The organism is Robiginitalea sediminis, from assembly GCF_002198115.1.
In the GTDB taxonomy this organism is placed as follows: Bacteria; Bacteroidota; Bacteroidia; order Flavobacteriales; family Flavobacteriaceae; genus Robiginitalea; species Robiginitalea sediminis.
In genome coordinates, this window is record NZ_NGNR01000002.1 from 230,687 (window position 1) to 346,029 (window position 115,343).

92 protein-coding genes and 1 tRNA gene (1 of these 93 cut by a window edge) are annotated in these 115,343 nt (G+C 53.6%); 33 read left to right on the plus strand and 60 right to left on the minus strand.

The window, feature by feature from the left end:
• The 4 genes from CA832_RS07320 to CA832_RS07335 form a co-directional block, all read left to right on the plus strand.
• A protein-coding gene (locus CA832_RS07320; protein ID WP_233131762.1) for a translocation/assembly module TamB domain-containing protein crosses the window boundary here: on the plus strand, window positions 1–95 show its 3' portion. Its footprint begins 4,351 nt before the window's first position; 95 of the gene's 4,446 nt are visible here — the last part of the coding sequence; its start codon lies off the left edge, out of view; the stop codon is at window positions 93–95.
• 143 nt (window positions 96–238) lie between these two features.
• Window positions 239–1,225 (plus strand): 6-phosphofructokinase, encoded by a 987-nt coding sequence (gene pfkA / locus CA832_RS07325; protein WP_088340937.1) that lies wholly within the window; start codon window positions 239–241, stop codon window positions 1,223–1,225.
• A gap of 19 nt (window positions 1,226–1,244) precedes the next feature.
• Window positions 1,245–2,246 (plus strand): type I glyceraldehyde-3-phosphate dehydrogenase, encoded by a 1,002-nt coding sequence (gap, locus tag CA832_RS07330; RefSeq protein WP_088340938.1) that lies wholly within the window; start codon window positions 1,245–1,247, stop codon window positions 2,244–2,246.
• Window positions 2,247–2,327: 81 nt separating this feature from the next.
• Window positions 2,328–3,179, plus strand: coding sequence for an N-acetylglucosamine kinase (locus tag CA832_RS07335; protein ID WP_088340939.1), 852 nt, complete (start codon window positions 2,328–2,330; stop codon window positions 3,177–3,179).
• Between the two features lie 548 nt (window positions 3,180–3,727).
• Here the strand turns inward: CA832_RS07335 and CA832_RS07340 are convergent.
• Together CA832_RS07340 and CA832_RS07345 are read right to left on the minus strand one after the other, a co-directional pair.
• Entirely contained in the window at window positions 3,728–4,111 is a 384-nt protein-coding gene (locus CA832_RS07340) for a Rid family detoxifying hydrolase (RefSeq protein ID WP_088340940.1), read from the minus strand.
• An 11-nt stretch (window positions 4,112–4,122) separates the two neighbouring features.
• The gene (locus CA832_RS07345) at window positions 4,123–6,840 is read right to left on the minus strand and encodes a putative LPS assembly protein LptD (RefSeq protein ID WP_088340941.1); all 2,718 of its coding nucleotides are present in this window, start codon (window positions 6,838–6,840) and stop codon (window positions 4,123–4,125) included.
• 110 nt (window positions 6,841–6,950) lie between these two features.
• Here CA832_RS07345 and CA832_RS07350 point away from each other — a divergent pair, with 110 nt between their 5' ends.
• The 8 genes from CA832_RS07350 to CA832_RS07385 all read left to right on the plus strand — a co-directional run bounded on the left by CA832_RS07350 (window position 6,951) and on the right by CA832_RS07385 (window position 17,393).
• Window positions 6,951–8,240 carry an N-acetylmuramoyl-L-alanine amidase family protein gene (locus CA832_RS07350; protein ID WP_198944455.1) on the plus strand — a complete coding sequence of 430 codons (1,290 nt, stop codon included), beginning with the start codon at window positions 6,951–6,953 and terminating at the stop codon, window positions 8,238–8,240.
• 59 nt (window positions 8,241–8,299) lie between these two features.
• Window positions 8,300–9,268 carry an MlaD family protein gene (locus CA832_RS07355; protein ID WP_088340942.1) on the plus strand — a complete coding sequence of 323 codons (969 nt, stop codon included), beginning with the start codon at window positions 8,300–8,302 and terminating at the stop codon, window positions 9,266–9,268.
• Window positions 9,268–10,605, plus strand: a complete 1,338-nt coding sequence (locus tag CA832_RS07360; protein ID WP_088340943.1) for a (Fe-S)-binding protein — start codon at window positions 9,268–9,270, stop codon at window positions 10,603–10,605. Before CA832_RS07355 ends, CA832_RS07360 begins: the two co-directional genes overlap by 1 nt.
• 4 nt (window positions 10,606–10,609) lie before the next feature.
• Window positions 10,610–11,404 carry a (Fe-S)-binding protein gene (locus tag CA832_RS07365; RefSeq protein ID WP_088340944.1) on the plus strand — a complete coding sequence of 265 codons (795 nt, stop codon included), beginning with the start codon at window positions 10,610–10,612 and terminating at the stop codon, window positions 11,402–11,404.
• Window positions 11,405–11,418: 14 nt separating this feature from the next.
• Window positions 11,419–11,907: an ABC transporter ATPase gene (locus CA832_RS07370; RefSeq protein ID WP_088340945.1), complete on the plus strand. Its 489-nt coding sequence runs from the start codon at window positions 11,419–11,421 to the stop codon at window positions 11,905–11,907.
• Between the two features lie 51 nt (window positions 11,908–11,958).
• Window positions 11,959–14,874: a glycoside hydrolase family 3 N-terminal domain-containing protein gene (locus tag CA832_RS07375; protein ID WP_088340946.1), complete on the plus strand. Its 2,916-nt coding sequence runs from the start codon at window positions 11,959–11,961 to the stop codon at window positions 14,872–14,874.
• Between the two features lie 29 nt (window positions 14,875–14,903).
• Window positions 14,904–16,043, plus strand: a complete 1,140-nt coding sequence (bshA, locus tag CA832_RS07380) for an N-acetyl-alpha-D-glucosaminyl L-malate synthase BshA (protein ID WP_088340947.1) — start codon at window positions 14,904–14,906, stop codon at window positions 16,041–16,043.
• A gap of 168 nt (window positions 16,044–16,211) precedes the next feature.
• On the plus strand, window positions 16,212–17,393 hold the full coding sequence (locus CA832_RS07385) for an OmpA family protein (RefSeq protein WP_233131763.1): 1,182 nt from the start codon (window positions 16,212–16,214) through the stop codon (window positions 17,391–17,393).
• 75 nt (window positions 17,394–17,468) lie between these two features.
• Here CA832_RS07385 and CA832_RS07390 read toward each other — a convergent pair whose 3' ends face one another.
• From CA832_RS07390 to murJ, 20 genes are all read right to left on the minus strand, one after another.
• On the minus strand, window positions 17,469–18,275 hold the full coding sequence (locus CA832_RS07390; RefSeq protein ID WP_158211899.1) for a GNAT family N-acetyltransferase: 807 nt from the start codon (window positions 18,273–18,275) through the stop codon (window positions 17,469–17,471).
• A 110-nt stretch (window positions 18,276–18,385) separates the two neighbouring features.
• Window positions 18,386–19,444, minus strand: a complete 1,059-nt coding sequence (locus CA832_RS07395; RefSeq protein ID WP_088340949.1) for a GNAT family N-acetyltransferase — start codon at window positions 19,442–19,444, stop codon at window positions 18,386–18,388.
• Between the two features lie 5 nt (window positions 19,445–19,449).
• Window positions 19,450–20,706, minus strand: a complete 1,257-nt coding sequence (locus tag CA832_RS07400) for a GNAT family N-acetyltransferase (protein WP_088340950.1) — start codon at window positions 20,704–20,706, stop codon at window positions 19,450–19,452.
• A 3-nt stretch (window positions 20,707–20,709) separates the two neighbouring features.
• Window positions 20,710–21,759, minus strand: coding sequence for a lipid II:glycine glycyltransferase FemX (locus CA832_RS07405; protein ID WP_088340951.1), 1,050 nt, complete (start codon window positions 21,757–21,759; stop codon window positions 20,710–20,712).
• Between the two features lie 93 nt (window positions 21,760–21,852).
• Window positions 21,853–22,866 carry a glycosyltransferase gene (locus tag CA832_RS07410; RefSeq protein WP_088341402.1) on the minus strand — a complete coding sequence of 338 codons (1,014 nt, stop codon included), beginning with the start codon at window positions 22,864–22,866 and terminating at the stop codon, window positions 21,853–21,855.
• A 90-nt stretch (window positions 22,867–22,956) separates the two neighbouring features.
• Window positions 22,957–24,231, minus strand: coding sequence for an ATP-binding protein (locus CA832_RS07415; protein ID WP_088340952.1), 1,275 nt, complete (start codon window positions 24,229–24,231; stop codon window positions 22,957–22,959).
• A gap of 46 nt (window positions 24,232–24,277) precedes the next feature.
• A complete protein-coding gene (locus CA832_RS07420) occupies window positions 24,278–25,537 on the minus strand; it encodes a glycosyltransferase family 2 protein (protein WP_088340953.1) in 1,260 nt (419 codons plus the stop codon).
• A gap of 102 nt (window positions 25,538–25,639) precedes the next feature.
• Window positions 25,640–26,386, minus strand: coding sequence for an SDR family NAD(P)-dependent oxidoreductase (locus tag CA832_RS07425; RefSeq protein WP_088340954.1), 747 nt, complete (start codon window positions 26,384–26,386; stop codon window positions 25,640–25,642).
• A gap of 324 nt (window positions 26,387–26,710) precedes the next feature.
• Complete coding sequence (locus CA832_RS07430; protein ID WP_088340955.1) at window positions 26,711–27,325, minus strand: sugar transferase; 615 nt, start codon at window positions 27,323–27,325, stop codon at window positions 26,711–26,713.
• An 11-nt stretch (window positions 27,326–27,336) separates the two neighbouring features.
• Window positions 27,337–28,482, minus strand: a complete 1,146-nt coding sequence (locus CA832_RS07435; protein ID WP_088340956.1) for a glycosyltransferase family 4 protein — start codon at window positions 28,480–28,482, stop codon at window positions 27,337–27,339.
• A 27-nt stretch (window positions 28,483–28,509) separates the two neighbouring features.
• Complete coding sequence (locus tag CA832_RS07440; protein WP_088340957.1) at window positions 28,510–29,667, minus strand: glycosyltransferase family 1 protein; 1,158 nt, start codon at window positions 29,665–29,667, stop codon at window positions 28,510–28,512.
• A 3-nt stretch (window positions 29,668–29,670) separates the two neighbouring features.
• A complete protein-coding gene (locus CA832_RS07445) occupies window positions 29,671–30,795 on the minus strand; it encodes a glycosyltransferase family 4 protein (protein WP_158211900.1) in 1,125 nt (374 codons plus the stop codon).
• Between the two features lie 10 nt (window positions 30,796–30,805).
• Window positions 30,806–32,062, minus strand: coding sequence for a sulfate adenylyltransferase subunit 1 (locus CA832_RS07450; protein ID WP_088340959.1), 1,257 nt, complete (start codon window positions 32,060–32,062; stop codon window positions 30,806–30,808).
• 22 nt (window positions 32,063–32,084) lie between these two features.
• A complete protein-coding gene (gene cysD, locus CA832_RS07455) occupies window positions 32,085–32,990 on the minus strand; it encodes a sulfate adenylyltransferase subunit CysD (RefSeq protein WP_088340960.1) in 906 nt (301 codons plus the stop codon).
• Entirely contained in the window at window positions 32,983–33,582 is a 600-nt protein-coding gene (cysC, locus tag CA832_RS07460) for an adenylyl-sulfate kinase (protein WP_088340961.1), read from the minus strand. The genes cysD and cysC overlap by 8 nt, the downstream gene beginning before the upstream one ends.
• Window positions 33,579–34,001 carry a DUF2061 domain-containing protein gene (locus CA832_RS07465; protein ID WP_088340962.1) on the minus strand — a complete coding sequence of 141 codons (423 nt, stop codon included), beginning with the start codon at window positions 33,999–34,001 and terminating at the stop codon, window positions 33,579–33,581. Before CA832_RS07465 ends, cysC begins: the two co-directional genes overlap by 4 nt.
• Window positions 34,001–34,810 (minus strand): 3'(2'),5'-bisphosphate nucleotidase CysQ, encoded by an 810-nt coding sequence (cysQ, locus tag CA832_RS07470; protein ID WP_088340963.1) that lies wholly within the window; start codon window positions 34,808–34,810, stop codon window positions 34,001–34,003. Before cysQ ends, CA832_RS07465 begins: the two co-directional genes overlap by 1 nt.
• Window positions 34,811–34,812: 2 nt before the next feature.
• Window positions 34,813–36,051 (minus strand): O-antigen ligase family protein, encoded by a 1,239-nt coding sequence (locus CA832_RS07475; RefSeq protein WP_088340964.1) that lies wholly within the window; start codon window positions 36,049–36,051, stop codon window positions 34,813–34,815.
• Window positions 36,048–37,124, minus strand: coding sequence for a glycosyltransferase family 4 protein (locus CA832_RS07480; RefSeq protein WP_088340965.1), 1,077 nt, complete (start codon window positions 37,122–37,124; stop codon window positions 36,048–36,050). The genes CA832_RS07475 and CA832_RS07480 overlap by 4 nt, the downstream gene beginning before the upstream one ends.
• Window positions 37,124–38,479 carry a murein biosynthesis integral membrane protein MurJ gene (gene murJ / locus CA832_RS07485; protein WP_088340966.1) on the minus strand — a complete coding sequence of 452 codons (1,356 nt, stop codon included), beginning with the start codon at window positions 38,477–38,479 and terminating at the stop codon, window positions 37,124–37,126. Before murJ ends, CA832_RS07480 begins: the two co-directional genes overlap by 1 nt.
• A gap of 277 nt (window positions 38,480–38,756) precedes the next feature.
• Here murJ and CA832_RS07490 point away from each other — a divergent pair, with 277 nt between their 5' ends.
• Window positions 38,757–40,052 (plus strand): right-handed parallel beta-helix repeat-containing protein, encoded by a 1,296-nt coding sequence (locus tag CA832_RS07490; protein WP_088340967.1) that lies wholly within the window; start codon window positions 38,757–38,759, stop codon window positions 40,050–40,052.
• Window positions 40,053–40,060: 8 nt separating this feature from the next.
• Here the strand turns inward: CA832_RS07490 and CA832_RS07495 are convergent, their stop codons facing one another.
• From CA832_RS07495 to CA832_RS07520, 6 genes are all read right to left on the minus strand, one after another.
• Window positions 40,061–42,985, minus strand: a complete 2,925-nt coding sequence (locus CA832_RS07495; protein WP_158211901.1) for a PKD domain-containing protein — start codon at window positions 42,983–42,985, stop codon at window positions 40,061–40,063.
• A 325-nt stretch (window positions 42,986–43,310) separates the two neighbouring features.
• A complete protein-coding gene (locus CA832_RS07500) occupies window positions 43,311–44,330 on the minus strand; it encodes a sulfotransferase (RefSeq protein ID WP_088340969.1) in 1,020 nt (339 codons plus the stop codon).
• Entirely contained in the window at window positions 44,308–44,691 is a 384-nt protein-coding gene (locus CA832_RS07505) for a hypothetical protein (protein ID WP_088340970.1), read from the minus strand. Before CA832_RS07505 ends, CA832_RS07500 begins: the two co-directional genes overlap by 23 nt.
• A gap of 171 nt (window positions 44,692–44,862) precedes the next feature.
• The gene (locus CA832_RS07510; RefSeq protein WP_088340971.1) at window positions 44,863–46,185 is read right to left on the minus strand and encodes an arylsulfotransferase family protein; all 1,323 of its coding nucleotides are present in this window, start codon (window positions 46,183–46,185) and stop codon (window positions 44,863–44,865) included.
• A gap of 24 nt (window positions 46,186–46,209) precedes the next feature.
• The gene (locus tag CA832_RS07515) at window positions 46,210–47,109 is read right to left on the minus strand and encodes a sulfotransferase (protein ID WP_088340972.1); all 900 of its coding nucleotides are present in this window, start codon (window positions 47,107–47,109) and stop codon (window positions 46,210–46,212) included.
• A gap of 51 nt (window positions 47,110–47,160) precedes the next feature.
• On the minus strand, window positions 47,161–48,189 hold the full coding sequence (locus CA832_RS07520) for an NAD-dependent epimerase (protein WP_088340973.1): 1,029 nt from the start codon (window positions 48,187–48,189) through the stop codon (window positions 47,161–47,163).
• Between the two features lie 393 nt (window positions 48,190–48,582).
• On the opposite strand from CA832_RS07520, the gene CA832_RS07525 reads away from it, so the two are divergent.
• From CA832_RS07525 to CA832_RS07545, 5 genes are all read left to right on the plus strand, one after another.
• On the plus strand, window positions 48,583–49,725 hold the full coding sequence (locus CA832_RS07525; protein WP_143542348.1) for a DegT/DnrJ/EryC1/StrS family aminotransferase: 1,143 nt from the start codon (window positions 48,583–48,585) through the stop codon (window positions 49,723–49,725).
• The gene (locus CA832_RS07530) at window positions 49,722–51,722 is read left to right on the plus strand and encodes a polysaccharide biosynthesis protein (RefSeq protein WP_088340974.1); all 2,001 of its coding nucleotides are present in this window, start codon (window positions 49,722–49,724) and stop codon (window positions 51,720–51,722) included. The genes CA832_RS07525 and CA832_RS07530 overlap by 4 nt, the downstream gene beginning before the upstream one ends.
• Window positions 51,719–52,489, plus strand: a complete 771-nt coding sequence (locus tag CA832_RS07535) for a polysaccharide biosynthesis/export family protein (RefSeq protein WP_088340975.1) — start codon at window positions 51,719–51,721, stop codon at window positions 52,487–52,489. Before CA832_RS07530 ends, CA832_RS07535 begins: the two co-directional genes overlap by 4 nt.
• 53 nt (window positions 52,490–52,542) lie before the next feature.
• Window positions 52,543–54,897 (plus strand): GumC family protein, encoded by a 2,355-nt coding sequence (locus tag CA832_RS07540; protein ID WP_088340976.1) that lies wholly within the window; start codon window positions 52,543–52,545, stop codon window positions 54,895–54,897.
• A 307-nt stretch (window positions 54,898–55,204) separates the two neighbouring features.
• Window positions 55,205–64,561: a PKD domain-containing protein gene (locus CA832_RS07545; RefSeq protein WP_088340977.1), complete on the plus strand. Its 9,357-nt coding sequence runs from the start codon at window positions 55,205–55,207 to the stop codon at window positions 64,559–64,561.
• A 63-nt stretch (window positions 64,562–64,624) separates the two neighbouring features.
• On the opposite strand, the gene CA832_RS07550 is transcribed toward CA832_RS07545, so the two are convergent.
• Window positions 64,625–65,365: a tyrosine-protein phosphatase gene (locus CA832_RS07550; RefSeq protein ID WP_088340978.1), complete on the minus strand. Its 741-nt coding sequence runs from the start codon at window positions 65,363–65,365 to the stop codon at window positions 64,625–64,627.
• A gap of 132 nt (window positions 65,366–65,497) precedes the next feature.
• A complete protein-coding gene (gene ppdK, locus CA832_RS07555; protein WP_088340979.1) occupies window positions 65,498–68,224 on the minus strand; it encodes a pyruvate, phosphate dikinase in 2,727 nt (908 codons plus the stop codon).
• Window positions 68,225–68,464: 240 nt separating this feature from the next.
• Between ppdK and CA832_RS07560 the strand changes: the two genes are divergently transcribed.
• Window positions 68,465–69,247, plus strand: a complete 783-nt coding sequence (locus CA832_RS07560; RefSeq protein ID WP_143542349.1) for a hypothetical protein — start codon at window positions 68,465–68,467, stop codon at window positions 69,245–69,247.
• Window positions 69,248–69,338: 91 nt separating this feature from the next.
• On the opposite strand, the gene mnmE is transcribed toward CA832_RS07560, so the two are convergent.
• On the minus strand, window positions 69,339–70,730 hold the full coding sequence (gene mnmE / locus CA832_RS07565) for a tRNA uridine-5-carboxymethylaminomethyl(34) synthesis GTPase MnmE (protein ID WP_088340981.1): 1,392 nt from the start codon (window positions 70,728–70,730) through the stop codon (window positions 69,339–69,341).
• Window positions 70,731–70,857: 127 nt separating this feature from the next.
• On the opposite strand from mnmE, the gene CA832_RS07570 reads away from it, so the two are divergent.
• Window positions 70,858–71,220 (plus strand): DUF4870 domain-containing protein, encoded by a 363-nt coding sequence (locus CA832_RS07570; protein ID WP_088340982.1) that lies wholly within the window; start codon window positions 70,858–70,860, stop codon window positions 71,218–71,220.
• 11 nt (window positions 71,221–71,231) lie between these two features.
• Here CA832_RS07570 and CA832_RS07575 read toward each other — a convergent pair whose 3' ends face one another.
• The 6 genes from CA832_RS07575 to CA832_RS07600 form a co-directional block, all read right to left on the minus strand.
• Window positions 71,232–71,963 (minus strand): GNAT family N-acetyltransferase, encoded by a 732-nt coding sequence (locus tag CA832_RS07575; protein ID WP_158211902.1) that lies wholly within the window; start codon window positions 71,961–71,963, stop codon window positions 71,232–71,234.
• A 146-nt stretch (window positions 71,964–72,109) separates the two neighbouring features.
• Entirely contained in the window at window positions 72,110–73,228 is a 1,119-nt protein-coding gene (gene dnaN, locus CA832_RS07580) for a DNA polymerase III subunit beta (protein WP_088340984.1), read from the minus strand.
• A gap of 105 nt (window positions 73,229–73,333) precedes the next feature.
• Window positions 73,334–75,004, minus strand: coding sequence for a gliding motility-associated ABC transporter substrate-binding protein GldG (gldG, locus tag CA832_RS07585; RefSeq protein WP_233131764.1), 1,671 nt, complete (start codon window positions 75,002–75,004; stop codon window positions 73,334–73,336).
• Window positions 75,001–75,732 (minus strand): gliding motility-associated ABC transporter permease subunit GldF, encoded by a 732-nt coding sequence (gene gldF, locus CA832_RS07590; protein ID WP_088340985.1) that lies wholly within the window; start codon window positions 75,730–75,732, stop codon window positions 75,001–75,003. Before gldF ends, gldG begins: the two co-directional genes overlap by 4 nt.
• Window positions 75,729–76,034 (minus strand): putative quinol monooxygenase, encoded by a 306-nt coding sequence (locus tag CA832_RS07595; RefSeq protein ID WP_088340986.1) that lies wholly within the window; start codon window positions 76,032–76,034, stop codon window positions 75,729–75,731. Before CA832_RS07595 ends, gldF begins: the two co-directional genes overlap by 4 nt.
• The gene (locus CA832_RS07600) at window positions 76,035–76,865 is read right to left on the minus strand and encodes an SAM hydrolase/SAM-dependent halogenase family protein (protein ID WP_088340987.1); all 831 of its coding nucleotides are present in this window, start codon (window positions 76,863–76,865) and stop codon (window positions 76,035–76,037) included.
• A gap of 125 nt (window positions 76,866–76,990) precedes the next feature.
• Here CA832_RS07600 and CA832_RS07605 point away from each other — a divergent pair, with 125 nt between their 5' ends.
• Window positions 76,991–77,944 carry a PhoH family protein gene (locus tag CA832_RS07605; RefSeq protein WP_088340988.1) on the plus strand — a complete coding sequence of 318 codons (954 nt, stop codon included), beginning with the start codon at window positions 76,991–76,993 and terminating at the stop codon, window positions 77,942–77,944.
• 1 nt (window position 77,945) lies between these two features.
• Entirely contained in the window at window positions 77,946–78,899 is a 954-nt protein-coding gene (locus CA832_RS07610; RefSeq protein ID WP_088340989.1) for a phosphoribosylaminoimidazolesuccinocarboxamide synthase, read from the plus strand.
• On the opposite strand, the gene CA832_RS07615 is transcribed toward CA832_RS07610, so the two are convergent.
• From CA832_RS07615 to CA832_RS07625, 3 genes are all read right to left on the minus strand, one after another.
• Window positions 78,900–82,256: a DUF5060 domain-containing protein gene (locus tag CA832_RS07615; protein ID WP_088340990.1), complete on the minus strand. Its 3,357-nt coding sequence runs from the start codon at window positions 82,254–82,256 to the stop codon at window positions 78,900–78,902.
• Between the two features lie 255 nt (window positions 82,257–82,511).
• Window positions 82,512–83,177: a 3'-5' exonuclease gene (locus CA832_RS07620; RefSeq protein WP_088340991.1), complete on the minus strand. Its 666-nt coding sequence runs from the start codon at window positions 83,175–83,177 to the stop codon at window positions 82,512–82,514.
• Window positions 83,171–85,087: a DUF294 nucleotidyltransferase-like domain-containing protein gene (locus CA832_RS07625; protein WP_088340992.1), complete on the minus strand. Its 1,917-nt coding sequence runs from the start codon at window positions 85,085–85,087 to the stop codon at window positions 83,171–83,173. Before CA832_RS07625 ends, CA832_RS07620 begins: the two co-directional genes overlap by 7 nt.
• Before the next feature lie 44 nt (window positions 85,088–85,131).
• Between CA832_RS07625 and CA832_RS07630 the strand changes: the two genes are divergently transcribed.
• Window positions 85,132–85,938 (plus strand): SDR family NAD(P)-dependent oxidoreductase, encoded by an 807-nt coding sequence (locus CA832_RS07630; RefSeq protein ID WP_233131765.1) that lies wholly within the window; start codon window positions 85,132–85,134, stop codon window positions 85,936–85,938.
• Window positions 85,939–85,977: 39 nt separating this feature from the next.
• Here CA832_RS07630 and CA832_RS07635 read toward each other — a convergent pair.
• Window positions 85,978–86,051 (minus strand) — tRNA-Met (locus CA832_RS07635).
• Between the two features lie 138 nt (window positions 86,052–86,189).
• Here CA832_RS07635 and CA832_RS07640 point away from each other — a divergent pair.
• Both CA832_RS07640 and CA832_RS07645 read left to right on the plus strand, forming a co-directional pair.
• A complete protein-coding gene (locus CA832_RS07640; protein ID WP_088340993.1) occupies window positions 86,190–86,573 on the plus strand; it encodes an START-like domain-containing protein in 384 nt (127 codons plus the stop codon).
• Window positions 86,574–86,615: 42 nt separating this feature from the next.
• The gene (locus CA832_RS07645; protein ID WP_088340994.1) at window positions 86,616–87,455 is read left to right on the plus strand and encodes an aminotransferase class IV; all 840 of its coding nucleotides are present in this window, start codon (window positions 86,616–86,618) and stop codon (window positions 87,453–87,455) included.
• On the opposite strand, the gene CA832_RS07650 is transcribed toward CA832_RS07645, so the two are convergent.
• From CA832_RS07650 to CA832_RS07670, 5 genes are all read right to left on the minus strand, one after another.
• Window positions 87,448–88,008, minus strand: coding sequence for a YqgE/AlgH family protein (locus CA832_RS07650; RefSeq protein ID WP_088340995.1), 561 nt, complete (start codon window positions 88,006–88,008; stop codon window positions 87,448–87,450). The genes CA832_RS07645 and CA832_RS07650 overlap by 8 nt on opposite strands.
• A 119-nt stretch (window positions 88,009–88,127) precedes the next feature.
• A complete protein-coding gene (locus CA832_RS07655; protein WP_088340996.1) occupies window positions 88,128–88,400 on the minus strand; it encodes an HU family DNA-binding protein in 273 nt (90 codons plus the stop codon).
• Window positions 88,401–88,563: 163 nt separating this feature from the next.
• Window positions 88,564–89,526 (minus strand): methionyl-tRNA formyltransferase, encoded by a 963-nt coding sequence (gene fmt / locus CA832_RS07660; protein WP_088340997.1) that lies wholly within the window; start codon window positions 89,524–89,526, stop codon window positions 88,564–88,566.
• On the minus strand, window positions 89,523–91,424 hold the full coding sequence (locus CA832_RS07665) for a RecQ family ATP-dependent DNA helicase (protein WP_088340998.1): 1,902 nt from the start codon (window positions 91,422–91,424) through the stop codon (window positions 89,523–89,525). The genes fmt and CA832_RS07665 overlap by 4 nt, the downstream gene beginning before the upstream one ends.
• A complete protein-coding gene (locus CA832_RS07670; protein ID WP_088341406.1) occupies window positions 91,417–91,989 on the minus strand; it encodes an AAA family ATPase in 573 nt (190 codons plus the stop codon). Before CA832_RS07670 ends, CA832_RS07665 begins: the two co-directional genes overlap by 8 nt.
• Window positions 91,990–92,070: 81 nt before the next feature.
• Between CA832_RS07670 and CA832_RS07675 the strand changes: the two genes are divergently transcribed.
• From CA832_RS07675 to CA832_RS07690, 4 genes are all read left to right on the plus strand, one after another.
• A complete protein-coding gene (locus CA832_RS07675) occupies window positions 92,071–92,358 on the plus strand; it encodes a DUF493 family protein (protein WP_088341407.1) in 288 nt (95 codons plus the stop codon).
• Window positions 92,359–92,432: 74 nt separating this feature from the next.
• Window positions 92,433–93,107 carry a DUF4290 domain-containing protein gene (locus CA832_RS07680; protein WP_088340999.1) on the plus strand — a complete coding sequence of 225 codons (675 nt, stop codon included), beginning with the start codon at window positions 92,433–92,435 and terminating at the stop codon, window positions 93,105–93,107.
• 3 nt (window positions 93,108–93,110) lie between these two features.
• Window positions 93,111–94,418: a UDP-N-acetylglucosamine 1-carboxyvinyltransferase gene (gene murA / locus CA832_RS07685; protein WP_088341000.1), complete on the plus strand. Its 1,308-nt coding sequence runs from the start codon at window positions 93,111–93,113 to the stop codon at window positions 94,416–94,418.
• A gap of 10 nt (window positions 94,419–94,428) precedes the next feature.
• A complete protein-coding gene (locus CA832_RS07690; protein WP_088341001.1) occupies window positions 94,429–94,884 on the plus strand; it encodes a hypothetical protein in 456 nt (151 codons plus the stop codon).
• Here the strand turns inward: CA832_RS07690 and CA832_RS07695 are convergent.
• From CA832_RS07695 to CA832_RS07710, 4 genes are all read right to left on the minus strand, one after another.
• Entirely contained in the window at window positions 94,881–95,870 is a 990-nt protein-coding gene (locus CA832_RS07695) for a pirin family protein (protein WP_088341002.1), read from the minus strand. The genes CA832_RS07690 and CA832_RS07695 overlap by 4 nt on opposite strands.
• A gap of 126 nt (window positions 95,871–95,996) precedes the next feature.
• Complete coding sequence (locus tag CA832_RS07700; protein ID WP_088341003.1) at window positions 95,997–96,422, minus strand: (4Fe-4S)-binding protein; 426 nt, start codon at window positions 96,420–96,422, stop codon at window positions 95,997–95,999.
• A gap of 1 nt (window position 96,423) precedes the next feature.
• The gene (locus tag CA832_RS07705) at window positions 96,424–96,717 is read right to left on the minus strand and encodes a GNAT family N-acetyltransferase (protein WP_088341004.1); all 294 of its coding nucleotides are present in this window, start codon (window positions 96,715–96,717) and stop codon (window positions 96,424–96,426) included.
• A 3-nt stretch (window positions 96,718–96,720) separates the two neighbouring features.
• The gene (locus CA832_RS07710; protein WP_088341005.1) at window positions 96,721–98,154 is read right to left on the minus strand and encodes an amidohydrolase; all 1,434 of its coding nucleotides are present in this window, start codon (window positions 98,152–98,154) and stop codon (window positions 96,721–96,723) included.
• Window positions 98,155–98,331: 177 nt separating this feature from the next.
• Here CA832_RS07710 and CA832_RS07715 point away from each other — a divergent pair, with 177 nt between their 5' ends.
• Window positions 98,332–99,387: a DUF6340 family protein gene (locus tag CA832_RS07715; protein WP_088341006.1), complete on the plus strand. Its 1,056-nt coding sequence runs from the start codon at window positions 98,332–98,334 to the stop codon at window positions 99,385–99,387.
• Here the strand turns inward: CA832_RS07715 and CA832_RS07720 are convergent.
• From CA832_RS07720 to CA832_RS07730, 3 genes are read right to left on the minus strand one after another with little or no spacing between them, the layout of a single operon-like run.
• On the minus strand, window positions 99,377–100,693 hold the full coding sequence (locus CA832_RS07720) for a cryptochrome/photolyase family protein (RefSeq protein ID WP_088341007.1): 1,317 nt from the start codon (window positions 100,691–100,693) through the stop codon (window positions 99,377–99,379). The genes CA832_RS07715 and CA832_RS07720 overlap by 11 nt on opposite strands.
• A gap of 4 nt (window positions 100,694–100,697) precedes the next feature.
• On the minus strand, window positions 100,698–101,390 hold the full coding sequence (locus CA832_RS07725; protein WP_088341008.1) for an SDR family NAD(P)-dependent oxidoreductase: 693 nt from the start codon (window positions 101,388–101,390) through the stop codon (window positions 100,698–100,700).
• Between the two features lie 4 nt (window positions 101,391–101,394).
• The gene (locus CA832_RS07730) at window positions 101,395–101,886 is read right to left on the minus strand and encodes an SRPBCC family protein (RefSeq protein WP_317042270.1); all 492 of its coding nucleotides are present in this window, start codon (window positions 101,884–101,886) and stop codon (window positions 101,395–101,397) included.
• Window positions 101,887–102,045: 159 nt separating this feature from the next.
• Between CA832_RS07730 and CA832_RS07735 the strand changes: the two genes are divergently transcribed.
• On the plus strand, window positions 102,046–103,221 hold the full coding sequence (locus CA832_RS07735) for a hypothetical protein (protein WP_143542350.1): 1,176 nt from the start codon (window positions 102,046–102,048) through the stop codon (window positions 103,219–103,221).
• 80 nt (window positions 103,222–103,301) lie between these two features.
• On the plus strand, window positions 103,302–104,144 hold the full coding sequence (locus CA832_RS07740) for a DUF2911 domain-containing protein (RefSeq protein WP_088341010.1): 843 nt from the start codon (window positions 103,302–103,304) through the stop codon (window positions 104,142–104,144).
• 47 nt (window positions 104,145–104,191) lie between these two features.
• Here the strand turns inward: CA832_RS07740 and CA832_RS07745 are convergent, their stop codons facing one another.
• The 7 genes from CA832_RS07745 to CA832_RS07775 all read right to left on the minus strand — a co-directional run bounded on the left by CA832_RS07745 (window position 104,192) and on the right by CA832_RS07775 (window position 111,984).
• Window positions 104,192–105,898 (minus strand): sodium:solute symporter, encoded by a 1,707-nt coding sequence (locus tag CA832_RS07745; protein WP_088341011.1) that lies wholly within the window; start codon window positions 105,896–105,898, stop codon window positions 104,192–104,194.
• Between the two features lie 104 nt (window positions 105,899–106,002).
• A complete protein-coding gene (locus CA832_RS07750; RefSeq protein ID WP_088341012.1) occupies window positions 106,003–108,531 on the minus strand; it encodes a PIG-L family deacetylase in 2,529 nt (842 codons plus the stop codon).
• 76 nt (window positions 108,532–108,607) lie between these two features.
• Window positions 108,608–109,156 (minus strand): mechanosensitive ion channel family protein, encoded by a 549-nt coding sequence (locus CA832_RS07755; protein WP_088341013.1) that lies wholly within the window; start codon window positions 109,154–109,156, stop codon window positions 108,608–108,610.
• 2 nt (window positions 109,157–109,158) lie between these two features.
• Window positions 109,159–110,088, minus strand: a complete 930-nt coding sequence (locus CA832_RS07760) for a septum formation inhibitor Maf (protein ID WP_088341014.1) — start codon at window positions 110,086–110,088, stop codon at window positions 109,159–109,161.
• Window positions 110,089–110,112: 24 nt separating this feature from the next.
• Window positions 110,113–110,745 (minus strand): Maf family nucleotide pyrophosphatase, encoded by a 633-nt coding sequence (locus CA832_RS07765; RefSeq protein ID WP_233131766.1) that lies wholly within the window; start codon window positions 110,743–110,745, stop codon window positions 110,113–110,115.
• Window positions 110,712–111,239, minus strand: coding sequence for a KdsC family phosphatase (locus CA832_RS07770; protein WP_088341016.1), 528 nt, complete (start codon window positions 111,237–111,239; stop codon window positions 110,712–110,714). Before CA832_RS07770 ends, CA832_RS07765 begins: the two co-directional genes overlap by 34 nt.
• Window positions 111,223–111,984 (minus strand): Rossmann-like and DUF2520 domain-containing protein, encoded by a 762-nt coding sequence (locus tag CA832_RS07775; protein WP_158211903.1) that lies wholly within the window; start codon window positions 111,982–111,984, stop codon window positions 111,223–111,225. The genes CA832_RS07770 and CA832_RS07775 overlap by 17 nt, the downstream gene beginning before the upstream one ends.
• Before the next feature lie 133 nt (window positions 111,985–112,117).
• Here CA832_RS07775 and ccsA point away from each other — a divergent pair, with 133 nt between their 5' ends.
• Window positions 112,118–115,303: a cytochrome c biogenesis protein CcsA gene (gene ccsA, locus CA832_RS07780; protein ID WP_088341018.1), complete on the plus strand. Its 3,186-nt coding sequence runs from the start codon at window positions 112,118–112,120 to the stop codon at window positions 115,301–115,303.
• Window positions 115,304–115,343 lie beyond the last annotated feature (40 nt).

Consider the following 115,343-nt stretch of genomic DNA (forward strand, 5'->3'; position numbering starts at 1 on the left):
CACCGGACAGTACCCTGCAGCGGGCAGTGCCCATTACCACCACCGGGAAAGACAGTTTGATACGGTTTTATGCCAAAGACCATAAACCTTTTTAAGGCTCCCCGGATTTTTTACATTTCTTTCAGGAAAACCCCAAATTCGTTACGAAATCGTTTTCGGGCCCCGGGAACCCCAGAATTCCCGACACGACATTCCTTTTTTGGCCAAAGTTTGTTAATTTTGCCATTCATTTTTGACCATGGACCAACCGATTAAGAGGATTGCCGTATTGACTTCAGGAGGGGACTCCCCCGGAATGAATGCTGCTATTCGTTCCGTGGTCCGGACCTGCGCCTACCTCGATATAGAGTGCGTGGGCATCTACCGCGGGTATCAGGGTATGATAGAAGGGGATTTTTTCCCCATGAATGCCCGAAGCGTAAACAATATCATCAACAAGGGCGGGACCATCCTGAAATCGGCCCGCTGCATGGAGTTCAAAACCCCGGAAGGGCGGAAGGTAGCCCACGACCAACTCACCAAGGCCGGTATACAGGGCTTTGTAGTGATCGGCGGGGACGGAAGCTTCCGTGGCGCTACCATTTTCAACAAAGAATTCGGCTTCCCGGTTATAGGCATCCCCGGGACCATAGACAACGATATCCTGGGTACCCGATATACCCTCGGTTTTGATACCGCTCTCAATACGGTGGTGGAAGCCATCGATAAGATCCGCGATACGGCCAGTTCCCATAACAGGCTTTTCTTTGTGGAAGTCATGGGTCGTGATGTGGGTCACATAGCCCTTAATGCAGGCGTTGGGGCCGGGGCTGAGGAAATCCTCATCCCGGAAGAAAACCTGGGTCTCGAAAGGCTCCTGGATTCCCTCAAACGCAGCAAGAAATCCGGGAAGTCCTCCAGTATAGTGGTAGTGGCCGAAGGGGACAAAACCGGCAAGAATGTCTTCGAACTAAAGGAATACGTGGAAGAACACTTGCCGATCTACGACGTGCGGGTTTCCGTACTAGGCCACATGCAGCGGGGCGGAACCCCCAGCGCCTTCGACCGGGTCCTGGCCAGCCGCATGGGGGTTAGGGCCGTAGAAGCCCTCCTGGAGGGTAAGACCAACCTGATGGTTGGCATCATCGATAACGAAATTGTGCTCACGCCCATAGAAGAGGCTATCAAGGGGCACACTTCCATAGACAGGGAACTTATTCGGGTTTCCGATATTATGACCATATAAACCAGAAAAACGAGAAAAAATGGCAGCATTGCGAATTGGAATTAACGGATTTGGAAGGATAGGGCGCCTGGTATTCAGGGCCTCCTTTGAGCGCGATAATGTAGAGGTTGTGGCTATTAACGACCTTTTGGATGTGGAACACCTGGCGTACCTGCTGGAGTATGACTCCGTGCATGGCCGCTTTAAAGGCACGGTTGCCGTGAAGGACGGAAACCTGGTAGTGAACGGCAAGACGGTACGAGTTACTGCGGAACGCGACCCGGCCAACTTGAAGTGGGATGCTGTGGGCGCCGATATCGTAGCCGAATGTACCGGTATCTTCACCACCCTGGACATGGCCCAGAAACACATAGACGGCGGTGCCAAAAAGGTGGTTATCTCAGCGCCTTCCAAAGACGCACCCATGTTCGTTATGGGGGTTAACCACGACCAGGCGAAGGCCTCCGATACCATCGTTTCCAACGCGAGCTGTACGACCAACTGTCTTGCACCCATCGCTAAGGTCCTGGACGACGCCTTCGGAATTCAGGAGGGCCTCATGACCACGGTACACGCCACCACGGCCACCCAGCTGACGGTAGACGGGCCTTCCCGCAAGGACTACCGCGGGGGCCGCAGTGCCCTATTGAATATCATCCCGGCTTCTACCGGTGCCGCCAAAGCCGTTACCAAGGTAATTCCGGCTCTGGAAGGGAAACTCACAGGGATGGCTTTCCGGGTTCCTACTGCGGATGTCTCTGTAGTGGACCTTACAGTGCGCCTGGAGAAGGAGACTTCCTATGACGCGATCAAAAAGGCTATGAAAGACGCCTCAGAAGGTGCCCTGAAAGGCATTTTGGGTTATACCGATGAGCCGGTGGTTTCCCAGGATTTCGTGGGGGATTCCCGGACCAGCATTTTCGATGCAGAAGCCGGTATGGAACTTAACAGCCGCTTCTTCAAGGTGGTTTCCTGGTACGACAACGAGGCGGGCTATTCCAACAAACTGATTGACCTGGCCCTCCACGTTAACAGCCTCTAATACATAGACTCACTTTAGGGAACCTGTCCGGATTGCCCATTGCCGGCAGGGGGCAGGTCCCTTTTTTTACGCCTCCACCCTATGATCCTGATAACCGACAGCGGGGCCACCAAGGCCGACTGGATTGCCCTCGACAAGAAAGGCGACCAGATCTTTATGACCCAGACCCTGGGCCTTAGCCCGGAAGTGCTTTCCAAAGAAGTCATTGAAGAACGCCTGGCCAATAACTTTGAACTGGCCCGCAATGCCCACAAGGTAGAGCGGCTGTATTTCTACGGTGCCGGGTGTGGGACAGACCGGATGCGGAAGTTTCTCAAGGAGATCTTCAGCGACTTTTTCCCGAATGCCAAGGTGGAGGTCAAGGAGGATACCTATGCCGCCATTTATTCCACCACAAAAATCGGCCACCAGGGAATCGTCTGTATCCTGGGTACAGGCTCTAACTGTAGCTACTACGATGGCCACCAGCTTTTCCAGAAAGTGACTTCTCTGGGGTATATCCTCATGGACGACGGGAGTGGGAATTTCTTCGGGCGCAAGCTGATACGCGACTATTACTACCACAAAATGCCCCAGGACCTGGGCATCCTCTTCGACAAGGAATACAACCTGGATGCGGATGTCATCAAGGAGAATCTCTATAAAAAGCCCAATCCGAATACCTACCTGGCCACCTTTGCCCGGTTTATTGTGGAACACCGGGAGCACCCCTACTGCAAAGGGGTCATAGACAAGGGTTTCCAGCAGTTCATCAACAACCACGTGATGCAGTTTGAGCTGGCTACCAAGGTGCCGGTGCACTTTGTGGGCAGTATTGCGTTTTACCTCCAGGATGAGCTCAAGGCTGTGGTGGAACGCAACGACCTGGTTCTGGGTCAGATCCGCCAGCGCCCCATAGACGGTCTGGTGGAATTCCACAAGGATACGATTTAACGTTCCCTGTCCGGGAGCGTTTCCTGATTTCTTTCACGATTCGGTCACACCTGCACACTGTTGCTCGGGGTGAACATTTCTCATGGAGTAAGGCAGCCCTTGACTAATAGCTAATGGGTAACCCGCTATGGCTGGTTCTAGTTATTTATGAGTTATGCGGGGATTAAGGTTTGTGCTTGGAATTGCACTGGTTCCGATGGGTTTTTGCAGCCTGGAAGGTTATGTTGTCCCTATAAGGGCGGGGGGGTCCTCCAGATTTGAAATCTGAAATAATACTGATTTAGAACATTTTCTGGTCGAACTGCGAGGGGATTGCAGGGAAAGACAATAACTTGAATCTGGGGGTTTTGGGGCCCCTTTAGGTAAGTGTGTTGAAAATTACACCCCCGGGTTTAAACGGCAAAGTGCTTGGGGCTTGCAGCTGCAATCCGTAACTTGGTATTGGGGTGGGGGAGATACCCCCCCAAACGGTCGACCCTAAAATCTGGATGCTAACCCACCCACCAAAAATGGCAACTCCCAAACCTTAGACCAGGTGCTGAAGGCTACTACCCACCAATGGCAATCACAGAAATTTCCACATTGACAAACTTGGGCAGGTTGGCCACTTCAACCGTTTCCCGCGCCGGGGCGGTTTCAGGGTCAAAATAACCGCCATACACGGCATTGATCCGGCTAAACTGGTGCATGTCGGCCACGAAGATGCTCGCCTTAACCACATTGTCGAACCCCATGTCTGCAGCGGCCAGCACAGCCTTCAGGTTTTCCATCACCTGCTTGGTTTCGTCTTCAATACTGGCGTCTTTCAATTCCCCGGTAGCGGGGACCAACCCTATTTGTCCGGAAACATAAAGGGTATTGCCGTACATTACAGCCTGGTTGTAGGGCCCTATGGGTGCCGGGGCGTCCGGGGTTTTGATGATCCTTTTCATCGGTTTTGCGTTTAGTTAAAATTAGAGCGCTGGCTCCGGTTTTCCCATTTCAGGTCTTTCAGGACGCTGGCCTTGATGCCTATAAAAAAGTACCAGCGTTCGAATTGCCCGAACGGCGTCCAGTCAAACTTCAGGTTGAAACTACCCAAATCCCGCTGGAATCGAAGTTGCGTGACCCCAAAACCGTTGCGGACAAAATCGTAGGACGAGGAGACCCCCACCTCCCAGCGCGGGGACAAACTGATATTCCCCGAGAACATCAGGGAATGGTTGGAAATATCTCCGTTTCGGTTGGTGTTGGTGTAATTCATAGCATACTGGAGTCGCACATCCCAGGGTATTTTGGATCCCCAGGAAGGGTTTTCCACATTGTCAGGGTCCCGGTTGTCGAAAGCGCTCTGGTTAAAGTTTTCGGCCCGGCCAAACAAATCGTCCGTACGGCCACCACTGGCGGCTACGTAGTTATCTCCGCTATAGGGGTCATCCTCGTCTTCACGGTCGCCCGCTTCGTCCCGCCTGAAATCTTCGCTGCTCAGGCGGTAACTGATATTGAGCCTGGCATTGGTAAGGCGCAGCAGGCCTCCGCCGCTGTTGATGTTGAGGGTATTGATCCGTCGTCCATTGTTGTCGATGGTGTAGGGGTCCAGGCTGGCACCGAAGTTGACAGACATCTTGTTGTCCAGCAAATTGGTCCCTCCGGTCATACTTATCGGGCTCAGTTTTAAGGAGTCCGCTTCAAAGTTGTAACTCGTGCTGAAGTTCAGGCTGTTGAGCAGAAAAATCTTTTTGGGCTCTGTGGCAGTCGAATCCCGGTCCCGGACCTTAGCCTCCAGGGTGTTGGCCAGGGAAAAGGACATAGAGCTGGATTGTTGCCTTCTTGGGGTGCCGTAGAGGGTGTTTTCGAAGCGTGTAAAATAGATCTGATCACCCGTGGTTTCATTGACCACCTCTTCGTAATACTGGTCGAAGGAGGGCGCCCAGCCATAGCTCACTTGCGGCCTTACGATATGCCGGAGTGCCTGGATGGTCTTATCTTCCCCGAAGTTGAAGGTACCGTACAGGGTGGTCCCTATACTGGCATTGAGGCTGTATTGGTTAAACCGGTCAAAACCTTCTACCGTATCGCGCACAATGGTTTGAGTTTCCTCGTCGTAACGCTGGTCAAAGGTGTCTCCTGTCCAGATTTCCTCGTAAGTACCGCCCAGGCTGACACTGAAATACTTGGCAACCTTGAAGTTGGTTGCGATAGGGATGCGGTGGCGGGCTCCCATCCGGGCATCGTCAAACATCCGGCCGGTCAGGAAGTCCTCACTGTTGGTTCGGATACTGTTGCGGCCGTTCAGGTCGTACTGGAAGTTGATATTCTGAATGGCCCCTTTCTTGATCCCGTCCCTTTTGGCAAAAGGGAAAATCCGCTCCATACTGGCCTGCAGGGTGGGCAGGGTCACATCTACAACATCGGTGTTGGTATTCTGGTTATGGGTTGCTGTAAGGCTTACATTCACCGAGGGGTAGGCCGGGAAGGTTTTCGAATATGAAATGGAAGAAGAGAGGTTGTTTACCTGGGTGTTGGGCAGGTTTTGCTGGATAAGGGAGTTCCGGAAATACTGGCTGCTCCCCAGGTTCACCGAGGCGGAAAACCGGGAATTCGGGTTAGACTTAGGGTCCTGGCTGTGGCTCATCTGGATGTTGTAGATGGTGGTCCGGCTGTAATCGTCGAAACCTTTCTGCGAGGTCACCAGGTTTTCGTACCGGAAATTCAGGTTCCCCCGGAAACGGTACCGTTTGGCATAGACGCTTTGTGTCCGGAAGCCGTAGCTACCGTTGGTATACAGGTCTCCCGTAAGGGTGAGGTCCACATAATCCGAAATGGGCAGGTAATACCCCCCGTTTTGAAGGAAGTAACCCCGGCGGGCATCGTTGCCGAAGGTTGGCATCATAATCCCCGCAGTGCGCCCTACGGTAAGCGGAAAGTAGGCAAAGGGCAGGGCCACGGGGGTTGGGACATCCACAATATACAGGTTGCTGTAGCCCGCGATCACCTTTTTACCCGGAACAAATTTGGCCTTGCGGATCCGGATGTAATAGTCCGGGTCCAGCGTGTCTTTGGAGGTGGTAATACGGCCTTCGCTGAGGAAGTAAACCGAGTCGTTTTCCTTCTTGGTCCGCTGGGCATACACCTTCATCGCTTCGCTTCCCAGGCGCCCGATCCCACCGGCCTGCTGTTCGGTGCGGGAATTCCAGATAATGGCTTTTTCGGATTTGAAGTTAAAGCGGATAGAATCCGGGATGACCTCGTTGGAACCCTGTTTGAAGAAGGGCAGCTGGGAATAGGTGCCCAGCGAATCCTTGATCCGCCCGGCATAGACCTCATTATTCACGTAGTCCAGTACGATAACACCGGCCTTTAGCTCGGTATCCTGGTAATAGATCTCCGCCTCATTGTAGAGGTAGATTTTCTTTTCCTTCTGGTTGATGCGGACATAATCCTTGGCCTTGTAGATGACCTTATCCAGCAAAGCTCCTCCGGAAGGTTGAATCGTATCCTGAAGGGTCGTGTCCGGGGCCTGCCCCATTTCCACCATGAGGTCGGAGAGGTCGGGGGCTACAAGGGAATCTCCTACGGGGGCTATGGGAAGGGCAACAGGGGCACCCTCCTGAGCCGATAATCCAAGCGACGCCAGCAAAATCACACCCAGGAAAAGAAAGTTCCGTTTATTTGAAAGCAAGGCGATAAATCCTATTTTTGTAAGCGTTGGCTTCGGATTCCGTCGTCAAACTTACATATTTTTCAGGCTGCAGCGCCTACATTACCATAAATTTAACCCGCTTGAAATCCATGATGTTGCCCGCTATCAAAGGGATACACCCCAAACTGACTGTCTTGTTGGCGCTTTGTTTCGCCTGGCTTACGCCCGCCTTGCCGCAGGCGGCCGATCCCGTCGGGGCAGGGGCATTTACCGTGGTTCTGGATGCGGGTCACGGAGGGCACGACCCGGGAAACCTGGGTAATGGTTTTCTGGAAAAGGATATCGCCTTGAGGATCGTCCTGGAAGCGGGAAAGGTGCTCCAGCAAACCGAAGGGGTAAAAGTGATTTATACCCGGGACAATGACAGTTTTGTGGACCTTTACGTCCGGGGGGAAATCGCCAACAAGGCCAAAGCCGACCTTTTCGTCTCGGTCCACTGCGATTCCCATACCTCCAATGCCCATGGTGCAGGAACATTCGTGCTGGGCCTCCATGCCAACAAGCAAAATTTTGAGATTGCCAAGAAAGAAAACTCGGTCATCTACCTGGAAGACAATTATGAGACCCGGTATGCGGACTACGATATCAATTCCCCTGAATCCGTTATTGGCCTTACCATCATGCAGGAAGAATTCCTCGACCAGAGCATCCTGTTGGGAAAGCTCATGCAAGACCGGTTTACAGGTAATTTGGGACGCAATGACCGGAAGGTGAAGCAAGCGGGCTTTATCGTGCTCCACCAGACCTTTATGCCCAGTGTTCTGGTAGAAACCGGATTCCTTACCAACAAGGAAGAAGGCCGGTACCTGAACTCCCAGAAGGGGCAACGGGAGATCGGTCAGGCTATTGCCGATGCCATACTGGAGTACCGCCATTCGGTTCGCGTAGGGGGCCCCGTGCCCACTCTGGCCCCGGATCCTGAACCCGCCGTAACCCTTAAGGAAGAAGCGCCTGAAATGGTTCCGGTACCAGATGATCCCAATCCTGACCCCATAGTCCTGGAAAACGCCAAACCGGACCCGGCTGCTGCGGAGACCACGGAAGTCGTGGCCGGAGTAGTGGAAAATACCCGTACAGAAGAGGCAGCGGATACTGAGGTAGGAAAGCCGGAAACCGGCAAGATCGTCTATAAAATCCAGCTCATGGCGGTCAGCAAGGATCCGGACTTGTCCCCGGAGCGCTTCGGGGGGCTTGGCAACCTTTCCAAGGAGGCCTTTAACAATGTGTACAGGGTCCTGTACGGCCAGACCATTTCCTACGAGCACGCCAAGCTCCTGCAAAAAAATGCCGTTCAGAAGGGGTTCCCTTCGGCATACATCGTGGCCTATAAGGACGGACAGCGCATACCCATTACGGACGCCATGGAATCCAGCCAGTAGCTGGCAGCATGCATCCGAAAATTATTTCTAATTTTGTTTGAAACGCAAAACGGGACGGATTGAAACTCTCCAGAGAATTTAAAACGGGAATTATCGTTATCGGAGGCATCCTCCTGTTCATCCTCGGGTTCTCCTACCTGAAAAGCTCCCCCTTGTTCGACGACAGCAAGACCTTTTACGCCGTTTACAGCCATGTTGGGGGACTGCAACCCGGTACCCAGGTCAGCATTAACGGGTTCTCTGTAGGCAAAGTGAACGATATCCGCTTTAAGGATGAGAGCGGGCAACTGGTAGTGACCTTTTCTGTGAATAAGTCCTTCGAATTCTCCAGCAACAGTATTGCGGAGCTCTACGACACGGGAATTATCGGGGGTAAAGGGATCCAGATCCAGCCTGTTTTTGATGGGGCACCAACCGCCAAAAGCGGTGATACCCTGCAGGCAGCTACCCGACCGGGCCTTACCGAGCTGGTACAGCAAAAATTAACCCCACTGCAAATGAAGGTGGAAGGCGCTGTATCCAATGCGGACTCCCTGTTGGTTAATGTTAATGAAGTATTGGATCCCACTACCAAGAAGAACCTGAGGGAAGCCATCAGCGGCCTTAATACCCTTGTTGCCACTTTTCAGGGAAGCGCCGATAAACTCAATACTCTTCTGGGTGAAAACCAGACCCAGCTGGACAGCAGTCTGAAAAACATCGACCAGATTACCCGGAATTTTGCCCGCATCTCCGATACACTTGCCGATGCCGGCCTGGGCGAGACTGTGGCTCGTTTGGAAACCACCCTGGCCAGCCTCGATGCCCTTATGGCGCGTCTGGAAAGCGGGGAGGGCAGTATGGGTAAGCTGATGAAGGACGAGGCCCTGTATGATAACCTGGAAGCCTCCTCGCGTCAATTGGAATTGCTCCTGCAGGACTTCCGCCTGAATCCGAAGCGGTATGTAAACGTCTCGGTTTTCGGGAAGAAGCAAAAGGAATACACCGTGCCGGAAAATGATCCGGCCGACCAAAACCAACCCGATTGATGGAGTACCTCCCGAACATCCTTTTCCTCCTGGCTCTCGTAGCCGGGGTGGGTTTTTTCTCGCGAAACATTCACAGGCTTATCCGCAACATACGCCTGGGGAGGGAAGTAACTCCCGAAGGCCCCCGAAGCGAGCGCTGGAAAAATATGGCCCGCATCGCACTGGGGCAGCAAAAAATGGTGGTCCGCCCCCTGGCGGGCATCCTCCACATGATAGTCTATGTGGGGTTTATCATCATTAATATCGAGGTCCTAGAAATCATCATAGACGGTCTGTTGGGCACCCACCGCGTCTTTGCTTTTCTGGGTCCGGTCTACGATTTCCTGATTGGCAGTTTTGAGATCCTGGCCTTGCTGGTTATCGTTGCTGTAATCCTCTTCTGGCTCCGCCGGAATGTGGTAAAGCTCGCCCGCTTTTGGAAACCGGAGATGAAGGGTTGGCCCAAGAAGGACGCAGACTGGATCCTGTATATCGAATTTGTCCTAATGTGCCTGTTCCTGACCATGAATGCGGCCGACTTTCGCTTGCAAGAACTGGGAGAGGCCCATTATGTCCAGGCAGGTGCCTTCCCGGTAAGCAGTATTTTGGCTCAGGCCTTTCAGGGGATGTCGGCAGCCTCCCTTGTTGTTCTGGAGCGCGCCGCCTGGTGGCTGCATATTCTGGGAATCCTGTTTTTCCTGAATTACCTCTATTACTCCAAGCACCTGCACATCCTGCTGGCGTTTCCCAATACCTGGTGGGCTAGTCTCTCCCCTAAGGGTGAGATGGGCAACCTGGAATCGGTGAAACGGGAAGTGGCCCTGATGATGGACCCCAATGCCGATCCGTTTGCTGCCCCTGCTGCCGATGCCCCCCCGCCCGAAAAGTTCGGGGCTTCGGACGTCATGGACCTCACTCGGGTGCAATTGCTGGCAGCCTATACCTGTACCGAATGCGGCCGGTGCACCAGCGAGTGCCCTGCCAACCAGACCGGTAAGAAACTCTCGCCCCGGAAAATCATGATGGACACCCGGGACCGGCTCGAGGAAGTCGGGCGTGCTCTTACAGCCTCCGGTGGTGCCTGGGAACCGGATGGTAAACAACTACTGGACGATTACATTACCCGGGAGGAACTCTGGGCCTGTACAACTTGCAACGCCTGTACCGAAGCCTGCCCAGTGAGTATTGATCCCCTTTCCATCATCCTGGATATGAGGCGCTACCTGGTTATGGAACAATCGGCGGCTCCTTCAGAACTCAATGTCATGATGGGCAATGTAGAGAACAATGGGGCGCCATGGCCGTTTAACCAGATGGACCGGTTGAACTGGGCTAGCGAAAACGAAACAAGCGCGTAAGGCAATGGAAGGACAGATGAAAATACCGACAATGGCAGAACTTGCGGCGGAAGGAAAAACGCCTGAGGTTTTGTTTTGGGTGGGATGTGCCGGGAGTTTCGACGACCGCGCCAAGAAAATTACCAAGGCCTTTGCACGCCTGCTCCAGAAAGCCGGCGTTGGCTTTGCGGTGCTGGGTACTGAGGAGAGTTGTACGGGAGACCCAGCCAAAAGGGCCGGGAACGAATTTCTCTTCCAGATGCAGGCCGCGGTGAATATCCAGGTACTCAACGGTTACGGAGTACGCAAAATAGTAACCACCTGCCCCCATTGTTTCAATACCCTTAAAAACGAATATCCCGGCCTGGGCGGAGACTATGAGGTGATGCACCATACCCGCTTTTTACAGGACCTGATCCGGGAAGGTCGTCTTACCCTGGAGGGTGGAACCTTCAAAGGAAAGCGGATTACCTACCACGACCCGTGTTACCTGGGCCGTGCCAACGGGATATACGAAGCCCCCAGGGCACTAATCCGCCAGTTGGATGCCGAGCTGGTGGAGATGAAGCGTTGTAAGACACGTGGGTTGTGCTGTGGAGCGGGAGGAGCCCAAATGTTCAAGGAGGCCGAAAAGGGCGACAAGGAAATCAATATTGAACGTACGGAGGAAGCCCTGGACACCCGGCCGGAAGTGGTCGCCGCTGCCTGTCCGTTTTGCAATACCATGCTAACGGATGGCATTAAGAACAAGGAAAAGGAGCAGGAAATCAAGGTTTTTGACCTGGCCGAACTTTTGGCCCAGGCTGCAGACCTGGAATAAATGCAAAGGATGGTATGTTAGTAGATTTTCAGCAGCTACCGGATAATGCCCGGATTTGGGTCTACCAGTCGGACAGGCCCTTTACCGAAGAGGAATGTGAACAGATCCTACGGGATACAGCGGCCTTCCTGACGGCATGGACCGCCCATGGAGCTTCTCTTAAAGCAGGTTTCGAACTCCGGTACCGGCGCTTCATCGTTATCGGGCTCGACCAGAGCCTCAACAGTGCCTCGGGTTGTTCCATCGACGCCTCTGTCCATTTCATCCAGCAATTGGAAAAGCGCTATGGCGTTACCCTGCTCGACAGGATGAATGTCACCTATCGCCAGGGCGATTACATTGCCTATAAATCCCTTTCGGACTTCCGTAAAATGGCAGGTGCCCGATCTGTTAGTGCCAATACGGTTGTCTTTAACAACCTGGTAGCCACCAAAAAAGAGTATATCGACGATTGGGAGGTGCCGGCAGCGGAAAGTTGGCACAATCGTTTTTTTAAGGCCTGAGACGGTTCCTAATAGGGCCGGATAGGATTCACGATATAAACCATAATACCCATGCGCTTGTACCGGGCGTGCAGCTTACTGATTTTCTTATCTGTCCAGTTTCTTATGGGGCAGCGCCACCCCCTTCAGGCAGAAGACAGCCTGGCCCAGGCCCGTTGGGTAGACGGCCAGTACGAAAATATGACCCCCGAACAACGCATAGGCCAGTTGTTTGTGGTTATGGCCCATTCCGATCAGGGCCCTGCCCTGGAAGCTAAAATCCTCTCCTGGATCCGAGAGTACCAAATCGGCGGGCTGGTGTTCAGTACAGGCGGACCGGTCCGCCAGGCCAGATTAACCAATACCTTCCAAAACGCTTCATCCACCCCGCTGCTAATCGCCATGGATGCCGAATGGGGCCTGGCGATGCGTCTGGATTCTACCTACGCTTTCCCCTGGAATGGCACCCTTGGGGCTGTAAGGGATACCGCCCTGCTCGAGCAGATCGGTTACCGCATGGGCCAGCATGCCCGGAGGCTGGGGGTACAAATGAATTTTGCGCCTGTAGCCGATATCAACACCAACCCTGAAAACCCGATAATAGGCAACCGCTCCTTTGGGGAAACCCCTGCCGGGGTAGCCCTTAGGGCCCGCCTGTTGATGCAGGGGATGCACCGCGCCGGCATACTCACCAGCGGGAAGCATTTTCCCGGTCATGGCGATACCTCGGTAGACTCCCATAAGGCCTTGCCACAGATTGGGTTCGGGAAGGAGCGCCTGGATTCCATTGAGCTTCTCCCATTTCGGGAACTGGTAGATGCAGGACTATCTTCGGTCATGATCGCCCACCTGAATGTCCCAGCCCTTACCGGATCTGAAACCCTGCCGACTTCCCTTTCCGAGACGCTCATTAACAGGACCTTAAAGCAGGAGCTGGGGTTCCGGGGCCTTGTTGTTACGGACGCCCTCAACATGAAAGGGGTTACAACTTATTCCGCAGGGATAAACCCCACTCTGGAAGCGTTCCTGGCCGGGAATGACATGTTGCTGATGCCCCAGAATCTGGAGGCAGACCGCGCAGCCCTTTTAGAAGCATACCGAAACGGGACCATCAGCGAGGAGCGCCTGGAGTACTCCGTCAAGAAGATCCTTATGGCCAAATACAAGGCAGGTCTTCCGGAACTTCAGCCCGTTCAAGAGGAGAGCCTTTTCCAGGACCTGAATGCCCCGGAAGACGACCTCCTTTACGAGGCCGCCATGGAATCGGCCATCACGGTGCTGAAAAACCATGTGGATATCCTGGGTATCCGTCGGTTGGAGAATAAGAAAATCGCCTATGTAAAGCTTGGCGATTCAGATCATGGACCTTTTCTCGAAGCCCTGCGGCGTTATGCCCGTGTCGACGAGGTTTCGGGAGGTAATCCGCAGGAGTTGCTTTCCCGGTTGGCCGATTACAACCTGGTATTGCTGGGGATGCACACCTCAAATGCCTCTCCCTGGAAGGCGCATCACTTCAGTGAGGAGGACAGGCAACTCCTGCAGGGCGTTAGCCGGCTGCGCACGGCCAATTCTATCCTGACGGTGTTTGCCCGCCCCTATATCCTGGGGGAATTTGCGGATTATAACGGTATTGACGGCTTGGTAATGGCGTACCAGAACAGCCCGATAGCCCAGCAGAAGGCTGCTGAACTCCTTTTCGGGGCCATCCCGGCCAAAGGCCGGTTACCGGTCACGGCGCATCCGGATTTTCCCGTGGGGAGCGGCCTGGACGTTCCGGCCCTGGGGCGCCTGGGCTACAGCTACCCGGAACGCGTCGGGATGGATCGCCTGGCCCTTTCCCGGGTCGATACGCTGGTGCAGCACGGCCTGGATTCCCTGATGTTTCCCGGGGCGCAAGTCCTGGTGGCCCGGCACGGGAAGGTCATATACCACAAGGCGTTCGGGCACCATACCTACAACCGGAACCAGGAGGTTCGCCTCACGGATTTGTACGACCTGGCCTCCCTGACCAAAATCCTGGCGACCCTGCCCATCCTCATGCAGATGGAAGAGGAGGGATCCATCCGCCTCAATGACACCTTTGCCGACCTGCTCCCGGAGTATGCCGATACCGAACTCCGGGACGTTACCGTTCTTAAGGCCCTAAGCCATTACGGCCGGCTACCCTCCTGGATCGCATTTTACCTGGATACCCTCAATAAGAACCGCAGGCCCTCGGACGTGTTTTACACCGAGCGCCCGCAGGAGGGGTATTCCATAAAGGTGGCAGACCGGCTATACCTTACAGATGCCTACAAAGACACCATCTACAACCGTATTGGCCGGCAGGAACTCAAATCCAATCGCTACCGCTATAGCGATGTGGCGTACTACGTTTTCAAGAAATACATCGAACAGCAAAAAGGGGTACGCCTCGATACCCTGGCCCGGGTGTTCCTTTACGACCCCCTGGGCGCAACCCGTACTGCCTTTAATCCCATTGAGCGCTTTTCCAGGGGAGAGATAACCCCAACAGAACGGGACGACTATTTCAGGTACCAGGAAGTCCGCGGCTATGTCCACGACATGGGTGCTGCCATGCAAGGTGGAGTAGGGGGGCATGCCGGTTTGTTTGCAACGGCCGGGGATGTAGCCAAAATTATGCAGATGTACCTCCAGGGGGGGTACTACGGCGGAACACGATTCCTTCAGGACCGCACTGTGGAGAAATTCAACAAATGCTATTTCTGCCACAAGAATGTAAGACGTGGCGTCGGCTTCGACAAGCCCCAACTCGAGGATCCCGGTCCAACCTGTGGTTGTGTTTCCAAACGCAGCTTTGGCCATAGCGGGTTTACCGGCACCTATACCTGGGCAGACCCGGACTCGGGTATCCTCTATGTCTTCCTTTCCAACCGCACCTACCCAAAGTCGTCCAATACCCTGCTGATCCGCTCGGGCCTCAGGACCCGCATCCAGCAGGCTATTTATGATTCCATTAGACTTTAGGGCAGGAATAAAATGGTAGCTTTGCTATTATGAAGATCGCCATCGTATGCTACCCTACCTTCGGAGGGAGCGGGGTAGTGGCTACCGAACTCGGCATCGCCCTGGCACAGCGGGGGCACGAAGTGCACTTTGTCACTTACCGCCAGCCGGTACGCCTGGAGCTGCTCAGTAACAATATCCATTTCCACGAAGTCCATGTACAGGAATACCCCCTGTTCCACTACCAACCGTATGAACTTGCCCTTTCCAGCAAGCTGGTGGACACAGTGAAAATGTACGGGATAGACCTGTTGCACGTCCATTATGCCATTCCGCATGCCTATGCCGGCTATATGGCCAAGAAAATGCTCGAGGAAGAAGGCATTCAGCTGCCCATGATCACCACCCTCCACGGGACGGATATCACCCTGGTGGGCAAGCACCCGTTCTACAAACCTGCGGTAAACTTCAGCATCAACCAGTCCGATGTGGTGACATCGGTTTCCCAGAGCCTGAAGGAGGACACCCTGTCTTTTTTCGAGATCCGCAAGGATATCCATGTGATCCCGAATTTCATAGACAAGCGCAAATACACCCGGACCCCAGAAAATTGCCAGCGCCACCTGATGGCGGATGCCGATGAGCGCATCATCACCCACATCAGTAATTTCCGGAAGGTAAAGCGGGTTCGGGATGTGGTGGAGGTCTTCTACAAGGTGCAGCAGCAAATCCCCTCCAAGCTTATCCTGGTGGGCGAAGGCCCCGAGCGGGAAGGGGTGGAGCTCATGATTGAAGAGCTGGGGATTGTAGACAAGGTCATTTTCCTGGGCAACAGTAATGAAATAGAACACATCCTTTGTTTTTCCGATTTGTTCCTCTTGCCTTCAGAGAAGGAGAGTTTTGGCCTGGCGGCCCTTGAGGCTATGATCAATAAGACCCCGGTCATTTCCAGCAATACCGGGGGGATTCCCGAACTCAACGTGCATGGGGAAAGTGGTTTCCTCAGCGACGTGGGCGATATCGATTCCATGGTAGGACACGCCCTTACCATCCTTGGGGACGATACGGTCCTTCAGGGGTTTAAAGAACGGGCCTACGACCGCGCCCTGGAGTTTGATCTCCTCCGCATCCTCCCCATGTACGAAGCCGTCTACGAATCGGCCTATGAAATGCGCCTGAAAAAGGCATAGGGTGTTTTTCAGCGGTCATCCGTTGCAGTAGGTCGAACGGGCGTTCATCGACGAACGACCATTTTCACTTTTCTTTCCCCTTAGGTCGAATAATGTGGTATTTCATGGATATGTCGGTGCAGCCCACTTGGCTGCCTCCTACCTTTGGTGTATCCTAAATCTGACATTATGGACCTGCGCAAACAACTACTACTATGGCTATCCGTTACCCTGGCCTTCTCAATGAGGGCCCAGGAAACCCTGCCCGAATTCACAAAACAGGACAGCGTTGCCAGCAGCTACTGGCTCCTTGGTCTTGGGGTTAATGCTGTGGACGATTCCGGCCAGACCCTGAGTTATTTCCCGGATTTCGGGAATCACCTCAATATGGTTCCCTATCCTTCCAGGATCAGTGCAGGCCGGTATTTCAAAAGCGGATTGGGCCTGGAACTTATCGGTTCCTATAACCGGTATAAGGAAGGTAACCTGATAGACGGAGTCATTATCACAGAGGACATCCCCTACTGGGCCATTGATACACGCCTTAGCTATGATTTGAACAAACTGGTTGGCCACACAGGTTTTTTTGACCCGTACCTCGGAGCCGGGATAGGGTATACCGATGCCAATAACGTAGGGCGCGGCACCTATAATGCGGTTGTTGGTTTCCGCATCTGGCTTTCGGATGACTGGGGCCTGGACCTAAATTCCAGCGGGAAGTGGTCCTTTGGAGACGAAGCCAGTAATCATATGCAGCATGCGGCAGGAGTGGTTTACCGCTTCGACACCGAATACGAACTTACCCGCAAGGGCAGGGAAAAGGCGCAATTGCGCCAGGAACTGGAAGAAGCCATGCAGCGTCGCCAGGATTCCCTGATGGCAGCCCGTGCAGAAGAGGAGCGTCAGCAACGACTGGCGGAGGCTGCGGAGGCCGAGCGCCTGGCAGCCCTTGAACGGGAAGAAGCAGCCCGGAAGGCCGCCGAGCAAAGCCGTAAGGATAGCCTCAAAGCAGAGCTGTCTTCCATGGGGCGGGTGCAATACGCATTCGATTCGTCTTACCTGAGCAAGGAGTCCAAGGAGGTATTGCGACAGGTGGCAGCTTTCATGCAAGCTAACCCCACCCTGAAAATCGGGATACACGCACATGCCGATTCACGTGGTCCGGCGCCGTATAACCAATGGCTCTCCGAAAGGCGCGCAGAACGCGCCAGGGACTATCTCATCTCCCAGGGGACCGATGCCTCGAGGCTTACCGCCACCGGGCACGGGGAAACCCAACTCCTAAACGACTGTGCCGACGGGGTGCGGTGTAGTTCTGCCCAACATGCCGAAAACCGGAGGTGTGACTTGGAAATCACGGTTTTCGAATAAAAGTTTATACGGGTCGTTTCCTGATGCCCATAATACAACCCGTAAGAATCCCGCAACCGGTTTCCGGTTGCGGGATTATTTTTTCAGGGTGCTGCGGATGCGGCGGTAGAGCTGGTCTGCCTTCCAGGATTTGAGCTGGTTTTTAAGCCGGAGCAAGCCGATGCGGCTAAGGGCGTAAACGCGGGCCGTTATGGAAGACTTCCGGTAAATAATCCAGGTGTTGAACCTGTAGGTATAATTGCACCACTCGTCTTTATAGCGCATGGGCCCCATCCCCATGTCGAACAGGAGGTAGTTGTTTTTAAGGGCCCACTCCAGTTGTTTGTAGATCAGGATATGCCCCATGCCGTAGTTGCCGAATTCCAGGTCGTAGGATGGGATTGAGAAAGAGAAGACGGGTCCCCAGTGTCGGTTAAAGCAGATCGCGATGGGTTTGGTTCCCTTGTAGATCAGGAAAAGCGATGCGCGCTTACTGTGAATCAGATCCAGTCCGATTTCTTCAAGGGATTGCCAGGTGCGGAGGCGCTCGTGCTGGTCACCGCGCTCCTGGAAACGCGCTTGGATCATTTTCTTTAAAGCATCCATAGCTTCCGTATATACTTCCTGAGTCGCATCGGGGCCAAAAAGCCATTCATAACGGATACTTCCCGAAGCTTCGAGCTTGCGGGTTTTGCTTCTAAGAGACGTGCGTAAACGGGGCTTGAGCTGTTTTCTGACATAGGAACCGGCATCCTGCAAGCCCTGGAGGTCTATGGCATAGCCGTCCATATCGTAAGCCTTAAAGTGGTCATAGCCAGGTCTCAGAACAGGTTCGAGGTATTCCGGCACTACCCACCACCGGTACAGGGGAGCCTGGGAGGAGCCTCCTGGTAATAACGGCATCTCTTCGCTTTTCCCAGGCAGCAATAGACCTCTGTAAACGAGTTGCTGACAAGCCCAAGGCAGGGGGGCACCTTCATAGAAGTCAAAAAAGAACCGATTGTATATGGGTTTCATGCCTCATTTTTTGGGGTTTCAGAACCGGAATCGGGCAGCCTGTCCTCCCAGCGATACCCTTCCAGCAGCCGGATGCGGCGCCTGTACAGGAACCGGTCCATCTGGAAGCGTTTACCCAGAAATCCGATATCGCGCAGCCACTGTCGCAGGCGCAATAGTGCAATGCTTATTTGTGCTTTTATGGCAGCAATTAGGTGCTGCTTCCTGTGGCATACCCAATAGTCCAGGGTATAGGTATGGTTACACCACTTGTCCTTGAAGGCGTTGTCTCCTTTGGAAAAGTCATACCATGTGACTCCCAATTCCAAAGATCTTTCAAGTTTTCGGTACATGGCCACATCGCCAAGGTTATAGTGAGCGTAGGCCGGGTCGAAGGTCTGCATAAACCCGAACATGATGGCGTTATGGCAAAAGGCAATGGAATAGGAAATGGGCCGCTGCCCGTCTTCCATGACCATCAGACAAGCCTTTCCACCACGGATTAGCGGTTTGAAAATAGGGTAGTACTCGGCCCAATAGAGCAGGTTGCGGTTAAAGGTGCGCTTTTGGTCAAAGCGCTGACGCAGTAATTGGTAAAAGCCCTGCATGTGTTTCAGGTAAAGCGCGTCTGAGATCTCGCCACAAAAAAAGGAGGTCCGGATGGCACATTCGCGTTCTAACTTTCGGATTTTGCCCCTCAGGGCACTCCGGCGTTTCGCGCTGAATTGTCGTTGCAGGTAGTCGTCGATGGTCTTTATCTCCCGAAGGTCTGCTGCATACCCATTGTATTGTGGGACTACCTGTACCACCCATTCGGCATGTTCCGATTTGGGCTTTATTTCAAGATACCCGGGAATGTCTGTAACATGCAGTACGTGCTGATGTCCGGACGGTTCTTTTCGGGAGGTGGCCGACAGCCACGAGGTGCCCTGGAACCGGATTTGCGGATTTGCCATGGAAGATACCGAGCCGGAAAGAAACAAATCGAACAACACATTGTGTACCGCATCGGAAGAATGTGGATGCTGCCCCTCCTCCCGGGCAGTTTGCTTCTTTTCTGTTGCGTCGGTTGCCATAGGGGTTACTTTCGGATCAGCCGGAAAACCTTACTGTTTTTTTTTCCCTGAATAAGGAACTTCTCCGGTTGGTTTGCCAGTGGCAATACCCGGATATCGGCCATGGACTCTTGTTCCAGGTAAAGGAATTCAAAAACAGCCGGGAGAACCGCCATGTACAATCCTTCCACTTTGGTCAGGGCCTGCAGGACTTCCGGGCGGTCTGCACCTTCAGAGTCCAGCCATTCAAAGGCCACTTTGGGCATACTTCCTTTGCGGGAACTCAAGGCATAGGTCAGTTTGTGGAGCCGGTCATTCCATCCTTTTTCACGAAGCCACTGTTTCCCGCGGAAATACCCGGATGTCAGCCGGGCCAAAAGACGGCCAGGGAAACTTCCCTTGGGGTAGTAAACCCGGTATTCGAAGTCGTATTGCCGCGTAGCCCACCGGGATTTATAATCAAAATACCCCTTCGAGAAGTCCAGGACGTCCATATTGTTTTCCAGGCACCATTCAATCAGGGCCATTACGGACACCGAGCCCAGGTGGAACTTCCCATAGTCAATATCGAAAACCGTTATGGCATCCAGGACCGTCCGGTTAAAAAAGTAATTCAGGGTAACGGCAATGGGGTCGTCCCCCGAATAAACCACGAACAACCCGGCCCGGCCTTCCTGCATCAGGGGCAGGGTAGAGGCTTTGTAGAATTCCCATTCCTGCTGTTCCAGGTTGTTGTTGCTCACCTGTTTGTCGTCGAAACGTTTTTCGAGCAAGGCGCGGAATTGATCGAACAAAAGGGCGTACTGCGTTTCATCCACGGAACCGTCATACATCACATACCGGATATCGAAAGCCGTTTCCAGGCGGGTCCTGTATTTCTTCAGCTTGTAGCGGCTGCTCTTGCTGAATTGCCGCTGCAGATAGGCATTGAGGTCCTGCAGCCCGGTTAGCTCAATGAGGAACCCGGGGTATTGGCGCACCCTTTTTACGCCAATTTGGCTATGGCCGGAATCGGGCAGCGGCACATTAAAGAACTCCGGAACATCATAGACCAGCACCGGCTTTGATACGGACAATTCTGCGTTTTCTGGTACAGGGCCGTGGCACATTCCCTTGGTATGGGTGGTGCCGGTAGATTGCATCAGGGGTAAGCGGGGATGCGCCACCTGGGTGAGCCCAGGCAGAGCGTTTACGGGTACTGGGGGCCTGGTGGGGCTGAAATGCTGACTCCAGATCCGCGTAAAGGTCTCGGTGAGAAACGGATTGTCTTCCGGGGAGTACATAGGCTAGGGAGTATGATGTGCACACCGGTAACACGGGAAAAAGTGTTTACAGGTGTTGAAATCCTTCTTGCAATCGGCAGGCAGGCGGTTCACCGACAGGGATTTATAGACCTCAGGGTTACTGATGTATTTCCAGACTTCGAAGTCCCTGAAATCCTTGCTGAAACGGGATTTGAATTCAAAAAGGGAGTCCTCCGACCCGCCAAGCCCGCCCCCGAGGTTGAAATAGCGTTTCCCCTGGGCTGTGGCCCGTACCCGCATTTCATCGATCAGCAGTTTTACGGGATGGAGTTTCATGTAGTCGGAATCGGTGCCGGATAGGTGATATTGCACTATTTCCCCACTGCTTATAAACATGGCACCGGATATGACCTTTCCGTTAGCCGGGTCCTCTGCAAGCAACACAGTAGTTTCGAACGCCTCATTCCTGAAGAGGCCTTGGTAGTAATCCTTGTTGAAAAAGTAATTGGGCTTGGCTTCCAGGCGCCGCATGGTATCCTCGTAGAGTCGGATAAAAACATGTAGGTCTTCCTGGTTTTTTCCCTCTCGGATTTTGTAAAGCCGCCTGGCTTTGTTAATGTAGGACCTGAAACGGTTGCTTATGTGGCTCCACTGCTCTTCCGGGCTCAGGGTGATATCGATGTTAACCACCTTCCCCAGGGTCTCGATCTCCCCCATGCCAGTAAGCAGCTTCCGCTGTTTTGGGAGGTAGGGGTGGAGGCGTGAGAACAGGGAAACAATGTTTAATTCCTTAAGGTTTTCTTGTAAAACCTGTTGAAAGCGGCGGGCTTGTTCCAGGTTAAAAGACCCACACCACAAGGGCCCTGCATACCCGTATACCGATGTGGCATCCAGGTAGGGTGTCCCTTCTATTTCCCTAAGGAGCAGAGGTAACAAGACGGTTAGCCCATTATCCTTATAGTGGAAAAGGATGGCTTTTTCGCTTGCCTTCCTGTCCAGGGTATGGAAGTCGTAGGAATGGTAGAAATCTGCTATGCAACAACTGGCAAGCAGGGCATTCCATTGGGCTCTATCTTCGATGATCTGAATCATCCTGTTTACTGATTCTTCTATTTTACAGGGCGGTTCGCCGGGTTTCGGTTCATCCTCTTTCCCAGCGCACACAAGAACGTTTCATGGGGTAAATCAGGAAGCTAACCTTCTGAAAAACAAACTTGTAAAGAGTATAGGTTTTGTGTTGAATATGGGTACAAATATCTTGTTGTGAACAGTGGAGCCATGTCCGATACCGATACGGGTATCGATGGGATAAGCCTCCAGCATATTCAGTTTATCCAGAATAGCGTTGAGTTCCTTACGGTCGAGAAGATTGTGTTTAAAGGTCCGAATTAACAATGCAAAAACAAAGGCATATTGCCTTGATTTTAATTTCTCTACCACCTGCTTGTAACTCCCATGGGAAGGGTCCAGGTTCTGGATCATACCTTTGATCTTTTCAATGGCATAAACCATCCCGTTTATAAACCTCAGGTTATGCGCGGCATCCCGGCTGGTTACTATGGAATTTTCCACGGTCACATAGCGGTGTACATCGAGGTTAGCCTTTCCCATGCGTTTGGCTTCCAGAAAGAGGCTGGCCGTAAATATCACATCCTCGTAAAGAGTACCTTCAATGAAGGCAATACCGGTCTGCTTCAGTAAATCCCGGTGTACAATATAACGCCAGGCTTCATTCCTGAACCCGTGTTCGCCTATATAGCTTACACCATCCAGTACAGTCACTGAAGGGTCCCCAGGCTCCTTGGTTATCGATGCAACATCCGTCCCTTCCCTGATTTCCTTGGTATTGAACTCCAGGATTTCCAGGTTGTTCTTTTCCGCAGTGGCCAGTACTTCTCCCAATACATTTGTAGCGAGGAAATCATCTGCATCCAGGAAGTAGATATAATTCCCTTTTGAGGCTGCCAGGCCTTTGTTCCGTGCTGCGCTGGGCCCTGCATTTTTCTGGGTGAAAAACTGAATATTGGGATGTTTCGCTGCGTAGCGCTCTACGATTCGTCCACCGTCATCCTTCGAGCCATCGTCCACAATAACCAGTTCATACTGGTCTTCGCCGAGGTCTTGCTCCAGAAGGCTTTTCAAACACCTTTCTATGTATTTTTCCTTGTTGTAAAGCGGGATAACTATGCTTAATTTCATTTCAGATTCCAGATTTGGCATGTGAGGCGTTAGCGCCTTATTCGGTCTTTAGGAAATGGTTAACGAACAGGTTGTCCATTCGATACAATGTTATTTATAATCGGATTCTTTAAAGGGGCGTATCCATTCCAGTATCATATCCTGGCCATGGTCATCCTTGATTTTCAGGAGATCCCGGAAACGTTCAATTCTGTTATTTACCTCTGAAATGGAAGGAGCCACCAGATACATCCGGGCATACACCTGCCTTTCGGTGCCCAGCCATTCTTGCTTTACCTCATCCCCGGTTTTGAACCGTTCCAGGACGAAGTGAACCGCCGGGTCTGCCTTAATTTCGTCAAGGCCCTCTATAGATCCGATCTTCCCACCTTTGAGCAGGACCCAGATGGTGCAGGCAGACTTTCCTTTGTATGTATAATGGTGTTCCTCCGGGAAGTCTGCATCTCCCATCACCCCTGTAAAGGCGTAGTTGACGAGCATCTCGCGGTGGTCGAAACCGAAGATGTGTTTTAAATGGAAATCCGGGGCCTCTCCCTGAAGCCTAAACCCGGGGTCGTACGCATAGATAACGCCGTCCTCCACAAAGAACTGGATGTTTAAAACCCCATTCTGGATTTTCAGGCCTTTGAACAGTTCACTCAACTTGGGGTGTACCTCCCTGAGAAACAGTTCGGAATACTTGGAAGGATATACAGCGGCAATGCAAACTGGGCTCGCATCCCCTTGCCTCTTGGTGGTAAACCGGTCCGATAATGCCGAAATATAGGGTACACCATTGCGGAAGGTGTAATACACAGCCATATCGTCGCAATCCATGTATTTTTCAACCAGGACCACTCCTTTTTTGGAATGCTGCAGGGCCGTTTTTACCGAGGCCTTGTAATCGGCTTCGTCCCGGCAGATTTTCATCCCAACACCGCCCCCGCTGTCTACGGGCTTTATCATCAGAGGGTAGGTAAGGCCTTCGGGCAGGTCTATAGGGTCCGATTTATGAAGGTATATCCCAGGGATGTCCTGGATATTATACGCTTTGCAGTAGCGCTTAAAACCATCTTTGCTGCAGAAAGCCTCCACCGCCTCGTTGGTCGCGTAGCAGGGGAGCCCCAGCTTATCGCAAATCTCCTTGTAGGGTTTCACCAGGATATCGGCTACCCCCACCAATACGGCATCCACTTCCAGTTTCCGTGCAAGCGCCACAATAGTATCCACCTCAAAAACGTCAATATCGTAGCTTTCCGAGGCGTTGCGTTTGGCAGGAGATCCCTGCCCCATATCTACCACTATGGTATAGATTCCCATGGCAAGAGACCTGTCTACAAGCGTTGCCGTTTCCGGGTTCCCGCCAAGGATCATAATTTTCTTCATACGTACTTATCTTCTATCAATTACTCCCATTAGGGTGTGGTGAGGTTTACAGGGCTTTTTCGTTGGATGTTTCCGTATTGGCCCGGAATCTGAATTCGTCATCAAACCCCAGTTTATGCAGCAAAGTTCCGATGACCTCCAAGTCGGTATTGATTTTTACAATCTTCGCCTCGTCAATCCCCATCAATTTAAGTTCGGTTTTGATGGTATCGTAATTGGACGGGTTAATGGTGGCAATTATGAGGTTGTCGAAGGCGTCATTGTTTATGGCACTGATGGGCTTGACATATATGTCTCCTACATGGAGCTTATGGTAGTCCAGGTCTATCCACTTGACGATTTGGAAAAACTTCTGTTTGCTGTTGGTGGTCAGGATGTGTTGCCCAAACGAACCGGAACTGTAAACGACCAGTCTGGAATGCGATTTCACATCCAGGAAAGGATTGAAAATCAGCTTCCCTTCCCCGTCGTAAACCAGTCCGCCGGAACGGACAAGGATCTGGGAATACAGGTAATACCGGATTTGTTCATCGAGGTTCTTATCGTCCAGTACGGGTTGCAGTTTGGTTTTCAAAAAGTGCATCAGCAACCCCAACCGGTAGTATTCCATCTGAGGGTTCTCGATGGATTTAACAATGGAGTCGTGCCTTTGTCTGTAGTAATAAAGAGGAATGCGGCTTATGGTCAGGGTATGACACAGGGCCAGGTAGGCGTAAGTAATGGCGGCGTCTTCCCCCATGATTACCTCATTGGGCACGTCGTACAACACCTGCTCCAGAAGCTCCTTTTTAAAGAGTTTATTCCATACGTAAGTGGATAGCCCGTGTTCGCAAAACCGGCCATTGTAAATGGCATTGGGCAGGATTTCGTTTTCGATTTCCGCCCTATGGAACACCCCTGCTTTTTTCGGTTTTATGGTTTCAATTTTCCCATTGAATTCCCTGAACTGTCCCGTAACCACAAGGTCGGACTGATTCGCTTCGGCAAGCTTGTATAGGACATCCAGGTAGTATTTATCCACCCAGTCGTCTCCGTCTACAAAGGCGATGTATTTCCCGGTTGCTTGTCTCAGGCCAGCCTTTCGCGCGCTGACAAGCCCCCCGTTGGGTTTGTGAATTACTTTAACACGGGAATCCCGAAGGGCATAGTCATCACAGATTTTGGGACAACTATCGGGACTCCCATCGTCTACCAGGATTAACTCAAAATCCCGGAAGGACTGCTCCAGAAGGCTGTCTACGCATTTCGGCAGATACTTGGCGATCCGGAAGATGGGTACGATTACACTTATTTGAGCGGTATTCAACGGTATTGTTTTTAGCTTTTATGATTTGAAGTCAGTATCTGTTTTTTATTACTTCCCATTCCATGGTGCTGTTTCGTCTGAATGGGATCGTGGCTACAGGCATTAAATAAATTCGCCCCCCGTTACCCGCAGCAGCGAGCCGGTTGTCATCCGGGAATCATCCGAGATGAAATACATCACCGCAGGCACCGGGTCAAACCGGTTCAGCATGCGGCCCATGGGGATTATGCCCGCCGCTTCATTTTTCAATTCTTCTTCACTTACCCCTTCCTTTTCGCGCAGTTCCAGTTCTCCTTCCGTGGGTGTCCAGCCCATGACCAGGTAATTTGATCGGATCCCGTATTTGGCATAGTGGTGTGCAATGTGCGTCGACAGGGTGTACAGGGTACTCTTGGTCAGGGCATATGCGGCCCGGTCCTCCTGTCCGTAGTCCATATGTGCCGATCCGAAAAATACGATTGAGCCCGATTGTTGTTCCATCATGGTACGCAACACATGTTTGACCAGGAAGTAGGGCGCTTTCAGGTTGATATTGAAAACACGGTCGAAGAGGTCCTCTTCGGTATCGATTATGCTGGCCACTGGGGTTATTCCGGCATAGAGGATAAGGGCGTCGATCTTCTGAAACCGTTCCAGGGTGCGGTGGTAGTAATCTTCAATTCCGCTACTACTGTTTAAGTCCAGTTCATGGAAGTAGAGGCGGTCCGCACAGCCGCTTTCCCGAACGATGGCTTGGCCCTCCTCGGCGCTCCGGCCACAGAATGATACATTATAGCCCTTGGAGAGGCAGCTCTGGAGGATTTCTCGTCCCACGCCTTTGGCTCCCCCTAAGATCATTACTGTTTTCATATTATGTTACGCTATCGGCTCCGAAGTATAACGGAATATTTTCAGCATAAGTATCCCCGTGTGACAGGAACCCGGACTATTGTGTGTTCCGATTCGCTAAACGGGAGTAGCCCTCCCGAAGCTGCTGCTTCATCAGACTCATCATATATAGCGAACGCGGAGGTAAACGCCCTCTTTGCTACCGGGTCTTAGTGTCGTCCACTAAGGTACGAATGCCATCTGGCTTTCATGGAAAAAGGGATCTGATAATCGACGATAATCGCACAAAATCAGATTATTAGCCCTTGAGAACCCTATCCATAATCAGGTTAAGCAGCCCGACGCTTAAGCCTTTCCCCCGGAAGAGCCCATAAACTCTTCAGCTGTTGCCTGCCCTTCTGCCGAAATACCTTCCGACCTGAGGACTTTGAGTACGGTCATCCAGAGGATCCGCAAGTCCAGCAGGAAGGAGCGGTGGTCTACATACCAGACATCGAGGCGGAACTTCTCATCCCATGCTATGGCGTTTCTCCCGTTTACCTGAGCCCAGCCCGTAATACCGGGTCGAACCTCGTGCCGTCGCTTCTGAAAGTCATTGTACCTGGGCAGGTACCGAACGTGGAGGGGCCTTGGCCCAACCAGGCTCATATCGCCCTTCAAGACATTAAATAACTGCGGCAATTCGTCCAGGGAGGTCTTCCGTACAAACCTGCCCACAGGGGTCAGACGTTCCCCATCCGGCAGCAGGTTACCCTGTTCATCCTTCCGGTCGTTCATGGTTTTGAATTTCACTATAGTGAAAATACGCTCGTCCTTGCCCGGCCGCTGCTGGAAGAAAAAGGGTTTCCCCTGGTTGGCTACAAGCAGCAACAACCAAATCACTACTATGACAGGACTGGCCAGGAGCAAAACCATCAGGGCTACCAGCACGTCCAGGAAATATTTTAGGGCATCGTACATACGTAAACGGATTAAGCAGTTACCTCATTCAGGCCCTTTTTCAGGATTTCGAGGGTCTGGCGGTTGATGATCTTAACGTCGAACTTACCAGTAGCCAGGGCATAGCTTGCATTTCCCATGCGGATGACATCTTCGGGGTTTTCCGCAAAATGGGTCATTGCATTTTTCAGCGCCCCCAAATCCCTGGAGGGGATCAGGAAGCCGTTCTCCCCGCTGGTCACCGTTTCCCTGCACCCCGGTTCATTGGTCGTAACGATGGGCAACCCCACGGAAAGGGCTTCCAGGATGGAGCGGGGCACACCCTCGCGATAATAGGTGGGCAGCACAAAAACATCGTGCTCTTTCAGGTAAGGATATATGTTTCGGGTAGGGCCTACAAAATTAAGGCTGCCCGAATGGTGCAGACGGTCTATTTTGGCTTGCAGGGCTTCAGCTCCCTTGAACTCGGGTACGTATCCGATCAGGGTAAACTGCGTGTTCGGATATTTTTCTTTGATGTACTGACAGGCCTGCAGGTATAGTTCCACCCCTTTTTCAGGGATCAGCCGTGCGATCATCACAAAGGAGACGGGGGCATCTTTTGAAGGTCTGGGCTCCCTGTATTTAAAGCGTTCCAGATTAATCCCGGAACCATTCACCACATGGCAAACCTGTTTTTTTCCAACAATCCTTTTTTGCCGAAAGAGCTCGAGATCGTCCCGGTTCTGGAATATTACCGCCCTGTTTTTGCGCAATGCAAACCGATAAAGCCTTTCGGTTACTTTTTGGAGTATCCGCGATTTAAAGGTAGACTTGCTAAAGGTAAACCCGAGTCCGGTAATCAAGGAAATGGCTGGAACACCGCTTTGCCCTGCCGCGATGGAACCATAAATGACCGGTTTTATGGTATAGGGGAATACCAGGTCTATATGGTTATCCTGCATCAGACGCTTCAGAAAACGTATACTTTCCAGGTCCTTAAGGGGGTTTAATCCCTTCCGGGACAGGGGAATAGAGTGACAAATCGCCCCCATTGCCTCCAACTGTTCCCTGTGGTCGGCTTGGAATTCCGGGGAGGCGCAATGGACAGTATACCTGTTCGCGATAAAATCTGCGATCAGGTCCCCCCGGAAATTGATGAGGGATTGGGATATGGAGGAGATGATGAGCAAGTTCATCTGCTAAGAGCTGGTTTTACGACCGGTTTATTCCCGGGCTTTGTTCATATAGTATTCCATCAAAAATCGGGCATTGGCCTGAATGTCATAATTGGCGTCCACTACGCCCTGGGTTGCGGATGGGTCCCGTATATCTCTTTTTTCCAGGATTTTAGCTGCCCATACGTCCGGATTGGTTTCCAGAGAGAGGTATTCCACCAGACCGGTTACATTGATTTCCTGTGTTACGCGGTCCGAGGCCAGGATCGGCAGCCCGGAGGCCTGGGCTTCCACCAGGGTGACGGGCAATCCTTCGTACAGGGAAGGAAAAAGAAAGACATCTGCGGCCATCAGTAATTCCGGGATGTCGGAGCGCACGCCAAGAAACCGGATGGCTTCGGAAATCCCTTTATCCGCTGCCGCCTTTCGGATGGCAGGCTGTAATTTACCTGTCCCTATGAGCAATAATCTGGCCTCCCGGTCCTTTTCCAGGAGGGCATGAAAGACGCGGATCAGGAAGTGGTGGTTCTTGGGTTCGTCAAACCTTCCAACGTGTACGACGGTCAGAGCGTCTGCGAGGCCCAAATCTTTGCGTACCTGTTTCCGTTTCTCGGGGTCGAGGGCGAAAAGGCCCGTATCGATGGCATTGGGCAGGATGGTCACGCGTTCCCGAAGCGCCTTCCCATAAAGCCAGTCCGACGCTTTTTCCCCGCAGGCAAAATAGTCGCTGGCCACCCGGCGGCAACGCCTGCGTATGTGGTGGTACATAAAGCTTTTAAGTACAAGGGCCTTGTCTGCTTCCGGACTGAAAACCCTGAAGATGGACCAGGGGTTCAAACTGGTGTGGCTATGGGAAATCCGTGTGGGGACAATCCCTTTGGCCGCCCCTAAAACCAAATAACTAAGGGCATTGAGATGGGAGTGCACAATGAGGTACTGCGCTCCGTGCTGGTCAAAGAAACGCTTTAAAGCCCGCTTATACCGGAAGTAATTCCGGGGAGATATCGCAGGCATCCGGAATATCCTCCCACCGAGGGATTCGATTTCATCATCGTATGCGCCCCGGTCCGGGCGGTGCAACAGAAAATCGAACTGTACTTTTGTACGGTCAATATTCCTGTAGTAATTCATAACCATGGTTTCCGCACCACCCCGGTTCATAGTGGTTAAAACCTGTAATACCCTTATGGGGTTATTCGAATCCATGCTTCAATGCTGGGGTTTGGTATCGTTCAGAACTTCCCGGATGAGGGTTTTCCAGGAATGGCCCACCTGTTCCAGGGAAAATTTATCCATGGCCAATGGAGCGTTTTGTTGGTATTTCCGCCTCAGGCCCTCATCTGACATCAGCTCCTTCAGGGACTCTACCATTTTGGCGGGTTGTTGATCCGGGACCAACACCCCGTTTTCGCCTCCGGCGATCACATCTGATGGCCCGGAGACGCAGTCGTATGAAATACAAGCGATCCCCTGGGACATCGCCTCCAGCAACACCATGGGTAATCCTTCAAAACGGGAAGGGAGGATAAAGATTTCCGCACATCGGAGGAGTTCCTGTACATCGGAACGAATCCCCATAAACTCGATTTGCCCTTTTAGCCCGTGTTTCTGTACCAGGGATTCCAAAAGGGCTTTTCCCTGGTCACCGCCGCCTACCATTTTAAGTTTCCATTCCGGAAAGTGGGGCAAAACCTCCGCCATAATGGGGATGAGGTTGTCGTACCCCTTCTGGTGATACCGGTTAAGACTGCCAATGGACAGGATTTCCCTTCTTCGGGTATGGCCGGCAGGTGCATTAAATAACGGAAAGGTGCAGGGATTGGGCATTACCACAACCCGCCTGTTCTTCTTCCGGAAATGTTCCAGGTCATATCCGGTCAGGATGGTAACTGCTTTCGGAATGCGGTACAGGTAATTCCAGAGGAACCTTTGCCAGCGGGAATTGTTTGCCTTGTGGTTATTGTGTTCGGAAACGATAAGTGGGATTCCGTAAAAGAAGGCAACCGGAATAGTCAGGTAGCCCAACAAGTCGATGTGGGAGCTCATGACATCCGGCCTGTTCTTCTTTTTGCGGTAAAACCAGAGCAATTGGAAGAACCCGTTAACAACTACCGACCGGAACAGGAAAACCCGGTGCAGCCGAACCCGTTCTACCCGCTCGTCCAAAGGATAGGCATCCTCTCCCTGAAAGGTTATGACGCGAACCCTGTAAGCCGGGTCCTGGCACAGGTGGTTGGCCAACAGGGAGATGACGCGTTCGGCACCCCCGGCAGTCATCTTGTTGATGAGGAAGTCTACCCGTGTTACGGACGGAGCCATTTTAAGGTCAGCCATGGGAAAGGATCTATACCAACATCCCCGCCGCCACCGTCTCATTGGTGGCATCGTCTATGAGGATGATGCTCCCGGTGGTTCGGTTTTCCCTGTAATCGTCTACCATCAGGGGTTTGGTGGTTCGGATTTTTACCTTGCAGATATCATTCATGTTCAGCTCGGTATCGTCCGAAACTCGGTTTAGGGTATGGATGTCGATCTTGTAAATGACCTCCTTGATCATAGCTTTTTGTTCGTTGGAGGTGTGCATGACCGTATACTTTGCCCTTGGCCTTGCCGGTTTGTCGTTTAGCCAGCAAAGCATGACCTCCAGGTCCTGGGTGGCTTCCGGCTGGTTGTTGGAACGCACAATCATGTCTCCCCGGCTGATATCGATATCGTCTTCCAGGGTGATGGACACAGACTGGGGGGCAAAACACTCTTTGAGCGGGCCCTGGGCACCGTCAATCCCCTTGATGCGGGAGGTAAAGCCCGAGGGCAGCACGCAGATCTCGTCGCCCACTCGCAGTACGCCACTGGCCATGCGGCCGGCATACCCGCGATAATCGACGAATTCCTTGCTCTGTGGCCTCAGCACGGTCTGGACCGGGAAACGCGCATCCACTTTGTTGATGTCGCTGCTGATGTGCATGGTCTCCAGGGTGTGGAGCAGGGGAGCCCCCTGGTACCAGTCCATATGCTCGGAGCGGTTCACCACATTGTCCCCCAACAGGGCACTAATGGGGATAAAACGAATGTCCGGGATCAGCATCTTAGAGGCAAATTCCTCGAACTGGTTGATGATTTTCTGGTACACATCTTCTTTGAAGTCCACCAGGTCCATCTTGTTGATACATACGATCACGTGCGGGATATTGAGCAGGGAGGCAATAAAGGCATGTCTTTTGGTCTGCTCGATGACCCCGTGGCGGGCATCCACCAGGATAATGGCGGCATTTGCCGTAGAGGCCCCTGTCACCATGTTCCGCGTATACTGGATGTGGCCTGGGGTATCGGCAATGATGAACTTCCTTTTAGGGGTAGTGAAGTAGCGGTAGGCTACATCGATGGTAATCCCCTGTTCCCGTTCGTCCCTGAGGCCATCCGTAAAGAGGGCAAGGTCTACACCTGCGTGCCCTTTTTGCTTGCTGGTGCTTTCCACGGCCTCCAGCTGGTCTTCGAATATGGATTTGGAATCGTACAGGAGCCTTCCGATAAGGGTACTTTTCCCGTCATCGACACTTCCCGCAGTTGTAAATCTAAGTAATTGACTATTATTAAGTTCCATAAGATGCTGTCTGTCTCCCAGTTTAGAAATATCCTTGTTTCTTGCGGTCTTCCATGGCGGTTTCCGAGCGCTTGTCGTCTGCGCGGTTACCGCGTTCGGTCTGCCGCATGGCGGCCACTTCCTGAACGATTTTTTCCAGGGTGTCTGCGTCGGACTCAATCCCGCCGGTAATGGTGATGTCCCCCAGGGTGCGGAACCGCACTTTCCTGGTGACGATTTCCTCTTTTCCGTCCAGAACGAGATACTCGGATTTCGGAATCCAGGAATTGTTCCGCCAGATCACTTCGCGCTCATGGGCGAAATACAGGGAGGGAATTTCAATATTTTCCCGGAGGATGTAATTCCATACATCCATCTCGGTCCAGTTACTGATCGGGAACGCACGGAAATGCTCCCCTTCGAAATACTTACCATTGAACAGGTTCCAAAGCTCTGGCCGCTGGTTTTTCGGGTCCCATTGGCCGAAGTCGTCCCGGTGGGAGAAGAAGCGTTCCTTGGCACGGGCCTTTTCCTCGTCCCGTCGGCCACCCCCAATGGCGCAATCTACCTTGTGCTCCTCTATGGCATCCAAAAGGGTAGTGATTTGCAGGGCATTCCGGGTGGCGTTCTTGCCTTTTTCCTCGGCTACGCGCCCCTGGTCGATGGATTCCTGAACCGAGCCTACAATAAGGCGTGCCCCAAGGCTCTCAATAAGGTCGTCCCGGAATTTGATGGTTTCCGGGAAATTATGCCCTGTATCTACGTGCATCAGGGCAAAAGGAATCTTGGAAGGGTAAAAGGCCTTTTTGGCCAGGTGGGTTACCACAATAGAATCTTTTCCCCCTGAAAACAGGATAACGGGGTTCTGGAATTGTGCCCATACCTCCCTGAGGATAAAAATGGCTTCGGACTCCAGTTCGTCCAGGTAATTCAGATAATATTTACTCATGGTTGAGTGCTAGTTTAGGCTTGATATTTTGATAAATAGCATTTACCGCAGCTTCGATACTCAGCTGGTCTGTAATTTCTATATCCGGATTTTTAGGAGCTTCATAAGGAGCCGAAATCCCAGTCATGTTTTTTATTTCGCCCCGGCGCGCCTTGGCGTAAAGGCCTTTAACATCCCGTGCCTCGCAGACTTCCAGGCTGGTGTTGACGAATACCTCCACATAGTGATCTGCTCCCACCAGTTGCCGGATGGCTTCCCGGTCCTTGTTATAAGGTGCCACGAATGCAGCCAGGGCCACCAGGCCTGCGTCGACAAAAAGGTTGGCCACCTCTCCTATCCTGCGGATGTTTTCTTCCCGGTCTTCGGGGCTGAAGGACAGATTTTTGTTGATGCCCTTGCGCACATTATCTCCATCCAGCACATAGGTATGTATGCCTTCTGCATGCAGTTTTTGTTCCAGGGCGTTGGCTATGGTAGACTTACCGCTGCCGGAAAGGCCGGTAAAAAAAACGAGGAAGGAACGGTGCCCTTTGGACAAACGCCTTTCCTTCCGGGTAATGCCGTACGTATGCGGGACGATGTTCTCGCTCATTGAAGCTCTTTTTTACCACGCCTGATACCCAGGCCAAAATTGATTTTATACCAGGCCCTTTCGTGCAGATAATACAGGATCATCTTGGAGAGGACCTCCACAAGTCCGATTTTCACCCCGGTGAGGGGGTTGCCTGAAATGATCCAGGAGAGGACCACGGTATCCATGGTTCCTATCATCCGCCAGGAAACGGTTTTAAGCAAGTGCCGTTTCTGGCTTTCCGGCATGGAGACCCGGAACCAGAGTCGCTCGTGCAGGTAGTACAGGAGCATTTTGGTAACGACTTCCGAAAAACCGATTTTCAGGCCTGTAAGGGGGTTGCCCGTAATGAACCAGGAGATGAGGATGGTATCGATGGTACCGACGACCCTCCAGGTTATGGTTTTGGCGATATGTCGTTTGTACGAGGTATCGGACATTACTTGCGAACGAGAAAATACGGGTTCAATAGGTTTTCCTTATTGTATTTCAGAGGCCCTGCGGTATCCTGTGCGATTACCTTGAGGCCAACAGCCTCTGCAATCGCGCTTCCGGCTGCCGTATCCCACTCCATGGTTGGGGCGTACCGGGGGTACACATCGGCGAGCCCTTCGGCCACCAGGCAAAATTTAAGTGAACTGCCTTTACTGACTATTTCCACTGCATGGTAGTTGGGGCGGATCGACTCAATAAATGCCTCTGTTTCGGCATTCATATGGGACCGGCTGCCTACCACTCTCACCAGTTCACTTTTCTCGGGGGCCGGATGAATCCGGTCCGCCTCTCCAAAGAACGCGCCTTGGGCCTGATGATTGTCATCCAATACGGTTTTGTACGACTTACCTTTTCGCACATCTCCGTAGTACAATTCCCGGCTTACCGGTACGTAAATGACCCCAAAGATAGGACTTCCTCCATGGCAGAGTGCAATATTTACGGTAAACTCGCCATTTTTCTTGATGAATTCCTTGGTGCCGTCCAGCGGATCGACAATCCAACAGGTTTTCCAGTTTTTCCGCTCAGAAAAAGGGAGTTGTTTGTTTTCCTCGCTAATAATGGGGTACTCCGTTTGGGATAAAAAATCCATTATTACGGCGTTGGAGGCCTGGTCCGCTATGGTAAGGGGGGAGTCGTCCGCCTTGGCTTCGACCTGGAAGTCCCTGTCGGACTCGTAGATTTCTAGGATGGCTTTTCCGGCTTCGACAGCGGCTTTCAGGGCGTGCAAAAATGTGGACTGTGAGTTGTTCAATGCTATGGGTTTAATTGGATTTCCTTTTCAGGGGTATGTACGGTTTCAGATGTCTTTTCAGATGCCAACTGACCTTTTCGCAATTCGTAGGCACAAAAAACAAAGACCACCACCAAATAGGGTTGATTTATTATCGTTTGCAGGCTAAGCATGTAGACGTACATGGAAAGCAACAGGCAGAATACCATAAAGCGGTACTTTCCCGCTATGCGCAGCGATCCCAACAAGTAGTAGGCCAACAAGGCAAGAAAGGCGAGAAAGGCAAAAATACCGGCATCGGCCCAAACCCCGATTATCGTATTATGGCCCCGTATGCTTACGCCAAACTGTACGCCATTGCCCAGAATGGGATTCTCTTCGATGTACCCCATCATATTGCGGAGCAGGACATCCCGTTCCGAAAGGTTTATTTCACTGTAGTTGAAGGTCAGGACGTTTACAATATCATCCACCCGTTCCAACTGTGCGGTATTGAGCCACCCCTTGCTTACTGCAGTGCTGTACAGGATTACCAGAAGTGAAGGTATGGCTATGGCTGAATACAAAAAGCGCTTGGCATTGAACCATTTCCTGTAAATAATGGCCATTACCAGAATTAAAACCAGGAAACCGGTTTTCGAAAATGTCAACAGGATGGCGAAGACGGAGATCAGGACAGCAGCCGTTTTGAGTAGCCTGCCCCTTGGGCTTTTGGGCTCGAAATAATACTTCACGAGGATTAACCCGAGTATGGCAGACAGGCACGCATTGTTCGCATCGCCATAGACGCCCCCGGAGCGGTTGAGACCATATTCATAGACTCCGTCGTAGTCCAGGGAGAAATTGAAATAATAAAACAGGATGGTCAGCATAGAGCTAATCACAAACGTGACCATCAGGAGTTTGCGAACCTTGAACTGGGAAGATTCATTGCTGAGGAAAACGGCAAAAGCCCAGAGGTAAATAAGCGGGATAAAGCTCGGCAGTAAACGGTGAGGCTCTGTTTCGTGTACCAGGTTGGCAATGAGGGCGAAAAAAAAATAGATGAGGTAAAAAAAGAACCAAAGGTAAATACCGGGTGCAAACTTTTCCCGGTACCGGAACCACAGGATACCGCCGAAAAGGACCACGATTACATTCAGGTAGGCGAAGGCCTGTACAATGGTTTCCGAGGCACCGCTGAATTTGGCGAGGAAGGCCTGTATATTCAGGACGCTGAATACAAGGGGGACAAAAAATAAAAGTCGTACAAGTTTTGTCATTGTGTCGCCTTTGCCAAAAGACCCATCCATTGACTGTAAATGGCATCTGTCGAATAGCGGTCGAGGCTGCTTATGCCGTTTCGGCCCAGGGTTTCCCTGAGCTCCCTATTATCCATTAATGCTGCCAGTTCCTGTTGCATTGCTTTAATATCCTGGTCTGGAACCAGCAAGCCATTTTGGCGGTGTTCAATCATATCCGAGGGACCCGTAATGCAATCGTATGCGATGCACGCCGTACCCTGAGAAAGGGCTTCGAGGAGTACCATAGGCAGGCCTTCGAAGCGGGAGGGAAGGATAAAAATGGCCGATTCCAACAGGATAGGTTGGATATCCGACCTGAAACCCGGGAATGAAACCTGAGACTCCAACCCCAAATCATTAACGCGCTGAGAGAGGAAATGTTTTCCTTCCGCCCCGTCTCCAATGATGCGCAACCGCCAGTCAGGCCTTTCCCTGAGCACGGGACCGGCAATTTCCAGGAGGTTGTCGAACCCCTTGTGGTGGTACCGGTTCAGATTTCCAACTGCGACTATATCCTGCTTCCGCTGAGCATGATACTCCACTGCTGGTACAAAGGTACACGGATTGGGCATTACGGCAACCTGGCACCCCAGTTCCCGGAAGAAAGGGATATCATAGGAGGTGAGCACGGTAACGGCGTTTGCTTTGCGGTAAACTTTCTTCCAGGCCAGTTTGGTAAGCCAGGCCGGGGCTTCGAGTTGCAGATGGTTGTTGTGTTCCGAAACCACCACAGGGATTCGAAATAGCCGGCATGCCAGGATGGCAACCAGATTCATCAGGGTCAGAAAGGAAATAGCGGCATCCGGCCTGTCCGCCTTTTTGCGATAAAGCCTGACCAGGTGGAAAAGCGCATTTATCTTGGCATTGGGAAGCACTTTTTTGTTGAAGTGCAGGCGTTGAACCTGCGGGTCTATGGGGTATGCATCTTCCCCATCCTTGAAGGTTATTAGCCGCACCTGGTGCCCTTCCTGGCAGAATTTATTCACCAGGATACTCATAACACGTTCTGCGCCTCCACCCCTTATGGTACTAATAATAAAATCGATCTTCATTAGTTACTTGCTGCCGGTGTTGTATGGTTGAATTTCCCTTTCAACGAATATGTAACGTAAATAAAAGAACAAATGATATAAACAATGGTAGTGGCGAGGACCAGGCCATAAATACCGTACAGTTTAATCAGGATATAATTCAGTGCGAGGTTCAGGAGCATGTTCCAGAAGGAAACCCACGCCATAAAGGCATTTCGGTTGGCTGCTGTGAGGTATTTAACACAGACCAAAGTACAGAGGTAAAATGGCACGTAAATCAGCGCAATTTGCTGAAGTGCCCCAACTACCGAGGTGTCTTCTGCGTCGAAGGCACCCCGTTCGAACACCAGGGCAATAATATCGTAGGAGAGCAGGATGAGGATGGTGCAGACAAAAGCGCCAAGTCCGAAGACGAGCAGTAGGATTTTCTTGAGTAATTCCCTTGCCTTGCGCAAATCCCTGGCCATAAGCCTGGAAAAATGGGGGAGCAGCACATTTCCGATTGCGAGTACCATTATCCCAACCACGAAGGTGGGGATCTTAATCCCGTATTTGATGGTCGCCAATGAGCCCACAACCATTTGCGATGCAAAAAACTGATCTACAAAATTATTCACCCCGGTCAGGAATCCAGAGGTGAGCTTGGCGGGGTACTGACGCAGCATGGTTCTCATGTTGTCATTTAACCGGATGGGGCCAAATGACAGCATCTTCCGCCTGAGGGCAATAATGAGCAGGAAGGTAAATTCGACACCCGTCCCGCACAGGAGTCCATAAGCCAGGACATAATCACCTAGGGTATCCCTCATGAACAGGACAAAAAGGATGGTCAGCATGGGGGTGAAAATCCCGGATATGGTGGAAAGGAAAAATTTGTTTTCAATCTCCAGAAGGGAGGACAGGAATCCGGAATAGGCCCATAAGAGCATACAGGGCAACACCAGGTAAAACTGCTTACGGACCAGGTCGTAGTACGATGCGGTGTGCCCGGCAAAGAATTCCTCCAGGAAAAAATAGACCAATACCAGGACACATAGCGAAATAAATGCCGCCAATGCGGTAAGACACAGGACGGTAAAACTCTGAAATTCCCTGATTTTCCGGGTACTGCTTATTTCGTAGATATAGTTGGGAACGAAGAGTTGTTTCAGCGCACCTATAAATACCGTCTGAACAAAGGAAGGGATTAAAAGGGCGATGAAATAAGTGTCCAGAAATTCGGATAAGCCAAAGGTGGAACCCACGAGGGTCTCTTTAAAAAAGGCCACAATTTTGACCAGGAAAACCACCGATCCCACCACCAGCATGTTGAGGAAGAGTCCGGGTTGGAAAAAAGGCTTCAGAACCTCCCTGAAATTTTGGAAACGACCTGGCATGTATGAGGAATTTCTTGAGTCGCTCAGCGCGGATTTGGAATGGGCCAAATCTACATATAAATTCTCGCTTCCCTAAGGGTACCGGACAAACCAAAGGAATATCCGCTGAGTGGTAGCCCTGCCTCAAAAAAGTGGCATTCGTTTTTCCCGGAACCAGAGGACTGGCGATACTTTATCGGGTGAATCACACGATTCAACGATTAGGCTGAAGGAACAAGTCAGATGGCATCCCCATTGCTTTATAAAAGTGTAATTTCAACTCAAATAATAAAGTTTTATGTCAGTAAAACCTGCAATCCGAAAGCAGAGGCGGATTCTGTTTCTGCTTACCCCTGTGGTTTTTGCGCTTCTCTGCAGTGCAGTAACCGTGAAGGCACAGGTCCGGTATGTTCATGAGTTTCACCAGGACCTTTCCAAGGCATTCGTGCTGGCCATGGCATCGGACGCTGATACCCTTGTAGTTTCAGATTTGGGCCAGGTCTGGCAGTTAGGACCTATGCGTTTTGAGGGGGCTCGAAACAAAACGGTTGTCTTCGAACCAGGAGTTGAAATCGAAGCTATTTCCGGCGCATTTCCCCGCCCCACCCAGGCTTTTTTCGGATTTTTCAACTGTCGAAATATCACCCTTCTGGGTTCTGCAACCCCTATACGCATGCTAAAAGAGGAATATACCAAAGGAGAATGGCGGCATATATTCCTGATCCGGGGGTGTAGCGGGTTCCGGGCAGACGGCTTTGCCCTGTCCGACAGTGGGGGGGATGGGATAGAAATTTCGGGAAATACCCGGGTTCCGTATTCCGAGGATGTGGTCATTGCCAACTGCACCTCGATCAATAACCGCAGACAGGGGATTTCCATTATTTCCGGAAAGTCCGTTTACATCCGTAATTGCATTTTTTCGGAGACCAAGGGAACCATGCCCGGAGCAGGGGCAGATTTGGAACCCAATAAGCCTGAGGATGTTCTCGATGGGATTTATTTTGAGAATTGCCGCTTTGAAAACAACTTCAATTCCGGGGTCAAGCTGGCACTTCATGAGTTAAACACCACATCGAGACCAGTGGATATCAGGTTCAGCGGTTGTGTCCTCTCCAATAATTTCCATCCGGACAACCCCCGGGTACCGGCAGAAATCACCTTGTTGTCCAGCCCTGTAAATGGGGTAAAGGGGAAGGTGGTCTTTGAGGACTGCGTGGTTGAAAACAACAGCAATATGGCTGTTTATGCACGGAAGGACGGGGACGCCTACCAGGTGGAATTTCGGAACTTTTTAGTGCGCAAAACCCGCTTGAAACCCGAAAAGCCACTGGTTTATCTGGAGGTTCCGGATTACCGGCAGGAATGCACGGCGGGAGGGTTTTTGTTTTCGTCCTTTTATGTGGATGACAACCTACCCAATGATCCGTTGGTCGTCCGGGGTTCCCGCATGGGCTCTTTGAAAGCCCTCCGGAACGTGAACGGGGTAATTACCCTACGCGGATCCCAAAACCCCGCTATCCGTTATATTAACTACGATCCTGAGCTCAACCAGGAGGTTGGCCTCAGGATCGTAACCCGCAACCAGGAGGATTAAGCCCCCTCCTAGTTGACGTGGTTGTAGTTGATATTGGTATTAATGGCGTTGTCCAGACTTATCCCGTATTGGAATCTGATCGGGTTGTTATAGGGTTCATCGATGGTGAAGGTCCCATTGATGTTTTTAATGACCATGTAATCCGGGCCTCCGAACCGGAGGAATGGCTGGTTGGCATTGTACTGCAGGTAAAAATTCTGGAAAGTCCAACCCCCGATACTGTTCATAACGGACGGGGAGGTTTGCAGGTCAATTGCCGGTAAATCATTGCGCTGCAACACATTGGTAGCCACGCAGTCGCGGAAGGTCACCGAGAACGCATCCCCGGACTTCTTGCTGTAGATAAGCCGTGTATGGCTTCCGCGGAAGGCAATACGATCGAAGGTGATATTTCCCTTAACCGGGTTGGCCTGGTCTCCGTGGACCAGCCGGATCTCTGCCCGGATGGACGGGTTGTCTGAACTCCTCGCGTTCATGCTGAATTCGGAGTCCCGTACCGTGACACTCAGAGGCAGAGAGGAGGCATTCATCTTTTGGACCGATACCAGGAAGCCCGAGTTATCGTTTCCGGAAAACTTGCAATTCGAAAAGTTGATGTTCACCAGGCGCTCCGATGGTTCATTGGGCTCGAGATCTACTCCTGTTTCCGGCAAAGTACCATTGGAATTCTCGAAGGTGGAATTCCGGACATAGACATCCTGGGCACTGATTATGGACATCCCCTGGCGCCGGTTATTGGTGGAAAGGACATCCTCCACGGTGATATTACGGGAATATCCCTGAACTCCTGACCCGATATAGATTCCGTCCCCACCGCTATCGCGGATGGTCAGGCCCCGGATGGTGACGTTGTTGCTGCCCTCAATGACCAGGGCGTGACGACCTTCCCCTGAGGTGTACTCGTTTTTGTTCATCCGCATGGTAGCCCCGTATCCTTCTATAGTGATGTTGTTGCACTCGAAGAAATCGAGCATGCGGCTGTTATTGGTAGGGTAGGCCCCGGGCTTGGCCCGCAGGACCACTCCGGGTTCGAAGATGATCGTTTTGTTACTGATACGCCCAATACGGGTAGGACGAATGATCCAATCGCCTGCCTGTTTGTCGATAACAATAGTGGCGTGGCTTGAATTCAGGGCATTTTCAAAAGCCTGGGTCGCGTCGGTGGCGTTCCAGCCAAAACTGGAAGCCAGGACCGCTCCGGGAGGAATATCAGAGCTGCCCCCACCTGTGGACCCACCGGTGCTCCCGCCAGTGTCCCCTCCGCTGCTGGATCCGGTTACGGTAATGGTCAGGGTATCGGAGTCGGTTAGACCTTCCGCATCGGTAACGGTTAGGGTTACTAGGTACTCGCCCGGGGTGGCGAAGGTGCGTACCGGGTTCTTGGCAGAAGACGGATCGTTGGTACTGAAATCCCAGTAATAGGATACAATACCGTTGTCGTCTGTGGAATTATTGGCATTAAAGGCCACCTCAAGGGGTGCCTGCCCGCTTAATACCGAGGCAAGCGCCTTGGCGGTAGGAGCCTGGTTCTGGGCGGCACTCTGGGCCTCGTTTACCGTAATGGTAACACTGTCCGAATCCTTAAGACCCTCGGCATCTGTAACCGTAAGGGTCACGACATATTCCCCGGGTTCGGTGAAGGTGCGGCTCGGGTTTTTGGCGGAGGATGGGTCATTGGTGCCAAAATCCCAGAAGTAGCTCACAATTTCTTTATCATCTGTGGAATTTCCTGAGCTGAACTGCACGGTGAGGGGGGCTTCCCCGGAAGTAACTGAAGCCTGGGCATTGGCCACCGGGGCTTCGTTCGGGGCGGCCTCCACGGTAATGGTAACAGAAGCGGTGTCCGTCAGGCCCTGGGCATCGGTAACCGTAAGGACCACATTGTAGGTGCCGGCTGCGGTAAAGGTGTGGGTGGGGTTAATGGAGTTGGATGAACTTCCGTCCTTGAAATCCCACCGGTAAGACTGGATGGCATTGTCGTCTGAGGAGTCTTTACCCTCAAAGGCCACCTGCAGCGGGGCCTGGCCCGAAAGGGGGGTGGCAGCTGCAACGGCCTGAGGAGCAGCGTTCTCCGTGGTGCCTGAATCGCCCCCGGTGGTATCTCCTGTGGAGCCACTGCCGGTATCTGCAGGTTGCGGGTCCTCCACCTCTATGGCGGGGGCATCTTCCGGGGCGTTATATGTAACGATGAGCTTGGGCCAGGCTTTGGAAGGGTGTTCCTTGGAAGCCAGGGCCAGGTCATTTCCATTGGCGTGGTAGAGGATGAGCGTGGTTTTTTCCGGGGTTATGTCGGAGGCGCTCAATACAATTTCCTGCGTGCTTCCAGCCACATAGTTGTCGTTGATGGCCCCCAGACGTATGTCATTCTCAGGAGCCGTGTTGGAGGCAATGCTGGCTTCGTCCCAATTAGTGTCTACCCCTCTGTAAACGGCGATTTCCCCATCGCCCCCGTCTGTTGTTACTGTAAACTGGAAGTTGACATCGGTAATATAGCCACCAATCTCGGCAATGGGAGAAAGGTCGAACATCAGGTAGCTGGTGCGGTTCCCCTCCTCGAGCCGGATCAGGGGCTCATTAAAAGCCTTTCCGCTTTGCAGGTACACATCATCGGTTGGGGGGAAGGCCGTGGAGCGCGGTGCAAAGCCTTCTTCTATGCCGCCGTCAGTTTCGTCTGCAGGAGAATCTGCAGGGTCGTCTGCCGGGGTTTCCTCGGCAGTGTCGGAAGGCGTTTCTTCTTCGGTGGAATCTTCGGTAGTTTCATCCGAAGCGGAATCAGTTTGGGAATCGCCCTTGTTTACGGGTTTTTCCGTGGCGTTGAAGGTGGCGTCACTCAGGATGTCTGAGTCCTTGGTACAGGATAAAATCAGTAGGCAGGGTAACAAAAAGCACAAAAAGATTCGGCTCCAGTAGATTCGGGTGGGGTGAAATCTCATGGGTTGATGTGGGGGTTTACGGCAGGATGTTTGTCTTCTTTTTTTCTTAACCGCAATCGCCGGTGAAAATTGCATTTTTTTCGATGAAATGCATCCGGGGTCTGATTTACTTATTAACACCCGTTGTTAATTTCCTACAAACGATAGCAGCGTTCTTTCGATTTTTACCTTTTACGGATGAAACTGTGCATTTGGACGATAAAGAAGGTGCTTTTTAACGGTTTTTTGGCAAAAAAATCGATGAACTGCACAAACGCCTGTAATCCTACAGGAAACTGCGGGAAAATTCGTTAGATCGCTTAAGGAAAGTAAGTTGGCTGAAGGCCTAATGCCCCAGACTGAGGTTTCTCAGCTTTTCGTAGACCCCTAAAGCACGTTTCCTCAGGACTGGGTCACATGACAGCTCCGGGTAGGAGGTGGGCTTGTGTTTATCGCCCACGGAAACCGCAGGGGTAAAATCCAGAATTTTCTGGAGGGAAGAGTAAACGGCCTCCGGATTGCGGATGAGATCCTCGAAAGCCACCAGATGGATACCGGTGAGGTCCTGGCCAAGAAGGTATTCGTAGTAATTGATCCAGTTGTATATCCAATAATCGAGAGAATCCGTACTGAATTCAGACCTTCTGGACTGGAAATCCTCGAGGAGTATAAACGGCTTGTGCCCTTTGCCGAATTCGTGGTGCCCGAGGTAATTGAAGTAATCGAGCATGAAGGGGTCGGACTCCTGATCCGCACTGAAACTTTTATGGAGTTTCATCAGGGAATTGGCATGGGTAACCGGGTCCCTGAAGAGCATAATGATATGGCTGTTCTCCAATTGCCTGAGCGCGTCCAGCCTCAGGATGTTGTTGTTGTTTTTAGAAATGTAGCGCTGTTTACCCTTGGAGTGGCAAACCAGGTTGACGTACACCTTATATTTTTCAAGCACCTCGGCAGGCACTTCATGAGGCAGTAGCCCATCCCCGATATAGCTGTCTTTCAAAAAGGCTTTCCAAAAGAATTCATCGAATTCTTCCGGAGAATTGCCGTCTACCATAATCCCGTCTCCGTGCGCCCGTTCCTGGGTTTCCAGTTTCAGTTTCTTATTCCATAGGTTTGGCGCCAGCACAATGGGCATGTTGGAATACTGCAAGGAGGCGAAATTTCCGGTTTCGAAAAGGCCGCGCATCAGGGCAGTTGTCCCGGCCCGGGCCAGACCCGAAACAAAGACATATTGGGTAACAGGGGTTTTGGCGGCTTTTTGTCCATGGAGCATTTGGTCCATTTCCATGGAGGCGCGCGCCAGGAAGTAGTTATTCAGATAGAAGCGGTGTAGCGCCTTTTCACTTGCCGAATACCCTGCCATAGTTTTTTTTAAAAAGAATGTAAACCGCTGCAGCCAGAAAGGTAATCCCTATACCCAGGGGCTCATACAGCAGTCCCGAATCCAGGTAATCCGTATACGGATCCAGGAGGACGTATAAGATAAACGGGGAAACAAAAAGGACAATCGCACCGATAAGGCGAAGCAGTAACCCGAATTGGGTGCCCACCTGGCTCATCAGGGCCTGTTGTTTTTCCTCATCGGTCATTTCCCGGTTCTTCATGGCCTCCAGTTGGGATTTGTAGGACCCCAACAAGCGGCTGACCAACCCCGTGAGCTTAATTTTTTCGAAGATCAGGCAACACAGGAGGGTCGCCACAAAAATGATGGCATAGCCCAGCATGAGGTTCAGGATTTACTGAATTTGCTCTTCAGAAATCCGAAAAACCGCTTTATAGGCAGCCAGAAGATGGCCACAAGAAATGCAAATATGGTCAGGAAAATACCACTGATAACAGCGATGATGCCTCCTCCGAGGCCGGGTCCTAGATACAAAAACATAAGTCGAGTATTTTTATTTTTTAATTAACCTGCTCCAAAACAAGCTGGAGATATGTTCCGGGTCTATGCGCTTGGTAAACTCCATTTTCTTGGAAGTGGAGTCTGCAAAAATAATACGACCGTTATTGGTGTCTTCTATAAAGATATCACCATTTGCCAGGATTTCACTCCTGCCGGATGTAATGGTACTGATATTTTCTTCCCGCAAGGGGGTTTCATATGGTGTAGTAACGTCCCCGGTGGCAAAATCATATACGTAAACACTGTTATGTTCCTTCTTCGGGGGGAAAAACAAACCTTTGCGGACCACCTTCGGGTCCAGGGCACTTTCTTCCCGGATAATATCGTTCCCAAAGATGCTTACCCGTGTGCTGTCTACAAAATCGGCGTCGTGCTGGTTCATCCAGGGGCCTTGTTTGAGCCATACAATGGCATCGGTTCCGGGCCGGTAGAGGAAGACCGTATTGATGTTCCTGCAAGAGACCAGAAGGTCGCCTTTTTGCCAGTACGGGGAATCCGTAAGAGCGGGCTGGATATCATTCAGGTGGATAGGGTCGCTGATGAGCTGGCCCTTCTGAATAACCAGGTCCCCGTATCCGTTTTCAACCAGGATCTGAATTACAGGTTTGTCGAAAAGGATGTCCCCGGTCTGCGGGTCTATCTTGGTGATAGAATCATCCATCAAGGATTTCTCGGCCTGGGAGGAGGGGGGAATGAAATCGTAAGCATTGGCCAGGTGCGGCCTGCTGCAGACCCAGATATTTCCTTCGGCATCGGCTTCACTGGTATGATGGTAGTTGCGGTCATTCTTTACCCAAACCACCTTGCTGTCCTTATCGATCCTGGCCAGAAGGCTGGTCAGCTGGGAGTTAAATACCAGGGAACTGTCCGCAAGCATAAGGGCATGCATAAAATACAAGTCGCTTCCCGCCGGCGGCCTACGTGGATCCTTTTCGTTCTGGCCTGCATCGTATAGCATGGCGTTATCCGGGGTCCAGGTCTTGAGGGTCTTGCCGGAGGGTACCTCCATCAATTCGAATTGCTGGCCGAATGGAGCGGTTTTGTAGGAAACCAGCAGTTTTGGGTAGCTGAACTCTCCCGGAGCCTTAAAGGTTTCCAGGCCATCGGAACTGGTAGCATTGGCCACGTAGAATTCCGGCTTTCCCAGGGCTTTCTTTACATTAGAAGGCAATTCGGCCATAAAGCGGACAGACTGGCCCATAATGCCCCATTTACCTTTTTCGCCGAAATAGACGTTCCGAACCAGGGCCGAAAGTCCTATGCTGTACAGGAGGATGGCAACTATAACAATAAATGCGATTCTCAGTTTTTTCATGGGAAGGCAGCTTTATACTGTCGTTTATTTATAGCCGTATTTCCGAAGCCAGGGATAGGCCAGGAGTTTGACGGTCAGCTTTTTGGATGCCGGCATGTTTTCAATCCACTGGGTATCCAATTTAAGGCGAATTCGGGACTCCTTCCTAAGCTTGTTCCCTGCCACCATGTGCAACTCCTCGTTGGGGATTTCTTTTTTAAGGGCCATGGCAATTTTTGTAATGTCTATTTCGGCTACGTCCCGGACTTTTTCTAGGAAGGCATCGGGCGCTTTTAGCAAGTCTTCGTATCGCAGCCAAACAGAATGTTTGTTGTTTTTTCGGACCATATCCGATTGGCGGTTTATGACCGTCCAGAAAAGGGCGGTCCTCCAAACGGGGTAGTGTTTGGCCTGGTTCTTCGTCTTGTTCAGAGACCAAGCCACCCCTCTGGGGTCTCGGGTGAGATGAATGATCCGCAAGTCAATGAAATTGCTTTGGGACAGCAAATAAGCCCGGAGCGGGTTTTTTGAAATGTCTATAATGGTGTCTTTTCCGCTGACCTTCTGAAGGGCTCCGTAAAAGACTTCCATAAATTCATAGTACTTATTGCGCTCTGCAATAGCTTCCTTGCGGGTGCTCTTAACACGCCTCCAGGCCTTCAGCGATTTGGTTTTTTCCAGGCTGCCAGCATGGCGGGCCCGATCGAAAATTTCCGCTTCGCTCCATGTTTTTCGCAATTCGGTCCAAACAGCCGACCAGAATTCACAGGTCTGGAGATCCTTTTCGCAGGCACAGGTATCACGTCCGGTAATCAGGTCGGTAAGGCCCGTTAATTCCCCCCCGGAAAACGCTTCGGAATTCTTGGAAAGGAGGATGCCGAAAAGGGTGGAACCAGATCTTCCGGAGCCCATACAGTATACTACTTTCAGTTTTTTATCAGCCATTTAATGGTTTCCTTAAATTGTTTTTGATTTTTAGCTTTGACTGCGAATGAATCAGGTTTGGTAATATTCCCTGTACCAGGCTACAAACGCAGCAATTCCATCTGAAATGGAAGTATTCGGGCGGTAGTCGTAATCCCGTTGAAGGGCGCTGGTACTGGCCCAGGTTCGGTTGACATCTCCTGGTTGCATAGGCATCATTTCCTTGAGGGCCTTTTTACCGGTGTGTTTTTCGATTTCCGAAATAAAATCCATCAGGTTTACGGATTTCCCATTCCCGATATTGTAGAGCTTGTAGCGGTCTTCGGCCGAAGCCCTGTCGGCGAGGTCATCCTCTGCGATGCGCACCACCCCCTCCACGATGTCATCTATGTAGGTGAAATCCCGTTCCAGGTCCCCGTTGTTGAAGACCTTGATAGGTTTTTCCTTCAGGATGGCATCTGTGAAAAGGAACAGTGCCATATCGGGCCTGCCCCAGGGACCGTAAACCGTAAAAAAGCGCAGGCCTGTGGTGGGTAGCCCGTACAGGTGGCTATAGGTATGGGCCATCAGTTCATTACTCTTCTTGGTTGCTGCATAGAGGCTGATAGGGTGATCTACCCGGTCCGATGTCTCGAAAGGGATTTTTTCATTTTGCCCATAAACACTGGAGCTGCTGGCATAAACCAGGTGTTTCACCCCGTAATGCCGGCAACACTCCAACAGATTTACGAATCCTATTAGGTTACTGTCTACGTAGGCCATAGGGTTCTCCAGGCTGTACCGTACCCCTGCCTGGGCCGCCATATTGCAAACCACATCGAATCCATGTTCCTTAAAAAGGGCGGGGAGGCCTTCACGGTCCTCCAACAGCAGCCGCTGAAAGCGGAAATCCTCCCCATAGGTATTGCCCGAGCAAGTTTTTCCGAAGATTTCGGCGCAGGAAGGGTCAATCCCCAGGTTTTCCAGCCGCGCAAACTTGAGACCGGTGTCGTAGTAGTCATTAATGGAATCGATGCCCACAACCTGATGCCCCTTTTTGAGGAGTTTTTCCGTCAGGTGATATCCGATAAAACCGGCAGCCCCGGTAATTAAGATCTTCATATGAATAGGCAATATTCCCTAATAATACGCCTCAAAAGTACATATATTGTATGAGGATGGTGCGAATAAATCGATGCTGCGGGCCATCTTTCGGCCAAGCGTGCATTTTATCGATAAAGGTAAGCAGGTACGACACTTTAACGGCATAAGGGAGGATAAACGACACCCCTTATGACAATTGGACGGAGATTAAAGCCCCTTGAACGAAATAGGGGGTTCGGATACTGCGAAGTGCCACCTCTTAACCTATTTTTACGGCTCAGAACCGGGAATTCCGCCCTGGGCGCAAAAAGTGTTCAAAAGTGTTGATTTCCTGTTGATAACCTAACCATGATTCGAGCCTCTGAACCAAATTTAGGGATATCTTTGAAGGGCCCAATCGATTTAACCTCAATGACCCATCCTGTCGCAGCGGATAGCAAGATCTGGCTGTCTTCCCCTCATATGGGAGGAAGCGAACAGAAGTATGTCCAGCAGGCATTCGACACCAACTGGATTGCCCCCCTCGGACCCAATGTGACCGGGTTTGAAAAGGACCTTCAGCTTTACCTTTCAGATGGAGTAGAAGTAGCCGCCCTGAGTTCGGGTACCGCAGCCCTCCATTTGGGGTTGAAGTTACTCGGTGTGGGCCGCGGAGATATCGTGTTATGCCAGAGCTTTACGTTTTCAGCTTCCGCCAACCCTATTGCCTACCTCGGGGCAACCCCTGTTTTCATAGATAGTGAAAAGGATAGCTGGAATATCTCCCCGGACCTTCTGGAAGAGGCCATACGGGGCTACCTGGCTAAAGGGATCAAACCAAAGGCCATCGTGGCGGTACACCTCTACGGCATGCCTTACAAGGCCGACGCCCTGAGGCGAATTTCCCACCAGTACGACATTCCGGTGCTCGAAGATAGCGCGGAGGCATTGGGCAGTACCTATCACGGACAGAAATGCGGTACCCTGGGTACCCTCTCTATCCTTTCATTCAACGGCAATAAGATAATTACCACCTCCGGCGGCGGTGCCCTGGTCACCCACAGTGCTGCCCTGAAGGAAAAAGCGGTCTTTCTGTCTACCCAGGCCCGGGATAACGCCCCCCATTACCAGCACTCCGAAATCGGGTATAATTATCGCCTCAGCAACGTCCTGGCCGGTATTGGCCGGGGTCAGATGGAGGTGCTGGACCAGCGGGTGGAAGCCCGCCGGGCAAACTATGAGACCTACCGCCAGCGCCTTCAGGGGCTGGAGGATATCAGCTTTCTGCAGGAGCCGGAAGGCAGTATGTCTAACCGCTGGCTTACCTGTATCCTTACCGGATCGTTCGAACAGCGGGAGCGCATCCGCCTGGCCCTGGAAGCCCATAATATCGAGTCGCGTCCGCTCTGGAAACCGATGCACCTACAACCGGTTTTTGAACAGGCGGAACACTTTACGGATGGCACCTCGGAAGATTTATTCGACCGTGGCCTGTGCCTTCCCAGCGGCTCAAACCTATCTGAATCAGACCTGAATCGTACCATCGACCTCATTTGCAAAGCACACACCCCATGATTAAAAACTACATTGTAAACAACGCACACCGCTATGCCTCCAAATGGGTGGTATTGGGTATTGACGTGTTTATAATAAGCGTTTCCTTCGTACTCTCGTACCTCATCCGGTTTAACCTGACCCTGAATTTCGACACGGACCGGTTGCTCTACCAGTTGCCTGTCGTGGCCCTAATCGGCACCTTGTCGTTCCTCGTTACCGGTTCCTATAAGGGGGTTGTGAGGCACACCGGGGTCCGGGACGTTTATAACATCTTCAATGCCATTTGCGTTTCCAGTATCTTCACGATTTTCTTCGTGATTCTGAACCGGCAGTTGGGGATCCTCAGCGATTTTACCATCCCGCTGTCCATTATCATTATCCACAGCCTTATTGCGTTTATTGCATTAACCGCCTCCCGGTATGTGTTCAAATCGCTGTATCACAGCCTGGTGCGGAAATTCAATGTGTATAAAAACGTGTTGATCTACGGAGCCGGGGAAGCCGGTATCCTCACTTACAATACCCTGAGCAGCCACTCGGCAAGCGATGCCCGGGTTATCGGGTATATCGACGACGACAGCAAGAAGTCCGGGAAGAATATCAACGGCATTCGGGTATACGCGGCCAGAGAACTCTCCAAGGAGTTCATAGACCGTTTCAGTATCGATGAGATCATCGTTTCTATTAACAATATCGAACAGCACAAGCTTCGTGAAATCGTCGAAAGTCTTGTGGACTTCCAGGTGCAGGTCAAAATTGTGCCTCCCGTAGAGGATTGGATCAACGGAGAACTCAAGCTTTCACAGATCAAGCAGGTTCAGATTGAAGACCTGTTGAACCGAACGCCTATCAGCATCCGCAAATCCCGCGTTAGTTCCGAATTGAAGGACCAGGTCATTATGGTGACCGGTGGGGCCGGATCTATCGGGAGCGAGATAGTCCGGCAGATCGCCAACTACGACTACAAAGCCCTTATCATTATTGACCAGGCAGAATCCCCCCTGTATGACCTCCAGCAGGAGCTTAAGCAGAAAGGCTTCCACAACTTTGTGCCCATAGTGGCGGATATCCGCGACAAGAACCGGATGAACAGTTTCTTTCAGGAGCACCAGCCCACTATTGTCTTCCATGCGGCGGCCTATAAGCACGTACCGCTTATGGAGTACAACTCCTACGAAGCCATCAAGATCAATGTGGCGGGCACCAAGGTTCTGGCGGATTTATCCCTGTTGCACAAGGTGGACAAATTCGTATTTGTCTCTACCGATAAGGCGGTAAACCCCACCAATGTGATGGGGGCCACCAAGCGGATTGCGGAGATGTATATCAGCTGCATGCAGCAGGAGCACAAAACCAAATTCATAACCACCCGCTTTGGGAACGTTTTGGGATCCAACGGCTCCGTTATCCCGCTATTCCGCCGCCAGATCGAAAGCGGTGGCCCGCTCACGGTTACCCATAAAGATATTACCCGTTATTTTATGACCATCCCGGAGGCCTCCCAGCTGGTACTCGAAGCCGCCGCCATGGGTAAGGGAGGGGAGATTTTCATTTTCGATATGGGCGAATCCGTTCGGATTTTCGACCTGGCCAAGAACATGATCAAACTCTCAGGGTTGAGGTATCCGGAAGATATCGACATCAAGATTACCGGTTTACGCCCGGGTGAAAAACTCTATGAAGAGTTGTTGGCGAATGGTGAAAACACCCTGCCAACCTATCACAAGAAGATCATGATCAGCAAGGTGCGGGAGCTGGATTATGCCGGGGTTCGTTCCCTGATTAACGAACTGTGTATCTCCAATATGTTTTTCAATGCCGACACGGTTAAACTTATGAAGGAGATCGTCCCGGAATACGTTTCCAACAATTCCGAATTCTGCAAGCTCGATACCCCGGCGCAAGGGGAGGCCTTACGCGAGAAGGGCCCGGAAGAATCCCTTGCCAAACCGGACCGGGCTACCATATATGAAAGTTACATACGCGCTAACGTAGAATCAAAAACCAAAGAATGAAAGGGTTAAAACAAACTTGGGGCCTCTGGCTGGTCCTTGCGGCTCTGGGGCTGAATTCCTGTGCCTCTAAGAAGGAAGTTGTTTATTTTCAGGATGCCGGGAATTTCGAAACCCTTGTAAACAAGGAGGATTTCACCCCAAAATTCAAGGTTGACGACCTGATCAACATTCACGTATCCACCCTCGACCCGGAGTCTTCTGCCCCTTTTAATCTCTATCAGGGGATTACCGAAGGGGGGGTACGTCCCGAAAAGGTAAATTACCTGGTAGACTCTAGCGGAGAGATCGATTTCCCGGTTATTGGGAAGGTAAAAGTTGCCGGGTTGTCGCCGGAGGAAACCAGGGTCATGCTGCGGGAGCGGCTGTCTGAGTACCTGGTGGACCCTATCATAAACCTGCGACTTGAAAACTTTACGGTAACCGTGCTAGGGGAAGTTAACCGGCCTGGCACCTATCCGATCAACGGAGAGCGGGTGACGGTTATGGAGGCCATTGGCCTTGCCGGTGACCTGACCATTAAAGGGCAACGCCACAATGTTCTGGTAATTCGTGATTTTGACGGAACCAAGGTGTATACCCGGATAGACCTGACCAAAAAAGGTGTCCTGAACTCTCCGGTATACTACCTTACCCAGAACGATGTTATCTATGTGGAGCCCAACCAGTCGGCTATTACCTCCTCCAGCCTGGATAACCGTGCAACCATTGCGATTTCTATCGCCTCTATCCTCATTACCTCTACGGTCATTGTGCTTACACGAAGATAACCAGGTATTTCCCCTTACCTGAAGTCACTAAAACCTACCGGATTACATACGCTATGTCAGAAATAGATAACCTGAGAGAAACCTTACGTCTATACAGCAGGCACTGGAAATGGTTCCTGCTCTCCATAATCCTCTTCATTGCCCTGGGTACCCTTTATCTGAGGTATACAGTTCCGAAGTACGAGGCCCGGGCAAAGGTCAAGATCATTGAAGACCAATCTGCCGCCTCTGGATTTGATTTGTTTTCCGAACTGGATGTCATAACGGGCGGGAACAACAAGGTTCAGGATGAAATCGAGGTCATTAACAGCCGTTCCAATGTCATTTCTGTGGTGCGGGAGCTGGGGCTGAATTATAAGATAATGGTCCTTGGAAATATCCTGGATAGCGAGATTTACAAGAATCCGCCCATTAATGTGAGCTTCCTCTCACCGGATTCGGTTATTAACAAGGCAGAGTACCAGTTTTTCCTGGAATTCGATTCCAGTACCAATTTCCGGTTCTATGAAACCGAGGATTCCCCGGCCAAAGTTGTTGGCTTCGGAACACGGATGGATTCTCCCATAGGTGACATCCTCATTACGCCCAACCTCGAGCAAATTGACCGTTACAAGGACCGTAAGCTCAAAGTGGTGGTCACTCCCCTGGATGACATGGCCACCTTGTATCAGGAAAAAATAACGATTACTGTTGCCGAGGATTATTCCAATATTGTAGACATATCCCTGCAGGATCCCATCAAAGAGAAAGCCGTTGATATCCTCAATGCGCTTATCGCGAATTACAACGAAAACGCCATTCAGGATAAGAAGGAAATTGCAGACCGTACCTCCCAGTTCATCAATGACCGGATCGCTGTCATTTCCTCCAACCTCACCAACGTGGATGAATCCGAGGAGGAACTGAGAACCTCCCGTGGGCTGACCGATATCGCTTCCCAGTCCAACATCAACCTGAACATTGGCGCCACAAACCAGCAGGCCCTTGCCAATTCCCGGACACAGTTGGAAATTGCGGCGTCCATGCAGGATATCGTGGAACAACAGGATGGTTATGAGGTGCTGCCCACCAACATCGGCCTCAGCGACCCAACTATTGCGAATACAACCCAGCAATACAACCGTTTGGTCCAGGAGCGTCAGCGGTTGCTGCAGAGTTCCACGGAGCGCTCGCCAATTGTACAGAACCTGGACCAGCAACTCGAGTCCCTTAAGTCCTCCATCCAATCCAGTCTGGGGAGTACGGTAAACAGTCTCAGTCTGCAGGTAAATACCTTAAGCGGACAGCAGCAGATCATCAATTCGAGGATCTATTCCGCACCGCGTAATGAAAGGGCACTCAGGGATATCACCCGACAACAGCAAACGACCGAATCCCTGTATCTGTACCTCTTGCAGAAATCCGAGGAAGCCCAGATAGCCGTAGCCTCAACTGGCCCGAAATCCCAGATTGTGGATGCGGCCTATATCACGTCCAAGATTCCGGTATCCCCCAAAAGGAGCTTTGTCTATGTGGTTTGTCTTGCCCTGGGGCTGGTCATTCCGTTCTCGGTGATTTATGCCAATGACCTGTTGGACAACAAAATCCACAATATGCACAACCTGGAACAGATTTCCAGGGAAGTGCCTGTATTAGGGGAATTGCCACGACTTGGTAAAAACGAAAATAAGTTTATAGAATCGGACGACCGGTCCATCCTGGCCGAAGCCATCCGCATTATCCGGACCAACCTGGATTACCTTATGAAGTCCAGCAAGGATGCGGAATTGAATAATGTGGTGCTGATCACTTCCAGTACCCCCGGTGAAGGGAAAACCTTTTTGTCTACCAACCTTTCCCTGATCCTCTCCAGTACAAACAAAAAGGTGCTGTTGATTGGGGCAGACATCCGAAACCCTAAATTGTACAGCTACTTTGTTGGAAATAACGTAGACAAGCTTGGCCGTTACCAGCGCAATAAAGATGCCGGGCTTACCGAGTATCTCTACGACGATAAACTGGACATTCAGGATATCGTGAATACCATGCTGGTACACAAGAATACTATCGATGTGATCTATTCGGGTCGCATACCCCCGAATCCCGCGGAATTGCTGATGAGCGAACGCTTGAAGGACCTGATTCGGGAAGCCTCCGGGAAATATGATTATGTGGTGGTGGATACCGCCCCGGTCATGGTGGTTACCGATACCCTCTTGATCAGCAGTTATGCCAAACACATGATTTATGTGACCCGTGCGGGTGTCACCGAAAAGCAGGCGGTGGAATACCCCCTTAAACTTCAGAAGGAAGGTAAAATCCGGGGGCTTTCCTTTGTGGTAAACGATGTAAAAGGTTCCAACCTTGGGTATGGCGGGAAGTACGGCTACGGCTATTCCCGGACCCAGAAAAAATGGTGGAAGTTTTAAACTGTTTTAGGAAGTCTTTAGAAAAACCGGCCTGATGGCTGGTTTTTTTTTGGATTTTCTGTGGTACGCCCCATTAAATTCAGGAATCGGAAAAGTAGGAGTTATCAACAGCAATTGTTGGTTATCTCTGAAAATTAAAATGGTTTTCCGGCCTGCTGCACTGTAAATTTGCGCGCGTGCCATTGATCGGGATTCACCCCCTCTTAATCGAATAAAAGCCTATGTTTTTCAGGGCTTTGCCATGGACTTGTATCTTTGGAGGATGGGGGCATTGTGAATTGAAAAAATTGCTAGTAATCCATTTCAGATGAAATTAAAGTACCCTTCCCAATTACCATTCAGCCTGTTACTCCTATTCCTGTTTGCAGGCCTGTTCAAACCATCAGAAGCCAGGGCCCAGATCAACTTCGCCCAGAGCGAGTTGAATTTTACCGTCGGGAATGTTTCCTCCGGGGTAACCTCGCTCATGTACGGACCCGATGGCAGGCTTTATGTTGCCGAATATCCGGGAACCATCAAGATTTTAACCATCCAGAGAAACAGTGCCACGGATTACGAGGTAGTCGCAGTGGAATCCCTTAGCGGGGTTAAGGACATCGTCAACCACGACGATGACGGAACACCGTGTAGCGGTGCCCTGAATGACTGTACCAGCCGGGAAACTACCGGCCTTACCGTTGGGGGTACTGCCCAGAACCCAGTTATCTATGTATCCTCCAGCGATTTCCGCATTGGTGCCGGAGGAGGCGGGGGCAACGGGGATGTAGACCTGGATACGAATTCAGGTACAATTACCCGCTTTACGTGGAACGGGAGCAGTTGGGATGTGGTAGACCTGGTGCGCGGCCTGCCGCGTTCTGAAGAAAACCACGCCACCAACGGCCTGGAACTTACCAATATCAACGGGACCAACTACCTGATTGTAGCCTCCGGGGGTCATACCAACGGGGGGGCGCCTTCCACGAATTTTGTCTATACTACCGAATATGCCTTGGGGGCCGCTATCCTGGCGGTAGACCTGGATATGATCAACAGTATGAGCATCCAGACGGACGGGAACGGCCGGGACTATATTTACGACCTGCCTACCCTCGATGACCCCTCAAGGGCCAACGTCAATGGGATCACAGATCCGGATGATCCGGGATACGACGGGGTGGATGTCAATGATCCCTTTGGCGGGAACGACGGTCTGAACCAGGCGGTTGTGGTGCCCGGCGGTCCGGTCCAGATCCTGTCTCCCGGTTACCGGAACTGCTACGACCTGGTCGTCACCCAAAGCGGGGCGCTTTACGTCACCGAAAACGGGGCCAACCAGGGCTGGGGTGGATTTCCGGTGGGGGAAGGTACCGCGAATGTCACCAATGAGTACGACCCGGCGGAACCCGGGAGTTCCTCCCCGACACCGGATGGGGAATTCATCAACAACCTCGACCACCTGGAACTCATTACGACCGACCTACAGTCCTATGCCTTCAATACGTTCTATGGAGGACACCCCAACCCCGTACGGGCGAACCCGAATGGGGCCGGATTGTTTACCGCTCCTGCCCCCAGTGGCACAGCGGGGGCGGTTTTCCGAACCCTGACGTATGACCCTGATGGGTCAACCCCGGGTTCTACCACCGACCCCAATATTGCGCTTCCGGCCAACTGGCCCCCTGTTCCTGTGGCTAACCCTGTCGAAGGAGACTGGAGAGGGCCGGGCCTGAACAACCCTGAGGGCCCCAACGATGCCCCGGTAACCACTTGGGGTACCAATACCAATGGAATTGACGAATACACAGCCTCCAACTTTGGAGGGGCCATGCAGGGGAACCTGCTGGCAGGCGTGAATAGCGGGGTTATCCGCCGGGTACAACTGAACCCCGACGGATCCCTCCAAACCCTAACCAATGCCTTTTTCTCCGGGATAGGCGGAAACGCGCTCGGGGTTACCTGTAATTCCGATACGGATGCCTTCCCGGGTACCGTTTGGGCGGGGACCCTCAATGGCAAGATCGTGGTCTTTGAACCCCAGGATTTCGTGGAGTGTATTGCCCCCGGGGAGCCCGGCTATGACGCCAATGCGGACTACGACAGCGATGGGTATACCAACCAGGATGAAGTGGACAACGGGACTGACCCCTGTAACGGAGGATCTCAGCCTGCGGACTTTGACAAGGTTGCGGGTGCACCCCTAATCTCCGATTTGAACGATACGGACGACGATGCAGACGGGATTCCCGATGCCTTGGATCCCTTCCAGCTTGGCGACCCGGCGGTAGGGGGCAGCGATGCCTTCGAACTTCCCTTGCAGAATGACCTTTTCAACGACCAGCAAGGTCTTGGGGGTATTTTCGGACTCGGGCTAACCGGCCTTATGAATAATGGGGATACAGGGGCAAACTGGCTCGACTGGATTGACCGGAGGGATGATCCCAACGACCCCAACCCGAATGATGTACTGGGTGGTGCTCCCGGGCTTATGACCTCCCATATGACTTCAGGGACGGCCCTGGGGGCGACCAATACCCAGGAAAAGGGGTACCAGCTGGGGATCCAGACCGATGTGAATACCGGGTCTTTTACAGCCATTGGAAACCTAATCAACCTGTACGGCCCTCTGCGCATCTATGGAAACACCGCGGCTGTAGGTGGGGAATTGGGTCATTTTATTGGAGACGGGACCCAGAGCAATTACATCAAAGTGGTGTTGACAGCTGACGGAATTACCGCCTTACAGGAAATCAACGATGTTCCAGGAACTCCCGTAAACATTACCCTTGCGGAGGCAGATCGTCCTCTTAACGAAATGCGCTTCTTCTTCGTGGTGGACCCTTCCAATGGAGAAGTGGTCATACAATACGCCAAGGACGGAGGGGCACGCCAAACCGTGACCACCTTTACCGCCCAGGGTACTATTCTGAACGCCATTCAAAGCAACGCAGCCGACCTGGCTGTTGGTTTTATTGGCACCTCCGGCACCCCAGGGGTGGAATTGGAGGGCACCTGGGATTTTCTGAACATTATCGGGGAAGTACCTTCTGTGGTTCAGGCCATTCCGGATATTACAAGGCCCATCAACTCGGCCGATGAAAACTACGACCTGGACCAGTATTTCGATGACGATAACGGAACCGGGAATCTAACCTATTCGGTATCAGGGAATACCAACCCCAATGTGGGGGCCTCTATTAGTGGCAACACCCTTACCCTGACTTACCCGGGAACCACCGAAGTTGCGGATATAACCATCCGCGCCACGGATACCGACACCTTCTTTGTGGAGCAGACGTTTACAGTAACGGTTACAGATGCTCCCATTGTCCTCTATCGCGTCAATACCGGTGGACCGGCACTCCCTGCCATAGATGGCGGTATTGACTGGGAGGCCGACCTGGTCTCGCAAATTTCTCAGTACCTGAGTGAAGCGGGTAACAATAGGGTGTTCAATTCCACGGTAATGCCGGTGGACGGTTCTGTAAACCAGGCTACCACGCCATTGGAAGTGTACGCCACCGAGCGGTATGACAACATTGTTGGGCCGCCGAATATGACGTACACCTTCCCCGTGGCCCTTAACGGGAATTATGAGGTACGTCTGTATATGGGTAATAGTTTTATCAATACCTCGGAGACTGGTGAGCGGATTTTTGATGTCGCTATAGAGGGCAAGGTCCTTCCCTTGCTCAATGACATCGACCTCTCCGGTACCTACGGTCATGAAACCGGTACCGTTATAACCCATATCGTAAAGGTAGATGACGGAAACCTGGATATTTCATTCCTTCACGGAGCCATTGAAAACCCATTGATCAATGCCATTGAAATCCTGGATGCTCCGGATGATGATACCCCTATCTATGTCTACCAGATAGAGGATCAGATCGGCAATACCGGACAGCAGCTGGGAGGCAGCCTCGCGGTGAATGCGAATGGCGGTGATGGGAACCTCTCTTACACTGCAACAGGGTTGCCCCCCGGGTTGAGTATTGAGCCCACTAACGGACAGATTGGCGGAACCATCGAGGCTTCGGCCGCTGCCGGTAGTCCCTATGCGGTATCCATAACTGTAGACGATAGTGACGGGCTTACCAGCGATGCAGTCACCATCGGCTTCCAGTGGACGGTTATTGATGCTACGGCGTACCGGATCAATGCCGGTGGTGCCACCGTGGCTTCGGCAGACATTTACCTGGACTGGGAGGACAACAGCGTAGGTGGTGCCCAGACAGGCGGTAATTATTTTGTAAACACGGGGCTTAAGTCGGCTTTGGGAGGTTTCTCCTATGATCAGCGGGATGCTTCTATCCCGGCCTATATTGATCAGGCCACCTTCGATGCCCTTTTTGCCCAGGACCGCTACGACGGCCCGGTGGCCCCCGAGATGGAATTTACCATGCCCATTGGCAACGGAGATTACGTGGTAAACCTGTATCTTGGGAACGACTTTGTAAACACCAGCCTGCCCGGGCAGCGGACCTTCGACATCTTTTTGGAAGACGGACAAGTGGCAGACGACCTGGACCTGATCACGACCTTCGGCCACGAAGTAGGCGGGATGCTGAGTTTCCCGGTGACCGTTTCGGACGACGTCCTGAATATCCGTTTTGGCCATGTGGTGGAAAACCCTTCGGTAAGGGCTATTGAGGTTTTTGTCAATACTTTTGCCAACCTTTCGCTCAATGCCATTGCCAACCAGAATAACGATGGGGGCGATAGTGTGAATTTCTCGGTTAGCGCCAGCGGGGGAGACCCTGGGGAAAACTATTCCTATTACATCTCCGGTCAGCCGGCAGGAATTAGTATTAACCCTGCCACGGGCCAGATTTCCGGCACCGTGGATCTGGCCGCAGGTTTCGGGGGCCCCGGCAATAATGGAGTATATACCACACGGGTATCCGTGCTCAAACCCGGATCCGCACCGGCCACCCAGGTATTTACCTGGAATGTATCTCAAACCCTCCTCTGGACCGATAAGGGCGAGGATGAAACCTACACGGCCCGTCACGAATGTTCCTTTGTGCAAGCCGGGGATAAGTTTTATCTGATGGGGGGGCGTGAAAATGCCCAGACCCTGGATGTGTACGATTATTCCACAGATTCATGGTCTTCTCTTGTAAATTCGGCTCCTTTTGAGTTCAACCACTACCAGGCGGTGGAATATCAGGGTCTTATTTGGGTGATTGGCGCCTTTAAGGACAATGCGTTCCCCAATGAAGTCCCGGCCGACCATATTTGGATGTTCGATCCGGCCAACGAAGAATGGATCCAGGGGCCTGAGATCCCGCAAGCCCGGAAACGCGGTTCTGCAGGGTTGGTGGTCTACAATGACAAGTTCTATGTGGTTGCGGGGAACACCGATGGCCATGATGGCGGTTATGTCGCATGGTTTGATGAGTATGACCCGGCCACCGGGACCTGGACCCCCCTGGCTGATGCGCCCAGGGCACGGGATCATTTCCATGCCGCAGTTATTGGAGATAACCTCTATGCCGTTGGTGGGCGTTTGTCAGGTGGTGGCGCCGGGGTCTTTAAACCGGTAATCGCCGAGGTGGATGTGTTTAACTTCACTTCCGGTACCTGGAGTACGCTTCCTGCAGGTCAGAACCTCCCAACGCCAAGGGGTGCCCCCGTGGTGGCCAACTTCAACGGCAAGCTGATTGTGGCCGGGGGAGAAGTCCAGAATGAACTCGTAGATGGTGTCAATACGGACGATGCCCTTGTGATTACCGAGGAATTCGATCCCGCAACGGGCACCTGGTCGCGTCTGGCCGATTTGAACTTCAAGCGCCACGGGACCCAGGGTATTGTTTCCGGTAATGGCCTCTTCGTAACCGGTGGTTCTCCCAACCGGGGTGGGGGTAACCAGAAAAACATGGAAGTACTCGGGCTGGATGCCCCTGTGGGTACTCCAAGTGTCGCCAGCTCGCTTTCCGTTCCCGCTTCGGTTGTCATCGCGGACGGGGCCACTGAAAGTATCGAGGTGGATATTACCGGCGGGAACCAGGGTGTTTTCATCCGCTCGATGAGCCTGGTAGGTGCGAACGCTGCCGATTTCAGTATCGTATCCGGAGAACTCACCAATGCCCTGCTGCCCGCAGGAGCCACACACAGCGTTTCTGTGACCCTCAGCGGTACGGGAGCAGACCGGGTGGCCAACTTGGTTATCGACTACGGGGCTGTGGATTCTGAGAGTATCACCCTGACCAACAGCGCCGCCCTTACGGTAGATGTTACCAATCCGGGAGACCAATATAATTACGAGGGGGATCCGGTAACCCTGCCGGTTGTGGCGAGCGGGCCGAACAGTCTGACGTATGCGGCTAGCGGGCTACCTCCTGATCTTTCCATAAATCCAAATACTGGTGTTATCACCGGAAGTATCTCGGATGGTTCCGGTGGAGGCAACGCTTTTAACGAGCAGAACGGGATTGTTGTGATCGAAGCGGAATCCGGCACCCTGGTACCCAACTGGTCTACCACCACGGCAGATGGGGAGCTCGGTATTATTGCCGGCACCAATAGTTTTGCCAACCAAAATGGCGGTACCATCCCGTATCAGATCAATATATCTACCCCTGGCGTTTACCGGTTTATCTGGAACAGTTTTTACAGTGGTCCCATTGCAACAGAGGAAAACGATGCCTGGTTGCGTTTCCCGAATGACGCCAATGTCTGGTTCTTTGCTACCGATGCCTCTGCGGGCAACCCAGGTACCGAAGCGGAGATGATCGCCAACATCCAGGGGGCTCAGAACGAGGTAGTATTCCCTATTGGTAGCGGCCGGGAAGGGCCTACTACCACCCCGAACGGGGCCGGGGCCAATGGGTATTTCAAGGTCTACAAATCCGGGGGTACCTCGGAGGTGTATGAATGGGAGGCCTTTACGAGCGACAACGATGGGCATAATATCTATGTCTATTTCGCTAATCCAGGGACCTATACCATGGAAATTTCCGAGCGGTCCCTTGGCCATGCCATCGACAAGATCGTACTCCTGAAAAAGGATACCCAGTCCGGTATAGTTAACAATGCAAGTGCCCTGGATGCCCTCGAGGAATCCCCGACAGGAGGGGTAGGGGCCTCTATTGGCAGCCCGTACAACGTACAGGTAACCGTTACCGACGATGTTACATCGGAGCAGGTAACAGCAGATTTCCAATGGTTCATCGGGCAGATCGGAGACCTGATTGCGGTGCCGGAGGCGAACCCCATCAGCGGGGAGGCACCCCTGACGGTACAGTTTACGGGAAGCAATTCCCTGGACGATGTGGGCGTGGTTTCCTATGCCTGGGATTTCAAGGATGGCGGAACCTCCACGGAGGCAGATCCCCAGTATACCTTTAATACTCCGGGAACCTACGATGTAGATCTCACAGTTACCGATGGAGACAGCAATACGGACACCAAAAGTATAACCATAGAGGTCACCACAGGACCAAGCCAGCCCCCGGTTGCGGATGCAGGGGCCGACCAGGAGATAACGCTCCCGAACAACAGCGGGGTACTTTCCGGTTCGGCTACAGATCCCGATGGAGGTACTATTACAGCTTATCTCTGGACGCAGCAAAGCGGTCCGTCCACGGCAACCCTGAGCGGTGAAAATACGGCTGTGCTAACGGCCAGTGACCTGGTGGAAGGCACCTATGTCTTCAGGCTTACGGCAACCGATGACGAGGCGGAAACCGGATTCGATGAGGTAACCGTTACCGTGTTGCCCGAACCATTGCCTCCTGTGGTGGATGCCGGTGCCGACCAGGAAATCACCCTGCCAACCAATAGTGTGGTCCTGACAGGAACGGCTTCTGATCCGGACGGAGGGGCTATCGTCACTTTGGCGTGGACCCAGGAAAGCGGACCTGCCGCAGCAACCCTGAGTGGTGCGGATACAGCTACCTTAACCGCAAGTGACCTGGTAGAAGGGGTCTATGTATTCCGCCTTACCGCCACCGACGACGAATCGGATACCGGTTTCGACGAGATTACTGTTACGGTACTCCCCGAACCCTTGCCGCCGGTTGTAGATGCCGGTGCAGACCAGGATATCACCCTCCCCATCAGTTCAGTAGTCCTGACCGGGACCGCATCGGACCCGGATGGTGGAGCTATAGCCGCCTTTGTCTGGACCCAGGAGAGTGGGCCCGCAACAGCAACCCTGAGTGGTGCCGATACGGCTACACTTACAGCAAGTGACCTGGTTGAAGGTACTTATGTCTTCAGGCTTACAGTAACAGACGATGAGGGCGATACGGCCTTCGATGAGGTGCAGGTTACCGTAAATGCGGCTGTAACCCAGCCCCCCGTAGCAGACGCCGGTGCTGACCAGGAGATTGCTTTGCCAACTAATACGGTGGTTCTGACAGGAACCGCATCGGATCCGGACGGAGGCACTATCGTGACCTATGCCTGGACCCAGGTGAGCGGCCCCGATGCAGCTACCCTCAGCGGTGCAGACACCGCTACCCTGACCGCTGGGGACCTTTTGGAAGGGACTTATGTCTTCCGCCTTACGGTTACCGACGATGAAGGGGAAACTGGTTTTGACGAGGTAACGGTTACGGTACTTCCGGAATCCCTGCCCCCTGTAGTTGATGCAGGGGCAGACCAGGAAATTGTCCTGCCTGCCGATACCGCTGTGCTTACAGGTACGGCAACGGATCCCGACGGAGGTAACATTGTGACCTATGCCTGGACCCAGCAAAGTGGTCCTGCAAACGCCACGTTCACAGGCGCGGACACCGAGACCCTTACGGCTAGTGGCCTTCAAGAGGGAGTCTATGTATTCCGGTTGACAGCCACAGACGATGAAGGTCAGACCGGTTTCGACGAAGTTACCGTTACCGTAATTCAAACCCAGCCTCCTGTGGTGGAAGCAGGACCCAACCAAACCATCGCGCTTCCGGTGAACAGCGTCTTCCTGAACGGAACAGCCAGCGACCCGGATGGCGGTGCAATTGTGACCCTGGCCTGGACCCAGGAAAGCGGACCTGCCGCGGCGACCCTTGGAGGTGCCGATACGGCAACCCTGACCGCGAGCGATCTGGTAGAAGGCACCTATGTGTTCCGACTCACCGCTACTGACGATGAAGGGGAAACGGCCTTCGATGAGGTTACCGTTACTGTTAATCCGGAAACGGCCAACGCCGCCCCGGATGCAGTGGCAGAAGGAACGCCTATTTCCGGAACCGCACCGCTTACGGTACAGTTTACGGGCAGGAACTCTACCGATGACTTTGGCATCGTGAGCTACCTTTGGGAATTTGGCGATGGGTCAACCTCAGATGCCACGGACCCGGAGCATACCTTTACGGAAGCGGGCACCTATACGGTAGTCCTTACCGTTACCGATGGGGAGGGGCTGACCGATACGGCATCCCTGACTATTACGGTTACCGAAGCGGAGTCCATCAGCCTGGTAGCCATTAACCCGGTACGCAACGGAGTAGCGGAAATCCAGGTATTGGGCCGTCCATCGGACCGGGTCATCACCGACATCCTGATCCACGATTACACCGGTAAGCTCGTAGGCCAGTTCGATCCGGAAGACGCCTCAGTCCGTCTGGGCAACGATGCTTTCCAGTTATCGGTATACAACGTGGGCCTCGGCTTGTATTTCGTTACATTCGAATTCGACAATGGGGATCCGGAAATTGTGAAAATCCTGATCACCAACCCGTAAAGGGTAAAGCCAATTAACAAAAAGGCCTGAATACATTCAGGCCTTTTTTTATGGGGTAAAGTATCAGTAAAAAAGTTCGATGGTCCGGTCTATTACCGGTCGCAATTGCTCCATACGCTTTTGGGGGAGCTGGATCCGCTTCAAAGCTTCGAAGTGCTTCATATTATGCATGTCCGATGCCAGGAAGTCCACAAGGCCTTCATCCAACAATTTAAAGGCCATCTGCTGAACCTGTTTTTCATAGTAATCCCCCAGAGACAGCATGTTGAGTTGAAACAGCATCCCCTTTGCTTTATACCGGGCATACTTCCCGGGGTCCCGGTGCAGGAACAGGTATCGCTCCGGGTGGGCCAGGATAGCCGTCAGGTTCCTGCGGGTCACAGCTACAATGGATTCCTTAAAATTGAGAGGGGGTTGTAAAAAGGACATTTCCACCAGGAGGTACCCACCGCGCATGGGCATATAGGCCTGGTTTTCCATCATGTCCTCGAAGCCATCATCGATCATATGTTCTGCGGAGGCCTCAATACTAATGTGGGTAAGCTTATGGTCCAATAAGGTGTCCAGCAGGGTTTCCCGCGCTCCGCGAATGGTTTCCGGAGTGTTGGGGTAGAGGGGCTTGAGGATATGTGGGGTGGTAATAAACCGCGTAATCCCGATTTGCTCGAAGGCTCGAACCAGCTCCAGGGACTCCTCCGGGGTCTTGGCCCCGTCATCGATCCCTGGCAGGATATGGTTGTGGATATCTGCAAAGTGCCCCAAAAGGTCTACCAGGAAGTGCTTTTTACCGAAAAATTGGAACATGTATGTCCGTTTTCAGCTACCAAAAATAACGATAACCAGCGAACCGGAGAGGCACCTGGCCAAAATAGCAGGGTCCCCGACACGAGTGGTTAGTGCATCGTGCGGGGACCCAGCCGTCTGGTTGGAGCTATACTAAGCCTCTTTCAAGGCTGCCTGGGCAGCAGCAACCCGGGCAATCGGGACGCGGTAGGGGGAGCAACTCACGTAGTCCAGTCCGGTCTGCTGACAGAAGGCTATGGACCTGGGTTCCCCGCCGTGTTCGCCGCAAATACCCACTTTAAGGCCCGGCCTGGCCTTGCGGCCGCGTTCGGTGCCTAACTGGATGAGTTGGCCCACGCCCTCGGCATCGAGCACTTCGAACGGGTCGTGCTTGAGGATCCCTTTCTCCAGGTATACGGGCAGGAATTTGCCGGAATCGTCCCGGGAATACCCGAAGGTCATCTGGGTCAGGTCGTTGGTGCCGAAGGAGAAGAAATCCGCATGTTTGGCAATGGCGTCTGCCACCAGGGTAGCCCTGGGGGTTTCCATCATGGTGCCCACTGCATAGTCCACCCGGTCTTTGCGCTGGCGGAATACCGCTTCTGCCGTATTATCGATAACCTTGCGCTGCTCGATAAACTCGGCCACCGTTCCCACAAGAGGAACCATGATTTCTGGTTTGGTCTCGATCCCTTCCTGCTTCACGTTGAGGGCAGCCTCCAGGATGGCGCGGGTCTGCATCTCGGTGATTTCCGGGTAGGTATTACCTAATCGGCAGCCCCTGTGGCCCAGCATGGGGTTGAATTCCTCGAGCTCGGCAACTTTGTTCTTCACAGCAGCCAGGGAAATATGCAGGTCTTCTGCCAAATCCTTCTGCGTAGCCAGCTGGTGGGGTACAAACTCGTGCAGGGGCGGGTCCAGCAGACGGATGGTTACCGGACATCCGGCCATGGCACGGAAGATACCCTCGAAGTCGGTGCGCTGCATGGGCAGGAGCTCCTTAAGGGCCTGGCGCCTGCCTTTTACGGTGTCGGCCAGGATCATTTCACGCATGGCTTTGATACGGTCTGTTTCAAAGAACATGTGTTCGGTCCGGGTCAGTCCGATACCGGTAGCCCCAAAACTCCGGGCTACTTCGGCATCTTTGGGCGTATCTGCATTGGTTCGCACCTGCATGCGCGCATATTTGTCCGTCAGGGTCATCAATTCGGCAAATTCGCCGCTGACTTCCGGCTCTTTGGTACCAACCTTGCCATCGAGGATATTCCCTGTGGAACCGTTGATGGAAATCCAATCCCCTTCATGGTAGAGGTGGTCTCCCACTTGCATGGTCCGGGCCTTGTAGTTGATTTTCAAAGCCCCGGCCCCGGAGACACAGCACTTGCCGATACCCCTGGCCACAACGGCCGCGTGGGAGGTCATCCCGCCCCGGGCAGTCACAATACCGCGGGCAATATTCATCCCTTCCACATCTTCCGGGGAGGTTTCAATCCGTACGAGGATACTGTTTTTGTACTTGACGGCCTCATCTGCAAAGAAGACAATCTGTCCGGTTGCCGCCCCGGGGGAAGCCGGGAGCCCCTGTGCCACCACTTCGGCCTCCTTCAGTGCTTTCGGGTCGAAAATGGGGTGCAGAAGTTCGTCCAGTTTGATGGGCTCTATCCGCTCCAGCGCGGTCCTCTCGTCAATAAGGCCCTCTTCCAGGAGGTCCATCGCGATTTTGACCATGGCTGCACCGGTGCGTTTCCCATTTCGGGTCTGCAGAATCCAAAGCTTGCCTTGCTGGATGGTAAATTCCATATCCTGCATATCCTTGTAATGGGTTTCCAGGATATTCTGATACTGGAAGAGTTCCTGGTAAATCTCAGGCATAAGCTCCTCCAGGGAGGGATACTTTTCGCTGCGTTCCTCTTCCTCAACCTGTGCCAGTTCAGCCCAGCGCTTGGAGCCGAGCAGGGTAATCTGCTGGGGTGTGCGAACCCCGGCTACCACATCTTCGCCCTGGGCATCGATCAGGTATTCCCCGTTGAATTTATTCTCACCGGTACCGGCATCCCGCGTAAAGCATACCCCGGTTCCGGAGTCTTTACCCATATTTCCGAAGACCATGGCCTGCACGTTAACGGCAGTGCCCCAGTCGTCCGGGTACCCGTTCATTTTACGGTAATATATGGCCCGGTCCCCGTTCCAGCTGTTGAAGACGGCCAGGATGGCGCCCCATAACTGGTCCCAGGGATTGGTCGGGAAGGCTTTGCCTGTGCGTTTTTTAACGATATCCTTGAAGTCGTAGACCAGATCCTGCAGATCCTGAACAGTAAACTGGGTATCGTGCTCTATGCGGCGCTTGTCCTTCAGGTGGTCGATGATTTCTTCAAAGGGATCCAGATCCTCCTTGGTGGCGGGTTTAAGCCCCATCACCACGCTACTGTACATCTGGATAAACCGGCGGTAGGAATCCCAGGCGAAGCGCTCGTTGCCGGTCATTTTAATGACGCCCTTAATGGATTCGTCGTTGAGGCCGAGGTTCAATACGGTATCCATCATCCCGGGCATGGAAACCCGGGCACCGGAGCGTACGGAAAGTAAAAGGGGGTTGTCGTCGTCCCCGAATACAGCCCCCATGATCTCTTCAATGCGGTGGATGGCCTGGCGCACATCCTCCTCGATCCATTCTACCACGGCATCCTTGCCTTGTTCATTGTACCGTGTGCAAACTTCGGTGGTAATGGTAAACCCGGGGGGTACCGGGATACCGATCCGGCTCATTTCAGCCAGGTTGGCACCCTTGCCACCCAGCAGGTTTTTCATTTCGCGGCTGCCGTCGGCCTTTTTGTCTCCGAAGGTGTACACGCTCATGGATTTCTCTGTAAGTGTTTTCATATCCCTAAAGCATTAAGATGCTGTGTATTTAGGGGTAAAGGTACGGGCACTGCTACGGGGAGAACATGATAAAAATCAGGAACCTCTGTGGGGATTCCTTTCCTACTTGAGAGGCTTTGGGTTAGCTTATACACGTGTGTTGGGGATACCATTGATCCTGCTAAATGAGGCCTTTGGTCCAAAAGCCGGGGGATATGGGGTAAAATGCGCTATTTTCGCTAATCAAAACCAGAGTGTATTATGGTTCAGAGATTCAAGCAGTTTATTGTACGTACCCCATTACATCGGATGGCCATTGAGATGAAGGCCTACTGGATTTCCAGGAATTGGGTACGCGAAAATGACAAAATCCTGAACAATAAGACGGTATACTGTATTTCTCCCTATAAAACAGGAACCACCTTTCTGGCCAGCAGTTTTGATGACGCCGTCTCCATGCACGAACCCTTGCATTTTACCTCCATACGGAAACTGAATGAGAACTTCGGCAAGTACTTTGTGCGCAGGCTCAACTCCCTGGATTTGAAATTGGAGTGCTCCGGCTTTCTTTCGGCCTATGTGGAGGAACTGGCAAAAGACCCTGTTGCGAGGGAACTTACCTATATATGTGTGCTGCGCAAGCCTTCGGCCTGGGCAACTTCAGTGGTCAACCACCACCAGGTTGTAAAAGAAGGCCGGCAGCATTTTTTCTGGGGCAATGAACTCTTCTGGAAGGAACATGTAGGGGTGGACCTTGCCAACTTTTTCCATTTCAACGACACGGAAAAGCAGCAGCTTGTTGAGAACCTGATCTCCTATTATATGGACTTTACCGAGAAGACCAGGGCGCTCAGGAATGTGCATTACGTCTGGCTTCAGGATTTAAAGGACTTCCTGCCCGAAGTTGGCGGGATGATAGGGGAGGTACCCAAGCTAGAAAAATCCCGCCAGAATAAGGCCCGAAAGCACGCTTTTGTGTACGAGAACGAGGAAGTAGACCTGGCCTATGAGCAGTTGATCAATGATTTGAGGGCAGCGGTTTAGCCTCCGGGATTAGCAGGACCTCAGCATTAATATTAGAGTTGGGCAGACGTTGCCTGAACTTTCTTTCGAACCCCCGGTTGAGGGCCAATTGCTACTTACCGATACAGAAATTCGCAAAGATATTCCCCAGTAAATCGTCCGTAGTGATTTCCCCGGTTATGGCACCGAGGTGATGCAGGGCGGTACTGATATCTACCGAAAGCAGATCCGATGGGATCCCGGCCTCCATTCCGGCCTTCACATGCTCTACCGCTTCCAGGGCCCCGGCCAGGGCCTGGTAATGCCTGGAGTTGCTGACCACCGGGTCGTCGTTGCCCAGGTTCCCGAAATGGATCAGCCCCAGGAGTTTTTCCTGCAGCTCCCGCACCCCTTCGCCTTCCCTGGCAGACAGGAATTGGGCCTCCGGCAAAACAGACAGGATCTGTTTCCGCTCATCGGGGCCCAGCAGGTCGCATTTGTTTATCAGGAGGATTATAGGTTTCTCGGGATAGGTTTCTTTCAGGGTTTCCACCTCAGCTCGAGCTGACTTCAGGGTATTGGCCTTAAGTTCTTTCCCGTCTTTCATGTATATGACAATCCGTGCCTGCCCCAGTTTTTCGTAAGTCTTGCGGATGCCTATGTGTTCTATAGCATCCGAGGTTTCACGGATTCCTGCCGTATCGATAAAGCGAAAGCCAATCCCCCCCAGCACAATTTCGTCCTCAATGGCATCGCGGGTGGTCCCGGCAATATCGCTTACGATGGCGCGCTCCTCCTGCAAAAGGGTGTTCAGCAGGGTAGACTTACCCACATTGGGTTGCCCGGCAATGGCTACGGGAATTCCTGTTTTGATAGCATTCCCGGCAGCAAAGGAATCGATCAGGCGTTTGAGCAGCAGGCTCAACCGGTCTAACAGGTCCATAAATGCCGCCCGGTCTGCGAATTCTACGTCTTCTCCGGAGAAGTCCAGTTCCAACGTAATCATGGAAGCAAAATGGATGAGCTGGTCTCGGAGACCTTTGATCTGGGAGCTGTACCCGCCCCGCATCTGCTGGAGGGCAATCCGGTGGCTCGCCTGGTTTTCTGAGGCGATGAGGTCAGCCACTGCCTCGGCCTGGCTCAGGTCCATCTTCCCCGAGAGGAACGCCCGAAGCGTAAATTCCCCGGGTTCTGCCATACGGCAACCTGCATCCAGGAACAGGCGGATGACTTCCTGTTGGATGAAGGTGGAACCGTGGCAGGAGACTTCCACCACATCTTCCCCCGTATAGGAGCGGGGGGCGCGGAATACCGAAACCAGGACCTCATCCAGCATACGGGTTTTGGCATAAAGGTGGCCCAGGTGGATGGTATGCCCCGGGCAGTCCGCAAGGGGTTTGCCGCTGACCGCCTTAAAGTGCGACCCGGCCAGGGCTATGGCATCCGGACCAGACAGGCGCACTACGGCTATGGCCCCGGAACCCGGGGGCGTAGCCAATGCTACTATGGTATCTTGTCGCATCATGAGCCATTTTGGGTATTCCGTGCAAAAGTACGACGAATCGGCCAATACCTGAGAGGTCAGGAGATTACCCTGTAACAAACTGTCTTTGGTTGCGACCTATAAGCGTATCATCGTAAATCAATCAAAAATGGAAGTCGTATCACAATCCGGTCTCAGGGAGGACCGGCCGCTACTCTCCCTGACACACCTCAGCCAGCTGTTGTCCTACATCATCGGTTTCGGGGGGTTTATCGTTCCACTTGTAATCTGGCTCACCGCCCGCAACCGGGTGGCAGACCTCGATGTTCACGGGAAAGCGATTATAAGCCTGCAACTGAGTTTACTCATTTATTTTATCCTAAGTATCCCGGCTATTCTCTTGCTTGGTCTGGGGATTCTGACCCTAATCGGAACTGTGGTGCTCGGTTTTGTCCTGCCTATAGTAAATGCGGTCCGGGCCAGTAACGGGGAAGCCCCCAGCTACTTTATGACCATACCTTTTTTCAGGTAAGCCCGGGTGCTCTAATGTCCTTTTAAACGCACTTTCAGGCGCAGTGCCAGCCAGAGGCCTAAAGCAAGGATAAAGGGTATAGGTGCGTTTTTACGGTACACAACAGCAGCCCGATAGCGTATGATAAGGTTCGAGAGTTTACGCTTATGGGTCAGGTCCCCCCATCGCAAATCCATAAGGCTCAATTGGTTTGCATAGGCCCATTTGAGCTTTTCCCAAAGCATGAGTTGACCAATGCCATATTTTTCATAGCCTCGGCTAAAGGTAGTAATAGCGCTGTCCAGGACCCCGTTAAAATGGTAATTCAGGCCCATTCCGATGATTGAACTATCCAGGGTAAGGACCATCAAGGAGGCCCTGCGTAGCTTAATCATAGGCAGGATGCCGCTTTCGTATTCTGTCCACCGCTGCAATGCCGTATGTTCCAGGCCCAACTGCTCAAAACGTTCCGAGATCATGGACTTCATGGTGTTCATAAGCTGTGTACAGGTATGGGACTCCATTTCTCCATGGTAAACATTTAGCCGCAATTCGCCCAGTTCGGAGAGTCGCCTCCGGAGCCGTCGCATTTGCTTTAGGTTCCTGCCACCGATCTGGGAGCGCAAATACCCTTCGGCATCCGGATAGGGAGAAAGGTCCATATAAAACCCATGATGATAGGGTAGGTAAAGGGCCTTGTATGAAGGTTTCAGGGCCAGATGGGTATCGGGGATGTAATGGGGGATAAAGAGCAATGCGGCCACTCCCGCGGCGTTTCCTGTTCCTGAACCGCTTCCATGAAAGAAATGTGGCAAACGCCCTTGTTCCAGGAATTCGAAATAAAAGTTATACCGCCGCATCATATGTGGACCCCACGCACGGCATAGGGTAGTTTGTCCAGGATGCCCGTTTAGTGATTCAGCATCACCGGCATGACAAGCATCGTGATGGTCTCGCCATCTTCCAAACCGTCTGCGGGCGTAAGGATCCCGGCCCGGTTGGGCAGGCTCATTTCCAGAGAAACCTCATCGGCATCCAGGTTGCCCAGCATTTCTACCAGAAAGCGCGAGTTGAAGCCGATTTGCATATCGTCCCCCTGATAGGAACAGGTCAGGCGTTCTTCCGCCTTGTTGCTGTAATCTACGTCTTCGGCTGAAATATTCAGTTCTGCTCCGGCAACCTTGAGGCGGATCTGGTGGGTGGTTTTGTTGGAGAATATGGAAACCCTGCGTACGGAGCTGAGGAACTGCCCGCGGCTGATCACCATCCGGTTGGGGTTCTCTTTGGGGATGACAGCCTCGTAATTGGGATATTTCCCGTCTATAAGGCGGCAGACCATTTCCGTATTGTCGAAGCGGAAGCGGGCATTGCTGTCGTTATAGGAAACCGTAATGTCCTCTTCATGGCCGGCGAGGATTCCCTTCAGGAGGTTGAGGGGCTTTTTGGGCATGATAAATTCAGCGACTTCGGAAGCCCGGACATCTGCCCGCTGGTATTTGACCAGTTTATGGGCATCCGTAGCCACAAAGGTCAGGTTTTCCGGGCTGAACTGGAAAAATACCCCGCTCATGACCGGCCTCAGATCGTCATTGCCAGCGGCAAAAAGGGTTTTATCTATGGCGGCGGCGAGGATATCCCCGCGGATTTGTGTCGTGCTCGGATCCGGCAGTTCTACCGCTTTGGGGAATTCGGACCCATCGGCATAGGCCAGGGCGTACTTCCCATGGCTGGAGCTAATTTCTACGGTATTATTGTCCTCCACCACAAAGGTCAGGGGTTGTTCCGGGAAGGTTTTCAAGGTATCGAGTAACAGCCTGGCGGGGACGGCTATGGTTCCCTGGTCTGTGGAATCCACTTCCAGTACGCTGCTCATGGTGGTTTCCAGGTCAGAAGCGGAAACCGTGAGGCTGCCATTGTCCAGGACAAAAAGGAAATTATCCAGTATCGGGAGGGTGTTACTGTTGCTTATGACACCCCCAAGAACCTGGAGTTGTTTCAGTAAATACGTGCTGGATACGATAAATTTCATGCGTCAGTTCCTTTTCCTAAGAGTTGAAAAATAGCCTTGGCCCGGGGGCCATCAGACAAATATATCCCAAATGGGTAATGGAGTAAAACAAACTTATCAACAGGACTAGCGGCTAAACCTGCGCCTCCTGAGCCAGTGCAACCCCCAACCCAACAAAAGGAGCAATCCTAGCGGTAGAGCCAGGTTCAGCAGCCGCCACCTGTTCTGTTCTTCCGCTACCCGGGCTGCGTCCAGCAGCGGGATGGAGACCTGTTTGTTTCGGATGTTTATAAGTCCGGTATCCTCCAGCAGGTAATTCATGGCGTTTACCAGGAAATCCCGGTTGCCGTACGAGTTGTTGGTCCATTGGTCGTAGCCCAACTCCAGAGGGCGCCCGTCCTTTATTTGGTTGGCTGCAAGGTCCCCGTCTGCGATCACAATCATTTTATTGTCAGGACCTTCAGCCCTGAAATCCGGGAGTTCTGCAGGTCGTACACGGTTGCGGTACGCAGACTGGAATGCGCCTTCCACCAGGACTGCCAGGGGCAGGCTCCCGGGCATGAACTGGTCGGGGTCGGGTTCCCTTCGCACCACATCAAGCCCGATCATTCGGGGAGTACCTTCCGCCCTGGACCGGGGGGAAGAGCGGTAAAGGATGGTCTTGCGGTAGGGGTTCTCCAGGGTATCTATGGTACTGGCAAACTGCAGTCTGAGGGCTTCTGTGTTTACGTTTACAGGGTGGTCCTCTGCTGAAAAAACCATGGGGTGGTACACCCAGGGCACCGGGTTGTACTGGGAATCGTTGCCGCTTCCCGTAGCCAGAACAATCTGGGTGCAATACAGGTCTGCTACCAGGTCTTTGTTTAACCGGAGGCCATAGCGGAACAGCAGGTCGTCCAGGTTCAGATCCCGACCTACAGCCGGGGCCTCCCCATTCTGGTTCCTCAGGCTGTCCATATCCATGGCAACGGGATCTACGAGCCACAATGAGCGTCCCCCCCGAACCATAAACTGGTCCAGGACCAGTTTTTCTCCCTCGGAAAAGGCCTCCGTGGGTTTAGCGATGATCACTGCTTTAAAACGCGACAAGGCCTCCAGGGTTCCCCCGGGGTTGGAAGCCACCGAATCCAGGGTGAAGGGGGCTATGCGGTAATACTTCCCGAGTTGCGAGAGATAATCAGCCAGGTAGATGTCTTCCAGTTCCCCGTTACCCTTTAGGACGGCTATGGATTGCGGGTTTTCGATACCGAGGCGGGTAAAGGCATCGGCAAAGGCGTACTCGAGATTCTGTATGGAGCGGTTGATCCGGTCCTCCTGGGAGGCGCCCAGCTGGTTGCGAAGCAGGGGGACTACCTCACTGCGGTCCTTGTAATTTACCACCGCCCAGGGAAAAACGACCTCTTGGGATACGCGACCGCCTTCCTCGGTAGTTACACTGGCAGCCTTCATCCCCATTTCCTGGAGGCGGTCCAGGATTTCCGGGGTTTCGGCTGCTTCCGCCACGGGGTCCATGCCTTCGTAATAAAGGTCCGGGTGGTGTTGGGCAAATTGTTCCAGCAGCAGGACAGCCTCAGAGCGGAGCCTGGCGAATTCAGGGGGCAGGTTGCCATCCAGCAGCAGGTCTATCACGACCGGCCCTTCCAGTTGTTCCACTGCCTGAACGCTTGGCGGGGCCAGGGTAAACCGGTTGTCTTCGGTGAGATCCCATCGTAAGTATGCCCACCGCGCCAGAACGTTCACCAGGATAAGGCCTGCTACAGCAAAGATATAGGGCTTTAAGCGCTGCATCACCTTCATTTCCTCAACGTGTTGATTTGAAGCCCGGTAAGAAAAAGAAAAAAAGCAGAGATACTCAGGAAATAAACCGCATCCCGGCTGTCGAGAACCCCCTTGCTGATGCCTTCGTAATGCGCCTTAAGCCCAAGGGTTTTAATGAGAAGGCTGCTATCCCCATCGCGCATTAACGCAGCGGCATTTTCGAAGCCGAAATACATCACAAAACTAATAACCAGGGCCAGCAGGAAGGCCACAATCTGGTTTTCGGTAAGGCTGGAGGCGAACAAACCTATAGCGGTATAGGCGGCCATCAGCAGGATAAGGCCCAGATAGGAGCCCCATACAAGGCCCATATCCAGATTCCCGGGCGCTGACCCCAGGGACCATACGGTGTAGACATACAGCAGGGTAGGGAGGATGCACAGCAGTACCAGAGCAAGGACTCCCAGGAATTTACCCAGAACCAGATGGGAAAGGGGAAGGGGTTTGCTTAAAAGTAGCTCGAGGGTCCCCAGTTTGCGCTCCTCCGAAAAGGTTTTCATGCTCAGGGCAGGGATGAGGAGCAAAAAGACCCAGGGGGCGAGTAGGAAAAACAGGCTGAGGTCCGCAAACCCGTTTTCGAAGATGTTGAATGGGCCCTTAAACACCCAGAGGAATACCCCGCACAGGACCAGGAAAGATCCCGAAACCAGATATCCCACGGGGCCGCTGAAGAATGATGCTATTTCCTTTCTGAATACCGAAATCATAAACCTTGCGTTGCAGGGGTTACCTCCATAAGGCTCCATGCCTGTGGTTTTTCTGAGAACAGGGCTTTGGTCCGGGACCATACGGACCTGAAAAAAGCCGATTCCCTGTAGGCCTGCAGATGGGCTTCAGATTCCCATTTGCTGTAGGTGAAATACACCCGTGGGTCTGCGGTATCCTGCAGCAGCGACACATGGCTGCACCCCGGGAAACCTAGAATTGCAGGTTTTGAGGCCTCGAAAATCCGCTCAAAACTATGAATATTTTGCGGTTCGAAAGTCATTTTAACGATTCGCGTCAGCATTTACGAGAAGTTGATGGTTACAGTATCCCGGTAATGCAGGCCGAGCAGGGTAGCGGCTCCCCCTACCGACTTCGGGTTGCTTTTGTAGATGGCCAGCTCTATGTACCCCGAGGCATTGACCAGGGCCAGCAGGTCCCCGGGGCCCCTGCGCTGGGAGGGCTCCAGGGAGTAATTGATGATCCCGCTGTACTGCTGGTGGATTTCCGTCAGCTTCTTATTGCGCGCCTCCAGGCTGAAGGCCCGCCCTTTCCGGTAGGCTTCGAACAGGCTTTTGTGGATATTGGTGACCACATTGCCGTAGTTGTCGATGTAAATAACACTCCCGATGATGGTTTTGCCCTCATTGGTGATCCTCGGGGCGAGTTCCTTGATGGTTCGCAGTTCCTTCAGGGGTTTTCCGATGACTTCCAGGGTCCCGCCCCTGGCCAGGTGGCAAGCGGCCTTAACAAAAACCTCCAGGGTGGGGAAGGACCCCATCTGGACATTGGGGAGCTCAATCTCGAAGATCTTTTCAGGCTTAACGCTTTGGGCGATAAGGCTCAGCACCCCGTTATCTGCCGCAATAAAGAAGTGCCCGTCTGCCCGAACGGCCACATGGCGGGTTTCCGGTGTCTTCTCCGCATCGACGCCCACCACGTGGATGGATCCCGGAGGGAAGGCCCGGTAGGCATTTTTGAGCAGGTAGGCGCATTCCTGTATATGGAAGGGGGTAACCCCGTGGGAAATATCGACAACAACAGCGTCTTTGAGTTCGCTGTATATGGTTCCTTTAATGACGCCTACAGAGTGATCCTTGAGTCCAAAATCTGTAGTCAGGGTGATGATCGGCATCCGGGGTTGTTGATATTTTTTTTGGGTCTCCCTACTGGAATTTACGTAAGTTTGTTAGACAAAATTAAAGAAAAAACAGCGGAGCCTAACCGCGGTTGTTCGCACATTTTCAAACTGCCAGTTTTTTGAACGAACTCACCCTAGAACTCACCGATATCAGCCCGAGAGATTTCTTCGGGGAGCGGAACACCAACATCGACCTTCTGAAAAAATCCTTCCCCAAGCTCAAGATCGTCGCCAGGGGAAGTAAGATTAAGGTTTACGGAGAGCCGCCCATGCTGGAGGAATTCAACAAGCGCTTCGATATGCTTACGGCCCACTTCAGCCGGTACAACAAATTAGATGAAAACGCCATTGAGCGCATCCTCAGCCATAATGGGGACTCGGAGGTGGAGTCCTCCCAGACCAGCAGTGGTGTTCTCGTGCACGGGGTCAACGGCAGGCTGGTCAAGGCACAGACTGCCAACCAGCGCCGTTTGGTAGACGCGGTGGAGAAGAACGATATGGTGTTCGCCATCGGGCCGGCAGGGACCGGGAAAACCTATACGGGCGTTGCCCTGGCAGTCCGGGCCTTGAAGAACAAACAGGTAAAACGCATTATCCTGACCCGTCCGGCCGTGGAAGCCGGGGAAAACCTGGGGTTCCTTCCCGGGGACCTCAAGGAAAAGCTGGACCCTTATATGCAGCCGCTTTATGATGCCCTGCGCGACATGATCCCGGCGGAGCGACTGGTCAAATACATCGAAGACGGCACCATACAAATTGCCCCTATGGCCTTTATGCGGGGGCGCACATTGGATCATGCCTTCGTGATCCTGGACGAGGCGCAGAATACCACCCACGCCCAGATGAAAATGTTCCTGACGCGGATGGGAAAGAACGCCAAATTCCTCCTTACGGGGGACCCCGGGCAGATCGACCTGCCCCGTCGGGTGATTTCCGGGCTCAAGGAGGCCTTGCTGATCCTGAAGGATGTGGAAGGGATCTCCTTTATTTACCTGGACGACAAGGACGTCATACGCCACCAATTGGTCAAGAAGGTGATAGAGGCGTATAAAAACATAGAACACCAGAACTGATATGGGAGGCACACTTGTAGATACGGCATTCGATTTCCCCGGGCAGCTTGGGGTATACAAAGGGAAGGTGCGTGAGGTGTACACCCTGGAGAACGACCTGTTGGTTATGATCGCCACAGACCGGCTATCGGCCTTCGATGTAGTCATGCCCAAAGGCATACCCTACAAGGGGCAGATTCTCAACCAGATCGCTACCCGTATGATGCGGGATACCCAGGACCTCGTGCCGAACTGGCTACTGGCCGCCCCGGACCCCAATGTGGCTATTGGCGTTCGGTGCGAACCCTTCAAGGTGGAAATGGTGATCCGCGGCTATCTCGCGGGCCATGCGGCCCGGGAGTACAAGGCCGGCCGCCGCCAGCTGTGCGGGGTGCCCATGCCGGAAGGCCTCCGGGAGAACGACGCTTTTGAAGCGCCGATCATTACCCCGGCCACCAAGGCCGAAAAAGGGGACCACGACGAGGATATCTCCAGGGAGGAAATCCTGAGGCGCGGTCTGGTATCCGAAGCGGACTATGTGGTTTTGGAAGGGTACACCCGGGCCCTGTTCCAACGCGGAAGCGAACTGGCAGCAGCCAAGGGCCTGATTCTGGTAGACACCAAATACGAGTTCGGTAAAACCCCGGATGGTACCATTGTCCTGATAGACGAAATCCACACCCCGGATTCCTCCCGGTATTTCTATGCCGAAGGGTACGAGGAGCGTCAAAGAAAAGGAGAGCCCCAGAAACAGCTGTCCAAGGAATTTGTGCGGCAATGGCTTATCGCCAATGGGTTCCAGGGGCTGGAGGGCCAGGTGCTGCCCGAAATGTCCGATGCGTATATCGAGACCATTTCCGAACGGTATATCGAGCTCTATGAGCAGATCCTGGGCGAACCCTTCCGGAAGGCAGATACCTCCGACATGGTTTCCCGCATCGACTCCAACGTGCGGGCCTGGCTCCGGGCGCGGTAGCTAGCGTACCAGCAGCTTCGCCGTATACGAGTATTCAATCCCGTTTAATTTGACAACATAAAGCCCGCGGCTCAGGTTCCTGAGTCGGAGGGACGGCTCCCCGGACCCCACTTCCAGGGTTTCCATTTGTTTCAGGGTTCCCGCAGCAGTGTAGATTTCCACCTGATAGGTTCCTTCCTGTACATTGCTGAAGGCAATGTCCGCGTAAGGGGATGCAGGGTTAGGGGATATCTTCATTTGCTGGTCGTCATCCAGGATGGTCCCCCTTGCCAGGATTTCCGGCAGGGATACCTCCGGCCCTTCGGTCTCGGCCACCCGGATAAGGAAGGATTCGCTCGTTTCGCGCTTGCGGTCGCTCACGGTGGGGACTACCAGGGTAGCAGATGTAATTCCGGGAGCGAACTCCAGGGTTTCAGTTAAAGGGGCATAATCCGAGGGTTCCGTATCGATATCCTCGTAGACCAGCACCAGGTTGAGGGGTTGTTCCAGCGGGCGGTCCAGAATCACTTCAAATACAAGCTCACGACCCTCCACAGCTTCCGTATCGGACCCGCTGATACGCGCCATTGGGCTTTCCTCCCCGGGTTCTTCTTCCGGTTCCTCCCCGCCCGGGGGTTCCGGTACTGTGATTTGAGAAGAAGCCGTAAATCCGCCATCGGTGGTGCGAGCGGTGATGGTGGCCATGCCAGGGGAGAGGGCCGTGACCACCCCGGTAGCCGATACAGTGGCCACAGATTCATCCGAACTGCTCCAGCTCACCGAGGCATCGGTGGCATTATTGGGGGTTACCGTGGCATTCAGGGCCAGGGTTTCGCCTATGGCTAACCCGGCACTTTCCGGGGTCACCTGTATGCCGGTAACGCCGATGGGTTCCTCCCCGGAGCCCGAATCGCACAAGGTTTCGGCCAGGCCCAGATCCCGGGCAGCCTCGGCTTCCAGGCTCAGGGTCATCCGGTCTATCAGGTGGTGGTTAGACCGGCCCGATACCTGGAGGGTGTAGACCCCCGGGGTATCGAATTCCACATAGATTTTATGCCCATCATTGTCGCTGGTGTTGGTAGACCAGGTCCAATTGATGGTACCGCTCAGGAAGACCTTAAACCAACCTTCCGACCCGGCTCCGTTAGGATTGGGTGTTTTCCCGGAACCAATGGGATATACCAGATGGCCATTCTGGTCTCCATAGAAATCATCGGCATCCGGAAAACGAAGCCAGCTGTCGTTGGATTCTGTGGAGTTGGTGCCTTCTCCCACCTTCGAGCGCCACTCAAAACGGTAGGTGCCCGGGGTATTGATTTTGATGGGCACATTGATCTGCCCGTTGCCCGGCGCATTGAAAAAGTTTCCACCGGTCCATTCGATATACCCGGAACCCGTATAGCCCTCGGCTGCGGTACGGGTCTGCCAGCCCGCTGCAAGGGGTAGATTCTCTGCTTCAATTATAAGCCTGCCGCCCTGTTCTTCGTAGGTAGCTTCACAAGCTCCGGAGCTTCCTCCGGAACCGCCTCCGCTGCCCTCGCCGGAATATTCCACCAAGACTACCCAGTCTTCATTTGCCGATTCCGGTGCTGTTCCGAGGCCCCGTACACCTCCTCCCTGAAGGGTGGCTTTGCTGCCGGTCCTTAAGCTTCCCCCGGTCCGCGGGTTAAACCACTTTACCGAAAAGGTGCCTGTGGTATTGCTCAGGTCCAGGTTGTCCGTACCTCCATTGGGCAGGTAAACCGCATAGGTGTTTCCCGGTTTGGCCAGGCAGTAAGAGGCGTTATTGGCCACCAGGTCGTCCCGGGATTCCATTTCCCAGAATGAGAGGTGAGTATTGAAGAAATCCAAGGCTCTTTTGGCGTCTTCCCATTTGGTTTTGCGGCTCCTCCAGTCCTCTGCGGTGAGGTCGGTCTCCCCGGTCTGGTACCCGAAGTAATACTCCACCCCGGCCCCGCCGGCCATCAGGGTACCCCAGAGCGTTTTATGGCGCACGGCTTTCCGGTTGTCGGCCTGGGTCCCTTTTTTGCCGGAGTAGGACGCATCCGCCGTTACCCCGGTCTGGGCATCCCCTTGTTCGTCATTAGTCACTACCCATGCTTTGCCGCTGTTACGCGAGTTTTCTATCCACCGTTTCACATCCTTGTGGATGTCGTTGATCTGGATCTGGAGGGAAGGTCCGGTCAGGTCGCTCTCCCCCAACAGCGGCATATAGAGGTCATCCTGGTTCGACGGGTAGGAGTGCACTACAATATGGTGGTCATAGGGATCCAAGCCTTTGATATAGGAAGCATAGGCCTTAATCCGGTTGTTATTGGTATCCCCGAGTTCCTGGTAGAGGTCGTGTTCCTCTCCGAGGTTCCAGTTCAGGGCCAGGTGGTGCCCGAAGCGCGCGACCAGTTCCCTGTAGTAAAGCTTCCGGGTAGGGCCCAGGTCGCCCCCGTCCAGGAGCTGGTCGTTTTCGGTCTCCTGCGTCTTGAAATGCAGGAAAAGGCCTTTGCGCTGGGCATGACTGAACAGGATTTCCCATTGCTCCAGCTTGGAGACGTCATACCTCATGCGGTTTTCTTCGTCTTGACCCCCGGTGCCATCCAGGCCACTGTGGGTGGAAGAGGTCCAGGGCCAGACGTCTTTGCCATCCCCGATAACGTTCATCGTGAGAAAGGACATGGCATTCATCCCCTTACCCGAAAGGTAGTTTACCGCCCCTATGAGCCCCTTCCCTTTTCCGTTTTTCCAGGTAGGGTCGCCGCTGTTCCAGTCGCCGGCATGGGGGGACCAGGTTTTACTCGGGACGGTATTGTCGAAATCCGAGGAGGCCAGCAGGTTCTCGGGGCTGTCTGCCCCCGCTTTCAGGAAATAGGTGCCGTCCCCTTCGAATCTCAGGTACCGGGTACCATTGTAGGAGAGCCTACCACGCCCCCTGAAATCCAGGGCGGATTTATCTGATGCCGCAATGCTCAGGGTCCCTGTGGTGCCATCGAAAAAGACCGGGGTTCCGGCACTTGGGTTGGCGTCTATTGCTATCTGGGGACCATTTCGGAAGGAAATGGTATAGTTCCAGGTGCCCGTCTGGTCTGGAGTAAACCGCACTTCCCAGATGTTCCCTGTACTGCTGCCGGTCTGGGCGGCATTGCCGTCTGCGGCATAGAAGCCGGGCACGTTAAAGGTGCGCCCGTCAGGAGCGGTAAAAGTGGCTTCCAGGCGGTAATCCATAAAGGGGTTTACCTGGGCCACTTCGCTGGTTTGGGGGCCTTGGAATTGCAGGCGGACAGCATGCCAGCGTTTGGTTTCGCCCAGGATGGCAGACTGGGCCCGGAGGAAGGGTCCGGCCGCGAACAGGCATGCAAAAAGCAGGAGGGTAGTTTTAATGCGCATAAGTAGGTTTTAATCGTTCTTCATAACACCCCTGGGGGTGTGCTCCCGATCTGCCATTAAATAGGAAGGTGTGCCTTTGTACCCTGGATTTGGGAGTCAGGGCTTTCGGTCAACCGGCGTTTTACCGAAGGGGTAATCGACGCCTCTCCTTATTTCAATTCGGTAAGATTGGGACTCTAAACATACGGTACGAACGCGTAAATCCGATCAAATCATCGATTTTTTCGATGAAATGCATAAAATTGACAGAGGTCTTTAAATCCGGCCCACTTTGAGCAGTTGCGGAAGGGTGAAGATTCCCTTGGCCCGGAGCATGGGGATCAAATGCAAAAAGGCCAGGGCGGTGATATGGGCATCCCCCAGGGCGGTATGCCGATCCTTGGCCGAGAGGTTGAATTCCGCGGCCAGGTCGTCCAGGGTGTACCGGTCCCGCCTTTTAAGAAGCGGACTCTTAATTCGGGTTTGTCGGTACAGGAGTTCGGTGTCCAGGAAGGGGTTGGTTATTCTGGGCAGGCCCCACCTGAAACACGCGGCCTGCAGCATCTCCCGGTCGAAGCCTACGTGGTGCCCTACCAGGATGGCTCCGTCTATGCTTTCCCTGAACGCCAGTAACGCCTCTTTTTCGGGGATGCGCGCGTGGGGCCCTTCTTTCAGAATCCCGTGGATGGGTACCGAACGGTGGTCGAAGACCTCCTGGCTTAGAAACCATTCCTGACCTTCCCCTACCCGGATGCGCCCATTTTGAAGGGGCAGGATCCCGAGGCTCAGGATGCGGTCGCGGATGGGTTCCAGTCCTGTGGTTTCGGTATCCACTACCACAAACCGCTGTCCGGTAATACCTTGTGGGCCTGCCGATGCGTCTTTATGCCAAAGCGATCGAAACAGCCCTCTTGCCTGCTCCAGGGGTCCTTTATCTACCATCCGGTTTTCAATTTAAACCTGAGGGCAACAAGGTCCTGCAGTTCCTTGATAGCCCTGAAACTTCGCTTCAATTTCATTTTCTCTTCCTTACTGAGGCCGTCCAGACGTATATAGCGACCGGAATCCCCACTTTGAAGGCCCTGGAGGGTCCTGAATTTAAGCAGGGCCTTGGTGGCATAACTACAGGACAGGTATAGCTCCCGGTTGGGGGCATCCAGCTCTGCCAGTTTTTCGAACCGCGCTGCAGTATTGTTGATCCCCCGCACCCGGTGGGAGAGGATCAGGACCCGGGCCCCGTCGGTAAGAGGGAGGAGCGCCCGGTGCTTGAGGTCGAAGCTGTCTTTGTGTTCCCCGTCCTGTTCCAGCAGGAATTGCCTGAAGAACCCCGTAGGGGAGGGGTTTTGCAGCGCCCCTTGCGCCAGCTCGCGCAGGAATGCTGCATGGGAGTCGGCCCGTTCGAAAATATAGTCGGACAATGCCCGTACCAGGGCCTCGTCTCCATAAGTATAATTGAAGTCGAAGAAAATGGAGGAGAGCAGGACCGATTCGTTGTTGGGGTCCTTCATCCAACCCGAGATGCGTTTCTTCCACCGGCTCAGGCTCATGCACCAGTCCGGGTTGGAAGCCATCATTTCCGCAGGGCAGTATGCATACCCGATTTTGCGCAACCCTTTATTTACGCGCCCGGCCAGATCCTGGAAATAGGACGTCACTTCCGGAAGGTCTGCCTCGGGGACATCGGCAAAAACCAGAGCGTTGTCCTGGTCGGTTTGCAGCAGCTGCTCCCCACGACCCTGGCTGCCAAGGGCCATCCACGCAAAGGGCACCGGGGGTTCCCCGGTTTTTTCCAGGGCCAGGGCAATGACCTGCTTCATGCAGGCATCGTTTATCTCGCTGATGATCTTCATGGTTAGCGCCATGGACACATTGTTCCTCAGGTAGCGTTCCAGGAGGGCTGTGGCGCGGCTGCGCACCGCCCGGAGCTGCTTTATCTGCCTGCTGCGGGAAATAGCCCGCATCAGGACCTCCGGGTTCTGGCCCATGGCAAGCAGCAGGTCGTGTTTGCTGAGGATTCCCACTACGGGGCTCTGAGGGGTTCCGTCCCGGGTGAGGCACAGGTGCCCGATCCGGCTTTTCATCATGGCCAACTGGGCCTGGGTAAATGTAATCTCGGCCGGGTAGGTCAGCACCGGTTGGGTCATAATCCGTTTGGCCGGGGCATCTGTTGGAAATTGCCCGCTGACGATTTGGGTACGCAAATCCCTATCGGTGATAATCCCCACAGGCAAGTCATTCTCCAGTACCACTACCGAACCCACCTGCTTGCGGGTCATAAGGGCAGCTACTTCCCGGGCTTCTGTCTCCGGGCTGCAACTCACCAGTTTCCGGCGGGTAGCCAAGGGGAGCAGGGCGGGCATTTCGGCAGGGGAGGCGATGTCTGTATGCCCGAAACCGGTACTGACCAGGCTCCCGCCATGCTGCCTGGCGTAAGGGTTCCGGGTATTGGAGGCAAAACTTTCAATAAGGAAGTTGCCGACCTCTTCGTAAGAGGTCACTAATGGACGGAAGGCCGCTATGGGGATGGCGTACAGGATACTGTCCTCCCGGGTACGCGCTTCCATCCGGTAGGAGTCCCCCGCCATGAGCGGGCGCAACCCGAAGACGTCTCCTTCGTCGCAGATGTCTGCCAGCGCTCCCGTTCCGGGGTTGCGGAGTTCTACGGCACCCCGGTGCACCACATAAAAAAAGGCGTGGGTAGGATCGTCTTTCCGGAACAGGGTTTGCCGTTTTTCCCGGTAAAGGATATCGGTCTGTTCCGATAGGTTAAGCAGGTCCCGCTCGGTAAGTTCGTTGAACGGGGGGTAACGCCCCAGGAAATCCGCCACCCGTGCGGCAATACGGTTGCTCATAAACCTGCTTTTATGTAAAATTACGATATAAAGGGTTATACCCCATGGGCATGGTTGGCCGCTGCAAGCCCGCCATCCCCCTGAAATTCGGAAACGAAATGGATTGGAACTATTCTGGAAAAGTTGTCCTTGTCACCGGGGCCACCAGCGGCATGGGCAAAGCCGTGGCCGAAGCCTTTGCCCGGGCCGGAGCGAATGTGGTTTTATCGGGCCGGGACGAAGCCCGGGGAAAAGCCCTGGAGGAACAATTGCCCAACAGCATTTTTATTCCAGGGGATGTCAGTGCCCCCCACACCAACGCCCAGCTGGTGGAAGCGGCACTCTCCCGCTTTGGAGGTCTCGATGTGATATCGCTCAATGCCGGGGTGCTGGGCATTGGGTCGGCGGTAGACGCCCCTCTGGAGGTATGGGAGCAGACCCTCAACACCAACCTGAGCGCCATTTTTTACATAGCCAAATATGCCATGCCGGAGCTGAGTAAAAACCCCGGGACTTCTATGGTTATTAATGCTTCCATTGCAGCCTTTAAAAGTTTTCCCAACCACCCGGCCTATTGCGCCTCCAAGGCGGGGGCCGTGGCCCTGGCCAAACAGTTGGCCCTGGATTATGGGCCTGCCGTACGGGTCAATGCCATATGTCCCGGGCCTGTGGATACGCCCTTGCTATGGGAATCCGCAGCGGCATTTCCGGATCCAAAAACCGCCGTCGAAAAGGCGGGGAAGGCCACCCTGATGAAACGATTGGGCACCCCGGAAGATGTGGCAAAGCTAACCCTCTTCCTGGCATCTGACCAGGCTTCCTGGATGACGGGGTCAGCGGTTACGCTGGATGGGGGGATTCTGAATAAATAAAAAAAAGCCGCCCTTTGTTGGGACGGCTTTTTGCTGGCGTAGCGAGAGGGAGACTTGAACTCCCGACCTCAGGGTTATGAATCCTGCGCTCTAACCACCTGAGCTACCTCGCCATGTGTGCTGAAAGCGGCTGCAAATATAATTTTTTATTCACGTACGGTCAAGATTTGACGGTATAAAAGTTTTTCCGATTTATTTTTTAATCATACATAAAATGATATATTGCCCGAAAGTAAAACGGCCGCAAGCCCATGGACGATAAGGTAAAATTCGAACTGGAATTCGTAATCCAATCTTCCCCCCAGTTACTGTTTCAGTACCTCGCCACCCCCAGCGGGTTGTCCGAGTGGTTTGCCGATAACGTGAATTCCAGGGGAGAGCGTTTTATGTTTATCTGGGATGGGGCAGAGGAAGTGGCCCGGATGCTCAAGCGAAAAACCGACGAATTCGTTCGCTTTGCCTGGGAATCTGCCGAGGACGGCACCTACTTCGAGATGCGGATCATTGTGGATGAGATCACAAGCGACGTATCCCTCTTTATTACCGATTTTGCCGAGGAAGACGAACTGGAGGAAGCCCGGATGCTCTGGGAAAACCAGGTGTCTGACCTCAAACAGATTATCGGGTCTTCCTAAAGCCCGGAGTGTCGTATCTTTGCCGCCTAAATGCGGCATCCCATGGTCAATTTTAACGGGGACCTTTTACCCGAAACTTCCCATTTTGCGAACCATACCCACAGGGGCCTTCGCTACGGCGATGCGCTTTCCGAACCGGTGCGCTATACCGGGCAGGAGCTTCTCTTCTGGGAGGATCACTACTTTGCACTGATGGCCGGAATGCGGCAGCTCCGCATGGAAATACCCATGGCCTTTACGCCGGAATACCTGCAGGAGCAAATCGGCAATACCCTGAAGGCCAATGGCCTGGATAGCAAATCAGCTGAGGTAACCCTTACGGTGGTCCGCCGGGGCGAACCTCAGACTGCCGGTCATACGGTGGACTTCCTGATCGAAACCATACTTCTGGAGACGGTACCCTACACCTCCGGTTCTGGAACCTGCCGGGCCGACATCTACAAGGATTACCTCCTGCCTTCCGGCAGCCTGTGGGCCTTGTCTCACCACAACCGGCTCATCGAGGTCCTGGCGGGGATTTATACACGAGAGAACGGGTGGGACACCTGCGTAATGCTCAACGACCGGAAGGAAGTGGTAAAGACCCTGGAAGGCGTCCTGTTCCTGCGCCAGGGAACTGCGCTTAAAACCCCGGGCCCATCGGGTGGGGCGCCGGATTGTGTTCTGAAAAAGAAGCTGGAAGGCATGGTTCGGAAAGATGGCCAGTATAAGTGGGAAGCGGGGGCTATTTCCCCTTTCGACCTTCAGAAGGCCGATGAACTTTTTGCCCTGCACCCGGTACAGGGCTTACAAAGTATTACGGATTACAGGAAAGCAACGTTCCAAACCGACGCGGCAAGACACCTGACCGCCTTGCTCAACCAGGAGGCGGGGCTCAGTTAAGGCTTGGGTTTTCCGGGGCGTTGGACCAGAGGAGGTAATCCCCGCCCAATTCCATCATTTTCTCTTTCCAGAAGGCCTGGGTGGAGCGCCGGATAATATCGCTTTCGTATTCGTTGGGGACCACAATCCAGGATTTGGAGAGGAGTTCCTGGTCCAGTTGGAGGGAAGCCCACCCGGAATAGCCCAGGAAAAAGCGGATGTCGTTCTGGGAAATCTTGTGCTGGTTAATCAGGGATACGGTAATCTCAAAATCGCCCCCCCAATAAATCCCGTCCGAAATTTCGATGGAATTGGTAATGAGGTGGGGGACCTTGTGGATGAAATACAGGTTGTCCTGTTCCACCGGCCCGCCATTGTATACCGGAAAAGGAACGTGGACCTCTTCCACCAGGTCAGTCATGCTGTAGTTCAGGGGTTTGTTCAGGATAAAACCTACGGAACCTTCCTCGTTGTGCTCTGCGAGCAACACCACGGAACGGTTAAAGGAAACATCGCCGGTGAGGGCGGGTTCGGCTATAAGCAGCTTCCCTTTTTTAGGTTTTACTCCTAACATACATTTCTCCTTACCAACCTAAAATAGGACAAATCCGCTAATTGGCCAAGGGTGGACAAAAAAACGCGGCCCCGGGATTTCCCGGGGCCGCGCGTATCTATTGAACAGGAAGGTGTTCCTTAGTTCACAGCGTCGCTCAGTTCAGAACCAGCTTTGAACTTAACTACTTTTTTAGCAGGGATCTGGATGGTCTTACCAGTAGAAGGATTGCGGCCTTCGCGGGCATTCCTTTTGGATACAGACCAGGAACCGAATCCTACCAGGGAAACGCGATTCCCTTTCTTGAGAGATCCTTCAACATTTCCGAGGAAAGATTCCAATGCTTTTTTGGCAGCGGCCTTGGTGATACCGGCGTCAGCAGCCATGGCATCGATTAATTCTGTTTTGTTCATAATTCTGATACGTTAATAGGTGTTATACATATTGCAAAGCGCAAACAAATTTATACGGATTTGCCGTTAACACAAGTAAAACCGGGGGAAATCGGCGTTTTTGTTGATAACTTCGGGCCTTTGTTGATAACCCGGGCCATGAAAGGTTAAACTCCGGGAAGCCTTATGATACGGGGGCTGAGCGAAATTCTGCATTTTTGTCTAAGGAGAACCCATTGAGCAGGTCCGAAACCGGCATCCTTTTCTTGCCCTCCAACTGGATTTCGAGGACTTCCAATTGATGGTCTGCGGCAGCCACAAATAGCCGGTTGCCCTCCACCCGGATGTTTCCGGGCCGGTCTTGGGCAGGCAGGGATGTTAACCGGGTACGGTATACCTTCGCATTCAGGACATCGCTACCCTGATGCAACAGGCTCCAGGCGCCGGGGAAGGGGCTTAGTCCTCGGATATGGTTCTGGACCTGTTGGGCAGGCTTATCCCAAAGAATCTGGCAATTTTCACGCGTAAGCTTAGGGGCATGGCGTAGGGAATCGCTCACCTGCTGTGGTTTTGGGGAAACCGATCCGCTTTCAATACCCGCAACCGTTTCCACCACCAGGTCGGCACCCAGCTGCATAAGCCGGTCGTGGAGGGCTCCCGCATCCTCATCCGGAGCTATTGTGGTGGCCCGCTGTAAGAGGATATTTCCCGTGTCTATCTGATGGTCTATCAAAAAGGTGGTGACCCCGGTTTCGGTATCCCCGTGGATCAGGGCCCAGTTGATAGGTGCCGCCCCCCGGTATTGCGGCAACAGGGAGGCGTGTAGGTTGAAAGTGCCTAAGGGAGGCATGGCCCAGACCACCTCCGGTAGCATGCGGAAGGCCACCACCACCTGCAGGTCTGCCTTCAGCGCTTTGAGTTCGCGCAGAAAATCCGGGTCGCGGAGCTTTTCCGGCTGTAGCACCGGTAGACCTTTAGACAAAGCGTATTCCTTAACGGCCGGGGCCCGCAATTTCCGGCCCCGTCCTGCTGCGCGGTCCGGTGCGGTCACTACCCCTGCAACGGGATATCCGGCCCGGACCAGGGCATCCAGCGAGGCCACTGCAAACTCCGGGGTCCCCATAAATACGATTCTCGGCTTTTTCATGATGTCTTCAATATATAGGTACTGGCAGGCCCCAGGGTCAGCAGGCCTTCCTCCAGCATATGGCGGAGTTCCCGCAGCAGCGCCGTCTCAGGCAGGCGGGCCTTTTCCAGGATTTCCCGCGATGTCCTGGGGCCTTCCCGCAGGGCTTCCGAAATCTCCCGTCTCAGGGTTTCGGTTTCCGGAATCCCAACGGGTTCCGGCTGGCACACATCGCAACGGCCACAGGCTTGAGAATCTTTTTCCCCGAAATAATCCAGGAGCTGTACTCGGCGGCAAATATCGGAATTTGCGGCATAGGCAATCATCTGGTTTACCTTCCGCACCTTGACCTTCTGCCGGGTTCTATAGGCGCCGGAGAAGGCGTGAATACTGCGGTCATCCTCCCTGGGCATGGTAAAGGCCAGCTGCAGGTCTCCCTGACGCAGGTCCACCTCGGTCAGGGAAGCTTGCTCCATCTGCCGGAGCCCCTCCAGGATGCGGGCCTCGGGCCATCCGAGTTTTTTCTGGAGCAGGGGCAGTTGTATTTCAGTAGGGTAATCGAAAAGGCCTCCATAGGTCCGCAACAGCGTTTGCACCAAATCCTGCCAGGCGGGTTGCCTGCCCAGAAAGTCCCAGATGGCCGCTTTCGGCGCAACGACCTGGAGGCGGGCCTCGGTCCGCACCAGGGGACGGAGGGAAATAACCCCCTGCCGGTCCAGTACTTCCAGGGCCTGGAAGGTTTTATTCGGAGGCAGTTTGTACTGGGCGCAGAAGGCTTCTAACCCGAAGGAGTATTCCTCCTCCGGCATCTCCCCATAGGAGACCTGGAAATAGTTGCACAGCTTGCGGTACACCAGGATAAGGTCTGCTACGGTTGGGAGGCTTTCCAGGAAAAACTCCCGGGATCGGTCGGGGTCCGAGGGACCGCTAAGCAGGAGGGCCATAGCAGGCTTCCCGTCCCGGCCCGCACGGCCCGCCTCCTGGTAGTAGTGTTCCAGGGTTTCCGGCAGCTGGTAATGTACCACCAGGCGGACATCGGCCTTGTCTATGCCCATTCCGAAGGCATTGGTAGCCACCATGACCCGCAGTTTCCCCTTTTGCCAGCGGCCAAGGGCATCTCGTTTCCCGGCCTCCGGCATCCCTCCGTGGTAATGCCCGGCAGCTATTCCCTGCCGCTCCAGCCAGGCAGCAATCTGGATACTGGCCTTCCGGGTTTGTACGTAAACGATGGCACTTCCTGTTTCCCGGGTCAGGGCTTCCCGGAGGCGGTGGTATTTGTCTTCGGTTTCCAAAACCCGGAAGGTGAGGTTTTCCCGCCTTGCTGAGTCCCGGAATACCGGGGCGTCTTCCAGTTGGAGGACCGTGCGGATATCTTTCAGTACTTCTGCCGGTGCAGTGGCCGTAAGGGCAGCCATGGGCACATGGGGGAAGGGTTCCCTCAAGCGAGCACACTCCAGGTAGGCCGGCCGGAAATCATAACCCCATTGAGAAATGCAATGGGCTTCGTCTATGGCGATCAGGCTCAGGGGGAGCTGTTGCAGCCGTCTGAACACCAGGTCCTGGCGCAGGCGCTCCGGGGAGAGGTAGAGGAATTTGCAGGAACCGAAGGCGGCCTGGTCCAGCCGGCGTACCAATTCCGGTTCCGGCAGCCTGCCGTAAAGACCCACAGCTCGGATCCCCCTCGATTTCAGGTCCTCCAGCTGGTCTTCCATAAGGGCCACCAGAGGGGAGACCACCAGGCAGATCCCCTCAAGAGCCATCCCGGGGACCTGGTAGCAAAGGGATTTTCCGCCACCAGTAGGGAAGAGGACCACGGCATCCCGGCCGGAAACCAGGGTTTCCACCACGTCCTGTTGCCGGCCCCGGAAATTGGGATACCCCCAATACTGTTTCAGTATGTCCAGCACCGGATCAGCCATCCCATCGGTGGATACGTTCCAACAGCCGCTCTACGCGCGCTTCCACCGTGCCAGGCTCCAGGGTAAAGACCTCATAGCCGCAGTCGCGATAGCTCCGCAGCAGGCATTCGTGGATCTGCACGGCCTGCCCGTAGCTTTCCAGGCGCTCTTCGTCCTGCCTGTAGATTTCTTTCCAGGGGGGCAAAACCACCGCCAGGTCGTAGCGAAGTTGCTGGCAGGGTACGGTAAAGTCCCCGTCGTAAACCTGGTCGAAGTAATCCATATAGGCGATGATATCCGGTATTCCCCGGTCGTAAAATACAAAAGGCTGCTGCACCTGTTCTGCGTGCCGGAACTGCTCGAGGCGGCCTTCCAGGATGCGTCGGTTGAAGGCCAGCGGGTCCGAGACAAAGGCCAGGGGGTTCACCATGGGGCTGGCCGTTTCCAGGTTTTTGGCTTCCTGCGTCATTTCCCGGATGATTTCGTGGAAACAGAAATACCCCTGGCTTTCCAGGGCCTCCACAAGGGCCGTTTTGCCGGTTCCCGGCCCCCCGGTGATGACGATACGCTTGGTACTTGCTTTCATTTTCTCCCCGGTAAAATTACGGATTCCCCGCCGGAGGCTCAAATAGGTTCCATACTGTATCTTTGCAAAAAAGATATGGGTATGGACAAGAACGATCCGGAGGCATTCTACGCCAGGCTCAAAGAAGAGTTACAAAAATCCACCCGATGGCCGGCGGATTACCTTTATAAATTCATCATTCCTACCGATAAGGAGAAGCAGGCGGCCATTGGCGCCATCTTCAACAACACCGGAGCGGTTATCCAGACCAAGAAATCCAGGAATGGCAAGTATACCAGCCTTTCGGTTACCGTAAACCTGAAAGGTCCGGACCAGGTTATTGAAAAGTACCGGGAGGTAGGGGAAATAGGGGGTGTAATCTCCCTCTGACATGGTTATTTCGGGTTTTTTTGGTACTTTGCACCCGTACAGAGAATCTTCACGTTTACACAATTCTATTTCTATTGGATACGCCTTCAAACCCGGTTTATAACCTGGAATACAATACAGAGCGGCCCTATCTCCACATTCCGGAATACGGGCGGCATTTTCAAAAGATGGTCGATTATGCCGTTGGCATCGAGGACCGCGACGAGCGCAACCGCATTGCCAACGCCATAATCAGTTGCATGGGCAACATGCAGCCCCACCTGCGCGATGTCCCGGATTTCCAGCACAAGCTCTGGGACCAGCTCTTCATCATGTCCGACTTTAAGTTAGAGGTGGATTCCCCGTACCCCATCCCGGACAGGGAGGTACTGCACCAGCGCCCCGAACCGCTGGGGTATCCGCAGAACCACCCCAAGTACCGGTTTTACGGCAACAACATCAAGAGGATGATAGACCAGGCCGTACAGTGGGAAGAGGGAGACAAGCGCTCCGGGCTGGAATATGCCATAGCCAATCACATGAAAAAGTGCTACCTGAACTGGAATAAGGATACGGTAGACGACAAGGTGATTTTCCAACACCTCCTGGAGCTCAGCGACGGCCAGATTGACCTGGCCTCGGAGGGGGAGAACCTCACGGAGAGCGGCCAGTTCCTCAAGCAGCGGGCCGCGCGCTCCAACCGCAGCAGCAGTGGCGGCAGTGGCAAAAAAGGCGGATCCCGCGGCAACCGCGGTAAAAAACGCTATTAAGCAATGGGTACTTTCCGAATAGAAGGCGGCCATAGCCTCCAGGGGGAGATTACCCCGCAGGGGGCCAAAAACGAAGCTCTCCAGATCCTATGTGCCGTATTACTCACGGCCGATAAGGTTACCATCAACAACATCCCCGATATTGTAGATGTCAATAAACTCATTGCCATTCTGGAGAACCTGGGGGTGAAAATCCAGAAGAAAGGCAAAGGTTCCTATACCTTCAAAGCCGATGACATCAACCTGGGGTACCTGCAATCCGAAGCTTTTAAGCTGGACGGCCGGGCCCTGAGGGGTTCCATCATGCTGGTGGGGCCGCTGCTGGCGCGTTTTGGCCAGGGCTTTATCCCCAAGCCGGGGGGCGATAAAATCGGGCGCCGCAGACTAGATACCCACTTCGAGGGCTTTATGAAACTGGGGGCCCGTTTCCGGTATAACCGGGAGGAGCATTTCTACGGAGTGGAAGCCGATACCCTGAAAGGGGCCTACATGCTCCTGGATGAGGCTTCCGTAACCGGAACGGCCAACATCGTAATGGCAGCCGTACTGGCCGAAGGTACTACGACTATATATAACGCGGCTTGTGAGCCGTACCTGCAGCAGCTCTGCAAGATGCTCAACCGCATGGGGGCTAAGATTTCCGGGATTGGCTCTAACCTGCTGGTCATAGAGGGGGTGGAATCCCTTGCAGGAACCACCCATACCATGTTGCCGGACATGATAGAAATCGGGAGCTGGATTGGCCTGGCCGCCATGACCCGAAGCGAACTGACCATCAAGAATGTCAGTTGGGACGACCTGGGTCTCATCCCCGGGACCTTCCGCAAGCTGGGTATTACGGTGGAAAGGCGGGGAGAAGACATTTATATCCCGGCCCATAAGGAGGGCTACGCCATCCAGCAATACATAGACGGCTCTATCCTGACCATTGCCGATGCCCCGTGGCCGGGCCTCACTCCGGACCTGCTGAGTATAATCCTGGTAGTGGCTACCCAGGCCAAGGGGGAAGTACTCATCCACCAGAAGATGTTTGAAAGCCGCCTGTTCTTTGTGGATAAATTGCTGGATATGGGAGCCAAGATCATCCTTTGCGACCCCCACCGGGCTACGGTTATCGGACACGATTTCAAGTCATCCCTCAAAGCTACCACCATGACTTCTCCGGATATCCGGGCAGGTATTTCCCTTCTTATCGCAGCCCTGTCGGCCAAAGGGACCTCTACAATTCATAACATCGAACAGATAGACCGCGGATACGAGGCGATAGACACGAGGCTCCAGGCCATTGGTGCCCGGATAACGCGGGTTTAAAACTTCAGGCATGAATCGGAAATGGGTTACCGCGGGCGTTGCCGGAAGCTACTTACTCCTTTTCCTGACCCTGCTTATGCTCAACCCTGCGCTATTCGTGTACCCTTTATTGGAGAAACCCTTTGTCCCCCTGGGTAATGCCCTGTTCTGGGTAGCCCTTATCGCCTTTCCCATATTTCTGGAAGCTGCATCCTCGGGTTTCGGCAAAGCCTTTCCCTGGTGGTCCGGTAAAGTGCGGATAGGGTTCAAAGCAGCCCTGGTGATTGCGGTACTCTGGTGGCCCGTATCCTATGGGCTTTCCGGGAATTTTGCCAATAATTTCAGCCCTGGCAACACCTTCGTAGGCGGGGAGGCTGCCTCCCGGATATTCTGGGGGTACAGTTATGCCGTGGTCCTGTTGCCCCTAACCCTGTGGCTGGTCCGCATGGTTTTATCCCTGCTGGGTTCCTTCAAAAAGCAAGCTTAAGCCTTTACTACCTCCTTCCCATCCGGGAAGAGGGCAAAGCGCCCCTTTTCGCGGGCGTGTACCGGGTCCGGCCTGTCCCAGGGCCACCCGCCGAACTCCGTCCGTCGGAAGTCGGCCAGGGCCGCCTCAATCTCTTCGGGTCGGTTCATTACAAAGGGGCCGTACTTGGCCACGGGTTCGGAAATCGCCCTTCCCTGCAACCAGAGCAGCCTGCACGGGCTATCTCCCGCGGTGATAGTTGTTTCTTCTCTACCCGGGTCTGCACCATGTCCGGCAGACAAGGCCGTATCCCGGACGGTGGCCTGCCCACCCTCAAAAAGGTAAACCCTGCGGTTAACCCCTTCAGGGATGGCCGGAAGGGTAATACTGCCGGAGGGTTCGAGGTCTATTAGGCCAATGGTTACATGGTTGTTGGGGTCCGATGCCCAGCTGTCCGGGGGTGGGGAAGGGGCATTCTGCCCGCTGAAATGCCCGGCTACCAGCCGTACCCGACACCCTTCCTGCCTAAGGTCCGGGAGGGACTCTTTCCACAACATCTGGAAGTAGGGGGCCACGTGTTTGCTGCGTGCCGGCAGGTTGAGCCAGATCTGGAACAGTTCCAGGGTATTCGGGGCATCCGGGTTGCGCAGGGGAAACATCTCGGAGTGCTGTAACCCCTTGCCGGTAGTAATCCACTGGGCATCGCCCTGTCCGAATCGGGCTGCGGCGCCCAGGGAATCCGAGTGGTCGCAAAACCCCTGTGTTACCAGGGTTACGGTTTCAAAGCCGCAATGGGGGTGGGCCGGGAATCCGGGTACCGTTCGGCCATGATACATCCGCCACCCGTCGCGAAGGGTAAAATCATTGCCCAGTAAACGGCCGGCCAGGGAGGCCTTCGGCCCCATATTTTCGTTCCCTTCCGGAAACCGGTCCAGGTGGTGAACGCAAAACAGGAATGGATCCGGGGTATCCCAGGGGAACCCCAACGGAAAGGTTTTTACAGGCATTCTGAATACATTTTGCCGGGGTGGGTTTTTCAGATAGCCAGGACTCCCCGGATTACAGTCCTGTCCCAATGGCACCCTCTATAATCCCAGATCTGTAGGAATAAGAGAGGGCACTGGCGGCCATTTTCAGGAATCGAAATCGACCTCCTTGTGGCTGCCGTCGCAAAAAGGTTTGCGGGAAGAGGCACCGCACCGGCAAAAAGCCGTGTTTCCTTCCAAATGCTCCACCTTGCCCTCTACTTCCAGGGCGATATCCCCTTTAATCATAAGGGGACCTCCCGGTACCAGGCGGGCTTGCAAGGCTCTGGGTTTCACACTCCCGCCTTCTGCTCCTTCCTCCCGGAATGTCAGGGCCCCGGAGGGGCACTTCAGGATCTGCGCTTTGAGGGCCTCCACGGAGGCGTTCTCCGGTCTTATCCAGGGTTTACTGTCCGGCAGGTACACCTCCGGCAGCTTCTTGACGCAAATCCCCGAATGGATGCATTTGCGGGGCTTCCAGATAATGTGGAAGTCGCCCTTGGCATATTCCTTTTCTATTTCTTCTTGAGCCATATTATGCGATGTTGATGCCTTTCAGGACAAGCCTTTTCCATTCCGGGTTCCGCTTCAGGTAAAGGGCTACAAACGGGCAGAGGGGTACCAGGGTAAGCCCCTTTGCCTCAATATCCCGGAGGGCCGCGCCAATTAGCGCTGTTCCGATACCCTGCCCGCTAAGCGCCTCCGGCACTTCGGTATGGGTCAGGTAGATTTTGTCCGTTGTACGGATATACTCAATAAGGGGCGTATGTTCCCCTATTTGGAATTCGTACCGTTTCCGGGCTTCGTTGTCTATGAGCGTGTACTCCATAACTTATTTAACATCCCCGATTGGGGGCGGGCCTTCCGGGATGATGGGCACATATTGGGTATCTCCCTTGCGCTCAAGATATTCTGCCTTAACCTTTTCAACCCATTTGGGGTTCTCAAAGAGGTCTGCCATGGTCATACCCATGGCCTTCGCGGCGTATAACATGCCCTTATGGCCAATACTCATCCCGCCGCAGGCTACCACAGCCCAGGAGTGCCAGGGGGTGTCCTTGGGGGCGGTGGTAACACCCAGGTTAATATTGGCTACATTCCAGCTCACGTCCCCAACATCGGTAGAACCACCACCGGGGTGCTCCTTTGTGGGCTCCAGGGGCCGGATACTACTGTCCATACCTACCTGGGGTTTCTCGGTGGCTGCCTGTATCCCCCGGGCAAAGTCCTGCTCGGCATCTGTGTAGGTTATGGGCCCCAGCAATTCCAGGTTCTGTTGCATGATTTCCCCTCCGGCCCGGTTGGGCAGGACCTCGTAGATCCCGGAAATGAGGGATATCTTGTAATCTACATTAGCCATGATGGCAGCACCTTCGGCCATTTTCCGGACCTGTTCGTACACGGGCATCATCCCTTCCCGTTTGGTATCCCGTACCCGGACCCAGATCTTGGAATAGTCGGGGACCACGTTAACCACCTGCCCGCCATCCTGGATGTGGTAATGGATCCGGACTGTGGGTTTGATGTGTTCCCGGTAATAATTGATCCCGGTGGTATATAGCTCCAGGGCATCCGAGGCGCTCCGCCCGTTCCAGGGGTCGGCAGAGGCATGGGCGGCCTGCCCGAAGAACTCCACCTTAAAATCGACCAAAGCCAGGGTGCTCTGTACGTCTGCCTCAGTTTGGGCTGCCGGGTGCCAGCTCACATTTACATCGACATCGTCCCAGACCCCCTCGCGTACCATCCAGATTTTTCCGAAGAATTTTTCCTCCGCCGGGGTCCCCATGAATTTTACCGTTCCGGAAATCCCTTCCTGCTGTATCCATTCCTTCACGGCGATGGCCGAGGCCAGGCTGGCCGTACCGAAAAGGTTGTGCCCGCACCCATGGCCGGCAGCCCCTTCGTTAAGAGGTTCCTTGGTGGGTTGCGCCTTTTGGGAAATACCGGGGAGGGCATCGTATTCGCCCAGCACGGAAATTACCGGGCTGCCACTGCCATAGGTGGCCACGAAGGCGGTTGGCATCCCCGCTACACCCCGTTCTACCCGGAAGCCGTTTTTCTCTGCATAATTGGCCAGGAGCGTGGCGGAAGTACTTTCCTCGAAGGCGGTTTCCGCGGCGGCCCAAATGGAATCGCTGATGCGTATCAGTTCGGCCTTATGGGCCTCCACGGAGGCCACAATGGCTTTTTTGGCACGGGTCATTTTCTGGGACTGGGCGGTAAATGCCGCCAGCATGAGCCCCAGGAGCAGTATGCGTGTTCTCATAGTAGTTGGAAAATTTTGATGTGTCCCCGGAATTGAGCCGGGAAGGTTAAAGATATCAAAAAAATGCCCTTTTTGGAACCAGGGCGTGCCGTTGGTCGAAGGGTTTGCAATATCGGGCCGGAAATGCGTTAGATAGTAGGAGCCCACCTCTTCGGAGGGGCTGATAAACAATCTCATATGAAAGCTACAGACCTGATACTAACCGTCCTTGCCGGTGCTATCCTCACGGGTTGCAGCGCCACCAACCGCCTGAGCATGACGGTAACCGAACCGGCGGCCGTAAGCCTGCCGCCCGAAGTACAGCGCGTAGGGATCATCGACCGTTCCGAACCCTCTGAGGCCAACCGGGGGTTGGCCAAAATAGACGCCATCCTTTCGGCTGAGGGCATGCAACTGGACCGGGAAGGGGCCCGGGCAGCCGTCGAGGGCCTGGCAGAACGCCTCAGACTCTCTGGCAGGTTCCAGGTTGTCGTGGTCCTGGACAGTGTTCCCGGGGTGGCCCGGGGTGGGAAACTCATGCCTACCCCCCTGCGGCAGCAGCAGCTCAGGGAAATATGTGACGCTTATGGGCTGGATGCCGTCTTTTCCCTTTCCTTTTACGATACGGATACCCGGGTAGACCTTTCCCTGGGTATGATGGAGGTGCCCAACGATTTCGGGGTTTCCGTCCGCGTGCCTGCCCACAACCTGCAATTGCATACAGCTATCCGGAAGGGGTGGCGGATTTACCTGCCCCAGGCCCCGCTTCCCCTGGATGTAATGACATATACAGAAACCTTCCGTGTGGGCGGGCAGGGGATCAACCCCGTAGCAGCCCTGGAATCCATAGGCCTTCGAAAAGATTTGGTAATGGAGCGCTCCCGCCGGATGGGCTACGGTCATGCGGGCCGGCTGGAACCCACGCGGGTACGGGTAGGCCGCGATTATTTTGTGAGGGGCACCGATGCCTTTGTGACAGGCCGGCGGCTGGCACAGACCGGAGATTGGGATGGGGCTGCCAACCTGTGGGAACAGGAGGTAACCCACCCCAAAGACAAGATTGCCGGGAGGGCCCATTACAATATGGCCATTATCAACGAGATTAACGGAGACCTGGATGCGGCCCTTCAGTGGGCCCGTGATTCCTACGCCCAATTCGGTACGCGGGAGGCGCTGCGTTACCTGAAAATACTGGAATTCCGAAAGGAACAACAGCTACAACTGGAGCAACAGCTCTCCCAGCTTAGCTGGTAGGCCCGTCCAGGGCCGCCTTGTAAGTGGTCAGGCACCGTTCCCGCGCCATTTTGTGGTCTACCATGGGTTCGGGGTACTGCGCGGTGTCCCATTCGGGTACCCAATGGCGGATATACGTTTTCTCCTTGTCGAATTTATCTACCTGGGTCATGGGGTTAAAAATCCGGAAGTAAGGGGCGGCGTCTACACCGCTGCCCGCTGCCCACTGCCAGTTGCCCACATTGCTGGCCATTTCATAGTCCAGTAGTTTTTCAGCAAAATAAGCCTCGCCCCACCGCCAGTCGATAAGCAGGTGTTTGCAGAGGAAGGAGGCTACCAGCATCCGCACCCGGTTGTGCATATACCCGGTTTGGTTGAGTTCCCGCATGCCGGCATCTACCAGCAGGTACCCGGTACGGCCTTGCTTCCATTTCTCGAACTCCGCCTCGTCATTGCGCCAGGTAATGCGGTCGTAGGGTTTTTTAAACGCCTCGTGGACCGTCCTGGGGAAGTGCCAGAGAATCTGCATAAAGAATTCCCTCCAGATGAGTTCCTCCAAAAAAGTTTCATTCTCGCTTTTCAGTGCCTGCCGGACCGCCTGGCGCACCGACACGCTTCCAAACCGCAGGTGAGGGCCCAGGTGGGAGGTGCCATCCTTGGCCGGGTAATTCCTTGTGTCTTCATACTGATCCACTAACTTCCGGCCCATATCGAATTCCGGCACCTGTATCCCGGATTCCCGAAACCCCATCTCTTCCAGGGATAACTGCTGGTCCTCACCCCCGGGAAGGATTTTGTCCCATCCTGTTTCGGAGTCGTAGTTAAGGGGCGGGTGCTCATCCTGGAATCGGGACTTCCATTTTTTCATGAAAGGGGTGTACACCACGTAGGGATCCCCATCGTCCTTTACGACCTCGTTCTTTTCGAAGATCACCTGGTCTTTAAAGGTCTGCAACTGGATCTGCTCACCTTGCAGGAGTTTCTCGATCTCTGCATCCCGTTCCCGGGCATAGGGCTCATAGTCGGTATTGGCGTACACACCCGCCACCGGGAATTCCGCAATAATCTGTTGGAACACCTCCTTCGGGCTTCCGTAGTAGATGCGGATGGTGCCGTAGCCCTTGGAGTGCAGGGTGTGGTTCATCTGCCCGAGCCGTTTCCGGATAAAGGTAACCCGGGCATCGTCCCGGGGGAGTTCGTCCAGGATATTCGGGTCAAAAATAAAAATGGGCAGGACTTTCTCGCACTGGGCCAAAGCCTGGTGCAGGCCGTGGTTGTCCTCCAGGCGCAGGTCGCGACGAAACCAGAATATGCCCATACCCTCCATTGGCCTAACTCAGGTTTAATGAGGAAATTCCGCCATCGACCCCGAGGACCTGTCCGGTCATCCAACTGCTCTGGTCGGAAAGAAGGAAGGCCGCCATGGCGGCGATATCTTCTGGTTTGCCCACGCGTTTCAGGGGGTGGCGCTGCGCCATTTTCTCCTGTTTGGCTTCGTTGTTCAGCAGGCGGGAAGCCAGGGGGGTGTCTACCAGGGACGGGGCAATTACATTTACCCGCACCTTAGGGGCATATTCTGCCGCCAGGGCCCTGGCAAAGCCTTCAATAGCCCCTTTGGATGCAGCGACGCTGGTGTGGAACGGCATTCCGCTGCCCACCGCCACAGTGGAAAAGAAAACCATACTGCTCCCTTCGGCCATTCGCGGCATTATTACTTTCAGCACGCGGACCAACCCCATAAAATTTAACTCCATATCTTCCTGGAAGGCTTCAGTGCTGAGCATTTTGAAGGGGCGCAGGTTTATGCTCCCGGGGCAGTAAACCAGACCGTGTAGGTGTTCCGGCAGCCCATCCGGAAAGGATATATCCCCGGTAACATCCAAGGGAAAATGGGTGACCCCCAGTTCTGCAAGCCCCCCTTCGTTCCGGGAAGCACCGTATACCTCGTGGGTTGTAGCCAGGGATTTGGCCAGTTCCAGGCCAATCCCGGAAGAAGCCCCGATAATAAGGATATTCTTTTTCATAGTGTTATATCTTTTCAATGCGCAGTTGCGTCTTTTTACCTGCCATATTGCCAAAGCGTTCGGTCAGGGCGTGCTCCCGAAACCGGAAAATGCCTTGTAGCTGCCTTTTTACAAAAATTCCGTGGGCCAAATGGCCTAGCGGTCCTAAAGGAATTTTGTAATCTACAATGTCCCGCATGCATACCCCGCCTTCCACTGGCTCAATAAGGTGTTTGTGGTGCCAGAAACGGTAAGGCCCGAAACGCTGTTCGTCCACGAAAAATTCCCCCTCCCGTACGTGGGTGATCTCAGTAACCCAGCGGGTGGTATACCCTTTAAAAGGGGAAACCCGGTAATGGATTACCTGCCCGGCATACATGGGCTGGGATCCGTCGCACCGGATATCGAAATGCATGTGGGGCGGGGTGATTTTCTCCAAATTGGATGGGTCACAAAGAAACGACCAGGCTTCTTTAACGGAGATGGGCAGGTACTGCTCGGCGGATAATCGGTACATAGACACGGTTTTGACAAAATTACGAAGGTTTTGTTTAAACAAAAACATAAATAGTTAAACGTATACTAAGATTTTGGGCATGTTCTGCGCCTTGTCGAGAGGCCCGCGGCCTTTATCTAATATCTCTGGGCAGACCTGTGAATTTTGTACCTTTCGACTATGGCGATTAAGCGGATGTTCGGGCTTTTACTTCTGGTAGCGGGTCATGCAGGCCTCTATGCCCAGATTCCAGTGGATTTGCTGGGCACCATGCCCGAAACCGTGCAGGAGAGCTCGGGGTTGCTCCTGCTGGGAAACCGTTTCATTACCCACAACGATTCCGGGAATTCCCCCGTCCTGTACGAACTGGATACAACTACCCTGGCCATAACGCGGGAAGTGGTGATAGAGGGGGTTGAGAATACCGACTGGGAGGACCTGGCACAGGACGAGCAGTACCTTTATATTGCTGATTTTGGCAATAATGTCGGTGCCCGGACAGATCTGAAGATCCTCCGGGTAAGCAAGTCGGATTTTAGGGCCTCCACCTCTGTTTCAGCCACCCTGACAACTTTTTCCTACGAAGACCAAACCGATTTTTCAGGGGGCGCCAACAGCGATTGGGATGCGGAAGCCCTTGTTGTCAGGGGGGATTCCCTGCTTATTTTCACCAAGCAGTGGCAGTCCGGGGGTACGGCCGTGTACTACCTCCCTAAAACACCCGGAGAGTACGTAGCCACGCGGCTTACGTCCTACGATGCGGGAGGCCTTATTACAGGGGCCAGTCCGGACCCGTCGGGAGAGGGGATTCTGTTATTGGGATATAGCCAGCAGTTGCAGCCGTTCCTGATAACAGTGCCCGGAATACCCGCGCTAGGCGGTTTCCCGGAAGGCACCCGAAAAGACATGCTGGAGATCGGCTTTGGGCAGACCGAGGGCATCACCATAGGGCCGGGAGGCAGAATTTACATCAGTTCGGAACGCTTTTCCAATGCTTTGGTGACCTTGGCGCCATCGGTTTTTGTCGTACAGGGAGATCCAGGGGAGGCCCCGGAGCCCCCCGATGGAGGCGGGCCGCCTGATGGCGGGGGCGGAACCCCGGGCCTCGAAGAAGGTGAAGAAGACCTCGTGTTGTTCCGCAGCCCGGGATCGGAATATCTGGAATACGTCCTGGGGAACCCCAATACGCTGCTTGCCCGGGCGGTTTTCGATGCTTCCGGGAGGCGGGTCCTTTTTGAAAATGCCTCGGAGGCCGAACCGGGGCGTATCGACATCTCCGGACTGGGCACGGCTGTATATTACCTCACCTTGTACCTCAGGGGAGAAACCCTGAGCAAACCCTTCCTGAGTTACTGACGGGTTTTTATTTAGAGTTTCTTTAACACTTGGTCCCTGGCCTTGTGCGTAGCTTTGGATAAAACCTAATTCCGCATTCCATGAAAAATCAAGTATTTCTTTTTATTGCCTTATTATCAGGGGTTTGGGGTTATTCCCAGATACAAACCCCCCAACCGAGCCCGTATTCGGAAATGACCCAGATGGTGGGCCTTACCGAAGTAAAGATCACCTATTCCCGCCCGTCCATGAAAGGGCGGACCATCTTTGGGGACCTGGTGCCTTACGACAAGGTATGGCGGACCGGGGCCAACATGAACACCACGGTAAGCTTCAGCGACCCGGTTACCGTAGGGGGTACTTCCCTTGCAGCCGGCACCTACGCCCTGTATACCAAGCCGGGGATGAACCAGTGGGAGGTTTACTTCTATACCGATGCCAACAACGGCGGGCTTCCCAGGGAGTGGGATGAAAGCAAGATTGCGGCTAAAGCCTCCGTCCCGGTATATAAAATGGATGACACGGTTGAGACCTTCACCATTACTGTAGATGACCTCACCAACAACGGGGCTTCCATCGGGATCCTCTGGGCGGATACCTACGTGGGCGTTCCCTTTGGGGTTCCCACTGCCGAAAAGGCCAAAAAGAGCATTGAGGCTGTGATGGCCGGGCCTTCGGGCAACGACTACTTTTCTGCTGCCTCCTACTATTTTGCCGAAGGGATGGACCTGAAGAAGGCCAAAGAATGGATAGATAAAGCGGTATCCATGAACCCTGATGCCTTCTGGATGGCCCGCCAGCAATCCCTCATTTATGCCAAGCTTGGCGACATGAAAGGGGCTATAGCAGCTGCTAAAAATTCCCTGGCTGCCGCCCAGAAAGCCAACAATGCCGATTACGTGAAGATGAATCAGGATTCCCTGAAGGAATGGGGCGTTGAATAGGCCTTAAAATCAGAAGAACAAAAACCCGGGTATCGCCCGGGTTTTTTTTATACCCTTACGGGTGGGCGGTTTAACATACGGTCGAACCCTTCCAGCAGGAGCGCCAGCAGGATGACAAGGGTACAGCCGAAGGCGTTGAGCCAGAGGTAGGACATCCAGTCGTTGGCCCACCCTACAATTACCACAACCTGGGTAATGAGTGCCGCTACAAAGACGGCGTTGCCCCGAACAAAACGGATAAAGAAGGCCAGCAGGAAGATCCCCAGTACGTTTCCATAGAAGATGGAACCAATGATATTGACCAGTTGTATGAGGTTGTCGAAGAGGTCGGCAACGCAGGCAATCAAAATGGCAATAACCCCCCAGATGAAGGTGAAAAGACGCGACATCCGCAAATCCCGGCCCTTGTCGTCCGTTTCCCGGGCGTTGCGTTTGTACAGGTCCAGGGCCGTAATGGTCCCGAGGGCGTTGAGTTCCGATGCTGTGGAAGACATGGCAGCCGAGAGGATTACCGCCAGGAGCAGCCCGATAACCCCCCGGGGGAGGTAGTTCAGGATGAAGTGGATAAAGACGTAATCCTTGTCATTGGTTTCCACAGCCGGGTCTGCCTGCCGGATGAGCTCCCGTGCTACCTCCCGCTGGTTGCGTTCCCGTTGGTTGATGCTGAGGATGTTTTGCTTCGCATCTATAGTGGCGCTGTATTCCTTCAGCTCCAGCGCCTGGGAGAAGGCATCCTGCGCCATTTTTTTATCTACCTGGATTTCTTCGTGGGCCGCCTGTAAGGTCTTGTACTGCTGCGCATATTCAGATTCCAGGACCGCCTTGGTGGCCGCGGGGTTGAAGTTCAGGGGGGAGGGGTTGTACTGGTAGAACACAAAAACCATGACCCCCACCAGCAGGATAAAGAATTGCATGGGGATCTTTAAAATAGCATTGAAGATAAGCCCAAGCTGGCTTTCCCTTACGGATTTGCCCGACAGGTAGCGCTGCACCTGGCTCTGGTCTGTCCCGAAATAGGCCAGCATCAGGAACATCCCCCCGGTTATCCCGCTCCAGAAGGTATACCGGCTGTCTGTATCCAGGTCGAAATTTAGGATGTTCAGCTTATCGCTTGCCCCGGCCACCTTGAGGGCTTTGCCAAAGCTGATATCCGTGGGCAGGTACCCGAGGATAAAGAAAAAGGCTGCAAACATCCCCAGCATGATGACGAACATCTGTTGCTTCTGGGTTACGTTCACGGCTTTGGTTCCCCCGGAAACCGTGTAAATAATCACCAGAATCCCAATGATGATATTCAGGGTGGTGAGGTCCCAGCCCAACACGGCGGAAAGGATAATGGAGGGGGCAAAAATCGTGATTCCGGCCGAGAGCCCGCGCTGCACCAGGAAGAGCAGGGCTGCCAGGGTCCGGGTTTTCAGGTCGAACCGCTTTTCCAGGAACTCATAGGCCGTATAAACCTTAAGGTGGTGGTAAATGGGGACAAAGACCATACAGATGATGATCATCGCCAAAGGCAGACCGAAGTAGAACTGCACGAACCCCATCCCGTCGTGGAACGCCTGCCCGGGGGTGGAGAGGAAGGTGATGGCGCTGGCCTGGGTAGCCATAACGGAGAGGCCTACTGTGAGCCATTTGGCCCGTTTGCCCCCGCGGACATAGTCCTCAACATCCCGGCTGCCGCGCGTGCGCCAGACCCCGAAGCCGACAATGAACAGCAGGGTTCCCGAAAGTATAATCCAGTCTAGTGCGGCCATCTCAGGCGTTTGATATCATGATGTAATAGAACAGCAACACATAGAGGATGTTGAGGACCAGCACCAGCGTGTAGGCCGGTTTCCAGACCATTTTTTCCTTCATCTCATCCTTTAACTGCATCCGTCTTCAGGTTGGCCTTCCCAATTGAAAGCATGTTGGCAAATAACTTAAAAGCGCCGGAAACCCCTTCCGGCATTTCCCGGAAAAAGCTAAGCCCGGTGTAAATATAGTGTCCTTCCCCATAAGGAGCCACCAGCAGGCTGCCTTTCCGTTCGGGTTCTCCCGGGTCGTTCATGGAAAGCACCGGGGTATAGGCTTCGTCCCATTGGTCGGGGAAATAGAGACCGCGTTCCTGAACCCACCCGTCAAAATCGGATGCCGTTAGGGCATTCGGGAAATTCAGAACCGGGTGCTGGGGTTCCAGCAGGCGTACGGGGGCATTCTCATCGGAAACCCGGTCTCTGGACAATTGCAAGGGGTAGGGGGCCAGGTCGCTGAAATCCCGGTTTCCCCTTCCGGAAGTATTGTACTGGACCACCAGGGTACCGCCCTGTTTGACATAGTCCATCAGGATGCTGTTTTTAAAGGGCAGGTCGTCCAGGACGTTATAGGCCCGGATGCCCAGTACGACAGCATCCATAGCCTTGAGGCGCTCCTGGCTCAGGTCCTGGGTCTGCAGGGGGTGTACCGTGTACCCGATAGCTTCCAGAGCTTCCGGGATGGCATCTCCGGCGCCCATCACATATCCGATATGCTGCCCCTCTTTTTTCACTTCCAGCCGTACCACGCGGATGCGTGCAGGCATCAGAACCGTCTGGGTGGGGATGTGCTCGTACGCGATATCGATCTGCTCATCCCGGTAGATGTTGCCGTTTAGACTAACCCTGGGCCGCACTGCTCCTTCCGAAGCATTGGCAGGTGGGGACAGGCTGAACTGGAACCATTGCTCGTCTCCCTTACCTTCCAGGCTGAATGTTTGGCTTTCAGGGGTAACCCGCCACCCTTGGGGTACGTCCAGGGCTACCTGCCCACTGGCCTTGTCGGTATGCGATTTTACACGGATCCGGATATCCTTGGGGTGGGCGTCGGCGAACAGGGCAACCTGTTCTTCGAAAGACGCGGTTACGGGGTCAACAATATCAAAGGCCCGGTAACGCTCGCCCTGGTCGGGTTCCGAGTACCGGTGGATGACGGGCCGGTGGAAGGTTAACTCCTGTCCGTTAACCGCAAGGGTGATTTCCGCTTCAAATGCCGCGGGGGTAACCGGTTTGCCGATCAGATCATCGGAGGGGATAGAGTAGCTGCCCAGGGTACCGGGCTCCCGTAACCAATAGGGGGTAGTGCCCGGGTGGTCCTCAGGAACTTCCAGGGAGGTTTCCAGGACAACCTTTTGGTTCTGCCCTAGGGCAAAGGTGCTGTCGGCAACCCGCGCACCGGCCAGCTGAACGTCCAATACCTTTACCGGCCATCCCGAACGGTTGAGTAATTCAAGGCCTACCCCTGCGGTACTTCCGGGTACGGCTGCATAGTCGGAGGCAGAAGCTTCCAGATACAGGCCGCATACCCCGGCAATCAGTTCCTTCAGGGCTATGCGCTTCAGAGGCACCCAATGGGCATCCTCCAGGGATTCCAACCGCTGGTAGGCCTCCAGCAATTCCGGGAGGTGGACCGAAGGGTTGGCAAAATTAAAATTCGCTTCAAGGGGTTCGAGGATCTTCCCGACGGCTTCTCCGCCGGGGATCCGGCTCCAGGTGGTATTGATCCCCGCAAACAGGTCATTATCCTTGGGGGAATCGCCTGCAATCAATTCCAGAAACTCCTCCTCGCTTCCCCGCTGGAGGGGGCGGCCAAAGCCCTGGCACCTATGCTGGCTGCTGGCCAGGGAGGCTATTTCATTGTTGGATACCCCGCGCTCCGGGTAATAGACTCCGACGTCCACCGACACCAGGTCAGAACGGTCTACCGCCTTCAGGAAGGCTTCCGGACTGCCATAAAACCACCATGAGGTGTTGTGGAACAGGCGTTTGGGCTGCCAGGGTTCCAGCTGGTCCAACTGGTCGGTGTATGCCTGCGGGTCTGCTGCCAGGTCGAATGCTTCCGTGCTGAGCATGGCAGAAGAGGTATGGTGCCCGTGGGTACTCCCGGGAGTGCGGTGGTCGAAACGGTTGACGATGACATCCGGGCGGAACTGGCGGATGATGCGCACCACATCGGAAAGCACCTGGTCTTTATCCCAGATCCGGAGGGTCTCGTCCGGGTATTTTGAGTACCCGAAATCCACGGCACGGGTAAAAAACTGTTCCCCGCCATCTACCCGCCGGGCCGCCAGAAGTTCCTGGGTGCGCAGGACGCCTAACAGCTCCCGTAACTCGGACCCGATAAGGTTCTGCCCGCCATCGCCCCGGGTCAGGGACAGATAGGCCGTCCGGGCATGTACCGCATTGGAGAGATAGGAAATCAGGCGGGTGTTTTCATCATCCGGGTGGGCAGCGATATATAGGGCCGAACCCAGGAAGTTGAGTTTTTGGAGGTCGTTGTATAATGCAACCGAAGTGGGGGGCTGGGGTGCCTGGGCAAGTACCAGGTAGGGGAGCATGAGAAACAGCAGCGATCTGAGTGCTGGAAAGCGCATGAGTCGTAGTTTAGTCGGCTCTAAAAGTAACAATAAAATAGGCGGAGGGCCGGCCCCTTTAGAACTTCTTTAACACCTACAGCGCCTCGGAACCCTCGCTGTCCTCCGGAGTGCTGGGCAGGAGGGCCACGGCTTTCTGCAGCAGCAGGTTGTTGGGATAGGTAATAAGCGACCCACCGGGTTGCCTCAGGTGCACATGGAAGGCGCGGATATCCTCAATAGTGAATTCCGTAAAATCCTCCCCCAGGTCTTTGTCCAATACACGAATGCGGTCGCCGATCTTGAAAGGAAAGGAAAAAAACAGGATAACCCCTGCCGTGACATTACTCAAAATAGACCAGCTGGCAAACAGGGCTACCCCAATGACCGCGAACACTGAGGAAAGGATAATGCCAAGGTCGCGGATGGATACACCCCAGATGGCAATCAGGGCAACGATAAAGACCAGGGTGTGCCCCACCATCACATACTTTATAATGAGCCGGGTGCGCACTTTATCCAGGTCTGATATCCGCCCTACGCGGCGGATGGCCTGAATGGAAAGGAAACGGGTAAACAAAAGCACCAGCATGGTAACCACGCTGGTAATGATCTCGTTTTGGTATTCCTGCCAAAGGGTTTCCATAATCAGAGGCCTAGGCTGTCCCTCAGGCCCAGGTTTTCGTTAGCGTTTTGGCTCCAGTACGGGCTGCGGAGTTTTTTCTTCAGTACAGCCGATGTGGTCATGGCTTCGGCCCCGGGCCCGAACCCGCTCGGGTAGGTTTCCTGCCACCCCAGGATGGTATGGGGGAAGGCACCTTCGAAACGGATTTCCAGTCGCCGCTCCAACTCGGGGTAGGACAGGGTCAGGGTCCTTTCCGCTCCTTGAGGGCTCAGCTGAATTTCGGCCTGGTAGGCCTTAATAGGCTTGTGTTTCAGCCTCAGGTATTCCAGGGAAGGGATGACCTGAAGACTGCCCGTGGGCAGGTCTTCCGGCCGGATCCGCAGGCGTGTCCAGAGTTCATCCTCCAGGATGCTTTTCGGCAGCTGCAGCTTCTGGTCGCCCTCGCTTTCGAAATAACTGAAGGCCTCCACTTCGAAGGCATCCCGGTTATTGAGCTGGGTAAATACGTGGCCGCACCATTCCTGTACGGAAGTGGTGGTTTTCAGGGCATGCATATGGTCGCCTACCGGATAGAAGATACTGCTCATAATGGAATAGGGATAAATCCCTGTGAGGAACTTCTTGGTCCGGTTCAGTTTGAGTACAGAGACGGCGTTGGGCCCGGGCCTGTCGGCTTTGACCTGTGCTTCCGGGTTGAAGGGCTCGGTAACGTAAACCAACACCGCATTTCCGTCCCGCAGTTCCCCGTAGCGGGCCTGGCTAAGGGTGTAACTGCTGACTTCGGCCACCCCGGCGTACCAATAGGACTTGAAAGCTTCCGAAACCGGCTTTGGAGAAGGGGCTTCCACGGTTGCTGATGCCGTATCTTTATAATTTTCAGGTGCCGGTGCCATATTACAGGCCCCAAGCAGGGCGAGGGCGAGTCCGGCAGTTATTGAGATTCTTATGGTCATAACGATTCTTTTGTCAAAAGTAGCCTAAAATCCGCGCGAAGCCAGACGTTTTAAGGTTTTGTAAACCAAATGGGTCGGCAGCCCGACCACATTGGTATAGGACCCCTCGATGGCTTCCACCCCTATAAGCCCGATCCATTCCTGAATCCCGTAGGCCCCGGCCTTGTCCAGGGGCAGACCCGTGGCCACGTAGGCCTCGATTTCACTTTCACTCAAAGGGGCAAACTTAACCCGGGTTATCTCGTGGAGGGTTTGCATCCCCCAATGGCCAAGGAAACAAACCGAGGTAATCACCTCATGCCAGTTGCCCGAAAGGCTCCTGAGTGCTTCCCGGGCCTGTTCCGGCCCTTCCGGTTTTTCCAGGACCTCCCCCTGGTGCCAGACAATGGTATCCGCCGTAAGCAGCAACTTCCCCGGTTTCTTGTCGAAGGGCACTGCACGGGCTTTTAGCTCACAGAGGTAGTCGGTAATGGCACTCCCGGCCAACCCTTCCGGGTAGTGTTCCGCCACATCCGGTGAAACCACCTCGAAACGCAACCCAAGGGCCTGCAGGAGTTCCCTCCGGCGGGGCGACCCCGACCCCAGCAGCAGGTGTTCCGGCTGTATGTCAGAACCAGGGGCCATCAGTCGTTGGCCGCGCTGAAAAAGTCCTCCCATTTCCCCTGTACGCGCATCACCTGCTGGATGATATCCCGCACGCAACCCTCGCCCCCGTTCAGGTGGGAGATGTAGTCCGAGATCGCCTTAACCTCCGGGGCGGCATTCTGGGGGCAGGTCACAAGCCCGGCGTACCGCATGGCCGGGATATCCGGGATATCGTCGCCCATGTAGAGCATTTCCCCCCTGGAGACCTGATAATCTTCCATATAGTCCCGGAGCACCTCTTCTTTGTGTCCGGCCCCGAGGAAGATGTCGGTTACCCCTAGGGCCTGCAGGCGCTGGCGCACCCCTTCGTTCGTCCCGCCGCTGATGATGCAAATCCGGTATCCTGCCGAAAGCGCTGCCTTTACAGCAAAGCCATCCCGCACGCTCATCTTGCGCAGCAGTTCCCCGGAGGTGGTAATCAGTACCGAGCTGTCGGTAAACACTCCGTCCACATCGAAGACAAAGGTGGTAATGGCGTTTAGGAGTTCCTTATAGTTTGGTTTCATACATCGATTGTATTGATTCGGTGAGTTGTTCGTAAACCGGAAGTAAAGGGCTGTTTTCCAAAAGGTTTCGGTGGGCAGCCAGGGTAGGAGCATCTGCCCGGCGGGCAGGGCCGGTTTGAGCTTCACGTGCGGGCATGGCCTGCCATTTGCGGCAGGTTTCCTGCAACAGGGGCCCCAGCAGGCCCGGATCCAGGTTGTGGTCCCGGCAATACGCCTGGGCTAATGTGGCCATATGGTTGGTGAAATTATTGGCAAAGACGGCTGCCAGGTGTACCCGTAAACGCTGGGTGGAATCGGCCTGGGCGGGGAGGCAGCCGAGGGCCTGTGCCAGTTCGGATAACAACACGCGGTCTGCGGCCCTCTGGGCTTCGATCAGCACGGGGACACCTTCCAGCGAAACCCCGGAACCCGGGGAAAAGGTCTGGATGGGGTAAAACACACCGGCATGTACCGATTTCGGGAAGGCATCCATGGCTGTAGCCCCGGAAGTATGGGCAAGGAGTCCCGTATACCCTTCCAGCTGCCGGGACACTGTGGCAATGGCCCGGTCCGAAATAGCTACAAGCACGAGTTGGGCTTCCCTGGGGATTCCTATGAGGCCTACGGACAAGCCTTCCGGGGTAAAGGTTATTTTTCCCGGGTCCCGGGCCATCCAGTGGGTCAGGACAATGCCGTCTGCCTCCCACAAGGCTTTCCCCAGGTGGTGGGCCAGGTTGCCGCTCCCGATTAACGCCACGTGTATCATGCCCCAAAAATACAACTTATCCGATGGCAGTAATATACCTGGGGGAGAAGCGTCATTCTTAACAGAAAGGGGTGGGCCATTTGGCATTCTCTCCTTATTTTTGCCCGTAACGAAACCATTTCCGCCCAAGGCTATGTTTAAAACCCTGGAAAATATCCTCTTTTCAACCCGGCTTATGGCCGTCCTGTTTGTCACTATGGCAACGGCCATGGCCTTCGGGACCTTTATAGAAAGCTGGTACAGTACCGAGACCGCCCGTATCTGGATTTACAATGCCTGGTGGTTCGAAGCCATCATGCTGCTCTTTGTAATCAACTTTATCGGGAATATCCAGCGGTATCGGTTGCTGCGTTGGGAAAAATGGCCGGTGCTCTTACTCCACCTGTCCTGGGTGCTGATCATCGCGGGGGCCTTTATCACCCGCTATATCAGTTATGAGGGCAGTATGCCTATTAGGGAAGGCGCTACGGAAAATGTTTTCTACTCGGATAAAACGTACCTCTCTGTCCTGTTGGATGGGGAGATAGAAGGGCAGATGCAGCGCAAGGAGCTTGAGGACGACCTGATTGTTACCGAGCAGGCCCTGCAATCTACATTGCCCTGGAAGACGCAGTTCGGGGAGCAGCCTGTATCGGTGGAGTATGTCAATTTTGTAGCAAATGCCAAGATGGGCATTATGCCCGATCCTGAGGGCAAAACGTTCCTGAAAATTGTGGAGGCCGGTGCCGGGAACCGCCACGACCACTACCTGGAAGAAGGGGAGGTGGCCAATATCCACAACGTGCTGTTCAGCCTGAACCGGGAGGTAGCCGGGGCGGTCAATATCCGTGTTACGGACAGCGTCATGACCATGAAATCCCCGTTTTCCGGAAGTTTTATGCGCATGGCAGACCAGTTGAGCGGAACCGTTACCCCGGACAGCGTACAGCCCCTGATGCTCCGGTCCCTCTATACCATCGGCTCCATGCAGTTTGTGATGCCCGAGCCTCCTATGCAGGGGAGTTTCCAGGTAACGAAGATCCCGGAGGAAGAGCAAACCGACAACGACCCGGACGCTCTGGTGGTCCGCGTGTCTTCCGGGGGGGAATCCCGGGAGCTCGCTCTTTTGGGTGGCCGTGGCCGGAAACAGTATTCGGACCCTGTAACAGTAGGGCCTTTACGGGTGCGCGCAGCCTATGGTTCCAAGATCCACACCCTGCCGTTTTCCATTACACTCAACGATTTTATCGCCGAGAAGTACCCCGGCACGGAACAGGGATACGCCTCCTTTATGAGCCAGATAACCGTAAGGGATTCTATAGGGGGGGAGCGCCCCTTCGATTATGATATCTACATGAACCACGTACTGGATCACCAGGGTTACCGGTTTTTCCAGGCGAGCTTTTTCCCGGACGAACAGGGTACGGTGCTTTCTGTAAACCACGACTTCTGGGGTACCTGGGTAACCTATATCGGGTACTTCCTGCTCTATGCCGGGCTCATGGGGATCATGTTCTTCGGTAAAACCCGCTTCCGCAATCTGGGTCGACGCCTGGAAGAATTGCAGAAGAAGCGGGCCACACTTGTTTTGCTGGCCCTTTTGGGGCTGCAAGGCCTGTCTGCCCAGGATGCGGCAGGGCATGAGCACAATGCCCTCCCGGACATGGAAACGGTCGATTCCCTGATCATGGCCACGGCAGTTCCAGAGGAACAGGCCCGCAAGTTTGGCCACCTGGTGATCCAGGACGACGGCGGGCGTATGAAACCCATCAACACCTATGCGTCCGAGTTGCTCCGGAAAATCAGCTTTAAGGACAATTACAAAGGGCTTACCGCAGACCAGGTGCTTCTGTCCATGATGATGCGCCCCAACCTCTGGACCGTGGCCGAGTTTATCGCCCTGGATAAAAAGTCGCAGAACGACAGCATCCGCAACCTAATCGGGGTGCCTCAGGACCAGCGCTATGTACGCCTGATCGACTTTTTTGACGAGGCCGGGAAAAACAAACTGGACCCGGTTCTCCGCGAAGCCTTTTCCACCAACAACCCGAACAAATTCCAGCAGGACTTCAAGGACGCCTACCTGCGGCTGGGCTTGCTTAACAGGGCCCTGAGCGGGGACATACTGAAGATCTTCCCGCTGCTGGACCACCCCAATAACAAATGGATTTCCGCCCTGGAATACCGAAGCGGCCGTTTCCCGGTTGCCGACACCCTGTATTCCAACTTCATCGAGAATTCGGTCTCCTTTTACCTGATGTCCCTGCAACGTGCACAGCAGGACGGGGATTATGAGGAAAGCGAAAAGCTCCTGGCGGCTTTCCGTCAGAACCAGGAAAACAACGGGAGTGCGGTCCTCCCTTCCGAAGACAAGGTAAAAACCGAGGTTATTTACAACCGTCTGGATATTTTCAATAAGCTGTATAGGTACTATGCCTTAAGCGGGTTGTTGCTCTTTTTTATCCTCATCTTCCAGATTTTCAAGGAGCGTCGGATATGGGATATTGCGGTCTATTTCTTTAAGGGCACCATCTTGCTGCTATTCCTCTGGCATACGGCAGGTTTATTGATCCGCTGGTATATATCGGGCCATGCCCCCTGGAGCGACGCTTACGAAAGTATCCTCTATGTGGCCTGGGCCTGTATGGGAATGGGCCTTCTCTTCGGGCGCAAAAGCGACATGACCGTTGCCGCCTCGGCCTTTGTGACTTCCATGCTGCTCTGGATTGCCCACCAAAGCTGGGTAGACCCGGCTATCGCCAACCTGCAACCCGTGCTCAACAGCTACTGGTTAATGGTACACGTGGCGGTTATCGTGGCCAGTTACGGGCCGCTTACCGTAGGCATGATCCTCGGGGTGGTAAGCCTGTTGCTCATCATCCTGACCACAGGCAAGAACCGCAAGCGTATGCACCATAACCTCAAGGAACTTACCGTCATCAACGAACTGGCCCTCACGGTGGGGCTGGTGATGCTTACCATCGGGAACTTCCTCGGCGGCCAATGGGCTAATGAGAGCTGGGGCCGGTACTGGGGCTGGGACCCCAAGGAGACCTGGGCGCTTATCTCCATCCTGGTCTACGCCTTTGTGGTTCATGCCCGGCTGATCCCGGGCCTGCGCAGCGCTTGGACCTTCAGTTTCCTCAGCGTGGTGGCCTTCGGCAGTATTATGATGACGTATTTCGGGGTAAACTTCTACCTGGTAGGCCTGCACAGTTATGCCAGCGGGGCCCAGGTTATAACCCCTGCCTTTGTCTGGTATATGGCCATTGGCGTGTTGGTTTTGGGGGCGGTGAGCTACTGGCGTTACCGCGTCCACTACGTTTCGGATGAAAAATAAGTTTGGCTAGCCAGCGGGTTTTTTGCATATTTGGCTCATT

Excerpts from the sequence above, each read along its gene's own strand:
- ccsA (WP_088341018.1), top strand. The coding sequence starts at position 112,118 with ATGTTTAAAACCCTGGAAAATATCCTCTTTTCAACCCGGCTTATGGCC.
- CA832_RS07615 (WP_088340990.1), bottom strand. The coding sequence starts at position 82,256 with ATGCGCATTAAAACTACCCTCCTGCTTTTTGCATGCCTGTTCGCGGCC.
- CA832_RS07690 (WP_088341001.1), top strand. The coding sequence starts at position 94,429 with ATGAATCGGAAATGGGTTACCGCGGGCGTTGCCGGAAGCTACTTACTC.
- CA832_RS07370 (WP_088340945.1), top strand. The coding sequence starts at position 11,419 with ATGTTAGTAGATTTTCAGCAGCTACCGGATAATGCCCGGATTTGGGTC.
- CA832_RS07670 (WP_088341406.1), bottom strand. The coding sequence starts at position 91,989 with ATGAAAGCAAGTACCAAGCGTATCGTCATCACCGGGGGGCCGGGAACC.
- cysD (WP_088340960.1), bottom strand. The coding sequence starts at position 32,990 with ATGAGTAAATATTATCTGAATTACCTGGACGAACTGGAGTCCGAAGCC.
- CA832_RS07395 (WP_088340949.1), bottom strand. The coding sequence starts at position 19,444 with ATGGCAACCGACGCAACAGAAAAGAAGCAAACTGCCCGGGAGGAGGGG.
- CA832_RS07655 (WP_088340996.1), bottom strand. The coding sequence starts at position 88,400 with ATGAACAAAACAGAATTAATCGATGCCATGGCTGCTGACGCCGGTATC.
- CA832_RS07625 (WP_088340992.1), bottom strand. The coding sequence starts at position 85,087 with ATGAGCAACCGTATTGCCGCACGGGTGGCGGATTTCCTGGGGCGTTAC.
- CA832_RS07600 (WP_088340987.1), bottom strand. The coding sequence starts at position 76,865 with ATGCCGATCATCACCCTGACTACAGATTTTGGACTCAAGGATCACTCT.
- murA (WP_088341000.1), top strand. The coding sequence starts at position 93,111 with ATGGGTACTTTCCGAATAGAAGGCGGCCATAGCCTCCAGGGGGAGATT.
- CA832_RS07340 (WP_088340940.1), bottom strand. The coding sequence starts at position 4,111 with ATGAAAAGGATCATCAAAACCCCGGACGCCCCGGCACCCATAGGGCCC.
- CA832_RS07530 (WP_088340974.1), top strand. The coding sequence starts at position 49,722 with ATGATTAAAAACTACATTGTAAACAACGCACACCGCTATGCCTCCAAA.
- CA832_RS07770 (WP_088341016.1), bottom strand. The coding sequence starts at position 111,239 with ATGAAACCAAACTATAAGGAACTCCTAAACGCCATTACCACCTTTGTC.
- CA832_RS07510 (WP_088340971.1), bottom strand. The coding sequence starts at position 46,185 with ATGAAAAAACTGAGAATCGCATTTATTGTTATAGTTGCCATCCTCCTG.
- CA832_RS07375 (WP_088340946.1), top strand. The coding sequence starts at position 11,959 with ATGCGCTTGTACCGGGCGTGCAGCTTACTGATTTTCTTATCTGTCCAG.
- gldF (WP_088340985.1), bottom strand. The coding sequence starts at position 75,732 with ATGATTTCGGTATTCAGAAAGGAAATAGCATCATTCTTCAGCGGCCCC.
- CA832_RS07745 (WP_088341011.1), bottom strand. The coding sequence starts at position 105,898 with ATGGCCGCACTAGACTGGATTATACTTTCGGGAACCCTGCTGTTCATT.
- CA832_RS07760 (WP_088341014.1), bottom strand. The coding sequence starts at position 110,088 with ATGACCATAAGAATCTCAATAACTGCCGGACTCGCCCTCGCCCTGCTT.
- fmt (WP_088340997.1), bottom strand. The coding sequence starts at position 89,526 with ATGAAAAAGCCGAGAATCGTATTTATGGGGACCCCGGAGTTTGCAGTG.
- CA832_RS07365 (WP_088340944.1), top strand. The coding sequence starts at position 10,610 with ATGGAAGGACAGATGAAAATACCGACAATGGCAGAACTTGCGGCGGAA.
- CA832_RS07595 (WP_088340986.1), bottom strand. The coding sequence starts at position 76,034 with ATGCTGACGCGAATCGTTAAAATGACTTTCGAACCGCAAAATATTCAT.
- CA832_RS07695 (WP_088341002.1), bottom strand. The coding sequence starts at position 95,870 with ATGCCTGTAAAAACCTTTCCGTTGGGGTTCCCCTGGGATACCCCGGAT.
- CA832_RS07665 (WP_088340998.1), bottom strand. The coding sequence starts at position 91,424 with ATGGCTGATCCGGTGCTGGACATACTGAAACAGTATTGGGGGTATCCC.
- CA832_RS07500 (WP_088340969.1), bottom strand. The coding sequence starts at position 44,330 with ATGGCAGGGTATTCGGCAAGTGAAAAGGCGCTACACCGCTTCTATCTG.
- CA832_RS07640 (WP_088340993.1), top strand. The coding sequence starts at position 86,190 with ATGGACGATAAGGTAAAATTCGAACTGGAATTCGTAATCCAATCTTCC.
- CA832_RS07350 (WP_198944455.1), top strand. The coding sequence starts at position 6,951 with ATGATGTTGCCCGCTATCAAAGGGATACACCCCAAACTGACTGTCTTG.
- dnaN (WP_088340984.1), bottom strand. The coding sequence starts at position 73,228 with ATGAAATTTATCGTATCCAGCACGTATTTACTGAAACAACTCCAGGTT.
- CA832_RS07755 (WP_088341013.1), bottom strand. The coding sequence starts at position 109,156 with ATGGAAACCCTTTGGCAGGAATACCAAAACGAGATCATTACCAGCGTG.
- CA832_RS07720 (WP_088341007.1), bottom strand. The coding sequence starts at position 100,693 with ATGGAGGGTATGGGCATATTCTGGTTTCGTCGCGACCTGCGCCTGGAG.
- pfkA (WP_088340937.1), top strand. The coding sequence starts at position 239 with ATGGACCAACCGATTAAGAGGATTGCCGTATTGACTTCAGGAGGGGAC.
- CA832_RS07440 (WP_088340957.1), bottom strand. The coding sequence starts at position 29,667 with ATGGATTCGAATAACCCCATAAGGGTATTACAGGTTTTAACCACTATG.
- CA832_RS07750 (WP_088341012.1), bottom strand. The coding sequence starts at position 108,531 with ATGCGCTTTCCAGCACTCAGATCGCTGCTGTTTCTCATGCTCCCCTAC.
- CA832_RS07560 (WP_143542349.1), top strand. The coding sequence starts at position 68,465 with ATGGTTCAGAGATTCAAGCAGTTTATTGTACGTACCCCATTACATCGG.
- CA832_RS07410 (WP_088341402.1), bottom strand. The coding sequence starts at position 22,866 with ATGAAATTAAGCATAGTTATCCCGCTTTACAACAAGGAAAAATACATA.
- CA832_RS07490 (WP_088340967.1), top strand. The coding sequence starts at position 38,757 with ATGTCAGTAAAACCTGCAATCCGAAAGCAGAGGCGGATTCTGTTTCTG.
- CA832_RS07480 (WP_088340965.1), bottom strand. The coding sequence starts at position 37,124 with ATGAAGATCGATTTTATTATTAGTACCATAAGGGGTGGAGGCGCAGAA.
- CA832_RS07620 (WP_088340991.1), bottom strand. The coding sequence starts at position 83,177 with ATGGTAGATAAAGGACCCCTGGAGCAGGCAAGAGGGCTGTTTCGATCG.
- mnmE (WP_088340981.1), bottom strand. The coding sequence starts at position 70,730 with ATGATGCGACAAGATACCATAGTAGCATTGGCTACGCCCCCGGGTTCC.
- CA832_RS07335 (WP_088340939.1), top strand. The coding sequence starts at position 2,328 with ATGATCCTGATAACCGACAGCGGGGCCACCAAGGCCGACTGGATTGCC.
- CA832_RS07775 (WP_158211903.1), bottom strand. The coding sequence starts at position 111,984 with ATGATACACGTGGCGTTAATCGGGAGCGGCAACCTGGCCCACCACCTG.
- CA832_RS07385 (WP_233131763.1), top strand. The coding sequence starts at position 16,212 with ATGGACCTGCGCAAACAACTACTACTATGGCTATCCGTTACCCTGGCC.
- CA832_RS07515 (WP_088340972.1), bottom strand. The coding sequence starts at position 47,109 with ATGGCTGATAAAAAACTGAAAGTAGTATACTGTATGGGCTCCGGAAGA.
- CA832_RS07630 (WP_233131765.1), top strand. The coding sequence starts at position 85,132 with ATGGGCATGGTTGGCCGCTGCAAGCCCGCCATCCCCCTGAAATTCGGA.
- CA832_RS07725 (WP_088341008.1), bottom strand. The coding sequence starts at position 101,390 with ATGAAAAAGAATATCCTTATTATCGGGGCTTCTTCCGGGATTGGCCTG.
- CA832_RS07735 (WP_143542350.1), top strand. The coding sequence starts at position 102,046 with ATGGCGATTAAGCGGATGTTCGGGCTTTTACTTCTGGTAGCGGGTCAT.
- CA832_RS07645 (WP_088340994.1), top strand. The coding sequence starts at position 86,616 with ATGGTCAATTTTAACGGGGACCTTTTACCCGAAACTTCCCATTTTGCG.
- CA832_RS07740 (WP_088341010.1), top strand. The coding sequence starts at position 103,302 with ATGAAAAATCAAGTATTTCTTTTTATTGCCTTATTATCAGGGGTTTGG.
- bshA (WP_088340947.1), top strand. The coding sequence starts at position 14,904 with ATGAAGATCGCCATCGTATGCTACCCTACCTTCGGAGGGAGCGGGGTA.
- CA832_RS07730 (WP_317042270.1), bottom strand. The coding sequence starts at position 101,886 with ATGTACCGATTATCCGCCGAGCAGTACCTGCCCATCTCCGTTAAAGAA.
- CA832_RS07495 (WP_158211901.1), bottom strand. The coding sequence starts at position 42,985 with ATGAGATTTCACCCCACCCGAATCTACTGGAGCCGAATCTTTTTGTGC.
- CA832_RS07450 (WP_088340959.1), bottom strand. The coding sequence starts at position 32,062 with ATGGAACTTAATAATAGTCAATTACTTAGATTTACAACTGCGGGAAGT.
- CA832_RS07505 (WP_088340970.1), bottom strand. The coding sequence starts at position 44,691 with ATGCTGGGCTATGCCATCATTTTTGTGGCGACCCTCCTGTGTTGCCTG.
- CA832_RS07765 (WP_233131766.1), bottom strand. The coding sequence starts at position 110,745 with ATGGGAGGACTTTTTCAGCGCGGCCAACGACTGATGGCCCCTGGTTCT.
- CA832_RS07700 (WP_088341003.1), bottom strand. The coding sequence starts at position 96,422 with ATGGCTCAAGAAGAAATAGAAAAGGAATATGCCAAGGGCGACTTCCAC.
- CA832_RS07475 (WP_088340964.1), bottom strand. The coding sequence starts at position 36,051 with ATGACAAAACTTGTACGACTTTTATTTTTTGTCCCCCTTGTATTCAGC.
- gap (WP_088340938.1), top strand. The coding sequence starts at position 1,245 with ATGGCAGCATTGCGAATTGGAATTAACGGATTTGGAAGGATAGGGCGC.
- CA832_RS07535 (WP_088340975.1), top strand. The coding sequence starts at position 51,719 with ATGAAAGGGTTAAAACAAACTTGGGGCCTCTGGCTGGTCCTTGCGGCT.
- CA832_RS07415 (WP_088340952.1), bottom strand. The coding sequence starts at position 24,231 with ATGAAGAAAATTATGATCCTTGGCGGGAACCCGGAAACGGCAACGCTT.
- ppdK (WP_088340979.1), bottom strand. The coding sequence starts at position 68,224 with ATGAAAACACTTACAGAGAAATCCATGAGCGTGTACACCTTCGGAGAC.
- CA832_RS07390 (WP_158211899.1), bottom strand. The coding sequence starts at position 18,275 with ATGCCGTTATTACCAGGAGGCTCCTCCCAGGCTCCCCTGTACCGGTGG.
- CA832_RS07425 (WP_088340954.1), bottom strand. The coding sequence starts at position 26,386 with ATGAAAACAGTAATGATCTTAGGGGGAGCCAAAGGCGTGGGACGAGAA.
- CA832_RS07610 (WP_088340989.1), top strand. The coding sequence starts at position 77,946 with ATGGGAGGCACACTTGTAGATACGGCATTCGATTTCCCCGGGCAGCTT.
- CA832_RS07525 (WP_143542348.1), top strand. The coding sequence starts at position 48,583 with ATGACCCATCCTGTCGCAGCGGATAGCAAGATCTGGCTGTCTTCCCCT.
- CA832_RS07705 (WP_088341004.1), bottom strand. The coding sequence starts at position 96,717 with ATGGAGTACACGCTCATAGACAACGAAGCCCGGAAACGGTACGAATTC.
- CA832_RS07435 (WP_088340956.1), bottom strand. The coding sequence starts at position 28,482 with ATGAACTTGCTCATCATCTCCTCCATATCCCAATCCCTCATCAATTTC.
- CA832_RS07650 (WP_088340995.1), bottom strand. The coding sequence starts at position 88,008 with ATGTTAGGAGTAAAACCTAAAAAAGGGAAGCTGCTTATAGCCGAACCC.
- CA832_RS07710 (WP_088341005.1), bottom strand. The coding sequence starts at position 98,154 with ATGAGAACACGCATACTGCTCCTGGGGCTCATGCTGGCGGCATTTACC.
- CA832_RS07570 (WP_088340982.1), top strand. The coding sequence starts at position 70,858 with ATGGAAGTCGTATCACAATCCGGTCTCAGGGAGGACCGGCCGCTACTC.
- CA832_RS07540 (WP_088340976.1), top strand. The coding sequence starts at position 52,543 with ATGTCAGAAATAGATAACCTGAGAGAAACCTTACGTCTATACAGCAGG.
- cysC (WP_088340961.1), bottom strand. The coding sequence starts at position 33,582 with ATGAGCGAGAACATCGTCCCGCATACGTACGGCATTACCCGGAAGGAA.
- CA832_RS07520 (WP_088340973.1), bottom strand. The coding sequence starts at position 48,189 with ATGAAGATCTTAATTACCGGGGCTGCCGGTTTTATCGGATATCACCTG.
- CA832_RS07445 (WP_158211900.1), bottom strand. The coding sequence starts at position 30,795 with ATGGCTGACCTTAAAATGGCTCCGTCCGTAACACGGGTAGACTTCCTC.
- CA832_RS07405 (WP_088340951.1), bottom strand. The coding sequence starts at position 21,759 with ATGATTCAGATCATCGAAGATAGAGCCCAATGGAATGCCCTGCTTGCC.
- CA832_RS07465 (WP_088340962.1), bottom strand. The coding sequence starts at position 34,001 with ATGTCCGATACCTCGTACAAACGACATATCGCCAAAACCATAACCTGG.
- CA832_RS07550 (WP_088340978.1), bottom strand. The coding sequence starts at position 65,365 with ATGTTCCAATTTTTCGGTAAAAAGCACTTCCTGGTAGACCTTTTGGGG.
- CA832_RS07715 (WP_088341006.1), top strand. The coding sequence starts at position 98,332 with ATGAAAGCTACAGACCTGATACTAACCGTCCTTGCCGGTGCTATCCTC.
- CA832_RS07360 (WP_088340943.1), top strand. The coding sequence starts at position 9,268 with ATGGAGTACCTCCCGAACATCCTTTTCCTCCTGGCTCTCGTAGCCGGG.
- CA832_RS07430 (WP_088340955.1), bottom strand. The coding sequence starts at position 27,325 with ATGTACGATGCCCTAAAATATTTCCTGGACGTGCTGGTAGCCCTGATG.
- murJ (WP_088340966.1), bottom strand. The coding sequence starts at position 38,479 with ATGCCAGGTCGTTTCCAAAATTTCAGGGAGGTTCTGAAGCCTTTTTTC.
- gldG (WP_233131764.1), bottom strand. The coding sequence starts at position 75,004 with ATGAAGGTGATGCAGCGCTTAAAGCCCTATATCTTTGCTGTAGCAGGC.
- CA832_RS07400 (WP_088340950.1), bottom strand. The coding sequence starts at position 20,706 with ATGTACTCCCCGGAAGACAATCCGTTTCTCACCGAGACCTTTACGCGG.
- CA832_RS07675 (WP_088341407.1), top strand. The coding sequence starts at position 92,071 with ATGGACAAGAACGATCCGGAGGCATTCTACGCCAGGCTCAAAGAAGAG.
- CA832_RS07545 (WP_088340977.1), top strand. The coding sequence starts at position 55,205 with ATGAAATTAAAGTACCCTTCCCAATTACCATTCAGCCTGTTACTCCTA.